Here is a 115,343-nt window from a genome sequence, read left to right as displayed (position 1 = left end):
TAACGAAAAATATGGTTTTGTAGGCTCAAAAACCTACTTCTACACCCAAGATGAAGTACTTCAAGCTGCTGGTGGAGGGGATGTTGATTTTAAACACGGAATTGTCAATGAATTAGCTTCAAACACCCAAGATAATGGAGATTATGATATTTACATTGAAATGGACTATGTTGGAGGGGCATGTTTACTCTGTAAAAGGGAAGTTATCAACACAGTGGGGTGCCTAGATTCAAATTTTTTCATGTACTGGGAAGATGTTAACTGGTGTTTAACCGGATTAAAACATGGATATAAATCAGTTTACTCCTTTAAGTCTAGAATATGGCATAAATATGGCGCATCAAGTGCAAGTGATTTCAAAATTTACTACCTTAACAGAAACAGAATATATGTTATAAAGGAACATGCCAAAAGAAATGAATACTATTACTTCCTAATTTACTTCTTTGGGTACCGTTTATGGTATGAATCATTGGATTACCTTGTAAATCAACGGGATTTTAAAAGATTTAAATGTTTGATTAAAGGCGCTTTAGATGGTTTAAGAGGACCCTAATAAATTTTAAACACCCAAAGAAAATTCAATATCATTACAGATAAAATAAGAATTATTAAATTAAGCTATCTGGATTAAAAAAATTCATTAAATTATAATTTAACAAACCATTCATCAATATAAAATAGAATTCTTTCAATAAAAAAATTTGAGGTATCATATATGCATGAACCATTGAAAATCGCAGTTTTTCATAATTTACCATCTGGTGGGGCAAAAAGAGCCCTTTATGGTTATGTGGAATACTTAACAAAAACAGGTAATCAGGTAGACGTTTTCGTGCCTTCAACAGCTAACGAAGAATTTCTACCCCTCAGAGATCTAGTTGGTCATGTTCATGTATTTCCAGTTCCAAAAACTCTGGGAGGCTCAATTTACTCCACAATCAAATACATACCTCCTGCTGTAAAACATATCTCACTCAGGGATCTAGAGAAAACAGAACAAATTATGGCAGATGTAATAAATAACGGTCCATATGATGTTGTTTTTTCTGAACAGGACCAGTACACAATGGCTCCATTCTTACTCAAATACATAAAAAAACCAATGATATTTTACTGCCAGCAACCACTTAGAAATGATGCTGTATCAGAGATGATATTCCCACGGAAAAAAAATAATATAATAGGTTCTTTAAAGGGTTTAGGAAGTAAAATTGTAGTTAAAAGAGGTCTTAGCATAGATAAAACCAATTCATTCTACTCTAATTATACACTTTCAAACTCATACTTTTCAAGGGAAAGCATCTTGAGAATGTATGGAATCAACTCCCATGTATCATATCTTGGAGTTGATCCTGAAATGTTTAAACCATTAGATGTACCCGTAGAAAAATTTATACTCTCAGTTGGAACATTCACACCTGAAAAAGGTCACGGCTTCCTTGTTGAATCTATTGCACTTATAGATAAAGAGATACGCCCCAAACTTGTTGTTGTTTCCAATTCAAGTTTCCCTCCATGGAAAACTTATCTTGAAAAACATGCAGAAGAATTGGGTGTTGATATGGAAATAAAAAGTTTAATAAACGACGATGAACTTGCTGTTCTCTACAACCAGGCAGAAATGGTTGTGTATTCTCCATACCTCGAACCTTTTGGGCTGGTACCACTTGAATCAATGGCCTGTGGAACACCGGTAGTTGCTGTTAAAGAAGGAGGAGTAAGGGAGACAGTTATCCATAAAAAGACGGGACTATTAATAGACCGAGACGAAGAATTATTTGCAGAAGCAGTTACAAAAATGCTTTCAAAGGAATATAAAAGGTATAATATGGGTAAAAAATCTGTTGAAACCATTCAAAATTTCTGGACATTGGATCATGCAGGAGAAAGATTGTTAGAGCATTTAAACCATGTTATTAACAAGGATATACAATATACAAAAAATATATCCAACAGAAAATGAGAAAACAATAATATAAACTTCAAATATTTTACCAAAATTAAAATAAAACTAAATTTATAAAAAAAATTCTTTAAGATAAAAAAAATCTAATCATTTGGGAATGGAGGTATTGAATGAACTGGAAAGACAAAAATATTTTAATCACAGGTGTGGGTGGATTTGCAGGATCCTACCTTGCAGAAGAATTATTAAATCAAAAAGCTAATGTTTATGGATTGATCAGAAGAAGGGCAGATGGAACCAAAGCCAAAAACCTAATTGATCATGGAATCGAAAACAGTGTCAAAACAATTGAAGGAGATCTAACAGAAATAACATCACTTACAAATGCACTGGAGATATCAGAACCCGAATATATATTCCATTTAGCAGCACAATCCTTTGTTCCGAGATCATTTGAAAATTCACCTGAAACACAGATGATAAACTGTATAGGGACTGCTAACCTATTGGATGCAACCAGAAAAACAGATTCAGATGCAAAAGTAGTCTTCGCAGGTTCAAGCGAAGAATATGGGCTTGTAATTTCAACAGAAGATCAGTATAAACAGGCAAAAAAAGAATATGGGACCATATTTCCCGAACCTGTAAATATTCCAGAAGTACCAATCAAGGAAACCAATCCACTAAGACCAATGTCACCTTATGCTGTTTCCAAGGTCTATGGTGACCATTTAATGCAAAATTACTACCATTCCTATGGTTTGAATACAGTGGTTTCAAGAGCTTTTAACCATGAAGGAGCTGGAAGGGGACTGATGTTTGTAACATCTGTTGTAACCAACCAGGTTATGAAACTGAAATTTGGAGAAATTGACAAGATTACAATTGGAAATTTAAATGCATTCAGGGACTGGTCCCATGTAAAGGACATAGTAAACGGATACATGACCCTTGCAGAAAATGGAAAATCAGGAGAAGTTTACAATCAGGGATCAATGAGAACCAACTCAGTACTCAGCTATATACTATTAGGCTTAAAAGAAGCAGGATGGAATATAGGAAAAATAGAAACCTTTAATGGAGATAAATCCATAGAAAATCCGACTGAAATAGATGATTCGGCAATATATGAGGTTAAATTTGATAAAACAGTTGTAGACACCATGATTCTTGATGGAAAACTCGAATACACACTTGAAGATAGGGGTATTAAGGTACATACAGATAAGGGAATTATTCCAATTGAATTTAATCCAGATAGATTCAGACCAGCAGAAGTACCAATTCTATTTGCAGATACAGAGAAGATCCAAGGGATAGGTGCAACAATTGAACATAGTTTGAATGATATTATAAGGGATCAGTTGAATTACTTCCTAAAAAAGGAAAATAGACTTTAATCTTTTAAAATGTATAACATGAATCCCCAAGTAACAGTAGTACTGCTAAATTGGAATGGATGGAAGGATACTATTGAATGTTTAGAATCCCTTTATCAGATTGATTATCCCAACTACGATATTATCCTGGTTGACAATGATTCTGACGATGATTCCATTGAAAGAATCAAAGCTTACTGCGAAGCCCAAATCAAACCAAAATCCAATTTTTACAGTTATAAATCTGATAACAAACCAATTCAGATATTCGAGTTTAATAAAAACGAAGCTGAAACTGGAAAAGCTCTAGAATCAGACTATAACACTTTGTCATCGAACCAGAGATTGATAATAATAAAAAATGATAAAAACTATGGATTTGCAGAGGGTAATAATATTGGAATAAAGTATGCATTGAAATCACTTAATCCTACTTATATACTCCTTTTAAATAATGACACAGTTGTGGATAGTCATTTCCTAACTGAACTGGTAAAAACTGGAGAAAGTAACGATAAAATTGCTGTTGTCGGACCAAAGACATTCTTCTATGATTTTAATGGAAAAAATAATATTATATGGAGTGTAGGTGGAGTTATAGATCTTTCAAGGTATCCCGGATACCATGATATAGAACTGGGACATAAAAACCCACCAATTGACGGTAATTCCACAATGGAAGTTGGATGGGTTTCGGGAGCTATCATGCTGATAAAAACCAAAATGTTGCCAGGAAAGCTTTTAAATTCCGAATTTTTCTTTGGTTGTGAAGATGCAGATATCTGCATTGAAATGGACAAAAAAGGATATAAAATGGTAACAAATTTAAAGTCGGTTGTTTGGCACAAGGCAGGAGTTTCTAAAAGTAAGGTAAAATTTATGGGTATAACAAGAGAAATTAAAACCAACCTAAAATTCATGAAAAACCATGAAAAAAATTATAAACTACATCTCCCCATCTACACAGTTCAACTATTATATCGGTATTCTTCAATGCTACTTAAGAAGATTGCAAGAAACATTAAAAATTCTTGAAGTAAATCAGTATCACCCTTAAATAATCACAGCTAACTAAATTTAATCAACACTGAATTATTTACTCTATAATCAATTTATAAGAATCTACAGTTTTACTAATTTCAATATTACATGGGGAAATAATAATGAAAAAAATTCTTTTCACACATCAGGGACCACACAAAGTTCATGGTGTATTTGCAGAAACCATAACAGAGAACTGGTACAGATATGGAGATAAACATTCAGAGATAATAAAAAATCTCATTAAATCAGTGTTTGACAGGAGTAGATATGATATTATACTTGTTGAAGGTGGACTTGGACTACCACATTCAGTTCTTAAAAAAATCAAGAATCATGAAACCAAGATAATACTTTTAAACGCTGATACACTTCTCTTTGACCTTCCAAAAATGAATCCACTGAAAAAAATGGTAGTTAAATTTCTTTTATCCTATGTAGATGGATTTATTGCAATATCCCCTTTGAATAAAAAAATAGCATTGAATAACTATCCAGACAAACCCATATCTTTTGTTTACCCTTATGGTTCCAATAACAGTTTCCAAATAAACTGTGATCTAAATTCTAACAACCTATTATTTATTGGAAATCAGGAAAGCTGCAAAAGATTTGACCTATTAGTTGATGCAGTTGAAATATTGAACAAAAGAGGTAATGCATTCAATTTATACTTGGTAGGATCATGTATAGACAGTATAACTACAGATTTTCCATGGTTACATAAAGAGGGATTCCAAAAAAATCTGGATAAATATTTTAAGAAATGTTCACTCTATGTTCATCCTGCAGATTTTGATTCCTGTCCTGTAACAGTTTTTGAAACAATGTCATCTGGAATGATACCTATCATAACTGAGAATGTAGGCGAAGCAGATATATTAACTGATAATAGATTGGAGTACCTTGTTTTAAAAGATAATAATCCCAAAACAATTGCAGATAAAATACTTGAAATACATAACCTTGATGAAAAAGAAAAGGCAAATATTTCCATTAAATGTAAGGAAATAAGCTCCAAATACAATGCAGAAACCCAATCTAAAGAATTTGAAAAAGCATTTCAAGAAGTTGTGAACCAATTATAAAAAATATTTTCATATTGATTATATTATTCCTTAGTTCTGAGTTACATTACCATAATAAACTAAATGTAAATTGATTTTTTTTGTTTAAAATTGTTTAAGGGGAGATTAATCTAAAAAATTTTAATTGTTTAGTTTTATATCTTAAAGCCATATCTGGCCATATTTGGCATCATATATCCTGCTTTTATTGTTGAAGAAGTAACTGTATTTTTGGACCTTTACTTGTGTATCAATGCTATCATAGAGTTTGCCTTCGTTAACATTTGCATTTCCCATATAGATGTATCCATTAATTGTTTTATTGTTGAAGTTTATGCCTACAAATTTAAATTCAGGGTCTGTTATATATAGGCGGGTGAAACCAACTGCATCAGAATATGTTCTTATATCATCGTAATGATAATTTTCAATCCATTCTGCAGTTGCCAATTCACCATTATAGATATATAGTTCGCCTCGTGGTATCCCTGTTTTATCATATTCTGGTGAAAATGGAATTCCAGTGAATTCATATTGAAGATGGGTGTTGCAAATGAACAGTGAGATTATGAGTATCAGTATTAATGCTACTTTAAAATCAGGTTTTTTAATTACTTTATTCATTATCTGTGCAATTTTAATGGCCCCTATAATGAAGAGGGGAACTGTGAAAATTAAAAGCTGGAAGAATAAACGGTCCGAACCGTAGAAAAACGATACAGATGGCAGTAATAGAAACATGGCCAATAATGAAAAGGATAAAAAGCTTCCGAGTACAAGTTTTGAGTCTAATAATCTAATTTCTTGGTATAAATTTTTTGTTTTACCCTTTAAAACTCTTCGATACTTTACTAGCATTGTGATTAAACCAATTCCAATGGTAGCAAAGATAAGATCATTTACAATCACAGCTATCAAGTTTGGAATATTTTTTATTCCAATACCCAATACACTTAGTACAGTTCCCTCTCTGCCATTTACAAAGTCTAAGGTTCCATTACTTGAACCAGTTGCTGCTACTGTTGCTGCTACTGTAGATTGGATCACTTCGGTTCCTGCTAAAAACTGAACCTTGGCATATAGGAAGAACCATAAAATTATAAATACTAAATAAATGATTAAAACATCAAAATTTGATGTTGTAAACTTCCTTTTATTATATAAATTCTTTAAAAATGGTAAAAGTAATATTGGAACTAATATAACAAATGCAACATAGGATGTTGTGTAATGAGATATTATCATGGAAAATACCAAGATCAGGAATAGTATTTTTTTTGTCCATGAGTTTTCGAATTTGGTTGTACCAAAAGTATCGAAAAGCACCATCACTGCTAAAAAGAAGAAGATTATTGCTACTTCCTGTCTTACAGCACCAACAATATTTATGAAAAAGACCTGAAACACAAATAAGAGCGATGCAAAGAAGGCATATTTAATGTCCAGATATTTCTTTGCAACTGTAAACACCATCAAAGGTAAAATACTTCCCAGAAACGCAAATAAAAGTTTGAATATATAGTCTGGATTCATGTTTGTAAGCCCATAATAAATTGTAGGTAATATTGAAATGCTCAAACATGCATTGTAAGGGTTATAAAAGTCATTGATATTCCAATGGAAATTTGAAAGGGTTAGCTGGAAAACATAAAATTCCTGGTGAACATCACGACCTAAAATATTGAACGATGTTAATGAATGCATTAAAATCAGACCGATACCTATCATAAAAAGGGCAACTGGGTAAGTAACAGGATGAATCCTATCTTTAAGATAAGCAACCACAACCAAATATGGAGGTATCAAAAAAAGCATTAACAGTATAATTATGTTGTTCACCGAAGTGTTCATTAGGTAAGTTCCAAGAACTGCCATAAATGGGAACAAAACAGGAAAAAGTATTGGTGATAACAGTTTATCACCCATTTTAAAGTTGAAATTAAATATTGAACAAGTATCAATATCATTCTTATTTCTTTGATAAGCAAAGTAGGTTAGAATTATGGTTGTTATATTCAAAGATAAAAGGACAGGAGTCAATGCCAATGGTTTGAATAGCAATGGATAAAAGCTATTTAATAATAATCCAACACCAAGAAGTACAGATACACTTAAACCAATGGATAGAATGGCTTTTTTCAAAAATTCTATCTCATTAAGTTTTAAAATGGTAATTATCAAAAATCCTGGAATAATGGTAAAGAATAAAAAGGGTATGATATCCCTTAAAAGGGGTAGATTCAATGTTATAATCAGATCCGTAATAATTAACATTAAAAGGGTTATGATAAACCATTCTTTGGCCTGTAAGTTTTTAATACGATTTAACATTAAATAATTCTCCTACAATAATCTATTTCCATTTTATAATAAATTTAAATTTTTATTTTATAACAGTTTTTAGTTAATTAATATTAAGATCGCTCTCTATTGTGATAGCTTTGTAATAATCAAATTATTTTATTGTGTTATATTTCTATTATTCTTTTAAGTTTCTTTATTTAATAAAAAAAAGCAATTGTATTCAAATGCTTTAGATGTTATATTAAATTAATTTATTATAAATCTTTTCAGTGTTCACTGCAATTCCAGACCATGTGTATTTCTCTTTTACAAGTTTTCTACCATTACTTCCCATTATTTCTGGATTTTTGTCGTTTAAAATTTTAATAATTGCTTCGGCTAATTGATCGGAATTTTTTGGAGGAATTATTATCCCAGAATTACTTTTTTTAACATCAGCAGCCACACCAACTATTTCTGTACTGATAACAGGTGTTTCACAGGCCATAGCTTCAAGAACAACTATTCCAAACCCTTCTTGTAATGATGATATGGATGGGAGTACAAATATACTGGACCTGTTGTAGTATTCAACTATTTTATCATCTGGAATAAATCCATGGAATTCAACATTTTTTGTTAATCCTAAATCTACCACCATTTTACTATAATAATCCAATAACGCACCTTTACCACCTATGATTAATTTTATATCGGGTATGGAGTTTTTTACAATTACTATTGCCTTTAATAAATAATCAAGGCCTTTATATTTGTGGAATTCATCTAAAAGGCTTAGGAAGAAAAGTGTGTTTTTAGTTTTGGTTATGTTTAATACTTTGAACTTTTCAACATCCACTCCATTGGGCACAACCTCAATTTTATCCTCATATTTATCCAAGTACAGTGAATATTTGATGTAGTTGGGTTGTGTTATAATGATTTTATCGGCATTATTTAATAATGACTTGAGAGCTGTGGAATTATAGAACTTGGCAATATAATTTGCAATTCCACTTCCAATTATATCGTTATGATATGTAACCACAAGAGGCTTTTTTTTAAATTTTGAGATAATACTGCTCCAGTCAGCACTCCATGGAGTGGGTATGTGTGTGTGCATTATATCATAATCTTCTCCATTAAGTGCAAAGGGAAATCCTGGAGTTATATTTGTATTTGCAATTTTTGCTATGTAGGATAACCTTTTAATATCGATACCATCCACCTTATCTTCTTTTTTAGATGGAGGTTCGTTGGCACAAATAACCTTAACATCATGGCCTAATCTAACCAGTTCCTTGGACATATAATAAACATAATTTTCTACGCCACCTGTAAATGGATAGAACCGTACCGGTGTTTGAATGATCTTCATTTTTCACTTCACATAAATTTATAATAATTGTTTAATTTGAGTTAATGAATCATAAAATTTCCATATAAACCTTTTCAAGTGCATCAACAATTTTATTCCAGTCATATTCTTCTGAATTATCAATACATTTACTTTCCATTTTTTCTTTATTTTCAATGGATTTAATTATTTTATCTGCAATATCTTCGGGTAATGCATCGGCTTTAAAACCATTAATACCATCTTGAACCAGGTCAACAGCTGCGTTCATTTTATGATTAACCACTACAACTGGTAAACCACAGGCATTGGCTTCAATAACAACAATACCAAAACCTTCCCTTATTGATGGAAGAACAAATACACTGGATGATTTCATATAACCGATTAAATCATTGTAATTTTCAGTGAAACCCATAAACTCTATGTTGTCCTGAATTTTAAGGTTAAATGATAATTCTTCAAGTTTGGATCTTTCTGGGCCATCTCCAACAATCATGCATCTAACATTGGGAATCTTTTGTTTAACAATTTGAATGGATTTAATTAAAATATCTACATTCTTTTCTTTAATTAGTCTACCTGCAAATATTATGTCTGAAATTTCCTCAGAAGGCTTGATTGACTGTATATGGTTAAAATCAATTCCATTGGGAATTACAATGGATTTTTCAGATTTTTTTATTTCCCTCAGATCCTTTTGTGTTTTATATGAAACTGTTATCAGGTTATCTGTTAAGCCAAGCATGGTTCTTTCAATGAACTTTCCAAATATTCCCAGTTTTCCAAGGTATTCATACCAGTAATCTCCCCATACCTCGTGTAATGTGATTATGAGTCTGGACTTCCCTGTCATTGAATGAATCTTAGCTGTGAAACACGAAAAAAATGGAAATCCCTGGCAATCAACAACATCAAATTTTTCCTTCATAATTGGGGTGAAGAGTTTTAAAGCGAAAAGCAATGCTTCTTTAATTGATCTTCTATCGTCTGAATAGAGATTTATAGGATTGGAAACACCGTGGAGATGAATTCCATCAATGACCATATCCTTTTTACCATTTTCAGGCCACCACCATCCTATGGAATACCAGTGTACCTCATTTCCACGTTGTGCAAGTCTTTTAGCAAGTTCATAAACCCTTTTTTCTGCACCGCCCTTAACCCATGGATACACTGCATCGTAAATAAAGGCTATTTTCATCCGGTTACAACCTCATGTTTTAATCAGATTTATAATCGTTGGCAAGTAAAAGCAGACTTAGGAACATTCCAGAGAAGATAGTTTGAATTCCTAAGATTGAAAGTATCAGTGCCATCATAGCATACTGGATCTGGTATAGAGATCCAAATCCAACTGCACTCCAGCTGTAAAGTACATAAAGACCACCAATAACTCCTGCAGCAAGTAATATCAGACCAACACTGAGTTCTCTTCCTAGGGAGTGGTAACTCATGATCTTTTTTATTATTCCCGAGCTCTTGGAAAATCCATATACTGTTCCAAATGCACCGAAGTGTATCCAAGCCAAAAGCATCTGATATCCTATTATAAGCAGTAAACTACCTAAAATTAGTGTATGTAATCTTGACTGACCCTGTAATGCAACTGTAAAAGTTAAGATTAAACCAACTAAAAGTGCGATGAGGCCAGGTCCAAGCAGGAATGGTGTTGGTCTGTAGAGCATCATGAATCTTAAATGTCTCCATCCATCTGCAAATGAACTGAGCTTAGATTCTCCCTCGCGAGGATAATATGTAATTGGAATTTCAGCAATTTTTATGTTTTTTCTTGCAGCTTCAATAACCATTTCAGATGCAAATTCCATACCTCCACTTTTAAGGTCTAAAATTTTGAGGGTTTCCTTTTTTATTGCTCTCATTCCACAATGGGCATCTGATATTCCTGCACCAAAAAGTTTGTTAAGTACCCATGTTAAAAATGGGTTTCCAACATATCTATGTAGTGCAGGCATTGCACCTTCCTTAATATCACCCTTGAGTCTAGAACCCATTACAAAATCTGCTTCTCCTTTTAAAATGGGTTGTATAAATTCATAGGTCATAGGAAATGGGTATGTACCATCAGCATCTCCCATAACTATAATATCTCCTGTTGCTTCTTTAAAACCTGCAAGGTAAGCATTTCCATATCCTCTTTTAGATCCTAGTACAACACGTGCACCTGCTTCTTCTGCCTCTTTTGCAGTATTGTCCGTGGATGCATTGTCCACAACAATAATCTCAGTTTCTAATCCATGTTTATTTAGTTTGTCCACTGGAACAGTTCGGACAGTTTTTCCAACAATTCCCTCTTCATTGAGGGCCGGTATAACGATAGAAATTTTCATAGCATCACTTTTCTTTCTAATTATATATTTTAGGATTCTCCGTGAACATTATTATAATATGATTATTATTCTTATTTATTTAAAATCTTAAAAGAGATTTAACAGTTCTTAATATTATCTGGAGGTATATAAGTTTTATTAGGTGAGTTCTTTTTAGATTGATCCTCTGTAAAATAGGAAGTACGATATTATCATGAGAATTACAGCAAATATAACTGCAAATACTATAAGTCCCTTATCATTTCCAAATATTGTTGGAATGGGACCTATCAAAATAACTCCCCCTGTATTAATCTCTGTTTTTGAAGATCCTGAGGACGATTGCAGAGCAGTTCCAATGAATATCAAGAGAAAACCTACTATTATGACTGCCAAACCTATTAAAATAATGGAATTATAGTTAACCATAGATATTCACTTGAGTAATCTTATTAATCCCTTTTTTTGTAAATGAGTATTTCTATGACACTCATTTCTTATAGTACTTTATAATCCACAATACTATTAATTAAAAAATTAATTTTCCTGTTTCATTGCCCATGGAACCCACATTACAACAATAATAATACCCACTACCACGATTGAAGCAAGTAGTATACCAATATTTTGAATTATTCCATAATTGCTTGCATAATAAAATAGCCAAAATGCTAAAAAAAGCAACCATCCAAATGCCACAGCAATACTACCATAAACACGTTTGATTTCAGGCTTAACTTGACTCATTGTTTTTCTCTCCTAAAAATATATTGGGTTTAGTGATATTTTATTATACTGCTTTGATGCGATATTCAATAACATTTGATAAGGTTCTTTTTTCTGCAATTTCCATTCTACACATATCATCAAGTGTTTTTTTCAGATTTTCATGGCAAGAAATATCGTTAAATTCTTTACAAACCCCATTTATACATGGACATTCAATTGCATCCTCCAAATAATTAATATCCACCCAATTTTTTGCCTTACTTAAAAGATTGTAAACTGGTAAAATGGACACCACTGAAATTCTTATTTCATCATCAATATTTATCTCTTCAATATCACCTTTTAAATCGGTAGCGATTTGTTTAAGTTCATCTAAACCTTCTTCAGGTGTTACAATGATTACATGTACTTCCTGTGAGATAAAGTAGGATCCTCTACTAATATTAAATTCATCTCTTTTTAGTACAATTCCTCCTATGTCTTCTACACACTCTAAAACTTCATCAAATCTGTAAACTCCACCACTGTAAATAAGAATCTTGTACATTTCAATCCACCTAAATAGAAAATTTAATTAAATTTTTTTAGTAAACAATTTCCAACAAACTTGATAATCTGATTTTTTTAGGGTACTAAACAATGATTGTATATTCAACAATATTAAATTTGACGAATAAATTTGAAATCTAAATTGTAATTTATACAATTAAAAATAGGTATATTTGAAAATAATGTTGATATTTAATTTTTAGATAACAATAAAAAATTAATTAATTCAAAAAAAGTAAAATAAGTAATTAAATAGTTATTCACATTCTCAATTGACAATTATAATATTAATCTATAATTCAACACAATCAATGTGAATTTTTAGATTAATTTGTTCTCTAATTTTAATAATTCTTATTGTAATAATTCAAATCTTTTCTCAAGATTTATTGAGACTCACTTAATTAAATTAACACTGTAATTATTGTATTAATTTAATTTCTGAAGTCAATTTATAGGATTATTTTCTTTAAAATCTGAAGATTCTAAAATACTCAAACCAGTATTTTCCCCAATAATCTCTATATACACTGCCCATTTAGGATTTTTCTCACTAAATGTTAAATCCATATTTATTAACTCGTTCATAACATGTTTTCTAATTTTTTGACAATTTATATTGTTTTTATTCTCTTCGTAGCATTTGATCAGAAAGGTATCATTTGGTTTGGTTAAATCGACAGATAATTCCTTAATTTTATTAATAATAGATTTTTGGCTTGTTCCAACAACAGTGTTAATTGGTACTACTCGGGATATTATTTTTGTGGGTGTGTTATTAATTTTATTTGCAACTTCAACTGAATCGGTTCCTAATTCGACTAAAACCACATCAATAGACTCAGTTTCTTTAATATATAACTCTGGTGTAACATTTTCTAATGTTTGTTCAAGTTCTTCAATTCCAAGCAATTCCTCTTCTCCATCTTCACAATCTGTATAGTCAAACATCACAACCATATCAAAATTTTCTGTTGACTTGATCATATCACCTCCATGAATACTATTATATTATATCCTCATAAGTTAATAATAGTATCTTATAAGATGTGATAGGGTGTTTTAGATGATGCTTGACAATGAACATGGATGGGCAAGTATTGATTTTATAGCTGCATTTATGATAATATTAGTTACAATTCCTGGAATAATAGCCATAATAGAAGAAAGGGTAGACACTGCCAATCGAGTCCAAGAAATAGCAGAAGCTAAAGTACTTTCAGAAAATATTGCAGAGAGAATAGAAATGGTGTGCTCAGGTGGTAATGGATGCTCAATAACCTACAAAATGCCTCCAACAACAGCTAATAAATCATACATAGTACACGTGAATTCATCGGGGGTTTTTATAAGGTTCAACGGAAAAATGGGAAGTGCATTCATAAGCCCTGTGAAGATATCCAACAACCTCCGTTATGATTATAATGTTTTTATGGAAGCTAATAAAACCTATAATATCTCAAATATTAAAAATGAGTTTAACTACGACTGTATAATAATAAAACAAATCTAAAAAAATTCACATATTTTATTATGATATATAACTGGTTTAATCATTTATTAAAAGAACGAAATGGTCAGTTATCAGTTGAATACATTCTAATAATGGCAGTCAGTATTATAGTTTTATTATCTTTTTTTCCATATGTATACGAAATTAATGAATTAAACACGTGTATGGCAGTTGCTCGAAATGGGGCTCTTGAAGGTGCTTTAATGGACAGCTTTGCAGTTTACCCCGAGGATAAATATGAATTTTATATGAAGGAACATCCACGACTTAAAAGTGGAACAAAAATTGTTATTGTTAAAATAGACTACAAAAAACAAGGATTTGATACAAAATACAAAAGAAATAAAATAAAAATTAATGTATATGCTTCGGCACCATCATTAAGAAACCCTGGTGACAGAGACTGTGCAGGCGATAGAATAAATTATTATGTGCGTAAAGATATATGCGAAGCATTTAAAACAGAAAATTTAACCAATTTATATTACAATCCTGCATTTTCAGATAAATACTTTATTACAACGGCAGAAGTGAATTGGGTTTAAATTCTATGTATAATATTTAAAAATTGATTAACATTCTATTCAGGTTACCCATTATCAATCCAATTATAAAAACTACATACAAAGTATCTCAGTCATTCATAATTACAGACATCACTGTATGTGGAACAGTAAACGAATTAAAATAAATAACCATACGAAAAATGTAAGACACCCCAATATATCAATTAATAATGGGATGGATATAAAATAACAAAATTGATTTTAATAGTTTCTCCTTTCCATATATAATATTTTATATTAGAGTATTTTATTTTTTAAAGATTGGTGTGTTAATTATGTTTTATTAGGTTTTTGAGCAAATAACAACATTTAATTATTTCATTTACAAAAGATAAATATTGAATAAAGTTACAGAATACAATCCATTATTTCACCATATTTACATACATTATCCATAATTCTCATATAACATACAATTCCATCCCTTAAAATGTTAAGAAAATACAGATCTTCAGTAATACGGTAAATCTTGACTCATTCATTAATAATTCTCAATTTAATTAAAAAAGAAGGGCTGTGGGGATCGTTTTATTTAAAAAATTAAAGGAATTTTTTAATAAGTTGATAGGGGATTAAATGAGCAAAACTAAAAAAGAAAAACTGGATGATGTGCTTGCAGGTTTAATAAAGGTGGGACAGATAAAGGCCTGTGGAATTGTTTCTAAGGAAGGTCTTTTAATAAATTCAATAACACCACCAGACGTTGATGCCAGAATATTTTCTGCACTTTGCTCCACAATAATGGGAGCTGCCGAAGCAGCATCAGGACAAATGACAACTGGGGCAGTATCTCAAATATCAGTTAAAACAGAAAAGGGAACTATTGTTCTTCTCCCTGCAGGTATGAAAGCTATACTTACAGTTCTAACAGATCCTGAGGCCCAGATTGGACTGATATTTTTTGAAATGGAAAACAGGGCTGCACAAGTTGATGAAATTCTTAAGGAGATGTGAACTATGAAAAAAACACACATCCCTAAACTGGATTCATTTATTGGAGGGGGAATCCCTGTTGGATCATCTATTATTTTCTGTGCAGTACCCGGGGTTGAATGTGAAGCATTTGGCTACCAGATTTTAAACGGGATAGTTGAAGATGGATATAATGGTTTTATTTGTACAAATGTTACTGAACCATCGAATATAGTATATGAATTCAACAGGTATGGATGGAACCTTGAAAAATTCTTAGATGAAAAAAGAGTTTTCTTTGTTGATGGATGTTCAAAACTCATGGGAGTCCCTCCCATGGGTAAATATTCCATAGATGAATTTTCCCAGATAGAAGAAATGGTACTCAAAGCAATTGATGATATACCCAACGGTGTCGGAGTTATAAATAATTTATCAACGTTAATTGATTATATTGATGAAGACAAAGTCATTAATATAATCGGCAGATGGAACAAACGTGCCAAGGAAAAAAAAGCTATTTTAGTGTATATTTTTACCAAATGGGATTACCCATCCGAATTGATCAATACATTAACCAATTCTGTTGACTGTACAGTTAGTTTAACAAGTATAGAAGAACGTGTAATTATTGGCCAGGGCTTTATGGTTACTAGTGCATCTTGGACTGAACCCCAAAAGAACATGGTACTCTTTTTTGTACTTCAACCCGGTGGTGTGAAAATATATATTCCCAAGATACTTGTCACAGGACCATACAACTCTGGAAAATCAAGTTTTGTAAAATCTATATCAATAGAATCTGTTTCTGTTGATAAAATGGCTTTAGAAAAGTTTTCAACTACAATTGCTATGGATATTGGACACGTTGATCACGATGGATTCATAGCAGATATATTTGGAACTCCAGGACAGGAACGTTTTGACCTTATGCTTGATATTCTGGCCAAAGAAGCTGTTGGAGCATTTATATTAATAGATTCCAGTGCACCTCAAACATTTGCAAGGGCAAAGGAAATGATAAATAAAACCCAAGCAGAGGCAATCCCTAAAATTATTGTAGCAAATAAACAGGATTTACCCGGTGCTCTAACCCCTGAACAAATTAGAGAAAGAATGAAACTTGATAATAGCATTCCTATAATTCCCACCGTTGTAACTGAAAACACAGGTGTTGAAGAAGCGCTTGATACACTATTAAAAATATTATATGGTGAATAAGAATGATCCCCTTTATAGAATCTGGAATTCCTGGATTTGATGAGTTAACCAAATCTGAAAATGGAATAGGAGGAATCCCCGAGAATACCGCTACTTTAATTTATGGACCTGCAAAGACTGGGAAAACAATTTTCACCAATCAATTCACATACAAAGGACTTTTAAATGGAGAACCTTGTCTTTATATTACAACAGATCAAGGTGCTAAACAATTAGAAATCAATATGAATGATTTCCAGTTGCCTGTTGAAAAATATCTTAATGATGAAAGCTTTTACATAATCGATACAATATCGGAGATTTCAAATGAAAATCAAAGAAGATCTAAATCAATTATACCTTCTTACATCAACAATCCAACCGATATCATGGTCAAGGTTGGTTCTGGTATACATTTTGTCTATAAAAATAATCCAAGATTCAGGTCTGTACTAGATTCATCAACAACACTCCTAGCATACAACGATAATAAACTGATAATACGCGTATTAAAAGCATATTTAATGAGGATCTACGAAGCAGGTGGAACTTCCATAATCACATACACCGAAGATTCAGCGGACAGGATAGTTGAAACTATGCTCAAATCCATTGTAGACAATATAATAAGATTAGATTACGATGAGTTAACTGTTGAGGCTATGAAAGGAGTTGGAAAGAGAATTTCACCCTACAAAATAACTGAAAAAGGAATTGTGTTATGACATTATAGTATTATTAAGATTCCCCTCTAAAATTAATGGAAAGTGAGTTTTATGATTCCAACCATTGAATCAGGTATTCCCGGATTTGATAAACTAACAGTATCAAAAAGTAGTATTGGGGGAATTCCTGAGAGATCAACAACTTTAGTATATGGTCCTCCTAAAACTGGTAAATCAATATTTTGCAACCAATTTGCATATCATGGGCTATTAAATGGAGAAGCTTGTATTTATTTGACATTAGATCAGGGGTTAAAACAAATGAAATCAAATATGATGGATTTTGAGTGGTATATCCAGAGTTATATCCAAAACCAGACCATATATATTATTGATGGTATTTCACAGCTATCGGGTGCAAAGTTAGAAAATACCAACAATATAAAATCTTCATCTGTTGGTAACCCTGCAGATATTATGGTTAAAGTTGGTATAGGATCTAGATTTGTTTACAAAAAATCTGAAAACTTCAGATCTATACTTGACTCTCTTAACACAATGCTTGCATTCAACCCTGATCAGATGGTTATAAGGGTTATAAATGCCTACCTTAGACGTATCAGTGAAGCTGGAGGAACAGGACTCATAGCCTATACAGAAAGTGCGGCAGATCCAGAAACTGAAAAAAAACTTTTATCACTTTTTGATAATACAATAAGATTAGATGGAGATTCTATTTCAATTGAAACCCATAATCAAGAAAATTTAATCGATAAATTTGAATCAACCTATACAATCACAGACAAAGGCATAGTAATTAACAGGAAAACCCCATCTTAAAGAATTAAATGAAAAATGGCAGGTTAATATTCGGTAAATAATCTCAATGAATATTTAAAATTGTATGTAAATAAAAAATTTGATACAAATACTTGGAGAAAAAAATATGAAACAAATGCTTCTCTTAACAGGTGTTTTTGATAGGTTTTCTGGCGGAAATTCCAAAGAAGAAAAAACAGAACCTAAATATACTATTGAAGATTACATTGAAATTTTAAATGAATACAAAGATGCTGAAGCTGAAATATTGATAAATATTGCAACCATCTATTTCGAGGATGAAAATATTAAGGAATCAATGAAGCATCTTAAAAAAGCACTTGAAATGTATGATGAATTGGAAGATGTTGGAAAACAAGCCCTTGTTCTAGATATTATGGGAGATATCAATAGATACAATAAAAAAATTCCTAAGGCTTTGGAAAATTACAGGGATGCATATCAACTATACTCTGAAATTAATTCGGATAATAATGAAGAAGTAAAAGATAAGATCAAAGATTTAGAAGTCTTGAAAACGGCTGGGATAAATGAGACAAGATATAATATTCAAGAGCCTAGTATTGAAACACCTTCAACTGTCCCGGGTGATGAGATGCCCTCATCAGACTACAACAAAATCAGTGATAATGTGAAAGAAGTCATTGGAATGTTGAAAGGTGCAGACTCCTATAGTTCATATTTAAAATCTGAAGATCCAATGAAAGAACTTAAAAATGCATATGAAATGTCCAGTGAGATAGGTGATACCAGTGGAAAGGCAACTCTATTACTTATAATGGGCAATGTTTCACTTAAAGAATCTAAAACCAATGCTGCACTTAACTATTTTAAGAAATCACAAGAATATTTCCAAGAAATTGATGATGAAGCTGGAGAGGCAGCAGCAAGGCTTTTAATTGGAACAGCATACTACATGACCGACGATATGGATATGGTGAATTCTAACTTTAGAAAGTCCATTAAATTATTTAGAGATTCCAAAGATCTTCTAGGGGAAAATATTGCCATTAGGTTGATGAATGCCATATACGAAGATTAAAATTGGGATTTTGTAATAAAATTAAAGTTAAAAAAAAATTAACGTTTAATTAATAAATAAACAGTTCTTAATGGTATTTTAAGATTTTCTGATATTTTTTTGGCAGGAATTCCTTTACTATATAATCTTTTTACTTCTTTAGCTTTTTCTGGAGTATATTTAACTTTTCTACCTCTTTTAAGGCTAGAATTTTTAAGATAATAGATTGTTTTAACAGGGAGGTTCAGCTTTTTTGCTATGTCTTTGGGACTTTCACCATTATCCAGCATGTTTTGGATTCTGGTTGCATCGTTGGAATCATATTTCTTGGGTCTGCCCCTTCTATGAACGGGTTCAACTTTAACACCAAGTTCATGCAGTGCTTTCATGTACTTCTTTGATATTCTGTTGTAAATACTAACAGGACATGTTATCTTTACAAGATCAGGGTTACTATCCAAGACTTCCATGATCTTACGTGAAGATAGTTGTTCGTTAATGTGTATTTCTTCGGCCAAAAAAATTCAACCCCTTTTATCCCTTTATCATTTCAAGGAATTGCTTTGCTTTCTTAGTCTGGGGTTTTCCAAAGGTTTCAAATTTATTCCTTTCTACCCTAACAACTTCTGGATCAACACAGAAAACATGCGCAGCTACTTCGATTGGAAGTTTACCTGTTGTGTTTAGAAGAACCGCACCTGCAGCATTAGAATTAGTCTTAACATGTAGTCCTTTCATTTTATTTTCCATTTCAAATTTCTTTGAGAGTAAATTTTTAATGTTCGGCATATATTCTATGTTTTCATGCATGAATTTTTTTAATATATTTACAACATCTTGGTCAAAATCTTCAAATGCCCTGATCTGGTTGCTGTCAAGGTTTGGGCGCAGATTAGGGAATGGTCCAGAATATTTACTCCTTCGATCATAGCTTGTTGAAAGATAACATTTCAATATGTCCCATAAAATCATAACACGTGGTACTTCAACAAAAAGGTTTTTTTCTAGGTTTTTCCGTGATTTTAGGTCATGTTCAAGTTCTTTATCGTAGGTTCCCCTCTTATTCACAAGTCCTTCTTTAATAAGGTTTTCCTGTACCAATTCATTTTTTATATGTTCCAAATCCCCAACGTCTTCAACCATTTTAGTTGCCATTTTTTTAGCATTTACATGTATTTCATCATATGTTTGAAGTTTATCCTTATTTTTAATGTTATTATCAAGAATAAGTTTGAAAACGTCTCTTGCTCTTTTTTCTGCTAGTTTGACATATCCAATTGATAGTGCAGTTTGCACATGTTTATCATTTATTATGGATGGTTTTTTACGATGAAACTGCATAAATTCTATACGGGCATTTGAACCATATTCTCGACGTATTTCACGTTCATAATTCATTTGATCCTTGGCATCGATGTTAACTCTTTTTCTAACCCATCTGCCATCTTCAAAAACCTTGACAACTAATGATAGTGTTTTTACAATTCCCCTCTTTTCATGTTTAAGAATTCTCACTATCTTTCTAAATGCATCCCTTCCCATTGGAGATAATTCAGACATTTTTACCATGTATTCTCCAGATAATGGGAGATATTTAATTATTTCCAGTCTGTGAACTCCCTGGTGATTTATTTCAAGCTGAATTTCACTTGAACCACAGCTGCAGCTTCCATCTAAGAAATTTGCGAGTTCATGCCCTGTGAATTTACTACTGCATGCATTACAACTCAAGTTTGCATATTCTTCCAGATGACCTATAGCTATTTTATGGGAGGCAATTGCAGATTTTACCCTGTCTAAAATATTTTTTTTGGCTGCAGCATTCATTCTAAAGTACTGGGTGTGTTTGTTCACATCATAGATATCTTCGACTTTCATCTCTGACTTGGGTGTGCGCCCGTACTTCATAAGAGATCTGTAAGGTGTTTTATATCCTTTAATCTCCATTGTGTCTCTTAATTCCAAGAGATCTTCAAGATTTTTTTTAAGATATTGGTATATCTTTATGAAACTTTTAAAATCACTGATTTCTTCGGCTTTAACCCAGTTGTGTCTTATTCCGTCAAGGAATCTTTCGGCATTGGCAATTAAAACAGATTCATTCATTTTATTTTTTCACCGATGTCAGCATCTTCAACAGTTAAAAGACTCATGTTGTTGTCGGTTGCAAGTAGCATACCTTCAGATTTTATTCCAAAAAGTTTTGCAGGCGGTAGATTGACCAGTACAATAACAGTTCTGTTTAAAACTTCTTCTGGTGAGTATTTCTTTGCAACACCTGCAACAACTTGTAGCTGCTTTTCACCAATATCTACCATGAGTTTTAAGAGATTATCTGATTTTTTTACATTCTCTGCACCTACAACCTTTCCAACCCTTAGATCCATAGCTGCAAAATCATCAATAGAAATTTCATCCTTCATAGTTTCAACATCCTTTAAATTTTTGTAAAGTTCTTGTTTTTCATTTTTAATAACATCATCTTCGACCTTTAAGAAGATGGGATTAGCTTCACCTAATTCATGACCGGAGGGGATAAAATCTGCGGCATTATCCCAGTTAATATCACTGTTCATATTTAATGTTTTGAATATTTCCAGTGTCTTAACGGGCATGTATGGAATAAGTGTAACTGCCATGGTTTTTGCAAGCTGATTTGAAAGATATAAACAGTTTCCAGCTGTTTTTTTATCTGTTTTGACAGTTTTCCAAGGTTCTTTATCGTTGAAATATTTGTTTCCATATTTGGCAAGTTTAGTAATTTCTATTAAACCTTCCCTGAATTTGAATTTTTCAATGTAATTCCCAACAATTTCTGGAAGGGCCTTTATCTTGGATTCAAATTCTTTATCATATTCATCAAAATCTGATGGTTCTGGTATTTTTCCATCAAAAAAGCGTGTAGTGAATGTGAATGTTCTGTGAAGGAAGTTTCCAAGCACATCTGCCAGTTCATCATTAACCCTTCTCTGGAAGTCTTCCCATGAGAAGTCTGTATCACGTGTTAGCGGTGCATTGGCAATTAAATAATATCTGAGTGTATCTGAATCGAATGTTTCAAGAAAATCGGATGCCCATATTACCCAGTTTTTACTTGTTGACATCTTCATACCTTCAAGGGACAGATATTCCCCTGCAATTATGGTATATGGAAGTTTACATCCGTAGGCCATTAAAAGTGCGGGCCAAAATATGCTGTGATGGTAAATTATATCTTTACCAATGAAATGGACGGCTTTGTCATTCCAGTAATCTTCCCAAGGTTTACCAGTTTTTTCCGACCATTGAGCAGCCGATGATATATATCCAAGGAATGCTTCTCCCCATACATATATAATTTTACCCTCAGCATCTTCAAGAGGTACAGGTATTCCCCATTCCATATCTCTTGTGAGTATCCAGTCCTTTAGCCCTTCTTTCAACCATTGAAGAGCATAATTTTTAACGTTTGGTGGAAGCTGGTCATTAGATTGGATCCATTCATTGAGTTCATCTTGGAATTTACTTAGTTCAAAGAAATATTGTTTGGATTCACGAATCTCTGGTGTTGATTTACAGATAAGACATGTTGGTTCAATTACCTGTGTTGGTTCCAGATGTCTTCCACATGTTTCGCAATGATCTCCCCTTGCTTCACCACCACAATTTGGACATTTACCTTCCACATATCTGTCAGGGAGGAATCTCGCACATTCTTTACAGTAAGGTTGTTTAATAATTTTTTCATAGATATAACCCTTTTCATAGAGTTTTAAAAAGAAGTTCTGTGATATTTCATAATGTTTTGGATCTGTTGTTCTTGAGAAGTTATCCAGTGATATACTACAAGCATCAAGATCCTTTTTTATCATCTCATAGTATCTACCTGCAACTTCTATAGGCTGCTTTCCTTCTTGCTCTGCTCTGACTGCTATGGGTGTTCCATGCTCATCTGTTGCACATACGAAGAGCACGTCCCTTCCTTTCATCCTATTGTACCTTGCATATATATCTGCAGGTATGTATGTTGATCTCAGATGCCCTAAGTGACATGGACCATTTGCATATGGAAGTGCAGATGTGATAAATACCTTACTCAATCTTATTCCTCCTTATTTTAAAGACTTATATGAATTAAAAGTTGGATATATAAGGTTATCTAACTTTAAAGTTAAAATTTAAATTAAAAATCTACTCTATGAATTAGACTCTATAATAGATGTGATATATACAATAAATGGTTTATAATATTCCCTATATAAAATATTTGAGTTTGTGAACATGGATATTTTTCTATTCATAAAAAATATTTATAATTTCTTAAATAATTCTATACAAAGTATGGAATTAATTTAATATAAGAACAATCTAGGCTACTAATAGTTATGAGTAATTCTTTTTCAAATCATTTTTTTTAATAATTATTTCATCAATTATTCATCTATTTTTGTCCATTGTAAATTTCTAATCGCATCTCGTATCTCTTCAATTCCACCGTCAGCTTCCAGTTCAATAATAGGGACTTCTTCGATTACATTTTCATGTTGAACCTTTACATCGTCGCCTTCTAAATTTTCAATTATAATTACTATACTAGTTCCATAATAAATGGCCATTCTATTTTCTCCATCTCTGTTTAGAATATTGACTAATAGTTATTTTTTTTAACTTTAGGTTATTATTTTATTCAAGTTAATTTCCAATAATTATATTGAATTTATTATCCTTTCAACATTACTCCCCTATTCATAATGTTTCTTAAGATCTTCAATTATTGATTTTACAGTCTCACAATATCAACAGGTCCTGGTACTAAACCTAGTTGATTCATTATTTCCTGTATTTCAGATGTTTGACTTAATTCTTGTATTTCCGCTTTCTCTAGGGGTACAGTTTTAGCTTTATCTAGAATAATAAATAGTTCAAATTGATTCATGTATTGATCCCCTTCTTATTGAATATAATAAATTTTATCACTTTTTAATATTGACATCTTAGTCTATGAATTGGGTTATTATATGTCTTAACTTTGATTAAATAATTAATTTGACAAAAAATTATAGAATGTGATGTCCCTATAAAATCAAAACACTAATTTATATTAAATAATCCCATATATTAAATTATAAAATATTTAATGAAAAAAGAGGCAAATTATGGATATATCAGGAATAATAAAAGATTCATTACGATATCCTTTCACAGACTGGAAGAATATTTTAATATTAGGAATAATAGTATGGGTAAGTAGCATAATCGGAAATGCAATTTCACTAGGTTATACAAGCAATTATGTGCTATTTCCATTAATTTGTGTTGGATTCATAACTGGACTTTTTGTAAATGGGTATATGTTTAAAATCATAAAAACTTCTTTAAATGAAGAAAATAAACCGCCTGAATTCAATGCATGGACTAACATGTTAATTGATGGAATGAAAGTATTTTTAGTTTCCATTGTATATTTAGTTGTCCCAATTTTAATTATAATACTTCTTATACTACTATTATTTACCGGATTTGATTTATCTATCCTTGGAATGGCATACACGAGTTTAGAAAGTACTGGAATTAATCCTGCAGTGTATCTGGTTTCAGAAACCTTGCCTGGGATAGAAAATATTATAGTAATAACATTAAATTTATTCCAGGAATATTCCATAATTTTTATATGTATTTTGCTTTTGATTATTCCAATCTTTTTAGTTGCAATTGCACATATGGCATACTATGAAGGTGAATTAAGATCAGCATTCAGAATAAAGGAGATAATTGAAGAAATCTCAGACATTGGATGGATTAATTTAATTAAATGGTATATTGTAACTGGAATTATATTTTTGATCTTCATGTTTGTATCAAATATAATAGCATTCATAGGTAGTTTCCTGAATTTCATATTAATATCAACTATACTATCTCTAACCTTGATTCCATATTTTTATATGTTCTATGCACGGACATTAGCATTATTTTACATGATGGAGTAAAAAGACAGCCTTTTTTGGAATTACAAATATTACAAATATTTTATTGTATTTCCAATGAAAGTGGCAGTTTAAATATGAATTTGAATTTATTATTTATCCACTGCTCTCATAACCTATTTTATATTTAAAGTGCATATGATTATCATGGTTTCTGTAGCATTTATAAATCCGCTCTCTGATGAAGGAAAAATGATAGTTCGCGAGCTTGGAGAGTTTGATGGTGTATTATCTGAAAATGATGATTTAATGAGTATTGTTACCGAAAGCAGATCACAGGAAATATCTGATGATTCATTTATTCCACGAAGTTACTTTGATCTTGCACTAAAACGAATTGAATGGTATGCCAAGAAAAAGAATGATAGAAATTTTGATCACAAACAGTACGATTTTCTATTCAATCCAGATATCAATAAATTTGATGTAATTGCATTTTTCCTATTATGTCAGGCTATAGGAGTAAAATATGGTCCAAATTCTCGGGAAAGTAGAGTTCTGGTTGAATCACAGGGAAAACTCATTGAAAATCGTCTGGGTAAACTTTCAAAAATAGAAAGGAATGTACTTGTAACTAACATACTAAACAGTCTTTTAAGTTCTGCACATATTAAATGGACTTTTTTTGAAGATCTTATCAGTTCAAAGAAACTTAAGTTGCACGAACTCATTCTTGATAGTGGGGAAATAATTCTTGACAAGGATGATTTTCTTGAAAGATTTAGCCATAAAATTCAGGGCAGAAAACCAGAAAAAATGTATGAAGCACTCATAGGAGACAGGATCAAGGAACTGGTAATGATCAAGATGGTGATGCAGAATACAGAGAATTATATTCGGCAGGTGGGTGAAAGATCCAATAGAGAAATAGAACCCAACCCCATACTTCTGGAATTAGCCGATAAAATTTCTGAGGTACTGTTAGCATCTGTACAGACATTCGGACAAGGCAGTGGCGGTTATGGTGGAAGTGTAAAGGCATCTGCTTTGAACCCTAAAGCATTCCCTCCTTGTGTTAAAAAGGTTATGGAAGGTATGAAATCTGGAGGGCGGAACGATGCCATAATTATGTTTTTAACACCATTTATATCATATGCACGTTTATATCCTGCTGTTTTCAGTGAAAACATAACAAAACAGATTTCTGATGTAGATCCAACACTTTCCATTATTCAAAACGAAATACTCCCTTTAATATTTGGAGCTGCAGAAAGATGTAGTCCACCATTGTTTGAAGACCAGCCTCAAGATAAGGTCAATTTAAATGCAAAACTTGGATTTGGTATGCACCAAAACCCTGAACTTAAAAATGAAGGTGAAACAACATGGTACACACCCATGAGTTGTGAGAAGGTTAAAATACATCTACCAAGTTTATGCAAACCCGATGAAACCTGTAAAAAAATTGGAAACCCCCTTTCCTATTATAACAGGAAAATTTGGGTTGTTAAAAAAGAATCAAAAGCTGAATCAGCTGTTGAAGAGGATATTAAGGATTAAAATGACCATTTTATCATGTTGAACAATATTAACGGATTTAATTCTTCAAACTTTAATTTAAAAATATAAAAAAGGAAATAAGAGATGGTAAAAATCGAATATTTAACTCCAGCAAGTCCCGAAGAGAGGAAAAGATATTATAGGGAAGAATGGAATATTAAACAGGTTCCTGAATACATAATCCAATCAATACAGGAAAGAGAGTTCGGTTTTGATCATGTTGGAAGGGGCCCTAACGATAGGTATAAAGTTTTCAGAACTCCTGATTTACTCAAACGTTTTTTAAAGGTCAGAACTCCTTTTGCTGCATATTGTTCTGTTGCATTCTATGATAAACCTAGAAGAAGGGATAGATGGACAAAAGCTGAGCTTGTTTTTGATGTGGATGCAAAGGATATACCTGTAAGAACCTGTGAATGTGAAGGTGTATGTGAAATCTGTTTAAACGAAGCTCGTGAAATAGTTTTAGGTATAATAGATACACTGAAAGGGGATTTAGGTCTTCAAAATATACATGTTGTATACTCTGGAAGGGGATATCATATCAGGGTTTTAGACAATGATGTGATGAGTGTTAACACTGATGTAAGGTCACAGATTGTCAAATACCTTGTTGGTGCTGATGTACCGGAAAATGAGTATAGTTTAGACTTTGAAAAGGTATCCTATGAACATTTTGTGATTCCTTTTGGATATCCTAATGTTTTCACTAAGCGTGTTAAATATGCAATTCTTCATTTAAATGAAAATTCTGAACTAGATGAGGTGAATAAAAAACTGCTTAAAGACGTTCTAAAACACAGGCAACTTATTGAGCTTGATAATTGGGGTATGTTCAAGAATAAAATCGGCCCTCAACGATACAGAAAGGTTATAAAAGGGATTGCATCTATGAATATGAGCTTGGTAGATGCTAAAGTTTCCATTGACCTTAAAAGGATTTTGAGACTTCCTTCCTCTCTGCATTCAATGGTGAGTATGAAGTGTACCGAGGTTAAAAATATAGAAACCTTTGATCCATTCGATGATGCAGTTCCCAAATTTGTTTACGAGAGATAGTAAAAAAATCCTATTTATATGGATAATATGATTGATCAATAATGATCTTTATAAAATTGGTAATGGTGATTTTTATTGGATAATAGAGTAAAATTACTTATAATTGTGATAATGATCTTTGCTGTTATTGGATTCACATTCAATTCTAATAACACCCTTGTAAAATATCCATCATTAATAACCACCAACAAACTATCCACTAATTCTAACATTATAAACCCTAGTGAAGCTATTTCCATAGCCAATTCAAATATACCTGCCTTTGGTGAAGTACGATATGGTGTTACTTTAATACAGAATTGACAGAATCCATATTACCTGATTACATTATATGATAATGATTCGGGACTTAAAAATTATGGTCAGCCCATTGTTGTTTCAAAGGTTGATGCCAGAACTGGCAAGTTTTTAGGAGCAATGTTATAATTTAATTAAATATACTCATAAACAGTGTTTCTTTCTACAGGATGGCGTCCAATAGCTTCTATTATTTTTATCATTCCATCACGTGGTAGATACTCACCATGAGATGCACCTGCTGCAACTGAAATCTTATCTTCCATCATTGTGCCTCCTAGATCGTTGGCTCCACAACAGAGTGCTATCTGGGAAGTTCTGATACCAAGTTTTACCCATGAAACTTGGATGTTGGGCATGTCCCAGCCAAATATTACCCTGGAAATTGCATGTATTTTCAGATCGTCCATACCACTAGCACCAATCGATTTTTGACCAAGGTTATTGTTGAGTCCTAGAAAGGTTAATGGCACCAGTTCTGTGAATCCATTTGTTTCACGTTGAATATCTCGAAGTATCATTAGATGATCAATTCGATCCTCCCATGTTTCAACACTACCGTACATTATTGTGGAAGTTGTAGGGATATCCAGACTATGGGCTTCTTTAATTATTTTCACCCATTCTGCTGTTGATACTTTATTTGGACATATTTGCTTTCTCACTGAATCAACAAGTATCTCTGCGGATGCACCTGTCATGGTGTCCATACCTGCCTTTTTGAGAATTTCTAAAGCTTCAAATGTGGTCATTTCAGAATTTTTTGCTGTTTGGTATATCTCAACAGGTGAAAGTGCATGCAATTTTATATTGTATTTAGTTTTTATGGCTTTTATTATCTCTCCATAATAATCAACTGTCATATGGGGCATTATTCCCCCAAAGAGACATATCTCTGTTGCACCTATTGTTTGTGAATCTTCAACACTTTCCAATATTTCTTCAACAGTCATTTCATATCCAAGATGATCCCTAAATGAACAGAATTCACATTTGATCATGCAGTGGTCTGTGATATCTATAGCCTTGTTGGATACAAATGTGACATTATCTCCAACTATTTCCTGTCTTAACCTGTCTGCAATATTGAATAATTCAAATGGATTTGAATCAATCAGTTTTAAAGCATCTTTTTTTGTTATATTCCCTTCAAGAGAATTTTCGTAAATATCATCCATGATAGATCTCCCTACAATTTAGATGTGTTTATCATTATTCTGTAGTTACTTAAAATTATTTCCATTTAAAATTATTCTTCTTAAAAGAAACTTATTCTGTTAACGATAATTATATAAAAACTATAATATATCCATCTAATTAAGGTTATTGTAAATTTGATGTAAGCTTTGATATTTTAGGACTATTATTATAGTTTAAAAGAAATTAGGGTTGATTAACTTGATTTATCCGCAAAAAAAAGAAAAAATCTAAATTTATAGATTTTATATTAATTCAGTTTTCTAATGTGTTGCTTCGTAGAAAATAGAATTTACAATTGTGCTAATGACATCAGAGTACATATATCTGTAACCATTTTGTTGTAGATACTGGTCAGGATGAGTTAGACCTGTGAATGATGGTGGACTGTAGTTATCATCATGTGCCCTTTCTAAAAAGTCTAAACCTGTAATAACTTTACTTGGTGGCCAGAAAACTGTGAAAACAGATCTTGTTCCTTTTATAGATTTATACCATGCTGTGCCCATTTCATACAGGACACCTGCATCTGCACCACCATATATATCTATAATAAGTGCATTTTTTGGTACTTGGCTTGATTGAAGAACTTCGATATGATAATTTGGACCTAAACCCATATTATATGCTTTTAATCCTAATGCATTTAACCCATTAATTATATTTGTTACTCTTTCGTTGTCAATTTTGACATTTCTAATATTATCACTCGTGATATATATCGGTTTAAAGGCTAATAAACGATTTAAATTTATTATTGATCCATTTATGGCCATTATTAGTTTAAATTTTGATATTGGTATATTGGTAGTTCCATATGTAACATAATTTGGAAGTCTATGATTAGTGTTATAGAATGTCTGAATTCTTGGTATGCCATCATTAATCTGAATCAATGACAAACCTCCAACTAGTTGTCCTTTTGAAGTTATATTCTGTTGGAACTGTGCCATAGTTAACTTGGATGTTCCAAAGGTAATATAATTTGGAAGTCTGTGATAAGAGTTATAGAATGTTTTAACTCTTGATAAACCTTCATTAATTTGAGTTAAAGATAAACTAATGGTTGGTGCTGTTACTGCTACAGATTTGGTATTTGATGAGGATGTGTGAGTAGCTACACTTGTTGAATATATTTTAACAGATATATTTGATGAATTTAGGCTCGCAGCACTAATTGAAGTCATACTTAATACAAGCATCAATAATAACAGCGATAAAATCGTGAAAAACTTTCTTTTATTAATATAACCCACTGTTTTAACCCCCGGAATAAATAAACAACGGTCTTTGACACATAATATTCATCATAATTTATATATAAGTGTTGCTATTTGGAATTACTGTTAAATTAGGTTAAAAAAAGTTTATTAGTGCTCTAATCTGTTTTTTTGGATCATATGTATTGAATTATTATTTATTTTACTAAGAGGATTAAAATTTAGAGGTTCATCAATCAAATGAGTTATTAATAGTAATTTTTTCTGGATAATTATTCGATTGATATGTAATAAACTTAGAAATTATTTTTATTCTGTTTATAATTAAATAGATAGCAAAGTATATACGTTAAAAAAAATGTAGGTATACCTAAGATAAGTTTAGGCTCACCTAAATTTTTAGATTAACTTAAAATATAAATTTCAAATATTTTACATTCGTAAATAAATCTATTTGGAGATAAAAAATGTCATCTAAAATTGGTATAACCGGTAAAAAACATATGGAAAGAAAAAAAATAGATAATTGCTAATCCAATATCCAAAATAAGGATATATATTCTTAGTTAGAAAAAAATATATCATCCAAAAATAACTTCACACCCTAATACAGAATATGGTTTTAAGTCATCTTCAGCTCAAATTTCATTTATTCTTCTAACCATATTCAGTATAGGGGAAATAAATCCAAATATAATCTATAATAATTAATTAATACTCTTTTTATTAGATTTTTATCTAAAAAGGAGTTCTCCGTTATTTAAATAATGATATAAGAATTCTAGAACATTTCCTTCAATATTATCTGATACTAAAAATATCTTTAAATCCATAATTTTATGTTCGTTCATGATCTTCTTTTTAAGATGTTTTCCAAACTTTAAATACCCTGATTTTTTTCCAGTCATAAGATCTGATAGAAGTGTTTCTGCATTTACATAATCCCTTTCAACAACAACAACCCATCTGTCTCCTTCTACCCATGCATTGGAGCCGTGCTTTTCTAGAAATCTTTCCTGATGTTCCCGGATCCATATATGGGGACCAAGATGTTTTTTTATTCTTGGAAGGTCCCATGTCTCAAATTCAAGTAATATCAGTACAACTTCTTTTTCATCTGTCCATGATTCACTTCCAAATACTGAGAATCCTTCAGATTCAGCAACCCTTACAATGCTATTTTCAGTTTTTTTAATCTGTGGATAAATTGCATCTGCAGGTATATTTGGCGGTTTAAAGATTATTAGAAATGTTTTTGTTCCTCGTAAATTGAACTGGTCCGTGATTTTCAATGGATCAGTTATGATATCTTTACTTGTAAAGTATTCCTCAGAAGGGTTTGAAATAAAGTTTTCTGATGCTACTATAAACTCTGACATTTTTTGGAGTGTCAGTGCCGCAGCTACATTTCTATTTTTGTCAACAGGGTCAATTGCAACCAAAGGATCCTTAAATAAGTTGGATGTTCCATATTCTTCAAGATCAAATGAGAAACCACAGTTCCAGTTTCGAGCTGCATTTTTAAGTGTTTCTGTGAAGTTTCCATAATTTAAAATAAGCATTTCACAGAGGTATCCGGCAAAACCACCTACTTTAAATTCTGATCCATAGGTTCCAACAGATTCCATGAATTTTTTAAGGAGAACAACTTCATCTTGCTGTTTAAGTGTTAAATTGGATTTTATATATTCTGTGTGTAGCAAAGTCCTATCAACTGCTGATTTAAGTTCATCTGAATTCTTAATATTGTAACATGGAACAAAATCTACATAATAACCCTCAATATAACCTGTTACATAGGGATGTGATGCGTAACGTTCTTCTGATTTACCTTCCATTTTTTTGATGGATTCATGACCAATTTTAAGTCCATATTCCTTTAGATATTTTTCATCTGTGTCAAGTGGGAATTTTATTAATATATCTATATCTGCATTACCAGCTAACCATGTACCTTTGGCAACGGAACCGACAAGCATTGCATCTGCTTTTACATCCATACTTGCTGCACATTCATTAATCACTTCTACCATACGTTTTGAAAGTTTTTTTACCTTCTCATTTTCTTGTTTTGAAGGTTTTATTTCTCTTAAAATATTTTTATAATTTAATTTCTGCAAACTGTGTCACCTTTGAATTAAAATATAATGGTTATAAATAAAAATTTAGATTTATAATTCATGAGTTATGATTAATATTTCTTAAATATAATTAGTGTAAATATAGGCAGATATCTAGAGGAATATCTCCTTTAAATCAGTGTATATAGGTCCAACTGGTGTGAGATCGCTTTCTTTAAGTACTATTCTATCAACTTTCATACTTCCAATGTCTATATCATCAAGTTCTTTTACAATGTTTGAAAGAAGTTCTTTGTTTTGTACTCCCTTAACACGACCAATGGTAAGGTGAGGAATATAACTTCTCTCTTTATTAAATCCCATTTTAACAAATTCTTGATCAAAATCCTCTTGCATTTTGGAAAATGTATCTGGCTCTTCAACACCCAACCATAGTACCTTTATATATCCCAGGTTTGGAAATGCACCAATACCTTTGATTTTTATATTGAATGGCTCATAATTTTCTGCCTGGCTTTCTACCATGTTTAAAATTGATTCTGCCTTTTGTGGGGTGATATCTCCCAGGAATTTGAAGGTGAAATGCAGGTTTTCAGGTTCAACAAATTTTATTTGTGCATTTGCCTCGGCTAATACCTTTTGGACTTCCATTATTGTATCCACAAGTTTTGTATTTACTTCAACTGCCATGAATGCTCTCATTTTATCACCTTATTGCAAGATCCTTTATTCTTTTAAGACTTTCATTGGGAGTTTCAATTGTGTTTAATAGATATACATCATGTTTACTGAAAACTTCCTTGAAAAAATTTTTCCTGATCTTGAACTTTCTATCATTTCTAATCATCTGGTGTGGATTGCAGAAATCTTTAACAACCATAAAATCCAGGGCTTCATCAATATTAAGCTTTAAAAAGGGAGGATGATTTCTATCTCTTTCAAGAAGTACCACTGTTTTTAAAGTTGAACTCTCCCTTGAACGTCCCTCAAATAATGTGTTTACATCGGCAATACCTCTGCCTCGTATATCAAGTTTAACTTTATTAAGTTCTGTAGAAAAAGATTTCCAGACGTTAACTATATCATCACGTATGTATGAATTCTTTTCTGAGGAATAAATAACATTTCCATTTTTAAATAGTCTTGTAAAAAACCAATCATCTGAAATATAGTTGAAGTCATGGTTTTGTAAGAGTCCATATGTAAGTGTTGTTTTACCAGTTCCAGGAGGTCCTATAATTGCAATTGCATGTCCATTATAGTCAACTGCAGAACCATGAACAGAATATCTTCTATGTTCAGAATGGTATTCCTCGAAAAAATCAGATATTGCTGCAAGTGCAATGCTTTTTATCCAGCCATAGTAGTCACAGTTCTTTATTATACATGTATTTGATATTGGTTCGTACATTACTCTTAGATCATTACCATCTTCAACGGAGAATACCTTTGCATGAGGTCTAATATCTTCGTTCATAAATTTGAAGTTGTCTTGCCATTCCTCTTTAAAGTCGAGATTGTCTGTTAAAAGTTTTACACAAGCACCATGTATATTGGCCTTTCTCTCGTATCTCACATCTGCCACGAGTTTGTTGAACATGTCATCCTTTTCTTGAGGGCTGATTATTTCAACTTGGTATCCTGACATATGGATTAACTCCTGTTATTTTTCTATAATAGTTTCTTCAATTGCCATTCCAAAGTGTCTTGCACTTTTATCAAGGTAAACCATAACTTTATCACCAATTTTCAATTCAGCAACAGATTTTGGTTTTCCATTTTCCTGTACAAGCCTTATTGTTTCTGCATTTTGAAGAAGAGTTCTAATGATAAATCCTTCATATTCGGCTTCTACAAGCATTAATGGACGTTTCTCGATTTTAACACGGCCTACAACCGTTGTTTTAGTATTTCCTTCATTATCAACAGTTAAAATTTCATCTCCTGTTTCAATTTCAGAGAGATATCTAGTTTTATTACCTGGAGTCATTATATATGCATGAACTGGGCCTGCGTTAACCCTGAAAGGCCTTGATGCAACATATTCACTTTCCAATGATTCACTATGAACTAAAAAGAGTCCCTTGGAATAGGATCCTATTAGCATACCCTCTCCAACTTTCATCATTGAACAAGTGTCAACACACACTCTGTCACCGGAACCAACTGGTTCAACACGTGTAATAGTTGCAGGTACCAGTGAGTAGTTTTCAGAATCTATCTTTTCAAGGAATTCTGCAACTTTCTTTATCTGAGATATCTCATTTGGGTTTAACAGTACACCATCTGTACCATATTCCAGTGTTTCAAGTGCAAGTTTAGCTTCATCAAAGTTTTTAACAGATGCTATTATCTTTACATTGTCCCCTTGTAGATCTGCAATAATATTCTCAAGTGGTATCACTGTCCAATCTTTTCCAAGCAGGATCAAATAATCTGCAACTTTTCCAAGTTTTACTGCTAATTCTTCATGTTTTTTGCTCGAGATCTCAACGTATGCAGCTACAGTTTTACTCTTTCTTTTTAAACTGGATATTGTTTCTAAATCCTTTGATTCAGTCAGATCCATTGGAATTGTCAGGGTTCCATCACCTTCTGCATTTCTTCCAACAAGGATTATGTCTGAACTATCTAAATCCGAGACAAGTGTAAGGTTTCCAAGTTTTTTTATCCTTTCTGTGTCTGTGAAATCAACAATATGATTAATTCCCGATTCAAGGGCTGTTGTAATATACTGCTTTTTTGTATCCCAATTTTTTCCTTCTGCCATAATCCATGCAAATTTCATTGGTTGTACCATCCAGATAATCGATATTATGAATTTTAATTATATTTAATAAACTTATTTTAACTTGTTCCGTTGAGGATCTTGAGGGCTTCGTCAACTTCCATGTTGTTGTGTACAATTTCTGATATTGCCCTGGTTGTTTTTCTTGGTGATGGTGCCTGGAATATGTTTCTACCAATTGCTACTCCAGCTCCTCCAACATCAACACTGTTTTTCACCATTTCTAGGAGTTGTCTGTCTGTTTCTACCATTGGACCACCTGCTATTACAACTGGTACTGGACATCCATCTACCACTTCTTTGAAAGTGTCGGGATGGCCTGTGTAATTGGTCTTGATGATATCTGCACCTAACTCTGCTCCTGCCCTTGCAGCCAGTTTAACAACTTCTCCGGAGTGTTCATCTTTGATGTTTTTACCCCGTGGGTACATCATTGCTATGAGTGGCATTCCCCAATCATCACATGTTTCTGATATTGTTCCTAGCTGCTCCAACATTTCTGGTTCCTTTTCAGAGCCAATATTCACATGTACCGATACAGCATCTGCTCCCATTTTCAATGCCTTTTCAACGCTGGTTACAAGCACCTTCTGGTCTGGGTCTGGTCCTAGTGATGTGCTTGCTGAGAGGTGTATTATTAATCCAATATCATTACCGTATCCTCTGTGACCTTTCCCTACCATTCCTTTATGTTCAATAACTGCGTTTGCACCGCCACTTGCAACTTCGTCTATAGCTGCGGCCATATCTGTGATTCCTGGAACTGGTCCAATTGATACACCATGGTCCATTGGAACTATGACACATCGACCTGTTTTTCTATTTAATATCCTTTCGATCCTGATCCTTTTGCCTATCATAAAACACCCTCCCTATCTTATTTTTGAAGACCAAAGTTTGAACTCCTTCAACCTTGGTGGTATTCCATCGTTTCCAGACGATTCAAGCCATCCAAATTCGGATTTTATCAACTCGTCTGTTGAAGCTGAATGTATAAAATCTAAAAGTCCTCTATTTCTTATTATAGTATCACGAGGTTTTAAAGTTGATGACCAAATGAAAAATACCTTGAATGTTGTATCTGGATGGTAACCTCCACCTAGATCAACGGATAATACATCGCATTTACCAATTTTTTCAATTTTTTTTGCCACCTCTTCCAGTGTTTCATGAAGCCTTACATCGGCCTTAATAAATTGAACACTGGGATATTCTTCTGTTACTGATTTCATTTCATTAACAGATTCCGGGCTATTATCAAGGGCTATTATTTGTCCATCTATGGAAAGATCACCAATGATCCTTGTTGAATTACCTACATGGCATCCAAGCTCAACCACTACATCATCTATCTTTATTATATCTCTTAGAACTTGCCTATAAACTTTGATATCGTATAGTACTTTTATCATATTTTTAACCTAAACCTCGACCATATTAAAACTTGGATTATCACACTTAAAACCCTTGACAAAAATATGAGGGTATTGATTCTTGGTTGGAATGAAAAATAAATAAAAAATAAAATTTAAATAAGTAAAAAAACCCATAATATTAATTAACAATTAAATAAGAATTAATACTAATAGAATTATTATCACTAAAATTTTAAGGGGTGTTAAATATGGATGATTCTGATAAAAAGGAACTACAAACTGAGCTTGAAAAACTTCAAAGGGAGAAAGAAGAGCTAATCACAGATATCAGAGATCTTGACTGGGCCAAAATTATCAAACTTGAAAAGGAAAACGAAGAACTTCAAAAAAAAGTTGATTGGCTGGATAAAGATAAAAAAAAGACAGATAGAGAAAATAAAAATCTTTCCAGACAAGTTTCAAATGCCAGACCCAGAATGTGGATAAATTCCCTAAAAATGATAGCTGCAATTGGAATCATCGATCTTATAATACTGCCCTTAATAACAATGGTACTTGGAATATCATTAGAATGGATTTTCATAGGTATTGGAATTGTAACCTTCTTTGGAATACTCCTTATTGTAAACTACATGTCAGGAACATCTCCATATAACTCGGGTGAGATAAGAAAAGCAATTACCGGTGCATTCGTAACAGTTTACCTAATATTTGTACCTATGATAACCTTAGGAAGTATTCACATTCCTACATTACAACCAATGAATTCCATATTATATTTCACAATAGTTGTGGTTGTAGTTGTTGTTTGTTACTTTGTTTCAAGGGCATTGGAAGAATATGTGAAGATCAAACACAGACAATAGATCCCAATTTCATATCATACTTAAAATTCATGGAAATGGACTAAAAAACGTTGCAACATCAATTTGTATAACTAAAAAATTAATAACAAAACTAGTAAGACACCAACTTTTAAATTTCTATATATTACTTTTTTTATATAATTCTAGAATTTTGTAATAAAATTTATGTAAATATAAATTTATATTATTAAGTATGATCACTAAAAAACCCAAGAATATTGGATTAAAATCTGTAATTCTTTTGTTTGTTTTATTTTTTTCTATATGTGCGGTAAGTGCACATCAACCTCGTTTGGAAGTTGGAGTAAACAGTTCAATGACTAACCCCATTGTGGTGAAAAATCCAGAAATTTCACAGGCTTGGTACGGTAAATTGAATGGTCAACCAGATTATTACATGATATCCTCTGATAAACCCTTCGAACTATTTGCGAATATTCTTGTTCCACAAAGCCCAGGAATTAGTAGTGACTTTATGTCTGCCCAGATTACTGATTCATCTGGTAAAACCTTAGCTCTCTTAGGAGGAAACCAGTCTAGTTGGACTCCTATGTTCGAGGAGTTTGGTGGTGATTATTATCTACAAGGCCCAACATTCGATCAAAATGTCAGCGCAGGAACATACTACATAAAAGTATTCAATCACAACAATACAGGAAAATATAGTTTAGCTACAGGGGCAATAGAAGCATTTCCAGCAGATGAATCACTCAAATCAATAATAAGCATACCATTACTTAAAGAACAAATATTCGGTAAACCCGTTACAATACTATTCTTCGAGTTTTTAGGTATTATCTTAGCTCTCGGAACAATAATGGTACTATTTGTAATGACATTTATGGCTAGAAAGTCAGAGGAACTAGCTGAAACAATTGTTAAATTTGGTACAGCAGTTAAATGGTTCAGGCCGATGATGTGGCTTGGAATAACAATCACGACTATTGTATGGATTTATGTCATGTCCAAAGATCCATTAAATATTGTAGGGCTTGTTAACAGCATAGTACTTCTAATTGCTATAATTTTAAGCTGGTATGTGGGTTCTAAAATATCTAAAATGAAATCTGGGAAAATACCAATTATTAGCACTACAATATTGGTTTTAATATGGTGGTTATTTGTTTACTGGGCAATAGCAGTAATATAACTACCAACTTCTATTTTTTTTCTAATCTGTTCATCAAAATTTTATTTGCAAATAGAATGTTCAGTATGAATTATTATGATTCTAAAATTGTTTTATATAGAAATAAAAATTATAAATTTACCATAAATCTTAAAAGTGGATTTAATAGCAATGGTTGGTGATTCTGGATATTCTCATTATTTAATGAGTTATATCCAAATTCCTGACTGTAACTAATCCAATTTCGAAAGTAAACCTGCAAGATGTCCTGTTGAAAATGCTTGTTGAAGGTTATATCCCCCACTTGGTGCACATCCCTGAATAATCTCTCCTGCAAAGTATAATCCACTTACAACTTTTGATTCCATTGTGTTGGGATTGATATAATTACGTGAAATACCACCACAAGTAACAATAGCCTTATCAAGAGGCAAGTGTCCTGTAATAGTAATTGGGAATGATTTGATTAAATTAATAATAGAATTCCTTTCCTTTTTACTAACCTGATTCATTTTCTTCTTGCCATCTACATCAGTAAGCCTCAAAATAATTGGTATCATCCGATTAGTTACTAGCAACTTCATATAATTTTTCAGATCAACCTTTCCATGAGATTCAAATGCACCCACCATCATCTCTTGAAGTTCTTCTGTTGTACTAGATGGTTTTAAATCAAGAATCATATCCACACTACCTTCTTCAAGTAAAGGTACAATTTTAGAACTATTGTCAAGTATTAAAGGACCTGATACACCAAAATGTGTGAAAAGAAGACTATCGCCCTCTAAAACCATCTTGGGATGTTTAATAGTTATTTTAACTTCGTCGAGTCTAATTCCTTGAAGACTTTTTACCCAAGATTCTTTAGTTTTTAATGGAACAATACCTGGATTTAACGGTGTTACACCATGTTGCGATCCTTCTGCAATCCTTAAACCATCACCACTCGATCCTGTATCTGAATAAGATGCTCCTCCTGTAGCAAGGATAACCTTTTTAGCCTTTATAACTGTGTTATAGTCCAGTTTAATAATGAAAATATTCTTCTTTTCAATGTTTTGTATTTGAGTTAGACGGGTATTGTAAACTGTTTTAACACCTAGTTTTTTCATTGAAGTTTCTAATATTTTTAAAACAGATTTTGAATCGTCTGTAACTGGGAAAACTCTACCGCCTTCTTCTATTTTGAATTCCAAACCTCGAGATTCAAAAAATTCCATTAGGTCTTTGTTTGAGAATTTAGAAAATGCAGTTCTTAAAAATGAGCCTCTTCTACCGAATTTTTCTATAAATTCCTTTAAAGATGCAGTGTTGGTTAGGTTGCACCTTCCATTACCTGTTAAAAGTAATTTTTTTCCAGGTGATGAGTTTCTCTCTATAAGAATGGTATTTAATCCATTGGATGTGGCTGTGATAGCTGCCATCATTCCAGCGGGTCCTGCTCCAATCACTGCAAGATCATGTAACTCCATATTTTTGTTCATAAAAATCAGTTTTCCTACTTTCAATAAAATATAAAAAAATAAATTCTATATTTATTCCCATATAATTCTATATTAAAACTCCATATTTAACAATTAAAAAGGGAAATAACTTTAATCCCTTTTCAATCAACTTTATTGAATTATGGTGTCAACCTTCTTCTATCTCTAGGGAAGAGAACAGTTTCTCTTATGTTTTTAAGACCGGTCATTGTCATGGTGAACCTTTCAGCTCCCACTCCCCAACCTGCATGTGGTGGCATTCCATATTCAAATGCTGCAAGATATCTGCTGAAGGAATCTGGATTTAATCCCTTTTCCTTAAGTTTATTCAATAGCATATCATGGTTGTGAACCCTCATTGCTCCTGAGGATATTTCAAGGTCTTTGTACATCAAATCAAATGCACAGCTTTTCACTGGATTTTCAGGATTAGGCATTACATAGAATGGTTTTATTGCTGTTGGCCATTCTGTTATGAAATAATATCCATCCATGATATCTCCCATTGCCTTTTCTGCAGCCCTTGACATGTCTTCACCATGTTTCATTGGTACTCCTGCAGTGTTAACCATTTCAACCATTTCATCGTATTCTATTCTTGGAAATGGTGTTTCAGGTATTTGGAGGTTAAATTCTAATGTTTCAAGCGCATCCTGACAGTTATTTTTAACTTCTGTAATTGCATTTACAACCATTTTCTCTAGAATATCCATTGCATCCAAATGATCTGTGAATGCTGTTTCAACATCAATGGATATTACCTCGTTTAAATGGCGTAGTGTATCGTGTTCTTCTGCCCTGAATATAGGTGCAATTTCATATACCTTGTCAAAACCTGAAGCCATCATCATCTGCTTGTAGAGTTGTGGGCTCTGCCCTAAAAATGCTTCTCTTTCAAAATAGGTAATTGGAAAGAGTTCGGTACCACCTTCTGTTGCAGATGCAACAAGTTTAGGTGTGTTTACCTCGGTATAATCTTCACTTTCAAGGAAGTTCCTTACAGAATGAAGCATTCTACTTTTGATCTTGAATATTGCACTAACATTATGTTTTCTCAGATCTATGAACCTTGAATCTAATCTTGTATCTATCTCAGCGTGTACATTTCCTGTTGTGTCCAATGGTAATGGCAGTTTTGACTCGCTTAAAAGTTTAAGTTCTGCTGGTATGATTTCAACACCGCCTGGTGCTTTGCCTGATTCCTGTACACGTCCTTTGACAGCTATTACAGATTCCTTTTTAAGTTTCTTTAATTCTTCAAATAATTCTGGTGATATCTTTTTTGAAGGGGCTGTTACCTGGGTTACTCCATCTCTGTCTCTTAAAAGTACAAAGATAATTCCTCCAAGGTCTCTCATTTCATGAATCCATCCCATAAGAACTACTTCTTGATCTTTCATTTCTGGTTTAACTTCTTTCGAGTAATGGGTTCTTCTAAAGTTTTCTAATGAATCTGTCAATGTTATTCACCTCTAAAAATTATAAAAAAGCCTAAAATAAGCTTCTAAAATCTTGTAATTTGAATTGCTTATTTACTATAAATTAAAATTCAATATATACTTAATTAATATCATTATTTTTGATACATGGATATATTATACTTTGGAAAGTTTAATTTTTCATATTTGAATTAAAAAATATCATTTAATAAATTTTAACCTATTCTGAAATTGAACGTATATCACTAACTTATACTTCAAATTCCAAGAGATAGTATAATTCCTATTAATATTATATTTAATTAAATTTAAACACTTGAATTTGAACTGTAACTTAAATACTAGTTAATGGAGATGTTTTTACAATTAATAGATCCTTTTATGTTTGGATGTATATTAGAATGGTAATGATAACTTCCAGTTTGATTAAATGTATAATTGAAGCTCTGTCCATTAGATAAATTGCCACTTTCAAATAGCCCAGTATCACTTACAAGATTTTGTGTAACAGGATCTTTGTTAATCCATGTAACTGTAGTATTAACAGGAACAATCAAGGTTGATGGACTAAAAGCTTCAATTTTGTATAATAACTGTATCGTTTGTGGGTTGTTTAAATGTACATCCTGATATTCCAACAATAAACAAAATTGATAAAACAATCCAAACTGAAAGACTTCTCTTCATTTAACAATTCTCCCATGATTATTCAATTTATCCTATTTAATATTATTTTTTTATCACTAAATTGATTTTAATGAAAAATTTGAATTTTATTTAATACTAATTAATACAGTATCATTTCAAGTAAATATATTTTTACTCTATTTTTTATTCTCAACATCCTTTACACGTTTTTTAAATGACTCAGCATGAGCATACAGACCTTCATATTCTGCTAAGGTTGTTACCATATTATATAGGTTTAAAACACCCTTTTCATTTAATCTTTGTACTGTAGGTTTTTTAAGGAATGATTCAGCTGAAAGACCGGAGTACATTCTTGCACATTCTGATGTTGGAAGAACATGATTGGTTCCTGAGCCATAATCACCTGCAGCTACAGGGGTTAATTTTCCTAAAAATATAGAACCTGCATTGTTGATTTTCTTTAAAACTTCTTCAGGTTCAACTGTCATTATGATTAGGTGTTCTGGAGCATATTTATTTGAAAATTCAATTGCATCATCCATTGATTCAGCAATTGCTATTAATCCAAATCTTCCAAGAGACTCGGATATTATCTCTTTACGCTGCATACCATTTATTTGTTCTTTTATTTTCTTGTCAACTTCCATTGCAATAGTTTCAGATGTTGATATAAGCACACACGAAGCATTGGGGTCATGTTCTGCCTGTGCCATCATATCCATTGCAATGTAATCAGGATTTGCTGTTTCATCAGCTAATATTAATACTTCTGATGGTCCGGCAGGAAAATCTATATCAACTGTTCCATAAACCAACTGTTTTGCAGCTGTAACAAAAATGTTTCCTGGCCCAACTATCTTATCCACCTTTGGAATACTCTCTGTACCATAGGCCATAGCAGCTATAGCCTGGGCACCTCCTACTTTATAAATTTCAGTTGCACCTGCAACCTTAGCAGCTGCTAGAACAACATCCATAACACTTCCATCTGGTTGTGGTGGTGTGCAACATATTATGCGTTTTACACCTGCAATTTTTGCAGGGATAACTGTCATTAGTATGGTGGAAGGATAAACTGCCCTGCCACCAGGTATGTAACAGCCAACACTATCAAGGGGACGTATAACCTGGCCAGCAGTTACACCTTCATCAACTTCAATAAACCATTCATCAGGTATCTGGGCCCTATGAAATTTGGATATATTATCAGCAGCTTTTTTAAGAGCATTTATTAACTTTTCATCCAAATTTAAAAGACTCTTTTCAATTGCATCATCTTCAACCCTTATTACATCTAACAATGCCATATCAAATTTTTCAGTGTACTGTTTGAGTGCAATATCTCCATTTATCTTTACTGCAGCTAAAATACTTTTTACAGTATCCATAGCTCCTTCTGCATCAAGCTTAGAGCGCTCGAATAGTTCCTGGTTTTTCTGATCTTCTAATTTTATTATTTTCATCCTATCAAATCTATTTGGTTCCTTTAAAGTTAAATATTTTACCAGTAATTGATTTTATAATCCATAAATATTTAGTATGAATTTCAAATCTGCGGGGTTCATAAGTAACCACTTTTATGATTTGAATGATACTGATATTCAAAACCTTTATCAGTAATGATACACAATTTTTATGTACAATATGTAGGCATGTAACTTACTTGTTAATTACATCATTAAGTCCTTATGTCTTTTTTTAAGGTACTCAGTAAAGTATACATAAAACATGCCCTCAGAACATTGAATATCCTTAAAAAGAAGGTGTCTGTAAAAATGTACAAGGATGAGCTCATACAAATACATCAGTTCCTGGTATACGTTTTAAAGAATTTGGAAGACGAATACACAGTGAAAGACGAGTGTAAAGAATATATCTGTCTCAATATAAGCCCTCACCATATACACAGGACAAAAGCCGAACATAAATATGCTATTTTTGTACTTTCGACCGCTATTTCCGAGGTAATTGCGAACAATAATGGTGGAACATCAACAAATATTTCCAACGGGCTTTTTGAACTGGTAAAACGATCCAAAAAGGAACTAATTAAATTTCAAGATGATGGAGCATTAAGATACCAGAACCAAAAAATAACCATGTAAAACAGTTTTTTAACTAAAAAAACTGTACATAAGTTACAATTTATTATTATATTTGATCATACTTTATTATCAAAACATAGCATAATGTAATTTTAGTATAATTTAAAAATAATTTTACTGCTAATTATGATGTATTTTTAAAAAATATAATAAAATATATATTTATTATAAAAACAAATTTTTTTAGATTTAATATTAATATTCATTCAACGGAGTGTATTGAAAATGAAAACCCTGAGAAGAATGCTATGCCTAGTTGATGGCGAACACTACTTTCCAGTAACAAAATCTGCCCTTGATATGCTTGATAGTCTTGAACACGAAGAAGTGGTAGCTGTAGTATTTATTGGAGGTACAGAAAAGTTAAGAGACTCATCCGAGGAAGGAATTACTAAACAACTTGGAAGACCTGTTTACTTTGGTGAAGATCATCATAAAATACCATATACAAAAATAGCCGACATTATAAAGGAATACAATGTTGATGTTGTGATGGATCTATCGGACGAACCAATTGTGGACTATTCTAAAAGATTTAAAATTGCAACAGTTGTACTTTCACTTGGAATACCCTATGAAGGACCAGACTTTAAATTTTATCCAATCACAGAACATGAAGTATTAAAAAAACCTTCCCTTAAAATTCTTGGAACCGGTAAAAGAATCGGAAAAACCGCGGTATCAGCATATGCTGCAAGATTAATTCATAAAAATAATTACAATCCTTGTGTAGTTGCAATGGGCCGTGGAGGTCCTGAAGAACCTGAAATTGTACATGGGGATAAAATTGAAATAACACCCGAATATCTTATGGAACAGTCCAATAAAGGTGTACATGCTGCCTCAGACCACTGGGAAGATGCATTGATGAGCCGTATTCTTACCATTGGCTGCAGAAGATGTGGTGGAGGTATGGTTGGAGATGTTTTCATAACCAACATGAAGAAAGGAGCAGAACTCGCCAACACTGTAGATTCAGACTTTGTAATAATGGAAGGAAGTGGAGCAGCCATACCACCAATAAAAACAGATAAACATATTGTACTTGTGGGTGTTAACCAGCCAACAATAAACATTGAAAAATTTTTTGGACCATTTAGAATAGGGTTGGCAGATCTAGTTATTTTAACCATGTGTGAAGAACCAATGGCTAGCAATGAAAAGGTTCAACAGATTGAAAACTTTATTAATGAAATAAACCCCGATGCAACTGTAATATCAACAGTTTTCAGACCAAAACCACTAGGTGATATAAAGGATAAGAATGTTCTTTTTGCTACAACAGCACCTGATTCAATTAAAGATGTATTAATTGAACATCTCCAAGATTTCTATGGATGTAATGTTGTTGGAACCACCCCATACCTTTCTAACAGGCCACTCCTACAGAAAGATATTGAAAAACATATTGGACAAGCAGATGTTATGCTTACAGAATTAAAAGCAGCTGCTGTTGATGTGGCTACTAAAGATGCACTTGAAGCAGGTCTTGAAGTTATTTATTGTGACAATATTCCAATTGTAACAGATGGAAACAATGAAAGACTAAAAAATGCAATTATTAACGTTGTTGACAGTGCAATTGAATCATTTAATGGTAAAAATTCATAGCTCTAATTTCAATTAATTCAAATTCAATTTCATAATTTAACATTATGATTAAAACAGAATATTAAAAATGTTTGATAGTATTTTATAGAGTAATACAAGAGAAATTAATAGTTATTTAATGTCTGACAGGTTTAATAACTTGTTTTAAAGAATGATTGATCACAAACTATTTATAGAACCTCTAACCCACTGATAAAATACATAACAAGATAACAAAATGAAATTAAAGGAGATGATATTGTGGCACAGTTAGGTGGCCAAGGCCAACAAATTATAATATTACCAGAAGGAACAGAAAGACTTCTGGGAAGAGACGCTCAAAGAATGAACATAATGGCAGGTAAAGCACTTGCAGAAACCATTAGAACAACATTAGGTCCTAAAGGAATGGACAAAATGCTTGTTGATGGTCTCGGAGATATTGTTGTAACCAATGATGGAGTAACAATTCTTAAAGAAATGGACATTGAACATCCTGCAGCTAAAATGTTAGTTGAAGTTGCAAAAACCCAAGAAGACGAAGTTGGAGATGGAACAACAACAGCAGTTATAATTGCTGGTGAACTCCTGAAAAAAGCTGAAGATCTCCTTGAAATGGAAATCCATCCTACAGTTATATCCATGGGTTACAGGAAAGCAGCAATAAAGGCACAAGAAATACTTGACAGAATTGCAATTGATGCTTCTGACCGTGATACACTTCTGAGCATTGCAATGACAGCAATGACTGGAAAAGGAACAGAAAAAGCAAGAAAACCATTAGCAGAGCTAATTGTGAAAGCTGTTCAAATGGTTGAAGAAGATGGATATGTTGATAAAGACCATATAAACATCAACAGGATCCAGGGTGCAACAGTTGAAGAATCACAGATAGTAAACGGTGTTGTAGTAGACAAAGGCAGGCTTGACCCATCAATGCCTAAAAAGGTAGAAAATGCTAAAATTGCACTTTTAAAATACCCAATAGAAGTTAAAAGTCTAGAAACCGATGCTAAAATAAAACTCACAGACCCATCCCAGATGGCTGCTTTCATCGAACAAGAAGAAAACATGATCAGGGACATGGTTGATAAAGTTATTGCAAGCGGAGCAAACGTATTGTTCTGTCAGAAAGGTATAGATGACCTCGCACAACATTATCTCGCAAGAGAAGGAATACTTGCAGTTAAAAGGGTTAGAAAATCTGACATAGAAAGATTAGAAAAAGCAACAGGTGCAAGGGTTGCAACCAACCTAGAAGACCTACAGCCTGAAGATCTTGGAATAGCAGGACAGGTATACGAAAAGAAGATCTTCGATGAAATATTATTATTCGTTGAAGACTGTGTAGACCCTAAAGCTGTTTCAATCATACTCAGAGGAAGTACCAAACACGTTGCAGAGGAAGTTGAAAGGGCAGTTGACGATGCAATAGGAGTAGTTGCAGCAACAGTAGAAGACGGTAAAGTAGTAGCTGGTGGAGGCGCTCCAGAAATAGCCATAGCCAAAGAATTAAAAGACTACGCAGACACCATAAGTGGAAGGGAACAATTAGCAATAGCGGCATTTGCAGCTGCACTTGAAGTTGTACCTAAAACATTAGCAGAAAATGCAGGACTCGACAGTATCGACGCTTTAGTAGATTTAAGAGCTGCACATGAAAAATCTGCATACATGGGACTAAATGTCTTCACAGGCGATGTAACAGATATGAGAAAAGCCGGCGTTATTGAACCTAAAAGGGTAAAAAAACAGGCCATACAGTCTGCTGCAGAAGCTGCTGAAATGATACTACGTATCGATGATATGATAGCATCAACAAGAACACCAATGCCAGAAGGTGGAATGGAAGGTATGGGTGGAATGCCTGGCGGTATGCCTCCTATGATGTAAATTAACAGGAAACTCCTGTTAAATACATTTCCTTTTTTTGAAATACTTAACTTTTTTTTTAAATTATCTCAAATCGTATTCATAATCTTAATAAACAAATTTTTATACTCCCTGAATTTAGGATTTAGATATATTAATCATATAAAAAAAATAAGATTACTTGGTTATGTGAATATAAATTTCATAATGAATTATAAAATACAAATGAAATTGTATGTGGTGGAATACAAGTTGATCTAAACGATTATTACTACTATTTATTTTTATTAAATTATTGATATAGGGGTTTTATTATGTTTACACTTAGAAGAAACAATAAAAATGATATTGAACCAAAAGAAGCATTTGAATTAATTATAACCAATAACAACACAGACGGTTTTGTTATTCTTGATGTTAGAACTCCTGAAGAATATAATGAGACACATATTGAAAATTCTCTTAATATTAATTACAATTCTAAAAACTTCAAACTAGAAATTGAAAAACTTGACAAAAATAAAAAGTATCTAGTTTATTGTCATTCTGGTCGTAGAAGTTCTAATGCGATTAAAACAATGGAAAAATCTGGTTTCAAAGATCTCAAAAATATTTCTGGTGGAATCAGTAGATGGAAAAAAAATAACCTACCGCTGATTTAAAAATTTGAAAAATATTTATTTAATGTTCTCTGGTTATCATGTGTATCTTTTTCAAGTATTACAGATATAGAACTGTTCCAAGATTCACGAATCTTAGTTTTGTCTATTCCTATAATCAACTGCATACATAGATCAATATATACCGCATTTAAAAGGTGGGCTAGTGTGGATGCATTGATATTAGTTTGGATATTTCCTTTAATTTGATTACTTTTAATAAAATTAGTTAAAGTTATTAATTTTTTCTTGTATATATTCTTGTTTACAATAGAAATTTCATTATTGTGCGATGATAAGGAAGTCATTTCAAAAGTTAGATGGATCACATCTTCAAATTCAACTAAATATTTGTATAGATCTTCTAAAGAATCTAATGAATCCTTATTATCAAAAAAATCAGTGAATGATAAATTTAAATTTTCTTTAGTTACAGTTTGGAGAATTTCTTCCTTGCTCTTGAAGTATGAGTACAGAGATGCTTTACTAACCCCAACTTCATTAGCAATATCATCCATTGTTGTTTTATGATAACCTTTATTGGTGAATACATTGTATGCAGCTTTTGTAATCTTTTCTTTTGCAATTTTCTTATATTCAGGTACTACTTTTGGCATGAAAACTCACCAAATTATAAGTTGACTGAATAGTTATTTAAATCTTAACTAGGAAAACTTTCTAACTATTAATTAAAAAACTGACTATTAGTTAGCTATTTTAGTATAAATTTTAATTTTCAAAAATTATATAGTAACATTTAAATATTTAAATTTTTACATTAAAAAGTAATAATGAAAGTATTACTAAAGGAGTTTTTAAATGATAAGTAGAAAAATTAAAATTTTAGTAATGTTTGTTGTTTTTTTGGTTGTTAGTTTGACTCCAGCAAGCGCAACGATTATGGGACAGGCAACTGGAAATAATAATGTTAAATATCCCACAGAAAACAAAGAATTAACTAAAAAACAGTTAAAAGAATCAATTACAAACTATCAAAATAAGATAGAACAAATAACTGAAGGAATAAAGGATGATTCGAATAAATTAAATGTAAAAATGGAAGAACTTAAGGATATTCCAAAATGGAGAATCTTAAGACTTCTTAAAAAAGCAAATGAAGTAGAAAAAGTAGCTAAAGACCTTGAAGATAAGAATCAAAATTTAAAGACTACAACAAAGAATCTCAATGATGCACAAACTATATTAGATGGTGTTGAAAGTACCGAAAGTACAGATGATGGTGATGCTTTCATTAACGCTAGGGATATGGCTGATAAACTTCAATCTCGACTGAATACATCTTTTGATTTTAATGCTTATAATGGTGCTTTAAATGTGAGTGATGTTGTTCAATATAAGACTGATAATGGATACTATAGATATGTAACTGTCAACAACATAACAGAAAACAATATTATTTTAGAGGGTAAAGATCATCATATGCTTACCTTAACAAAAGACAAAGCAAATAGTAAAATATTATACAAATTAAAACCAAGTTCAGCAATTAATAGTAGTAATATAGTAGCTGCAGCATATGATATACAAAAAGATAACATAAAACAACAATTCGAAGATGCACAGGATAAAAGTAATCAATCCCGCCGATTCCATATAACAGGTTTAACTTTAACTATTACCGGTGGGTTTCTAATTGCAGCTTGGGTCATTTCATCATTTTGTGTTGCACTTGTCTGTAGTTTAGGTGCGTTGTTGGTTATGTTTAAAATAGGAATGGTAACAAGTTTAGTGGCTGCTAGCTGCATAGCAACGGGAGTTACTCTCTCAGAATTATCTAAGAGTTATGAAAAGGATGCTAAAGCAAAAGAAAATACTGCAAATAAGGATTTAGATGATTTAACCAGTTTTATGACCGGGGTAAATATGCATGCTCCTGTAGCTAACAATATGTCCTTAAACACCACAATGAACAAGAATTTAACAGATGTGTTAAATGCAACTGATGCTGATGGTGATAAGTTAAATGCTAGTGCTGTGTCTGAACCAAGTAATGGTAATTTGACCATTAACGGTAATAAATTCGTGTATACACCTGCTCAGGATTTTGTGGGCAACGATACATTCAATTATTTGGTAATAGACAATACCGGCTTAAGATCTAATATTGTTACAGTTAATATCCAAGTTTTTGAAGAAAAAGTAACAGTGAATAACACTACAATTACTGTAAACAAAACAAAAATATCCAATAAGGATACCGGAACTTTCTTAAACCTTTTAAACACTATTGCACCATTATTTAGCAGTGTAACGAAGCAGGTTTAGATATCATGATATACAGGAAACTCAATTTATTGAATTTTTCCCTGTATATTATAATTTTTTTTTGAGAGGGAATGGTTTTTATGAAAAAAATATTGCCAATTATAGTTATAGGATTAATATTGAATATAATAGCAATTTCTGGATGTACGGACAATAACATTAAAACTCATGAAGTACTGCTAAAAACCATAAATATATCATCTTCAAATAATACAGAATTCAGTTTAAATCCAATAATAGTAGATATTCCGGATAATGCTACCAGTGTAAGATATGACTACAAATTGATTGGTGATGCTTATGGATCCATATGTTATGTAGGCACAAATGCTAATAAAATAGACCCAACCAGCGGAGAAACCCCCATCTCAATAAATTATCATTATCTTCAAGCTTCAGCAGGTCAAACAATAAATGGAACATATAACTCCACAGATCATGGTGTGTTCTATTATACTGGGAACTTCAAATCAGGAACAATAAAATTATATGCTAATATACCCGCATAAGAGTGTTAAAATTTTTTTTATTCAACCAATAACATATTTTTACTTAAAAATTCTGATGTAAATTTTATATGAAAAAAACTTTCTACTATTTATATTGATTTGAAATTGTTATTTAACATATCAAAAATTTTAGCCACGTTTCTATTTACCTTTTTTACTTTAATAACATTATTTTAGATTAAATCGATTTATATGATTAAAAAAAATTTTATTTAGGTCGTTTAAAGACCTAAATATTATTTATTATTTATTTTACAAATATATTTAACGTGAAAGTATGTGAACAGCTGCTGTTCCACCAGTTCCGCCAATATTATGGGTCATACCCACTTCAATACCTTCAATCTGTCTCTTTCCTGCATCTCCACGTAACTGCCATACCATCTCTGCTGCTTGAGCAATTCCAGTAGCACCTAATGGATGTCCTCTTGCTTTTAGACCTCCAGATGGATTAACAGGTATTTGTCCATCGAGTTCAGTTAGTCCATCTTCAATTGCCGGACCTCCCTGACCTTTTTCAACAAAACCAAGATCTTCTATTGCTAAAAGTCCATTTATACTGAAACAGTCGTGTACTTCCACACCACCAATATCTTTAGGTGTCATACCTGCCATATCATATGCCTTTCTAGCTGCATGTACAGTTGAATCTATGGTTGTTATATCTTTCCTGTCGTGTAATGCTAATGTACCTGATGCTTGGGCAGATGCTTTAACATAAATTGGTGTATCTGTGTATTTTTTTGCATCTTCTGCAGGACATAAAATTACACCTGCTGCTCCATCTGAAACTGGTGAGCAGTCTAGTAATCTAAGAGGTTCTGCAACTATACTTGAATTTAAAACTTGATCAACAGTTATTTCCATAGGATACTGTGCTAGTGGGTTTTTAGCTCCATGTTTATGATTAAGTACAGATACCATTGCAAGCTGTTCCCTTGTTGTTCCATATTCATGCATATGACGTTTTGCCATCATTGCATAGAGTGATGGAAATGTAACTCCCTGTTGTGCCTCCCATTCCTGGTCTGATGCAGTTGCTATAGCTGGTGTTGGATCAACAACATCCGTCATCTTTTCAACACCTGCTGAGATTACTATATCATGGTATCCTGATGCAACAGCCATGATACCGTTTCTTAAAGCAAGACCTCCTGATGCACAGGCTGCTTCAATCCTTGCACAGGGAATAGGTGTTAAACCTGCATGATCTGCTATTAACGATGCTATATGTTCCTGTTCAACGAAAAGACCTGCTGACATGTTTCCAACATACATAGCATCAAGTTCATCTCCCTCGATGTTTGCATCTTTAATTGCCTTCATTCCGGCTTCTGTTATCATATCCCTAAATGATACTTCCCAGAGCTCTCCAAACTTGGTCTGTGAGACTCCTATAATTGCAACATCTCTCAATTAAATTCCTCCATAATATCTAAACGATTCATAATGTGTTTAGCAAACACTGAACCAATAATTTTAATATTTATCATAAATCTTTAATCCTAATTTTTAAAAAATTAAATTAGGGCATCCAAGCCATTCTAATTTTTCCTTTATACTTGGCATAGACTGCATAGTCAACATAGGTCTTTTTACTTACCATATCTGTTACATGAGGTGCGTTATTTCTAACTTCATCTATACGATCGTTTACTGTTATGCTGAAAGCATCACTTCCTGCGCCTGAACCATATGATACTGCCATGATCCTGTCTCCAGGTTCGGCAATGTCCAGTACTGCAGCAAGTCCAAGTGGTGTTGCTCCGGAGTATGTGTTTCCAATTATAGGTGTTAATAAACCTGTTTTGTACTGTTCCTCGTTGAATCCAAGTTTTTTAGCGGCCCTTATGTAAAATTTACCATTGGGCTGGTGGAAAATAACATGGTCATAATCTGAAGGTTCAGTTCCTATTTTATCAAATAATCCTTTTGCACCTGAAAGAACATGCTTGAAGTATGCTGGTTCTCCTGTGAACCTTCCACCATGTTTAGGGTATGGTTTTCCTTCCCTTCTGTAGAAATCTGGGGTATCAGTTGTAAAACTGTATGTTCCCTCAAAGTCTGCTAGGGTATTCTTTTTACCGATAACATATGCTGCTCCACCTGCGGATGCAGTGTATTCAAGTGCATCTCCTGGTGCTCCCTGTGCTGTATCAGATCCTATTGCAAGACCATATTCTACTTGTCCTGCATCTACCAATCCCATACATATTTGCATACCTGCTGTACCAGCTTTGCATGCAAATTCTAGATCTGCTGCTGTCATTTCTGGTGCTGCTTGTACAGCTTCTGCAACTATGGTTGCAGTTGGTTTGACTGCATATGGGTGTGATTCTGAACCTACATATACTGCTCCTATTTTTTGAGGATCTATCATAGCTCTTTTAAGGGAATTTCGGGCAGCTTCAACAGATATTGTTGCTGTATCCTCATCAGGACCTGGAACAGATTTTTCCTGTACAACCAGTCCTCTTGATATTGCCTTAGGGTCGTCGCCCCAAACTTTTGCTATTTCCTCTACTTTTATCCTGTATGAAGGTATATAAACTCCATATCCTACAATTCCTGCCATTTAATATCACAACCGTGTGTAATCTTAAAGAAAACTATTTTTTTATTACTTGTTTTCTTATTATTCTCATTAACGTATTATAAACTATTATTATACTATATAAATGCCTAACTTAATTATTTAGTTACATTTAAAAAAAATACATTTATAAAAGTAATTGTTTTACAAGTTTATAAAGTTTGTTATATATACTATTGTTTTAAAAATGCTTAATACTTTTAAAACTCTATTAAATTAATAGTATTAATGGATTATACTTATCAAATTATAATTGATTGTGAATTAAACCATTATTCCATCTAATATATTTAATAATTTAGTGGTGCTAATGTTTGTAGATACAAAGGAATCTGTAAGAAAGATGATTTGGAATGAGATGATAAAACAGGGCATCTCAAGATCAGATGCTTATGGAAGAATACCTGACTTTAATGGATCAAAACGTGCTGCAGATATGCTTAGAAACACATGTGAATGGAAAAAATCAGTTATAATATTCGTCAGTCCAGACACAGCACAGATAAAAGTTCGTGAAAACTGTCTTATTGATGGTAAAACTCTGATCATGGCATCACCTAAACTATTAAATGGTTATATTATAATTAAACCAAAATATGTTGAAGAACATGTAAAAGAAGCATCAACCATTAAAGGAGCATTCAAATATGGAACTGAATTAAAATCATTTCCAGTTGTTGATATGGTTGTTGAGGGTTCGGTTGCTGTTGACATATCTGGTGGTAGGTTGGGCAAAGGTGGTGGATATGGAGACATTGAAATATCACATCTACTTGATATAGGTTCTATAAAATTTAATACACCTGTTGTAAGCACTGTACATGATATCCAGATAATTGAGGATGTTCCAAATGAATCCCATGATCAAAAGATCAATATGATTGTAACACCCCAAAATGTGATTAGAATTAATCCATAAATTAATCACAATAATGAATTTAACTAATTAAGGAAGTTCTAAAATAAATGAGAAAAAAAGAAGACCTTTACGCAATTGCATTTACTATCGGATCAAAAACAAAACTATTTAAATAGAAGATTCAATATGATTAAAAAGCCGGTACTATTAAAATGTTGAAATCACGATGTAATGTGGAAACATACAATGTTATTATGGTAATGGTTTTTTCGGGGCCCGTAGCTCAGTCTGGCAGAGCGCTCGGCTCTTAACCGAGTTGCCGCGGGTTCAATTCCCGTCGGGCCCGCTCTATTTTTTTAAAATATTCTATTATTTTAACCAGATATATTAAATAAAAATAAATAATTAATCAAAATTATATACTACTTTTAAATGTATTTTTAATGGATCATTTGAGATAATTTTGTATATTTTAAATGCATTATTTACAATACCTCTTTATCAACAACAGAATACTTATAAAAAGAATATAATAGTAGGGGGGTTGATTATTTTGAGTGACAGTTCAAATGATAAAGTTAAAAATAAGAAGGATACTAACGATTTCGTTAAAAACATTAAAAATGGTTTAATGAAAGAAAAAGCAGTTAATAAATCTGAATATATCTTTGCAATAATTGCAAACTTAATCATACTTTACATTGCTAACAATATCATGAATTGGAATCTTTCATTCATATCAGCCACATTCAGTCAAGTTCTCTGGGTAATTAACCTAGCAATTGGATCTGCAATTATAGGTAATATACTATTTCTATTTTACGATCCATCATGGTTTCGTCATATATTGAAGGTTTTTATAAATATCTTAGGCTTAATAGTAGTCTATACCTTCTATATTATATTCCCTCTTAGTTTCAGTCATAATCTCGTATCTTTAGGTGTGATATTTGCATTGATTGTTATGATAATAGCATTTGCTTTGGCAACAGCATTCGAAGTTTTTAAATTATTTTTTGAAATTTATCAGAGAACTAAAAGTTGAATTACAATAAAAGATCAGAAGGAAAAAATAAAATGAAAATAGGATCTATATTAGAAGATTCTTTAAGGTATCCTTTGTCTAATTTAAAAAATCTATTGATATTTGGAATTATACTGGTAATCGCTAATTTATATACTTTGTTCTCTTTAAATAATATTGTATTGATTGTTGTTTTAGGTATTTTTGGATTTATCTTTGCATTGATTTCATATGGATATGAAATAAAAATAATGAGATCAACTTTAGAGGGTTATAATGAACTCCCTGAATTTAATCAATGGTTTTCGATATTCATAGATGGGCTTAAATTATTCTTAGTAGCATTTGTTTACTTAATACCTGTAATTTTAATTATATTTGCAACAACGTTATCAATGGGTCTTGGATTTGGTATCAAAGGCACTTCTATTTTGAATAACATGAATTTAATTGTATTTTTTGGAGTTATAGTACTCGTCTCTTTATTATATATCATTATAATCTTACCCTTAGTCTCAATGGCCTTGGCAAATATGGCCAATAATAATTCTAAATTAGATGAAGCATTTAAATTTGATACTATACTCAAAATTATCTCAAATTTAGGATGGGGCAATCTTGTTGTATGGTATATTGCTGTTGGAATTATTTATTTGGTTTTAATGTTTGTTGGAGGTATAATATTAGTTATTTTTAATATATTACACCTAAAATTAGTAGAAAGTGTATTATACCCATTTTATGTTTCTTATATGAGTATTTTCTTTTATAGATCGGTTGCATTGTTTTATAAATCTGGAATGCATACTTATTTAGAATATGAAAATTGTGGAGGATACTACAGGTTAGAAGATGGAGAGTCATTAGAAGATTTTGATGCGTGTCAATGTGGTGGAAAATTAAATTATCAACAAAAAAAGACTATATAAAGTTTTTATAAAAAATAAAAAAAGTAGGGAAATTTTTATTCAAATTTTCTTATATTCTAAATAATTTTACCAGTATCCCTCGGTGAATCTGAGTTTCACCCAATCTTTTCCACGGCTTGAAAGATATCCGCCCAGTGCAGTTAGATATAAAATTATTGGATATATGATTAACCTTTCTGATCCGCCCATACCAAAATACAGCCCAAATGGATTATTATCGCCCATACCAAAAATTAAAGGTGAAATAAAGGTTATAAGGGCTATTAATCCCAGTACAATTGATATAACGGTCATCTGTATATTTATTCCAAGTCTGTAACTGAACAGGAGAGCTAAACTTCCAAAGATAAATGCTAATGCTTCTAATGTTACATGGATCGCTGGTGTGTATTCTGTGAATATACCAAGCAAACCAATACTTATGCCAAAAATAAGTAGACAAGATGAGAACAAACGGCATCCTCCACTTTTAAGTATTAAATACACTGCTGCAACTATTAAAATTCCCAATATAATATTACTGATGTTAAAAATTAGTGCAGATGGATCCACAAGTGGTATTGTACCTCCGAGATCGCTCAAACTGTTTAATGCAATGCTGTAGTTACCTGGAAACATGGATTCAGAAATGTTAACTGCAATAAGATATTGAATACATGCTACAATCAATAAAGTTCCAGCAAATTTATAGTGGTTATGTTCAGGTTTGAATAAACTACCTCGCTGAAATTTCAATTTTAATCACTCCATTTTCTTTGAAAGATAATGAACTTTTATATTATATTTGTAATATTATTTATTGAAATAATTTATAGAGAACCAACTAACTTCTTGATATCAAGTTTATCAACATCTTCAACACCGCTCATTCCATACTTCTTGAAGAGTACTTCCATATCATAGGAATCAAGTACTTCATGAAACTCATTTAACTTTTCTTGCTTTGCATCTTCAATTTCCATTATACACGACTTTAATATTTCCTCTGATTCTTCATTATTAACTAGCCCGGTCAATATTCCTGTTTCATCCTTAAATGAAGGTTTGATGTCAACACCTTCGTAATAAAATTTTTTAAGTGTGTTGTTTTGTGATACAAATCTGTAAAGAAGTACAAGCTGTTCTTCCAATTCTTCCAATTCTTCCTGTTTAAATGACATTTTCTCCCCTCTTCTTTTGATGTGATATAGATGTGTTGGTTGATCTAATATTTAATACAGATGACTGCTAGATATATATAAAATAAGGTAAAGGAAATTATATCTCAAATGATTTATCTGAATAATTATGGGGGTTTATTGTTGGAATGTGAGTACTGTAAAAAGCTTGAGAAATATAACTTCGGAGATTATATTTTCAAAACCAAATACTGGATTGTTTTTCTTGCTCCACAACAGAGTAATATTGGCACATGTGTAGTTGCTTTAAACAGACATGAAGAAGATCTTTCAGGACTTAAATGTGATGAATGGCTCGAATTTGGTGAACTTGTATTTAAATTAGAATATGCTGTTAAACAGTGTTTTGACGTAACAATGTCAAACTGGGGTTCTCTTATGAATGCTTCGTACCTTGAAGAACCACCTGACCCTCATGTGCACTGGCATTATATACCAAGATACAACCATGCAGTTCAATTTGAAGGACTTCTATTTGAAGACCCCTACTTTGGAACAATGAAGCCCAGACCATTTAGATCCCTTCCAGATAGGGTACGAAAAAGGATAATCAATAATATCAAGAACAAAATTCCAACTACATCAATACATTCCCATCCATAATAATTTTTTTTATCTAAAAAATAGTTTGAATATGATAATTATTGAATAAAAAAATAGAAAGTTATTTAAAATTATAAAAAAAATGTGGAATACAATTTTTTGGAATAAATTTAAGTATTTAAATTATTCTAGTTCATCCAATCTTATTTTATATTCTTTTCTGTGCCTTTTTTCTTCATCTAATATATGTTTCAGAACACCCACAACTTCTTCATCATCTATAATGTCTATATGGTGATTGTATCTATCTACTGCATTGGTTTCTAGTTGTATTTGATATTTAAGTATACTTTTTAAGTCTTCACCACCAAAATCAAGTTCTTTGTGTTCCATTGTAGGTTTTCCATCCCTTTTAGTTATGAGATCTGCCAACCACCACATATGTCTCATCTCATCAACTGATATTGCTTCAGTAACACGACTGGACTCGCATTCTTCAATAATAAATGAATTGTATACATAGATCATGGATGCTTCAAGTTCCCTGACAAAATCCTCATTCAATAATTTAATTATGTCATCGGTGCCCAATACTATTCCTCCTTGATAATAATATACATAAAAAATATTATCTGAAAAGATTTCTAATTTATATTATGGATCTAAATGAATTAATATTTTTCTAAATTCAACACAGAATATTGAGGTTTATAATTTAATAGATATCCATAAATCCTGTTAAAAATAGAAAGAAAAAATAGTTCAATCCACAACGATTTTATCCCTTTTCCTGTAGGCCATTCCCTGGAATATGGCCACAATATCTCCTTCATCATCACATACATTCACTGTGTAACTTGCTAATTTTGGATTTAATGATATTTCCTTTGCAGTTGCTGTCAATGTTCCAGTGGTAGCTGCTTTCATAAATGAGATACTAACATTGATTGCTACTGTGACTCTTCCATGAGAGTTGGCTGCAACAGCAAATGTGAAATCTGCAAGTGTAAATATTGCCCCACCATGAACAGTGCCTATACCATTTAAATGTTCATCTCTAATATCTAGCCTTGCAATAGCTCCCCCATCTAAAACATCAACAAGTTCTATTCCAAGATATTCTGCAAGTCTATCACCTTTAAAAAATTTTTTAATCTTATCAACTTCCAACAAAATTAACACCCTCTAAAATTTTTTTGAAATTCAAGTTAATATTCGTAAATCTATGATTATTTTTACTAGAGATGATTAACTAAACACTATATTTTATGATAAAATCATAAACATTACTATAATTATTTCTGTAACTCAAATATGATATGAATTACTAAAAAACTCGGGTGAATAATGAAAGCTATGCTCTTAAGGGTTGGAATTGACAAAGGAACAGATGGAGCACTTGCACCGATTTTTTCCAATGGAAGTTTTGAATATATACCATTATCAGAGAAAAATAGTAAAACAATTGAAAAAAGGACATTTGAGACAACACTAGGAAATAATGGGTTACCATTCTCGAAATACCTTCCAGATAAGATTAAAAAGAGAAAATTACACTTTGACCCAGAATTTGAAACATATACATATGGGGATCAGACAAGTAAAAGAAATTATCTTTTGAAACTTGAAAAAACTGATTATTTGGTTTTTTATGCAGGTTTAACACCATTTGAAAATAGTGATTATGAAGAGGCTTTGTATATAATAGGATACTTTGAGGTGGAGGAAGTTATTGACTTCAGTAAACTCAACCCTAATGAACAAATGCAAAGTATAAAACTTTACAAAAACAACTCACATATTAAATCTGAAGGTTTTGAAAAACTTGTAATTATAAAGGGTTATGTTAAAACCAGCAAACTTCTGGATAAAGCTGTTTTATTGAGTAAAAGAAAGCTCAACAAAATTGGTAGAAACTATCATGCAGTATCTCCTGAAATGGTGGATCTGCTTGGAATTTCCGGATCTATCCAGCGTAGTATACCACCAAGGTTTGTAACTGCAAATAATTTTGAAAATTTAAAAAATCTATTAAATATTGAATAATCAGATTTCAATATTTATAGAACATAATTGATCCCATTTTATTTTTAATTTAAAAATAGGGGAATATTAAATATTATATTCCACAGAACTTTCTTCCACGCTTTTCAAGATATTGCTGATGATAATCTTCTGCAGGGTGGAATTTTGGGGTAGGAATAATCTCTGTTACAATTGGTTGGTTGTATTTACCCGATTCTTCAAGTTTTTTCTTGGATTCAATTGCAAGGTTTTTTTGTTCTTCAGTATGGTAAAAAATAATTGAACGATACTGACTTCCAACATCAGGTCCCTGTCTGTTTTTAGTTGTTGGGTCGTGTTTATTCCAGAAAGTTTCAAGTAATTTCTCGTATGATATCTTGGTTGGGTCGTATATGATCTGTACTGTTTCAGCATGTCCAGTTGAACCTGAACAAACATCTCCATATGTTGGATCTTCTGTTGATCCACCCATATACCCAACCGAAGTAGATATTACACCTTTAAGATCTCTAAAAGTAGCTTCAACACCCCAGAAACAGCCTGCAGCAAAACTTGCCTTTTCATACTTTTCTTCAGTCATTAAAAATCACCCCTAAAATCTTAATTCAATATTTAACAATGATCTAAGACAATTATCCGATACAACTCTTTTATTATATATCAATGAAAATACCTTTGAAATAGGGTTCCCTCCCAATTCTAATGGTAATAATCTAATTATTTATCATTACTTTGTAATTAAATTTTGTAAAAATATTCTTTTAAACAAGTGTTTTTATTGATTAAAATAAGATTTTGGACTGTAATCACTCTAAATTTTATTGATAAATAATGAATTAACAAGAATTATTAATTGTTAACTACTATATAATATCATGAAAAACCAGATGGTTGCATCTGTATTGAATCAGGTTGCAGATCTAATGGAAATAGAAGCTGTTGACTTCAGAACCTTGGCCTACAGAAAAGCAGCACACACAGTTGAAAATCTTTCAGAGGATATTGAAGACATAAGAAAAGAAGGAAGATTACAGGAATTGCCAGGAATTGGTGCTAAAATTGCCAAGAAAATTGAAGAGATAGTTGATACAAGTGGTTCACTTGAATATCTTGAAAATCTTAAGAAGGAATTTCCAGTTGACTACGATGCATTAATAGCTGTTGAGGGTTTAGGTCCCAAAAGTATAAAACAGCTATATAATGAACTTGGTATTAAAAACCTTGATGACCTTGAGAAAAATGCAAAAAGGCACAGAATCAGAAGGCTTAAGGGCATGGGCGAGACCACAGAAAGGAAGATACTTTTAAACCTTGAATATGCAAGAAAAAGCACAGGTAGAAAACTTCTGGGAAATATACTCCCCATTGCAGTGAAAATGAAAAAGGAACTTGATAGACTGGATTATGTTGAAAGGGTTGAGATTGCAGGATCTATAAGGCGTAGAAAGGAAACTGTAGGGGATATTGATATTCTTGTTACAACCAACCAGCCACTTGAGGTTATGGCATATTTTACAGGTATGGATATGGTACGTGATGTTGTTGTAAGTGGTCCTTCAAAATCAACTGTGCGTCTTAAAGAAAATGGTATTGATGTTGATTTAAGAGTATTTGATGATGAATCATTTGGTTCTGCACTTATGTACTTTACAGGTTCGAAAGAAACCAATGTGGCTCTTAGAAGAATAGCCATTTCTAAAGGACTAAAACTCAGCGAATATGGAGTTTTCAGGGGCCAAAAACTTGTTGCAGGTACTACAGAAGAGGATGTTTTCAAATCCCTTGGAATGGAATATATTGAACCTGAATTAAGGGAAAATACCGGTGAGGTAGAGGCTGCAAGTTTAGGAAAATTACCAAAAATTTTGGGTTACAATGATATTGTAGGAGACCTCCAGATGCATTCAGAGTGGGGTGATGGATCAAGATCTATCTTTGATATGGCCAAAAAAGCTCAGAAACTGGGTTATGAATATATAGCTATCACAGATCATTCTGGCAGCCTCAGAATTGCCAATGGTATGGATGAAAAAACCATGCTAAAACAGATGAAAGAAATTGATAATTTACAGGATCAATTGGAGGATATTATGATATTCAAAGGTGTTGAAGCCAACATTGATTCCTATGGTTTGTTAGATGTTCCTGATAAAATATTGGGTGGAATGGATATTGTATTAGCAGGTATACACTCTGGTTTCAATCAAAATAGCAAAGAATTAACTCGTAGAATATTATCTGCAATGGAAAATGAATATGTTAATATCATAGCCCATCCAACAGGCAGGAAGATACAAGAGAGAAAAGCATATGAACTAGATCTTGAAAGGATTTTTGATGCATCAAATGATACCGGTACTCTATTAGAAGTTAACAGTCATATGAATCGATTAGATCTCAATGATGTGAATATTAAGATGGCTGTTGAACATGGTTGTAAATTAGCTGTAAATACCGATGCTCATTCACCTGCGCAACTCAATAATATTCATCTTGGTATTGCAACTGCTAGAAGGGGTTGGGCGAAAAAAGAGGATATAATAAATACATTACCCTTAAAAAGACTCTTGAAACATTTTGATATATAATAATTTTTTTTATAAATTTTCAATTTCCAAAATCGAATTATACCTATTGTTTATCTAGTTCTGTGTGTAATCTTGATAATATTCTTGCCAGTGTTACAACATCTTCCCTGTTGTGTTCTACGATAGGAATTAAAGGTCCTATGTTACCTGTTTCATCGTATGTTTTATAAAATGATGGAACCATACTGCTGGGTACATCATCTTCACGTTCAAAATTAAAAAGATGTTTTTCAAGTGTTTGCAATTTGCAATTTGGCAGCTGATCTTTCCATGTTCGTCTCGAGAAGTGTAAAAGGTCCAGATGATGTCTTTGGAGGTTTTGTTTAATTCCATGATATCTCATTCTCTCTTTTATATATGGAAGATCAAATGTCTGTCCATTAAAACTAACAAATACTGTGTCTTCATCTACATGCGATAAAAATGCTTCTAATGCTGCTCCTTCCTCTTCCAAGTCCCTTAAAAGGTATTGATCAACAACTATATTTTTAGATTCAACACTTGCTACCCCTATCAGTATGAGAGGCACACTTTTAAGCCCAAGTGTTTCTATATCAAGGAAAAGATAATTTTCATCAGGTGAAAAACAGGAAGAATAAAGGGCTGATGGATGGGATTTAGGGTATCTATTGGAAACATAATCTGTTATTCTTGAAAAATCACCCTCTTCTACTATTTCAACTATTTCACAGGCATCATTTGAATATCGGGGATGTTCCCTTAGATCTTCAATAGTTTCATAACCCTTTAACCTTAGAATTTCTGCCTTCGAGTCCCCAATACCTTTTATAAGTTTTAGATCGTTTAAAATATTATTTTTGGCTTTTGGTTTACTTATTGTGCTTAATTTCAGTTTTCGACTCTCTTTAATTTTATAACATGAACCTTGTTTTGTTTCAAACTCTTCGCCTTTGAAGTAATCTTCAATAGATTTTTCTTCATAGGTTTCAATAAGTTTTGACCTTAAAATTTCTGTTTCTGTTGATCCATAAGAAGACATTATCAATTACTCCATTTCATAATATTCCAGCATGTTAAAGATAGGGATTTTCAGTTCTACCCTTGGAAAAATATATTTATACTCTAAAGATGATATTATATTATAATGTTATTGGTATATTAAATTGGAGGGGTAGAAATAATGAAAAAATATATTTTTATTGTAATTGCTCTTGTTGGACTGGTTGTACTCGCATCGGGTTGTACTAGCACACCAGGAAACAATACAACATCGACAAAAACCTATAATGCAAATGGAATATCATTTAATTATCCATCAAGTTGGTTTATCCTTGCCGATAACACAACCGAAAATGGAACTGTAATAGCACTTGGAGATGTATCATTCAACCAAACAAATGGTACACAAGGTAATGGTGTAACTATGATAAAGTTAGCACAAAATGCCAATTCAACTACTGATTTAGCTGATCTAAAAACTCAATTATCATCTCTGAATGGAACTAACAGCACAGTAACCATAGCCGGTGTGACAGCTAATGAAACAACTATCAATCTTAGCTCAAACAATACAACTGCCCAGTTAAAATTCATTGACTTCCAAAAAAATAATTTCCAATACTTGATACAGTATGTAACAGTTTCTTCAGACTTCCAAACACAGGCAGGATTATTTGACACAATAACAAAAAGTTTGAAAGTACAATAAAAACTTAATTCTTTTTTTTCTATTTTTTTTAATTAAAAATAATTATCGTAAAATTCCACTTACAAATCACTTAATTTTGGAATAAAGTCTATTTTTCACGATTTTAAATGAATTCCAATTGATTTATTTAAAAAGATCATATTAAAACTATTTTAATTTTACTTGTTAATTCAAAACATTCATTGTATAATACTAAGATATTTTTATAAGAACAAGTTTATAATGTTCTTAAAAATTGTAATCTTAAATGAAAATTTAATTAATTCTTAATATTCCCACAATATTTAAATATGGAGTTAATATGGAATATAAACCTTCATTATCGATTAAAAATTTTATAATACTCAGTTTTGTAATTGTAATCAGTTTTGCATTAATTTCAATACTGCTAAGTAGTCGACCATTAGTGCGGCAATATTTCAGTGATATATTTACTCCTTTAATTGAGTTAATGGTTATTATAATCCTGTTCTATGCAACAACACGATCTCACGGTCGATTCAAAATAGCTTGGATATTAATAATGGCATCTGTTGTATCATATACATTAGGTGACATATACTGGGCAATTTTAGAGCTTGGATATCATACCAATCCATTTCTTTCCATTTCAGATATTTTCTACCTACTATTTTATCCTTTATTTGCATTGGGATTATATTACCTCTCACGGTTTTCTTTAAATCGTAGCGAAAAAATTAAAATATCACTCGATATGGGAATAATAATAGTTACTATTAGCCTTATATTCTGGACTTTTTTAGTTATACCCGCACTATCCGGTGAAGAAACCTTAATATCAACTATTATATCCATAATCTATATAATTGGAGATCTATTACTCTTTTTTGTTTTATTAAGAGTGATTTACAGCAAGTTTAGCGAACTTTATGCACCTGTAATATTTTTGAGCTTTGGAATTTTAGTCCAAATATTCACAGACACTATTTTTGCACTTCAAACATTACAGGGAACATATATTTCAGGAGGATTGTTTGATACGGGATGGATATTAAGTTTTGTTTTGATAGGTATAGCTGCATACATACAGGCCAGCCCAGAAAAAATGGAACTAAAAAGATATACTCAAATAAAAATATGGATTCAAAGATCCAATTTTGTAACCTATCTCCCACTTATATGGGTGGTAATAGCATTCACACTACTTACATGGGCAAATGAAAATTTATCCCATTCCAATATTGAAATCATTGAAATAGTTGTTGGATTTATTATTGGACTCGTAATTATTAGACAAGTTATAACTCTAAATGATAATAGAAACCTGTATACAGCTGTACAGAAAGAAAATCTTGACCATAAAAAAACAGAAGAATTACTTATTAAAAGTGAAAAAAAGTACAGAGAATTGGTTGATAATTCAATGGTTGGAGTATATAAAACCGATCTAAACGGAGATATATTGTTTGCAAACAATGCAATGGTAAAAATGTTTGGTTATGATAATATAGAAGATATTAAAACAATTAAAAGCACACAGCTCTATAAATATCCCAAAGACAGGGAAAAAATGATTGATTTACTAACAAGCAAAGAACAAATCAGTTATCATGATGTTGACATGGTTACGAAAGATGGAAAAACATTGACAGTACTCCTTAGTGCAAGTCTTGAAGATAATACTATTTCTGGAATGTTAATGGATATCAGCGAAAGAAAAAAAGCTGAAGAAGCACTATTAGATAGTGAAGAGAAATACAGAACTCTATTTGAGGCAAATCCCATATATACTATTTTACTGGATGTAAATGGTAAAATTTTGGATATAAACGATATCACAGCAAATTTAAGCGGTTTACCCAAGGAAGAATTGATTGGCAAATCATTTAATGAACTGGACTTTTACCAAACAGAAGACTATTCAGAGCAAAGAATCAAATTTCAAGAAGCATTGAACGAAAAATCACCACCACTATATATTTCAAAAGTAACAATCAATGGAAACAAACATTGGATAGAAAACAGATTTACATTACTTAAAAATGACGATGAAAGATCCATACTTCTTATTGCCAATGATATTACAGAAAGTAAAAAGGCAGAAAAAGAGATAAAATCCTCACTTAAAGAAAAGGAAAATCTCTTAAGGGAAATACATCACCGAGTGAAAAATAATATGCAGATCATATCAAGTTTGCTAAATCTGCAAACAAAATATGTAAACGATGCGGAAGCAATTAATGTTCTACAGGAAAGCCAGAACAGAGTTAAATCCATGGCCATGATACACGAAAAAATTTACCAATCAAATGATCTTGAAGAAATAAACTTTGCTGATTATATTCAAAGTCTTATATCAAACCTTTTTTATACCTACAACATAGACAAAAACCTTGTTAAATCAACTTTCAAAATAGAAAATATCACATTGAATATGGAAACAGCTGTTCCATGCGGCCTAATAATCAGTGAACTCATATCAAACAGCTTAAAATATGCATTCCCCAATAAAATGCATGGAGATATTACAGTATCCCTCAAATCCATTGAAGATACATACGAACTCATGATCAAAGACAATGGAATAGGATTACCCGAAGGACTAGACCTAAATAATCTAGAATCCCTGGGATTATTACTTGTAAAAGTTTTAACAGAACAAATTGAAGGGGAATTAATTATCAATTCCGAAAATGGAACAGAATTTAAAATTCGCTTCAAAGAATTGGAATACATTAAAAGATTTTAAAAAAAAAGAAAAAAAGAGATTTATTCATATATTGATTAAATCAGACTAATCTCTGCTGGCTTCTTCTTCACTTGTCATATAATTATATGCTAAAGCTGCCAGAATAGCACCGACTATTGGTCCAATTATATATATTGGAAGATACATCCATAAATTGAGACCACCCATTAATGAATCTCCAAGATATGGGCCAAATGTCCTTGCAGGGTTTAAGGATGAACCCGATATGTTACCAACTGTTGTTATAACACCGGCTACTGTCAAACCTATAATTATACCTGCAAATCCTGGAGGGGCTCTTTTGTCAACTGCAACACCCATTATGGCCAGCATTAAAAGGAATGTTCCAACTAGTTCTGCTAAAATAGCCTGTACATAGCCAATTCCTGGAAAAGGAGCTGTAGCACCCAGTCCACCAATTGTAACTGCACCCATACCAACAATCACAGCAAATAATATACTGGCAACAGATGCACCAGCCAGCTGTGAAACAATATAGGGAATCACATCACGTCCTGGGAATTTTTTAACAGACCATAAAGCAATTGTAACTGCAGGGTTAATATGACATCCCGAAATATTTCCAAGAGCATATATAGCAGCTGCAATTGCCAATCCAAAGGCCAGACCAATAGCAAGCCAATCTGCTAATCCTCCAAGAGCACCAATTCCTATGTTAAATGCATTTGGAGCAGCAGTTCCCTTGGTGATCATAAGAGTGATTGCAGCGGCACCTGCACCCATAAAAACCAGGAAAAAGGTACCAATAAACTCGGCAAGCATCCTCTTGGTTAAATTAGCCATTATTTACCACCTTTTAAAGCTGCATAACAGGCAGGACACAGTATTCTTGGCATGTTTTTACTGACTTTTTCAGAGGGAAATGGATAACCACCCTCCCATATAGTTACATCTTCTCTTATTGCATGATCCAGGCACACACCCATTCCACATACAATACAAATGGCAACAGCGTCTTTATCTTTACCTTCCATTGCATCCACATAACATTTCATTTTAAACCACCATCCTCGTTAAAAATCATACAGTAATTTTAAAATTTTTTTTGATATGATCTCTATACGGCTTCTTTCCACTGGCATGCACAGTGTCTGAAATCAACAAGACATGCAGATGCACAGTTTTTACATACTCTTGCAGGAGAAGCTGGATTTTCTTTATGGAGGGCTATGATATTGGTCATCATGGTAGCTGTAACTGGTTCGCTTGTTAATAGACATGGATAATCTGCAAGACGCATAAGAGCTGAGAAACGTACAGATATTGCACATGCTGGGTATGCATAGCGTTGAGGATTCATTATAACATTATTTTTATGAACAGGATCCAGATCAACCTTATAACCAGCAACTTCAGGTGCTAATTTTCCCCTTGAACCGTTTTTCATTCTCCTTTCCTTGTCTAAGTACTTCCATCCCCTATAGATCATGTCCATGAAGTCACAGTTATGAAGTTCTGCTGCAGCACCTCTAGTTGGATAAAGCTGAACATAGTTATGGAATCTCTTGGTTAACAGATCAACAATCATTGGTGCATTGAAACCATCAAGTTCCAACATATATTCAACTGCACATGCAGAAGCTCCAGTTGCTAGTGATAGAGGTTCATATTCATTTTTGAAATTTGGAAGTGCCTGGTTAAGTGTTTCTGCCATAACACCGGTTGTTGCCTCTATTACAGCCATTATCACATCATCTTTACACATGTTATATGTTGACTGTGCAATATGGTGAGATATATCCCCCACACAGTAAGCAGGCACAGTAACTATATTTCCGTAGTGAACATCATCTTCAACAGCATTCAAAACAGTTTCAGTCATTTTCTTCTTGTACTCTGCCATATACTTCCTTACATCAAATGATTCATGCCCCATCGAATCCATGAGCTTGGCCTGTGCCTCAATTGGACTCTCATATATGTACTGGATCATTGCAACTTCCATTTCAATTGCATCGTTTAATGTCCTGCCCTCTTCAACCTCTGTTGTAAATACCTCACCAATACCATAGGAGGTGTTCATACCCCAAGATTTTGCCGATAGTATTGCCTGTTTATGGGCATCAGGTATATCCACATGTTTCAATATTCTGTTAACTATGTTACTTGTACTTCCAGGTATGAGTGCAAAGTCAACAACACATGTAGGACCATAAAATCCACCATAACGCCTAACAACTTCACGACCAATTAATGCCTCTGCCTTACCAATACCCTCTATAAACTTATCAACACTGTCTTTGAATGATTCATCATTTTCATAGAGAATTTCAAGTACTGCAGGTGTCTGGTAATGTTCAACAAATGGATCATCTTCAGGTCTAATTGTATCTGTAAGATTTACCAAAGTATTGTAGTGTGTCTTAACCGAATTTACATGTAAATCAATAACCGATTTACTCTGACCATCTGCCACTGTCATTTCATTAACAACATCCAAATATGGTTTTGTATCTGTTATTTTAAATTTCCCACCCCTATTTTTACTAATGGTATCAACATCAGCTCTTTGTGCCGCAAGGGCTTCTCTTACCATTTTTTCATATAGTTCTGCCATTTTATCACCGGTATATATTATGTATATGATAGAAGATATAATTTTTCAACACTGCATTAGGGTCCATATACATTTAATAACAATGCAAAGATGTGCCCAAAATAATAAAAATAATAGTATGAAAATATTATATATAAACTTGGAATTGTTTATATAAATTTATAAGGTTATTTGTAGATATTAGTAAGAAAGGAGTGATTATTGTGGCGGATGAGCATCCTAGAATGAAATTTTTTATTAGAAATTTAAAAAATGACCAGTGGAGGGTTCGTGAAGAATCTGCTGAGGCTTTGGGGGAAATTGGAGATAAACTTGCTGTTGAACCACTGATAGAAATTTTGAACGATGAAAACTGGCATGTTAGAGAAGCAGCAGCACTTTCCCTGGGAATTCTTGACGATTCGACTGCAATGGAACCTCTGATAAACATGCTACAAGATGAAAAGGACAGTGTAAGATATGGTGCAGCACTTGCATTATCATCAGTTGGTGATAATTCTGCAATTAACAATCTTAAACTGGCAGCTAACGATGAAAGTTTGATGGTACGACAAATTGCTGAATTTGCAATCGAAGAAATAAACTCACGAACATTGGAATGAAAAATGTTACTCAAAGTAATAATTGGAAACAATTAAAGTGGAATTATAACCGAAATAAGACTATAATGTAGATAAAATAATAAATCAAGGATTAGTCTGATATTTTAATTATTATAATTAGGAAAAAATCATTAATAATTTTTAACAGTTATGAGTGGGGATATGAAATGATCAAAACACTAGTGATTTACAACAGTAAGTATGGAACAACAAGAGATATGGCTAGAATCATATCACTTATTACAGGACCTGCAATTTACAGCACCGTTGATGAGTTTAAAAAGGAGTATATTGACTTTGACTTTATTGTAATTGGAACACCCATTTACTCTGAAAAAATAGATCCATCAATAAAAAAATTTGCAGAAAAAAACAGAGAATGGCTTAAAAATAAACCATTATCCCTTTTCTGTACCTGTTTAGACAAAAATGGAGGATTAGAAAGACTCACTGAACTTCAAAACTTAATCGGTGTAAGAGCTCTAAGCTTGAAAGCAATTGGAGGAAAGTTAATTGTAGAGGATTTAGACCAAGAAGATCAAGAACAGCTTAAAATATTCTTAGATAGAGTTAATCTACCAATGGAAGACATGGATTTCTACAATCAAGATGAGGTAGTAAAATATTCCCTTAAACTTAAATCAATCAAAGAAAAGCTCATGGCCCCAGTTAAATCAGAAGAACTTAAAACTGCTGTTGAGGAATTTCTAACAACACATAACACATGCACACTAACAACAGGCCATAACAAAACAGTTAGATCGACACCAATCGAATACAACTACAAAGACGGAAATATCTATATAGTGAGTGAGGGTGGAGAGAAATTTGCAAACCTACTATACAATAAAAATGTGTCTGTAGCTGTTTATGAAGACTACACTACAATGAACAATCTTAAAGGGATGCAAATAACAGGTGAAGCCTCTATAATTGGAAATGAAAGTCAGGAATACATCGATATATTAACATGGAAAGGACTCAATGCTGATGCAATTAAATCACTTCCAGTTAATATGAATATGATTAAAATAAAGCTAATTAAGGTTGAATTTTTAAATTCTAAATTTAAATCACAAGGTGCAGATGCAAAACAAATCTACAAATTTGAATAAATATTTGAATTATAATTGGTGAAAATATTGAAAATATAATGGAATACTTATCTTAAAATCAGGAAAATAAAAAAATAAATAAATTAAACTTTAACATAATAATAATGGGGCTTTATTTAAATGAAATGGAGGTAATGATAATGGCAGAGGGAAGAAATGTATTGTTCGGTATTTTAGCTATACTTTTAGGTTTAATTGTTATGGCATTTCCATTGATCAGTGTTTTTTTAGTTAGCGATATTGTTGCTATAGGAATAATATTCATAGGTGTTTGGTTACTTGCTCAGAGTATTGAAGCATGGAGCAGTAGTAAAGGACTTAGTATATTATCTTTGATACTTGGATTTATAGGTGTCATAGTGGGTATTGGACTATTTGGAAAGATAGTTGCATTCAGTATTTTTGCAGGATTAATAATCTACCTAGGAGGATTTTTCCTAATTATATCAGGTATATTAACCCTATTTTCAGGTAAAGGAAATGCAGGCAGATGGGGAGGTCTTCTTGGAATAATATTAGGTATACTCTACCTAATAGTAGGATTATACGCATTAAACCCATTCTATCTGGCCATATTAATAGGTATCTGGCTGGTACTAACAGGAATATTCATGTTATTTGCATCTGCAGACGCAGCTGTAGAAAAATAAATCCATAAATAATTTTAAGCCCCTAATTTTTTTTATTTTTTATACATTTTAAGGAGTTATTGATGTATAAAACAATTTAAAAAAGATTTAAAATATAATAACTATTTTATAAACATATAAAAACTTAATTCTTTAATTTAGTATCATTTTATTTTTTTTTGAATCTTTACTAGCCCTAAAATTAATATTTTAAATATAATTCATGCTGAATCAAAGATTATTTTGCTAATAAAAAACATAAAAAGCATTGATAAACCTCTTAACTTGTATAATCGGTGTGTAAAATGAATGATAATTTCGAAGATCAAATTAAAAAGAACAGAAATTTTCTAAAGGATAGCATTAGAAAGACCGTTGATTTTTCTAAAACCGGACAGAACACTGGAGTAAGTGCTCCTCCTGTTGAAAAACCCGTTAATAAAGGTGCTGATTTAATTGACCTTGTAGTTGATGAAAATTGGGAGAGCAAATATAAAATTCCGCTTGCAAAGGCAATGAAAAATAGAAAAAGCCATAGAAACTATGCTGGTGATCCATTGAGCTTGGAGGAATTATCATTTTTATTATGGGCAACACAGGGAGTGCGTTATGTTGAAGGTGTGAATGCCTATCGAACAGTTCCATCTGCAGGATGCAGACATTCAATGGAAACATATCTTGCAGTTTTCAATGTTAAAGGTCTTAAAAATGGAATTTATCGTTATCTTCCATTATCTCATAGACTTGTTTTTGAATTCCATGAAAAGGATTTAAACCAGAAAATAATTAATGCAACATTTGGCCAGCAGTTTGCAGGTCTATCAGCAGTAACATTCATCTGGACAGCCATACCCGAACGTATGGAATGGAGATATGGTCCTGCATCACATAAGGTTATTGCAATGGATGCAGGACACATGGGGCAAAATCTTTATCTGGCTTGCGAAGCAATAAACGCAGGTACCTGTGCAATTGCAGCTTACGATCAGGAATATGCAGATAAATTGCTACGCATAGATGGGGATAACGAGTTTGTAATATATTTTGCACCAGTTGGAAAGTTACACAAAACAAAAAACTAATATAGATAAAATTATTGAAAATAAAGTAATTTAATATCTTTATACAAAAAAAGATTTGGATGTGAAAAAATCTTTCATATTCCAATTTATATGTTCTTTTATTTGTTCTTTAAATAGGCCGGCTTCTTAACGATCTTTTACCAGTATAATATGGGCTACAACCATTCCACTTAAAAATATAAATGTTACTAGGGCTGTTCCATTTATAGCACGGTTTATTATGAATAAACCTAGAATCATCTGAGATACAAATCCTGCTAGCGAACCTATGAGTAATGCTTCCCTTCCCAGATATGTTTTGTTACCCCTTTCCCTTTTTTCTCTGTATTCTACCAATATTCTTAATCCTAAACATGTTACAAAGACACACCATAACAGTAAAAGCACCAGTACAATATATCCAAAGTCAAAAGCAAAACCGTAGATACCCGGTACAAAGTAGTCTATAATATCCTTCTTGGTAACCAGAGTTCCGAAGAAAATTTGATATGGAAGCCCAAATGTTAAAATTAAAGATATTGGAAGGGCTATATAACCACTGGAACTACCTGCATCGAGTGATCCCCAAAATGAACTTCCCTGAACATGTCCCCATAGCGTTGTGTTATGGATTACCAGTTGAAGGCTTGGAATGGCATTCTGCAATATCCTTTCAATCCTTAAAACAGGACTTATAAGGGACATTGAAAGTAATCTGGATAATCCCTCAAGCGAAACAAATGCAACAACAGTAATTAAAACAACAACAATAATTCTCTTAACTGTAATAAATGATTTTTGTCTGAAGGATTTTGATATAAGGAAAAATCCTAATAAAATTCCTAAAAACCATAAAATAAGGAAATCCCTGTGTACTAATCCACCAAAAATGGTTACAAGGATCATCATCAGAAATATAAGTCTCTTAATCTGAATTACTCCTATTCCCACTTCGTGCATAGTAGACAATGCTGCCCAGGCTGTTATAAAAACCATAACAGCTATAGGTCCATATGTATGTGTGAATTCATGCAAACCCAGAAATGGTATGAATAAGGCTAACATATCAAATCCGAAAAGTGCGGTTATTCCAATTCCCAAAATTAGGGAAAAGAATAATACACGACTCAATGACATTCTCAATAGATTAAATAGTAATAGAATTGCAATTTGCATTATTATTGCGAATTCCAATATAAATTGGAGATTATTTTCTGCTATTAAAACCATTTATCCACCTGTATCCAGAAAAAAATATTTTTTTTATGAATTACTTATTTTAACTGTATTTTTTTATAATAAAAATTTTAATGAATATAATTATAATGACCTTTACTTATATAAAAATATCTAATTTTATTATATATAATCCAATTAATACATTCATACGCCTAGAAAAAATGGATTTTGAATTTTTATAACAATAAATCTGCTAATTTATGTGATTTTTTTCAAAACAAATTTAAATGATCAAATAAATGTTAATAGAATAATATGTTTTTACATCCCATATACTCTATATAAAATATTTTAATATAATTATTTTAACAAAATTTTAATGACATACTTAAGATTGGAAGATTTTACAATGATTGAACAAATTAATATTACACTATTCCACATTATAAATCAATATGCCGGTGTAAATCCATCAATAGATATTATTGCTGTATTTATGGCACAATACATGCCTGTTGTGATTATTTTAGTACTAGCATACTTATGGATCAAGAATGGGAATAAACACCGTAAGATTGTATTATATGGAATTTATGCATCCCTAATTGGCCTTGTAATTAATTTAATAATTGGATTAATCTATTTCCATCCAAGACCATTCATGATCCAAATGGGCACACAATTGTTCCATTATCCCGCTGAAACTTCATTCCCATCTGATCATACCACATTCATGATTTCAATAGCTTTGATGTTGATATACTTTAAAGAAACAAGAATGGTTGGTATTGTACTCTTTATACTAGGATTGACAGGTGGATTAGCAAGAGTATTCAGTGGAGTCCATTTCCCCTTTGATATTTTAGGAGCAATTGTTGTTTCCATATTTTCATCAATACTGATTTATCAATTTAAAGATCGATTGAGTCCATTAAACAATGTTATCACAAGAATTTACATAAAATTATTTATAAAAATAAAAATATTCTTCAACAATTTATTAAATATTTCTGGAGTATTAATGTAAATGAAATATTCAAAGTCCATTTTAATCATAGCCGCAATTGTAATAATACTTGCTTCAACAGTTTATCTATATAATGGTTTCTTAAAAGAGGTTTACCCACCTCAAAACTGGAATCAGAAACAAATAGAACTTTTTAGCCATACAATGAATAACTTTAGTTTTACATTTTCAGGTGATGAACGTGATGATAATGGAAATTTCTCCAAGATGATAACTAATATAAATTCCAATTATCCCAACATATCCTTCAATATCAATGGTGGAGATCTAAAATCCAGTCCAAGCGAACTTCAAAACTTCAAAAATGAATATTTAAACCCCAGTAAAAATGCACATTTCATTAAACCAATACTTTTCGTAATTGGAAATCATGAAATTATTAATGATCCCACGGAATCAAAGTTCCAGAATATATTTGGTTCACCAACTTACTACAATTTCACAGAAAATAACGCTTACTTCATAGTGGTTGATAATGCCAATGGAAAACAACTGAACAGTACCCAGTTATCATGGCTGAAAAATCAACTAAATTTAAGTCAAAACTATAAGTATAGATTTGTATTTATGCACATACCCTTATTCAGCCCCCAGGGAGAAGAATCTGGAATGAAAAACAATGGAACTGGCGGTGCAAACGATCTTAATTCACTTTTTGATGCTGAAAATGTTACCATGCTATTTACATCCCATGTACACAATTATTATACCGGAATATGGGGTAAAACACCTTATATTATAAGTGGCGGAGCAGGTGCACCTCCAGAAAATGGTCATCCACCCAACCATCATTATATTGTTGTAAATGTATCCAACCAAAATGTTACTTACACATATGTACCCTACTGAATCAAATCTCTTATTTTTATTCATATAAATCATCAAATTCTAAAATAATAGATTTAATATCTACTTAAAACTAATCAAAAGAATTATTTCTACCAAGAAGTAACCATTATTTATTGAATTATAATAAACAAATTATGATAAATTTTATAATTTGTAGACAATAAAGAATAACAATAAGAAATTATTATTTGTTTCAGCATAATTTACCATAGGATTATCTTAAATAATGAGTAATTAAATTACATTATATGGATGTAATATAATTTAGAGGATTGAAAAATGGATAATAATGTCAAGTATTTGACTTTGTCAATTATTGGGTTGATTGTTATTGTTGCGGGTTATGTTTTACTAATTCAATCAGCACCGCAGGGACCAGTCGCACAGTCATATGTTAGTAATTTAACCATTATAAATTCCAATGGAAGTAATATCAATGGAGTTTTTGTGATAAACGGTGTAGTGCAGAATAATAATCCCTTTAACATCACCGTGATCAATTTAAATGCAAGTGGTTACAACAGCACAGGTAAATTAGTTGATACAGGGGATGGTTTCACAACAACAACACCAATTGTTGCTGGTGGAACAGGCAACTTTACAATATCACTATATGACCCACAAATGCAGGTTAAGACTTATGTTGCCCAAGTAGAAGATGCATCTAAATGATATAAAATAACTTGAAAAATATTAAGATTATATTTTAAATGAATTGTAAGGTGAGTATATGAGCGAACAAGACGTGGAAATGTTCTACAAACAGGCTATGTCCTATTTAGGACAAGGAGAAATAGATAAAGCCATAGAATTTTTTGATAAAGCATTAAAACTTGATGACTGGTATTTACCTGCTTGGAATGATAAAGGGGTAGCACTACTGGAGAAAAAAGATTATGTTCAAGCATTAAATTGCTTTGAAAAGGTTGTACTTCTAGATCCTGTAAGTAGCATGCCATTATATAATAAAGGATATGTTCAACTGATTTTAGAGAACTATTCCGATTCCATAGAAACTTTTGACTCTTTCCTAGAAATGTATCAAAATAAGGATGATTTCTACAAATACGCACTCTTCCTTAATGGACAAGCACATTATAATCTAAAGGAATACAAACAGGCACATGAATCACTTGAAGAAGCAATACTTCATGATAAAACTTTTAAAGAAGCACGTGAACTCATCATAAAAGTTTTAAATGAAGAAAAAAAGATAAAATAGCAATAAACTATAGTTATACAAAAAATCTTCAAAATATAATAAATGGAATAAAAAGTTTTCTTAATGGAAGAAACATTGTAAATCCTGAATTTATATTAAAAAACATAATAAATAAATAAATTTAATCAATTAAACAAATTAAATGTTATTCACATCTTCTATACAGTTATCCATATTTTCCATAGCAAGAAGGATTAACTGTGTACCAATATCTCCCCTGAAGATTCTCCGTGCATTCAATAACAGTTTCTTATGCCCTTTTATAGGGAAAATATAATCAAATTCATAGTTATTTATTTCATTATTTTCGGGAAGAACATCCTCTAAAAGGCTTTTAAGCGATTTAATATCCCAAGTACCCCCACCAACTGCATATAACTTCTCCCCTTCAGTTTCTGATTGTAATAAATCAAATGTGGAATAAAATGAAAGATTGGCAGAAATTATCCTTAACTTTTCATCCAAAACAACTAAAGGTTCGTGTACAGTGTTGATTATATCCTCAGCATAACCCAATGCAGACTGTATTTTTTCCTGTGTAGTTTTAAGGTTAGTTATATTGATAAAAGTGATAGTAACACCATCAATAACATTCTGTGATGTTTTATATGGCATAATTCGAACTTTGTACCATGCATCATCCTTTGTTTTAACTTCTTTTTCTTTAAATGCTAATTTTTCAATTACCTGTGTAATATCGTCCATTAGATCGGGATATGTAATGGATGTTGCAATATCACTTAGCGGGCGTCCAATATCCGATTCAATTAATTTAATTAATTTAGTAGATTCTTTTGTAAAACTTCGGATTTTTAAATTATTATCAACAAATATAATAGCTATTTCCGAGCTGTTAAACAAGTTGATCATATCGTCGTTTATCCTTGATAGTTCGTCTATTTTAATCTGGAGTTCGCTGTTAACTGTACTTAACTCCTCGTTAGTTGACTGTAATTCTTCCTTTGAAGTTTCCAGTTCTTCATTAGTGCTTTGAGATTCCTCATTTAATGATTGTAGTTCTTCATTTGCAGATTTAAGCTCCTCATTGGAAGTTGTCATTTCTTCAATATTGGCTTTCAAACGTTCTTTAGTCAATTTAAGCTCATTTTCCAGAGATTTAATATGTTCATTATTGTTGGAATCATTATGTAAGTTTATCTTCTCTTGGTCAAGGTTTTGTGCATTTGATTCTTCGAATGAAACAATCAACAACCCCCTAACAGAGTCTTGATTATTTATCGGCTTCACAGTGAGTTTAATATAGTTCTTATTATCTTTAGTATCCACTTGAAGACTATCAAATACAACTTCCTTATTATTTGATATTGCATTTTGAATTGCTGTACTTAAACCTAATTTTATACCTTCCTTTGCCATTTCAAGTATGTTCATATGGGCTCTTCCAGGAGATGGTTCTAAATATTTACCCAAACGACCATGTATAAATAATATATCCCCTAATTTATTGATTAAAGCTGATGGGGGTACATATATATCTATCAAGTTTTTTTCAGCTATTTTAATGATATTGAAATCTGTTCGTCCTTTTTTTAAATCTTTTAAAGCAAATTGATTGTTCCAATATGTATGTGGCTGTTGATAAGAGATTTTGCGGGTTTTAATGTTATCAAACAATACACGACTGGATTTAACACATTTAAATATCTTCCATTTATTGTCTATAACCGAAAATGCATCTAAAAAATCTCCAATATTTTCAGAAGGACCTATAAATAAAATTCCATCCTTTTTCAATGCATAGTTCATGTTTGAAAGCACTCTTTCCTGTGCTTCAGATTCCAAATATATAAGTAGATTCCTGCAACTGATTAGATCGAGTTTGGTGAAGGGTGGATCTGATATAACGTTATGGTTTGCAAATATCACCATATCGCGTATATCATTTTTAATGGTGTATAAATTATCTTTTTTATAAAAGAATTTATGAAGCCTTTCATGTCCTATATCCTCTGAAATATTGGTATATGTACCGGAACGAGCAATTTTTATGGAATTAGGATCAAGATCTGTACCAAAAATTTGAACCTCCAAATTTTTGCCTGTTTCTTCCAAAAGTTCCCGTATGATTATTGCAATTGAATATACTTCTTCACCGCTTGAACATCCTGGAACCCATATCCTTAATATATCTGTATTATTCTTCTCCTCTATCGTGTCCTTTAAAGCATCCTGTTTAAGCGATTCAAAAGCCTCAGGATCTCTAAAGAAATTGGTTACACCGATTAAAAATTCCTGGAACAGCTGATCAATTTCTTCAGGGTTTTCCTGGAGGTATCTCAAGTATTGGGGCATTTCTACAATTTGATGTATGTTCATACGCCGCCCTATACGCCTATTAATCGTGCTTTTTTTATACTTTGAAAAATCTTGACCAGTTCTGTTTCTTATTAATAGAAATATCTTCCTGAGTGCTTGAATAGTTTCATCTTCAGGGTTTAATATTTTATTGAGGATCTTACTCGAAGATCGATTGTATGAAAGGAGTTTATCTGGAATTTCTTCGGGTGCAAGTACCATATCCACAAGTCCTGTGTTAATGGCATTCATGGGCATAGCATCGGATCCAGCTGTTGATGGATCTTGGGCTATACATATCCCCCCATTAGCTTTAATAGCATTCAAACCATCTGACCCATCGCTACCAAAACCTGAAAGAATAATACCCACACTTCTATCCTTTTGATCCTTAGCTAAGTTTGTGAAAAAATAATTAACAGGCAATCTAAGACCATGGGGTTCGAAAGGTTCCATTAACTGGAGTTTTCCATCTAAAATACCCATATCCTTATTTGGAGGAATAATATAAACATGCTCAGGCTGGACTTTTTGGCCGTCTTCAACCTCTAAAACTTCCATAGACGTGTATCTAGATAAAATATTAACCAAACCACTTTTATGGGTTGGATCCATATGTTGCACAATTATAAATGCCATTCCATTATTTTCAGGTATATTGGAAATAAATTTTCTCAGAGCATCCAGTCCACCTGCTGACGCTCCAACACCAACATATAAAAATTTAGACGAATTTGAATCAACATTACCCATATTTTTGATTGTGTTTACCATTTTAAACAACCTCAGCATAAATAATAAAATTATAAATATTATAAGTCTATTTCATATTTTGAATACAAAATATTTCTATTTTATTATATTCAATATTTATATTTGGAATTATGATTAAATATTTCCTCTATTTAAGTGTGATGTAAAGAAGTAAACTTAGATGGAAAGATGTATTTAACTTGAAATAGTTTAAAAATTTAAGAAAAACAGTCTATAAAAAACATAATATGGAGATGTTGACACTTTTAAAAAAGTTCCATATATCTTAAAAAAAAGAGAATTTATTTTATTATAACAATTGATTGGTCTTTATTCATATATTACAGCAGTTCCAGTTGCTGTTACAATTAAAGCACTACCCTGAAATCCACCCATTGAATTGTAGTCCAATGAAACATCTACAACTGTATTTGCACCTAAAGCTTTGGCATTTTCAAACATTCGAGTTATTGCAACTTTTCTGGCATCTCCCAGATTATAATCAGCCAGTTTGGTTGGTTCATTGATCTTTGAAAGCTTTTCAACAAAGCCATCTGTTTCAGTTTCTTGTGCAACTGCCTCTCCAATTACCAATCCAATACTCTTTTTCACCCTTCCACCATCAATTGGTGGTATGGATAATAGTGGAATATCTAGTTTATCAAGGAATATTTCATCTGCAGGGGGTTCAACTGTTCCTTGTGTTTCTTCTTCCATGGTAGTTCCCCGAATTTTAGATGGTAAAAAAACCATGAATGCTACCAATTTTTTGATAATACCCAGCCCAACAACAAATAAAATATAATTCATTAATATAGGGAATGCTGCTTGTATTGTAAGTATTATTGCAATTATGGTAATTAAACTGAGTGTAGCAGGATTATTTGTTATTATTCCTAGAATGATCCAACCATAAATATTGATTATTATAAATGTTAATATTGCACTGATAGCTCCTGTGCTTTTACCATACTTTCTCCGGGCTATTACAGTTTCAACAAAGCCTGCAGCTAGTGGCGACACTATATACATTATGTTAAATCCGAATATAATCAGATGAAAGTAGATACATAGGTAAGCTGAAAAGAATCCAACTAAAATTCCCAGGACTATTGCTGTAATTGCCCAGCGTTTTTCTATAAGTGATTTTGTTACAGATGCCAAATATGTCACCTTCAAAATTAATTCTTACTTTCCAATTATTCTTTGTATGAAACTGCAGTTCCAAAGATGGTGACCATTATGGTATTTCCCATAGTTCCACCTAAATTATGATATGCCACACGAGTTCCTATAACTGCATTAGCACCTTTATTCTCGGCTTTTTCTTGCATGCTCTTGGTTGCCAAGTCTCTTGCATTTGTAAGCTCTTCTTCATATTTAGAAGTCCTGCCCCCTACAACATCTCTAACTCCGGAGAATACATCTTTATACATATTTGCACCTAACAGTGAATCCCCTGTAACTAAACCATAGTATTCAATTATTTCCTTCCCTTCAATAGTTGGTGTGGTTAAAATCAGCATTTCTTACCTCCTCTTGAACATTATTACTATCTAATTTATGATTTATTCTATTTTAGTTTAGTGGTATAATCCAATTTTATGTTGTACAAACTTCTATATCTTCCATTTTTTTTGGCATTTTAAGCAATTGGAAAAAATGAATCAATTCCTGATGTTTATCATCGAATATATAAAACTTCAGTAAGAAATGATTATTCCAGAAAAAATTTATTATCATAAACAACAGAATAATATTAAAATATTATCCACATCATTAACTTTTTTGGGCTCAGAATTGGTGATATGTAACACTGGGGGTTTAATCAGTATGTCTGAGGATTTAAACTTTAGATCAAAGGAGTATTGGAATCATATTATTTGGGGACTCTTTTTAGGATTGCTGAGTGCAATAGGAGCTTACATCTTTATATTTGATAATGGATCTGGGGCAGAGTCTTCTTTTGCCCAATTTAAATAACTGGACACCATTTACGGGGCCATGGTGGATGGTAGTCGTAATGACATTGGTTGGTCTGATGGTTGGTTTAATCCATCGTTACACCTCAGCTAAACAGATAGATGTATTTGATTCTGTAGATAATGGATATATGGATCCAAAACCGGTACCATCATCTCTTTTAGTATCACTAATGTCATTGATAGGTGGTTTCAGTCTGGGACCCGAAGTGCCTACTGGTATGTTGGCCGGGGCACTGGGAAGTTGGGTTTCTAAGATTCGTGGGAAGGATTCTGAAACTACCAGGAGCAATGTTATAAGCGGTGTTTCAGGTGCATATTCTGGACTTTTTTCATCACCCTTTGCTGTGTGGATTATGTTACTAGAAACAACTCACTTCCAATCGATTGCATACTATGGAACACTGCTTATTGCCGGACTTGCAGCTGCAATAGGATTTTCCCTATTTTATGCACTAAATGGCATGGCATTGTCAAATCTTCTGGGTATTTTATTCCCACCAGCCTATGATTTACAGATCTGGCAATTGGGTGCAGGAATTGTGCTGGGAATATTAGCAGTACCCATAGCTATATTCTTTGTAATTGTTAACAAAATAATCAGCAGACTGGTTGAACCATTAAATAGTAAACCTATTGTACGAGGTACTTTAGGAGGGTTATTATTGGGTTTGCTGGCTGTTGCATTACCTACAACAGTTGGACTCGGTACAACTCAAATGTCAGTTGTTACTCAACAGGCAGCAGAAATTGGAATTATACTTCTTGTAATTATTGCTTTGGCTAAAATTGTAGCTTTAAGCGGAGCATTGAATTTTGGTTTTATTGGTGGTCCAATATTTCCACTACTTTTTGTTGGTTCGTGTTTTGGGGCTGTGATTCATTTGATTTTCCCACAGGTGCCATTGGCACTGGCATTGGGATGTATGATAGTTGCAGTACCGGCTGCAATTGTACCCATTCCCATTGCACTTGCTGGAATAGGTATTATAGTTGTGGGTGTACCATTTGCAGATGCAATACCAATCTTTTTAGCGGCATTAACTGCATTTTCCATAACACATGGACTGGGAATGATGGAAGATAACGGAAAGAAAACAAAAAGAACAGATCAAACAGAAAATTAAACTAGATTACAAATAGAAAAATCGAAATTCTTTATAAAGGTAAAATATTGAAATTTGATAATAAAGTTAAAACCCTAAAATAAATTTTTAAAAGAAAATCTTTGAATATTATATCTCAATAACTTTCATGGGTTAGTCAATTAAATTTTAATTTTTATATATAATGTTATACTTTTCTAATTAAAAGAAATTGCATTAAATGTGTTAATAAAGCATAATCCACCCATTTACTATCATCCTCATAATCTGATGAATTATAGATCCTATCAACAAAAACTTTCATTTTATCCCCCCACGATCTTATTGGTTTTAATCAAATATTTTTTTTTCAATAATTTATGATTCCTAATACGTCTTATTGTACCCTAATACAATTTATTGTTGAACAACACTATTAAATATTTTGATCAAAAAGATTAAAATTTACATCTTACTGCGTTATTGGCCATTAGAAGAATCTTTTGAATATATAATTACAAAATATGAGGAAGACAGGATTTTAGTAAACGAAAACTTTATATATATTCATATACCATTTATGGATATATCAAATTTTGATATATCTAAATTAAGTATAGTTGGTGTGAAATTATGAAAGAGAATAAAAAGCTTTCATCAGATGAATCAGAGCAAGATGAATTCAATGACAAAGATCATGAATTTGACTGTGACTCTGATATATTTAAATACCTTAAAGAGTACGATTTAAAACTCTTAAGAAGTATGAAAGGCTTTGGTAAAACCATGATTCTCTGGCGAATAAGTAAAGGAAGAACCCATGGTTACGAACTTATGAGTCAAATAAATAAAATCAGTCCTTCATCTGAAGAAACTGTAAGGGGACCAAGTAAAATATATCCTGTACTTCACAATCTGGAAGATGCAGGTTTGATTATTGGAACCTGGGAAGCACATGGTAAAAGAAAAGTAAAATATTATGAAATAACTGAAGAAGGTATTCAAACTCTCAAAAGGATTAGAAAAGTCTTCAGTTGCCATAAAACATCAATTCTAGAGGAATTCTGGAGAGACATGTTTTCCAAAAATGAATAGGGAGGGGTTATTACGAAATATGCAATTGAAACATTTGATCTAACAAAAAGATATGACGATTTTACAGCAGTCGATGCTCTAAACATGAAAATAGACAACAAGAGCATATTTGGTTTTCTAGGCCCAAATGGTGCTGGAAAAACAACAACCATAAAAATGCTCACATGTTTAATACAATCAACAACCGGAACTGCAAATGTAGCAGGTTACGATATATCAAAAAATCCCAATGAAGTGCGTGAAAAGATTGGAATGGTTCCACAACTGGTGAGTCTATATGGAGACTTAACTGTGCGTGAAAATATTGATCTATGCGCAGACTTCTATGGACTGCCAGATGACTTGAAAGTAAGCAGAGCAGAAGAACTAATGGAACTTGTTGATATTAAATATGCTCAAAATAAATTAGTAAAACAGCTTTCTGGAGGTATGAAACAGAAAGCATCAGTTGTTGCAAGTTTAATCCATCAACCTGATATATTATTCCTTGATGAACCAACTATTGGTTTAGATCCCACAACCAAGAGGGTTTTATGGGATTTAGTGCAAGAGCTGAATTCAGAAGGCCGTACCATCATCCTTTGTTCTCACGATATGTACGAAGTGGAACTACTATGTGATGAAATTGGAATTATTAACGGTGGAGTTCTTGCAGCCTTTGATACACCAAGAGGTCTTAAAGACACCATGATACATGAACAAAAAGAAGTTAAATCTTCTGAAAATTCTAATGTCATTAAGATTATGGATGAGCTCAGGAAAGAAGGTTCTGTTGAAGATAGCGAAGCATACGATCAATTAAAAGAAAAAATAGATAGACAAAACAGGGATTTGAAAGAATTAAGTGTTATGATAAGTAATTTAGATGAAAACCTGTTAAATAATCTGAAAAACATGCCGGAAGTTGAATTATTAGATAAACACGATTCTGGAAGAATAGTTATGGACATAGAATCATCAGATGAATCTGTGAATAAAATAATCTCAGAAATAATCGCTAAAGGAGGGAATATTACATCAATATCCACCAAAGATCCTTCCTTGGAAGATGTTTTCATGAGCGTAACTACAAAAAATAAAGAAGAAGGTGCAGAAGATGGTTGAAACTAAAAAGATTATGTGGATGATCAAAAAAGACCTGATGGTTCTATGGAGACATAAACCCCGTCTATTGTCATTATTTTTGTTCCCCATAATTATGATAACCCTCTTTGGTTATGGTATGGGTGGAACAATAAACAATATACCTGTAGTTGTGGTAGATCAAAGTCAAGGTCCTATATCGGATGCAACCCTAACTGCTATTAAAGGCAATACACTGTACGATGTAAAGCAGATAACAACCGATCCAAATAAAGGTTTACAGATGGTTCAAAACGGACAGGCTAAAGCCGCAATAATCCTACCAACAAATTATGATAATTTGAACGATACATCGCAGAAAAGTATTGTTATCGATGTAGATTCATCGGACCAGCTAGCATCAGGTGCTATTATTCCAGCTACTCAAGGTTTATTTAATCAGATAAATCAGCAGATAGCAGTTCAAAAACTTCAATCCTCATCAATATCAGTTGCAAGTAACCAGGTAAATGGAACTCAAGTAACACCATTCCAGAGCATATTAAACACAATAAATCTTCAGGTAAATAAATTATATGGAAATATTAGCTACTTAAATTTCCTAGCACCTGCGATTATTGGGATGACAATCCTTTTCGGATGTGTGTTTGGTATGGGTGAAATTATAGCTGGTGAAAGGGAAAGAGGAGAGCTAGCAAGATTGTTCATGACACCAACTAGTGTCGCAACAGTAGTAGGTGGAAAAATTATATCCAAATTAGTACAGGAAACTGGAAGAGGAATTCTGCTGATAGTGGCGGCGATAGTCCTATTTGGAATTATAATTAATGGAAGTATTATACTGACGATTCTTCTGTTAATACTAGGGGCTCTATGTTTCATAGGATTTGGAATCATGGTATCAGCCAGAGTTTCATCACAAGAAGATTTCATGCAGACTGTAATGCCTATTACCATGCCAATGATGTTTCTGTCTGGTGTATTCTATCCTATCGAAACAATGCCATGGATATTCCAAAAAATTGCATATATTTTACCATTAACTTATGTGAACGATGCTTTAAGGGCTGTAATGTTAAAAGGATCAGGCATAGGAGATATATGGTTAGATGTTGCAGTACTCTTAGGATTCACAGCAATATTCTTCTATTTAGGAGTAACCAAATTTAACAGAGATATATAAATAGAAATTACGAATTAAATTCTTATAATTAGGTGATAAAATGATTGGAAAAAAGAATATATTGATTGGATTTATGATGATTTGTCTTTTTGTAAGTCCAATAGCAATTGCTCCAGCTTCTGCAACAGACTGGCCAATGTTTCAGCTAAACACCAACCACACAGGTTACATGGATGAAGCATCGGATTTCAATCCAGACTCTTGGATATTCCAAACAGCAGGAATATTAACCTCCCCTGCTATTTCAGATAAAATAATATACTTTGGTTCAACCAAAGGTTTATTCTCAGCACTTAACCTAGATGACGGCACCAAAGTTTGGGATTATAAAGCCGAAGGAAATATCACAGCTGCCCCTGTTGTAGTTGGTGATAATGTGTATTTCGGTTCAGGTGATAGTTATCTCTATGCTTTAAATAAAAAGACAGGAGATGACGTATGGAAATATAAAACAGGAAATTCAATTGAAACAACTCCTGCAATAGATAATGGAATCATATACTTTGGATCAGATGATCAGAGGTTATATGCATTGAATACCAACGACAGCACAATGAAATGGGAATTCCAAACAGCAAACGCTGTTAGATCTTCACCAACAGTATTCAACGACACCGTGTACTTCGGATCTGACGATGGTAAAATATACGCAGTTGGTATCAACAACGGTACAAAAGCCTGGGAATTTGATACTGGTAGTGCTGTGAGATCATCTCCTGCAATTAATAATACCACATTATACATGGGAACCGATAATGGAAACTTCTATGCTATGAACACAGGAGATGGATCAGTTTTATGGACATATAACTTAAACGATTCTGTAAAATCATCAGCACTCCTCAATTCAAATGATAACTCTCTATTTGTAGGTTCAGATAATGGAAATGTAACTGCTCTTGACATGCGTGACGGAAAATTAAAATGGTCTGTTAACACAGGAAATGTCGAATCAACCCCTGCACTTATGGGAGACAACATAGTTGTTACATCAACAAGTGGAACAGTCTATGTATTGAATAAATTCAGTGGAAAAGAAGAATGGAGCTTCATGCCAGGTTATTACCTCTTCAATTCACCGCTGAGTTCACCTGCAATATACGGTGACGATATAATATCTGGTGATGCCAACGGAAACATGTACGCATTGGACTTTACACGAAAATCTGGACCAGTAACTCCATATGTCTATTACATAGCAGCCATAGTCGTTGTGATAATTGGTGCACTAGTAGCTTTCAGAGTATTAAGGAAAAGAAGAAAAGGAGAGGAATAATAATTAATCCTCCCTAAATTTTTTATTTTTTTTTAAATTAAATTTTTTGAAATTAAAGCGTAACTTTATTTATTTTTGAACCCAAATTTATATCAAGAAAGAAGGCGGTTTAAATGGATACAATATTAATAAATCCATACGATGAAAACGCGGTAAAAAATGGTTTAGGTTTTATTACCCCTCCACTTAATCTCATGTACCTAGGGGGAGCTCTTGAAAATGCATCAATGTCTGTTAAAATAATAGACGATGATCTGGAGAAGTTAGGGCAGGAACAAGTATCTAAAATTGCATCAAAACTTGATCCAAAGCTTATTGGAATCACAGCAACAACATCTACCATAAAAAATGCACTGGAATATTCAAATGCTGTTAGAAATGTATTGCCAGATTCACTGATTGTTATTGGTGGTCCTCACAGTACTTTTAGGCCAACTGAAACATTAAAATATTCCAAATCCCTGGATGCAGTTGTTATGGGAGAAGGTGAAGCAACCATTGTAGAACTTGCAGAAAACTATTATGGTAGAAACAATGGGAATCTGGAGGATATTAAAGGAATAGCATACAGGGATCTAAAAAAGGGGAATATAAAAATAAACACACCCCGGCCACTCATAAAAGATCTGGATACAATCCCCTATCCTGCAAGGCATTTGGTTCCATTTGAATTATATGGAACAACCCAGAAACATTCAAGCGACATGATCACAAGCAGAGGATGTGTGTATTCGTGTGGTTACTGTTCATCATCATTGATTATGGGTAAGAAATTCAGAAGCAGAAGCCCTGAAAATGTTGTTAATGAAATTGAAGAGCTGGTTGAAAATTATAAAATTAAAGACATAGCCTTTATGGACGACACATTCATGCTCAACAAAAGAAGAGCAAGTTTAATAGCAGATGAAATAAAAAATAGAGAACTTGATATAGGCTTTGTAGCTTCTTCAAGGGTTGATATGGTTGATAAAAAACTTATGGAGAAACTTAAAAGCGCAGGTTTAAGCACCATATACTATGGAGTTGAATCTGGTTCACAACGTGTTTTGGATCTCATGAAAAAGGGAATAACATTAAAACAGGCTGAAGATGCTGTTAAGGCTGCTAAAGATGTTGGTGTTGAAATTTTAACCTCATTCATCCTCGGATTCCCCGGTGAAACAAGTAAAGAAATAGATAAAACAATTGATTTTTCAATAAAACTCAATGCAGACTACAGCCAATTCTCTATATTAACACCTTTCCCAGGTACACCAATATACAATGACCTAAAGGAAAAGAAATTGATTGAAACAGAAAATTGGGACCAGTACACCGTACTTAAATCTGTTATTAAATACGATAAACTTGGACTAAGTAAGAAAATGGTTGAAAGAAAGCTAGCTAAAGCATATCTCAAATTTTACACAAGACCCAAATATCTATTCGACCATAAATATATGTTCAAAGTAATAATGGGAATTGTTCTAAGGAGTTTTATCATCCCTAAAATTAAAGGCACAACAGGTAAAGGATGGTATCAAACCCTGGATAATACACAACAGAATAAACAATAAATTAAATTATTATTTAAATATTTTTAAATTTTCTTTTTTTTTATTAGTAAACTATTTCAAATATATTCTTTTGAATTGTTTAAGTATACTTTTAATTAGTTTTTGGCTGTAATCGTATGGTAGATACATACATGTTAATTAAAGTTCATTCATATTGAAGAAAACATACGTAATATTGGAGAGGAGTATAATATACAGAGAGCTAAATTGATACAATATATTATTTCAATCGTTATTTCATTCTAATAAACAAAAATAGTAAAGTAAATAAATCAATAATTTCATTGATTTATTCACCAAAAATATTTCACATATTATATTATTAAAAAATCAACCAAATATCAAGTTATATTCTGATTCGGTAATTACACCCTTATCTTTCAAGAGCTTAGCCAATTTCTCTAAGTCATCTGAATTATCGGGTATAACCTCATTTTCAGGTTGTTCTTGCGATTGTTGCCCTTCATTAACCGCTGACATTCTTCTTCTAGTTCTTCTTCTAGCTCCACCCCTTCCCAATGGCCCTAAATCCGGCATATATTTAACACCCCATTTTTTTTTCGTAGTTAATATATTGAACTTTCTAAAATCTAAACTTTTTCATGAATAAAATTTAATTCTTGAAAATAAAATTTTGAACCATTTTAAATCATGAGAATAAAGGTTTGTATAGATAAATCAGAATATAATGTTTTTATCAATATTAACATTATTTGGAATAGATACTAAGAAATATTAATCATAAGAATTAGTTCGAAAAGCTAAAAAAAATAAGAAGTATAATAATTAAATTAATTATTAGTTACTTAATGGTGAAATAAATGGAAGATAACCAAGAAAATATAATGATACTCTTAATGGGGCTTGTATTGATAATATTAATAATTGTAATCCCTATTGGTATAATCTTTTTTGGATTACCATGGTATTTATTGTTTATTAACTATTATGGAATAATTCTGGGATTTATTTTTGTAATAATTGGAATAATATTAAATTCAATTGCAATCATGAACCTTGGATATAAATATTCGGAGAATAATACTGGAAATATTGATAAACTGGTTACAACTGGAATTTACTCCTATACACGGAATCCAATGTATTTTGGACAAGGAACAATTGTTGTTGGTCTATTTATCATCTTTCCATTGACAATATTTTTAATTCCTCTCTTTTTATTCTTATTTGCCCTATATTCACGTGCTACAACAGAGGAAAAAGAGTTATACGAAAAGTTTGGAGAGGATTATATCCATTACAGGACAGAAGTATCTTTTATTATTCCCAACCCCTTGAGGTTCATGAGACGTAAGAGAAAATAAATATTCTTATCGGGATATGGGCTGATATTAGTCCAGATATAGCTAAACTTAATATATTTTTTAAAATTTAAGAATAAATTTTATTTAACAAATGTACCATTTTGAAGGTCTTTTAGGGCTTGTTCAATTTCTTCTACAGTGTTCATTACAAATGGACCGTACCTTGCTATTGGTTCGTTAAGTGATTTTCCAGATATTAATAAGAATCTAACAGAACTTTTGTCTGTTTTAACCTTAATATGGTCTCCATCCCCATATATCAACAGCTTGGTTGCAGGTACAAATGTACCTTTATCAACGGATTCTTCTTCAAAGTCTCCAAAAATACCTTCGCCTTCAAAAACATATGCGAAAGCTGTGTGTTCAGGTTTAATTGGGTGTTTAAATGTAGATCCTGGTGGTATTGTCACATCGAGATATGTTGGATCTGCATATATCTCGGTTACAGCTCCTTTAACCCCATCTTTTTCACCTGCAATTATCTTTACCACCACACCATTCTCTTCACGAATTTCTGGTATTTGTGATGATTTAACTTCCTGGTATCTTGGAGTCGTCATCTTAAGGTTGGCAGGTAAATTTACCCAAAGTTGAAATCCTTCCATATTGCCATTTTTAGGCTTTGGCATTTCTTCATGAATAATTCCACTTCCCGAAGTCATCCACTGGACATCATCTTTTCCTATTATGCCAGAGTTACCCATACTATCTTTATGTTCAACCGAACCATCTAATATGTAAGTAACAGTTTCAATACCCCTATGTGGATGCATTGGAAACCCTGCTAGGTAATCCTCTGGATTATTGGATCCAAAATGGTCAAAGAGGAGAAATGGATCTAGATAATCTAATTTTTGAGTTGTAATACTACGTCTCAGACGTACACCAGCTCCTTCCATAACATAAATCGGGTCTATAACTTCAACAACTTTCATGTTAATTACCATTTTTTAGATTCTCCTAATTATTTTACCAATGGAAGTCTGCTTATTTTCCAACCCTGATATCCTCCTAAAATATTATAAGATGTTTTAAATCCTGAATCTCTCATTTTTTCCAGGAAATAACCCCCTCTGACACCACTTCTGCAATATATAACGTAATCTTTATTTTTATCAAGTTGTTCAACCTTTTTTTGGAATTCATGACCATCATAATCCAAATTCATTGCACCGGCAATATGATCTTCCTCAAATTCATCATAAGGCCGGATATCAAGAATCACAAAATTAGAATTATTCTTATTAGATTTAATCAAATCAAATGCATCTTGTGGTGTTATTGTACCCATAATCTGTTTAAATTGACTCATTTAATAATCCTCCCATAAATCTTTTTGAAGTTTATCTTGTTTCAGAATTCCAGATATTATAAGTAGAATAATTATAAAAAATTGAAAATTGGCATCATAAATAAATTTATAATTATATTTTGGATTTATAGAAAGTTAAATTTTTTTGTACCCAACAAATGAGATTAATTTTATAGTACAAATAACTTTTTTAGAGATTTGTGTATGATTTGTGCATAGGTATTATATACTGTATTTAAAAAGTAGAGCTGTCTAAATCAATTAAAAACCTTAAAAACTAAAACATACAGAAAGAAAAATATTATTCAAAAAACATAGAAGTTATAGACATTTATTTTCGTTAAAAATTTGATAATAATTCAGATATAACATAGGAAGATATCATATGGACCTTTTCACACACTTCATAGTCCCATTCGCTATTTTGACATTTCTAAAAGTTAAAAATAGGTTAGCTGGGGCTTTTGGAGGGATATCAATTGATTTTGATGTTTTACTCATTGGAATTGGTTTTTTATCATCTGAACTTTTTATATTCACCCATAGAGGAATCACACACAGCTTTGTATTTGGATTTATAACCGCAGTAATATTTCTGTATATAATATCCCGGCCATCTCTAAATGGATTAATCAGCCATATAATAAAACGAGATATATCTGTTGATTTTAATGTACGTAATGTACTTTTAGCATATTTTGGTGTATTAACACATCTGTTCCTTGATTTTCTGACCACAGGCGGCATTCCACTCTTATATCCATTTTCTTTAACACGATTTTCAGCTAAAATATACTACTACACTGATTTCATAACAACAATTATTGCCCTTGTAGTTCTCATCATATTATACATACGTATAAACCAAAAATACAAAAAAATAGCCATGGTTGCATTTCTTATTATACTCATATCATTTGGAGGAATAAGAGTGTACGAAAAAATGGACACCATTCAAAGTCAGACATTAGAAGATGGATTTACACATATAACAGCATATCCCACTGCAGATATGTTCACATGGACGGTTATGGAAACAAATAATGGTTCCAGTTACAGGGTATACAACTACAATAATCTGCAAAAGACAATATCCGGTGTTAATGATTATCAAAACCTTACAATTACCAATGGAACATATGCATCTGCCCAGGAGGCCATAAAATATGCGAATAACCTCCCTGATGTAATTAAGTTCAAATGGAACCATATATACACTGTTATTAATGCTGAGAAAGTATCTGATGGATGGAACATAACCTATATCGACATTATGGGTATGAATAGTTATGGTGCAGGTGAATTAACTGTTAAAACTCCATAAAACGTACAAACCAGAGTTTAAATTGGAAAACTTATACATTTGTATAAAAAAAATTCCATTTTTTTATTTTAATTTTTAGAAAATCTATATGGATTGTGATGAGTTAAATCTTTTCTAGTATTCATATAATACACTGTTCATGCCTTGTGGTGATAAATTATAAATATATTCAATAATATTCTTATTTTGTCCTTATTTTTAACATTGTAATGAAGAAAGGAATGGAAATAAGTTGTATTAATACTGAAAATACAACCAAATAGGTTATGGAAAAAGTGTATAATATACCCATAATTAAACTTCCAATAAACCATGAAACACCAAAAACAGTATTAAAAATACCGTAGGCAGAACCACGTTTTTTAACCTCAGACATTACAGCAACTGAAGAACGCATAATAGATTCCTGTGCACCCATACTTATACCCCAAATTATCATTCCTAGAAAAGCCAGATAAAAACCTCCTAAAAATACCATAGGAGCAAAAAGCGCAGATAATAAAGCCACCACTATCATGATGGATAAACCAACCTTATCAAATAGTCTTCCAAACACCAAAGCAGCAATTCCATCAACACCCATGGCCACAGCATAAAAAATAGGTATAAATCCAGCTGAAATTAGAGCGGTCTTCTGGAAATGATAAGCTATTAGTGCAAAATCAGCAAAACCTGCTGCAATTAAAGCAGAAGCAAATACGTAAAGCCAATAAATCCGTTTCAATCCTTTTGTATCTAAAGGTGGAGTCGCAACTTCTAAATCATGAGGATGAGGATATAGAAATCTGGAAATAACCAAAACCACAATGGCTAACAAGGCAGGTAGCAAAAGAAATGCAAATCCTATCTGGTAACTTCCATGATAAAAAAGTACTGCCGCAACAATCAAAGGCCCTAATATGGCCCCAATTTGATCTAAAGCCTCATGCAATCCAAATCCCCATCCATGACCTACTTGGCTACTGGCATGTGATAACATCACATCCCTTGATGGTACCCTCAAACCTTTCCCCATTCTTTCAATTATAATCAATACTGCAGCTACTTCCCAGCTTCCAGCTAAAGCTAAAAGTGGTACTGCCATCAGATTTATCAGATACCCACCTATAGTAATTGACCAGTAACTACGGGTACGATCTGCTAGTTTTCCCGAAAAAAACCTCAGAACATAGCCAGATAATTCACCAAACCCTGCAACAAATCCAACAGTAACTGCACTGGCTCCCAAAATAGCTAGGTATGGACCAGTTATACTTCGCGATCCTTCATAGGTCATGTCTGCAAAAAGGCTCACAATACCCAAAAGGATGATGAATTTCATTGCATCACCCTTAAAAAATGATTTATATCTTTCAAAGTTGTTATACATATTATCGAAACCAACAGTTTATAATTGAATATTAAATTCTATTTAAATATTAAATTATGGTCTAAATAGAGTATTTTTTTCATTTTTGAAATTGTTAACAGTACAACCATGCATAGCAAAATAAACAACAGGAAAATAAAGTAACAAATATCCTTAAAACCATCAATGAAAACGAACTCACCTCAAATAACCCTAACACTCAAAGTAAAAAATCAATGGATAAATAAAAAAATAAAAAAAATACCAAATAATATTGAAACATCACATAGCATGAATAATATTAATCAAATTAATATAACTACAAAAAATCTTGAGATATTAGGTATAAACAATATAATTGAAAACTGCCCATTAAATATATATCAATATTCTTATACAAAACAAAAACACGCTAAACAGGATAATACAACAATTCATATATTTTAAAACATAAATTTGATGTATTAATATTACATCGATTAATTTTTTTTTAAATAGTGTTAATCCTATTTTTAATAAACGAAATTTAATATAGCGATTAAAATACTAAAAAAAATAAGAAAAAAATATAATCAATTAGAAGATTCTGGAGGATTAATTCGTCTGATTAACAAAGCCAGGATATAGCCAATACCTAATGTAACTAATATCCCTAATGCCAGCGCAAATACTTCACCAAATTTTCCCAAAGGCTCAAATGTATAATCTGGTAGAGGAGCCTCATACATTCCACCATCTTGAGCAGTTGCTATTTGTTCTGCAGATTTTTCAAGCCCATCTGGATTTGAAGAAGCTATAAATGGTGACATTAATGCTATTATAAGACAGATTATAACCCCTACAATAACAAAGTTTCTATCTTTATGTCTCATTTTGCTATCACCTCACTTTCTTCAGTTTTAAGTTTACCCAAATTTTTGTCACGGTTCCATCCCAGTAGATCTGGCCTTGTCTTTTCAATGGCTAATATGACCACTACAGTAAGTATACCTTCTATAACACCAATTATTGAATGGTAAATACCCATAAAAATCAATCCCAACCCTAAAGGAAATGTTCCAGCTAACCACATCTCAACAGCCACCATCTCTGCAGCCAAAAAAATTGAAAGCCATGAAGCAATAAATATGGCGGGTACTTTACCAACTAATTTTCTTAAAGCTTTAAAACTGTAAAGTCCCACAACACCACCAATAATTCCCATATTTATTACATTTGCTGCAAGAGCTGTAACTCCTCCATCCCCAAAGAATAACCCCTGTACTAAGAGCACTAATGTAAATATGATGATTGCTGCTTCAGGGGCACAGAAAAGAATAGCCACCAAAGCTCCTCCCACCATATGTCCGCTAGTTCCCCAAGGAATTGGTATGTTCATTGACATGATAGCAAATATAGCTGCAGCTAAAACTGCCATTAAAGGAACCATTTTTTCATCAAGATTCTTTTTAGCCCATCTAAGGGAAATAAGTAAAGCAACAACCAATATGGCATAGTAAATAGGAACTTGCCATAATGGTATAAATCCATCCGGTATATGCATTTAACTCCTCCTTTCATTTTTATCTCAAGACTAAAGCTAAAGCTAGAACAGTTGTATCCAGTAATACATTCTTCAGATTTAGGAGATAGAATTTAATACTCCTGTAATAATGCTTTAACGCCTTTTAATCACATTAATAATTTAGACTATTATAATATAAATGTATAGGTTAGTATTACAAAATTAATCTTTTACTAATTATAATTATTACGATGATAATACTAAACAAGAATTTTCCATACAATAAATAATATATCAATATTAAATTAGAGTAAAATCCGTGTTTAAAATTAATATAAAGTTAAAATAAATAATTAAATTTAAATATATTGCGTTGGATTACAATTGAAATTTTCTTATTTACAATAATACTTTTAATGGAAATCCTAAAAAAGTTTGGATTAATTAACTAATTACTAATTAAAAAAATTAAATTACAGAGAATAAGAACAGATAGGAGATCATGATACATTTGAGCGAAAAATGTTTTTTTTTGGGATCTCCTATATAATAATTTATATTAACTTGTAGGGATCTGCTAATTTTAGCTTTTGATCCCTACTTCTCTTGCGAAGGAGTATATGGCTGAGTCAAATTAATAATTATATTCTGAATTCAGTAAAATAGTAATACTAAATTCAGATTTGTTCTTATCACTAATTACATTCTCCTTTTAAATATATAATACTTTCCATTTGATTTGTATTATTACTTTTTACCTCAAAATGAGATTATTCGTAATAACCGTAGAGCAATAAGCCATTATTAAACCTTATAAGATATTTTTATAATAAAAATTTAATTCTATTATTTAAAAGCGATTGTAAAGACATATAATTATATGATTTTTTGTATGAAAAATAGTATGAACTTTATGGATAGAGTTCAATTAAATATTTTTAACATCATTTTAATTAATATATAAGGGAAAAAATGATACAGATAATAACAACGAGCATCCGAAAAGTACAAGAAAATAAAACAGTTTTATTACTATTATTTGAAGATGATGGTGTTAGCAGGGAACAATATACATATCTAGAAGATAAGGTAGCAGATTTTAAATCCTGTATATCCCCTAAATATTTATTGAATTTTAAAATACATTATGATAGATGTTCGGGTAATATATTATTAGAAATCAAACTTACAATACCAAATCCCCTTATGCCTGAAAATTTTAAGAAAGATAGCACTTTCACAAGGGATTTAATAAACAAATTCAAAAAATTCTATGAAACACAAAATGAAAACATACCTTATTTTTAAATCTTTTTTTTTTGAATATATAACTGAAAATACGATATTGAAATTTTATATGTTAGAATGGGGAATTATACAACAAAAACCCCAACCAGGGAATTAAAGATTAAATCAAAGGAAATTAAATGATTGATACAAACATAATCTTTTTACCGTTATTTGGATTCCTGATAGGTCTATTAGTTTCTACTTTGGGTGGTGGTGGGGGTGGATTATTTGTACCAATTTTAACACTTGTATTTGGTATTCCAACACAAGTGGCCATTGCAACATCTTTAGCATCTGTATTACCTACTACTCTAATGGGAGCATTCAGTCACTACCGCCAGGGTAATGTAGAAATCCGCACAGGTCTGATACTTGGAATAGGAGGGATAATTGGCACATTATTAGGAGCATATTTTGCAAACATGATTCCATCTATCCTTTTAAGGAAGATTCTCGGTATTTTTACATTAATAATGTTGATTCCTATGCTATTAAGTGTAAGGAAAAGACGTAAAGATACAGATGAAATTATAGAAGGTAATGAGGATAATAATAAAGATGAGAATAAAATAAATTCCAACAGACTCACAGGAACTAAAAGAATTATAGCCTCCTTTTTCGGTGTTGCATCTGGAATAATGGCAGGAGTTTTTGGAATAAGTGGCACCCCCCCTGTTATTGCAGGACTTTATAGTTTAGGCCTTCCTGCGATGTTGGTTGTTGGTACATCGGTATTTGTACTTATATTTAACTCAGTTGCAGGTATAGGAGGTTATTATCTGCTTGGCAGATTAGATATGACCTTAATTATTCTTCTTGGGGGAGGGTCAGCTATAGGTGCATTTTTAGGACCAGTACTCCTTAAAAAAATAGACTCTGCAACCATTGAAAAGATCTATGCCCCATTACTCGTTGGTATGATGCTTATCTTAGGACTAGCAATGATATTTGCATAAAAATCTAATTGTAAATATTACTGATAAAAATCTGATATTATTTATTGGTAAATAAACCAAAAATTTTCAAAAAAATAAATAATAGGACCAACAAATTTATAATCAAAGTATTAAGATGTTGCGGAATGCAATAGCTATTTACATATTATTGTCTAGTATGTATTGATTCGTTCAAAGGAGGACAAAAAATGAAATTCGATGAAATAATGAACAAAGAAGTTATTGACCAAAAAGGCAATAGCCTAGGCAAAGTGAAGAATATTGAATGGGATAATGATACTAACGAAATCATTAATATTGAAATCGGTGAAGGTGGAATTAGAGAAACTTTAGGCATGGCAGATAGAAAAATATTATCCTACGATAATATTGAAAGCATAGGCGATAAAGTTTTATTAAAAAAACCAACCATTGAAATACCAGAACAATCAGAACAAAATGATGAATTAGATTATTATAACCTTTAATCCATTAAAAATCAATTATAATAAATAATTAGATTCAATCTTTAAATTAATGTCTAACTGAAATTTATCTTTCTAAACATGAAAATAATTCATAGGAAGAAAATTAAATAAATTGAAATGTTAATTAAAAATGTTGAAATATCCCAAATTCATGGATATTATCAATTATTTTTTTACATAACTAAATTTTCTTAATAATATTTTTTCTACCTATTAAAATTAACAATAAATATATTATAGTGAGGAATAGTTTTATAATCCTGCCTAAATTCTTGAGAGAGTAAATTAACATTACAGGAGCTATCATAGAGTACTTTAATTATAATTATATATGTAAACAATAAAAAATTGTAAAATAATCCTACACGTTTTAAAACAATTATGATAATTAAATTAACTATGATTATAATTATTAAATTATAGTTTTTAATATGTTTGATAAGATATTGATACAAAAATGAAAAAATGAGGGTTTAAATGGCAACGTATAAAAATTTAGTTGTAATAGTCTCTATAATTACAATTCTTGTTTCAGTCTGTGGCTGTACAAGTTCAAATAATAATATAACAAATAACACAATTAATAGCACCACAAATTCTTCCACCAATAATACAACAACTTATATTAGTGCGGAAAAAGCCAAAGAACTGGCCGAACCATATACAGGTAAAGGTGTTGGCAAAGGAACTCTTGGAAAACCTGTATTCACAACATTTAATGGTGTTAAAGTTTGGAAATTTCCCGTTAACAATGGTTACTATACCATTTACATAAATGCAGTAACAGGTGCAAGGATTCAGTAATTTAAAATCTTATCTTTTTTAGATATAATTACTATTGTAGATCCATGACAATGTCAATCAGAGAATTCTATATGGTAAAAGAATAAATTATGGAACTAAAATTATTCAATTATTCTAATTCTTAGAACTTTTTTCCTAATTAAATGATGTATTTTTGAAAAGTACTTTGAAGATGTTCTTAAATGGTTTCCAATTTAAGTGGATATGTATTAAAGTAGTTATTGTCATGAGTACAGCAAATTCTACATGCCAGAATGTTATGGTAGGATTTAAAGCTGTTCTTATACCTAAATTCACCAAAAATATCAATATAACTCCTGTTGAACCCATTCCAAAATATCCCGTTGTTAATAGAATATTCCAAATTCTTCGATGTTTTTTTCTATCCAAAACGCCCTTGGTAAAAAGATAGTGTGTGAATAAATAACCAGCAATTAGTAATATGCTAATAGGAAGTACATGGTATCCTGACCCATCATAAAAACTTCCATTATCAATACCATTGCTTGAATCTGGAATGGTACTGGCATTACTATCAACCTGTTGATCAGAAACTGCTCCATGCCCATTTACCTGATCACTGGTATTTGTTACTTGCGTGTTATCCGTGCTTGTATCTGTTGAAGTTGTGGAATTATCTGTGGTGACAGTTGTAGAAACCTGAGAAAAATCACATAATCCATCACCGCTTAGATCAGTATATCGGGGGCATTGACCAGGGAATGGATCATTTACAAGACCATAAGGACAACTAACAGCACATGATTCTGACATAGCCATAGCAGCAATGAAGGGTATAAATGATAAGGAAGTTATTAATCTTGCTTTCATGCTTCTTTCCTCCTTTTGGCACTGATAAACATTGTTCTAGCAGATTTCCAGTATATGTGAAAGTGGAATATGGTAACCAAGGCCATTGTTAAACCAATTTCAACGTGTGCATATAGTAATTGAGGGCTGATTGGCAGTTTTATACCAAGATCCAAGAAAATGAGAAGCAAAAAACCAGCTCCTGCAGATATAATGAAGGTCAGTCCTATAATTAAATTCCATATACTAACGTGTATTGATTTTTTAATTAAATTTAGTCTGTAAAGACTGTATGTTAAGAAGTAACCTCCTATAACTGGTATTATGGGCCATATTATGTCATAAACCATAGTAAATCTCCGTGTAATCTTTATATGAAATTTTTTGTTATTCTTTTAATAACTCCAAGTTATCCATTTAAACCGCTTATTTTAGATTTTTACTGAATTTTCTCTATTTTTCATAAATTTGAAGAAGAGGGTTAAATTGGGACACTTTTTATTTAAGGGTTAATAATCAATTCAGATAGATAGTGTAAACTGTGTTCTATAAGTATTTTTTTTGTTGGTTCATATTTAATCCTGGAATTTACGTTCCAGTAATGAAATATTTTTGTTTTATTAAATGCAAGCATATGATATAGCTTATCACCATAGCAACATTTGATGACTGGTTTTTTTTGATCACATGTTCAATACTGGTGTATATTATAGATAGTTCGGTAGTATATAAATGAATATTCCTAGTTTTCACCCAAATTTATACCTAGTTATCCCCAAGTTACAGAGATCAGTATTAAACGAGTAAATAATGCTATTATATCTAAAAAGAAAATTGGAGTATGTTTATGCTAGTTACAAGTAAAAATATTTTAGAATTTTATTATTAAGAATAAAATGTATATCAGTGAATATAATTCAAATTACTATTAATTTATCATGGAATAAAAAATAAGAATTAAATGGGTTATTTTAGATTATATATTTTCATCAAATTTTTCTTCGGCAAATATTATTTTAAATGAAGTTCCTGATGTGTTGTTGAATTCTATTATACCATCAATTTGCTCTGTTAAGCTTGTTACTAATCTTAATCCTAATGAATCAGAATTTTTATAGTCTATACCTTTGGGAAATCCAATTCCATTATCTTTAACTTCTAATAGGTATGTATCACCTTGTAAATGGAAGTTTATATCAATTTTTCCACTTCTACCCTTTGGAAATGCATGTTTTAAACTGTTGGTTACCAATTCATTTACAATCAATCCTAGTGGGATTGAAGTATTGATATCTAACATTAGATCATCCACGTTAACATTTAGCTCTATGAGATTAGTATCAATTACATATGTATGATAAAGGTCATCTGCCAATGTATTAATATAATCTCCAAAATCTATCCGTTTTAAATCCTTTGATCTGTATAATCGTTCATGTATAAGGGCCATGGACTTTGCACGGTTCTGGCTTTCTTTGAAAATATTTTTCGATTCTTCATCTTTAATGTATCTTGACTGTAAGTTTAATAGGCTTGAGATGATCATTAGATTATTTTTTACCCTGTGGTGAATCTCTTTTAAAAGTGTTTCTTTTTCATAAAGGGATTTTTTAAGCTGTTTTTCTGTTATTTTACGCTCAGTGACATCACGAATTATAGAAGTGGTGAATATATCTCCTTTGGAACCCCATGTTGAGATAGATATTTCAAAGGGAAATTCAACACCATCTTTTCTAAGTCCAATGGATTCAAACGTTCTTCTATCTAATTCATGACTACCAGTAGTTTTAAATCTCTCTAATTTCTCAATAAATTTCAGTTTAAATCTTTCAGGCATTAACATTGCAACGTGTTTGCCTTTTATTTCATCAATGCTGTAACCAAAAATATTTTTTAAGCTGTTATTGAAAAAAACTATCTTACCATCGGTATCTGTTGTTATAATTCCATCCACAGCTGATACAGCCACAGATCTAAACTTTTCAGTACTTTCAATTAATTTAATATCTTTTTGATAAATTTCTTCGCTTAAAATCGCAACTACAATCCCTATAGCCATAAAAATGAATACTCTAAAAAGATCTTCGTATAACGGATAATTCAAATTAGGTGCTAAAAAGTAGCTTGCAATTAACAATATCGATAAAAATATAGGAACAATTAGACCTTTACTTCTCCACCAGATTGCTGCTAAAATTATGGGAAAATAAAAAATATGTGTAAAAATAGTACCAGTACCTAGAACAAAATGGAAATAATATGTTAAAAAGACACAAAAAGCTAATAGGACTAATATTGTAATTATCTTATATGATTGATTTTCAATAATTAGTTTGTTCGCCATATTATCATCCAAATTATAGAATATATTTATAAATTAAATAAATATTATAAAAAGTCAAGAATACTAATTATATGAAATTTAACTTGTCAAATATTTAAATAGATAGGGTGTTTGTTTAAAAAAATATTATCCTATCTAAATAAAAACATTTTGAATTACATGAAATATTCATTTAATAGTAAAAACAATTTCAAGCGGTTATAACCGGTTTTTTTATTAGAAATAAATTAACCTATGTTCTTTTTTATTGGAATTATTTGAATTGCACGGTCTGTGCATGTGAAACATGGGTCGCATTGTACTATGGATAGTTGAGCATCAGTGATGTGATGGCCAACACACGCATACTGCATAGCACCAATATTGGCTATTGATGGAGTTCTTACAATTGAATGTCTGACCCTTCCATCTTCAATTGCATAGGAATGATAAAGAGTTCCTCTGGGCGCTTCAACATAACTTTTGGTAATAGGTGTATCGTACATTTCCCAGTTTCTGTTGGTTATTTTACCTTCAGGAAGTTGTGTAATAGCTTGTCTTATAATTTTTACTGCCTCTAAAATTTCAAATACACGTACTAAAAGGTTTGATTTAACATCACCATCATCCTGTGTAATTATATCAAATTCATATGACTCATATTCTTTCATATCCTGTCTAAGATCCTTTGCAATTCCTGTGGCACGCAATGTTGGACCGCTAGTTCCAAGTTTTATGGCATTTTTTTGAGGCAGTACTCCCACATTAGTTATCCTAGACATTATCATGGGATCTGATACAAATCTATCAGCAAATTCTGTTATTTGAGTTTCAACTGAATCCATGCCTTCTTTGATATTCTGTACCCTCATTTCATCTAAATTACATCTGGGTCTTATACCTCCAATGATACTAACACCATATTGCACACGGTTTCCACCTATCATTCTCAGGAGTTCCATTACTGTTTCCCGTATATAGAACATTCTCATTGCAAAAGTTTCATGTCCCAAAACTTCACATCCATGGGCCAAATACAGCATGTGACTGTGCAATCTTTCCAGCTCTGCCATTATAATCCTGATGTTACTTGCTCTTTCAGGTACATCTATTTCCAATGCTTTTTCTGCAACCAATACAGAGTTCCAGATATGGACGTTAGAGCAGATACCACATATCTTCTCGGTCAAACTATTGGCTTTCTCAACAGGTAATCCTTCCATTATTCTTTCTATACCTCTGTGGTTTATTCCAATAGTTATTTCTGCATCTTTAACTATTTCATCCTCAACAAACAACCTTACTCTATATGGTTCAATAGCTGCAGAATGTACAGGTCCCATTGTTATTTCAGTTTCAATAACAGTTTTTTTGGGTTTTTTTTCTTCCATTTAATTCACCTTCATAATTATTTTTTTTAGATCCTTTTTGCAGGATCTAATAATACAGCTGCAATAACAATAACAACAGCTATAATACCAATATAAATTTTAAACATCTCTTAATCACCTATTTTAAAAAAAATTTTAGAAATTAAATGAAAGTATAACTGAAACAATCTGTTTGGGTTTAAATTCATTTTTTTAGCATTTTTTTCTTTTCTTTAATGGTTAACTCTTCTACTATTGCTTGTGGAAGTCCAGTTTTAAGGATTTTACCTCCACGCATAATTGAAGCTCTGTCACAGACATCAAGTACAAAATCCATATCATGACTGATTATCAAGAATGTCTGATTCATTTCATCTCTAGCTGTCCTTATGGAATCTGTAACCTGTATCCTAGTTATGGGATCCATGGTCCCTGTGGGTTCATCTAAAATCACTACATTGGGTTCTTTTATTAATACCTGGGCCAATGCTACTCTGTGACGTTCTCCACCACTTAGTTCCTCAGGATATTTTGTTAATATTGTTGCTGCGTAATCTTCATCAAATCCAACTGCATGTAACACATAGAGTGCCTTTATTTTCGCAAATTCAGCTGGCAGTTCAAGGCTAATTGCATCGGTAAGGTTACCTAAAACACTTTGATGAGGATATAAACTGTACTCTTGATGTAAAATTCCAAGATATGGTTTCACACGACCCCTGCCTGTAATACCCTTCTCTGTCATGCTAATCCATTCTTCTCCCAGCTTAACCATGATCTGGCCGCTGCTTGGATCGGTAAGTCCAAATAAAATCCTGGACAATGTTGTTTTACCTGCTCCGGAGAGACCTACAACTCCATATATTTCTCCTTCATTAACTGTGAGGTCTATGCCATCAACAGCTTTCACAACTCCCCTTTCAATGGAGTAGTAATGTTTTTTGACCTCTTCCATTTTTATAATGGGTCCGCCTGTTTTAAATTCAACTTTCTTTTCTGGTAGTGGTACATGGCTCATAAAGCTCTGCACTACTGTTTCAGGGTCTCCTTCCTCTATGATCTCTCCCTTATCAAGCCAGATAGCATAATCTGAAAGATGGCGCATAACTTCTGGCCAGTGGGAAGTAACCACCATGGTTCTTCCTTTATTTTTAACTCCATCTATAATGGCCTGATGTATTAGTTCAGCAGTTTTAGGATCTAAAGTTCCTGTTGGTTCGTCTGCTAGGAATATCATAGGTTCTTTGGCCATTTGCCTTGCAAGTACCACCCTTTGTTTTTCTCCCCCACTAAGATCACGTGCTATATGAGTAATCCTATGGGACATTTGAGCCATTTCCAACATTTCTATAGCAAGGTAAATGGTTTCTTCATCGTCATGACCTGTAATAGATTTTATAACGTTGTCTATTACTGTGTCATCTTCATAGAGTGCAAATGTTCTCTGTAACATTATGGAAATTCTACGTTTTATGGCTGCAAAGACTTTTCTATCGGTGTTCCAGAAGTCAACACTCTTAACTTCAAACTTTCCGCTACATTTACATATTTTATCTTCCATTGAAGGTGGTTCAACTCTTAAACATGTTGGGCATATTGCAATGTTGTAGATGATCTGGCCCTTATCTGGTTTGTACTCCTTCATACCCCTAAGCATATTTATAAGGACTGATTTTCCTGATCCACTCCTTCCAAGTATTCCTAAAACAGTCCCTTCATTCACTGTGATGTTCAAATTTTTCAGTACGTTAACTCCATCAAAAGTTTTTGATACGTTTTTTATTTCTATGAAAGACATTTGTGTCACCTATTTCTTATTGATTTTGAGAATTTTGATTTTCAATTAATCTTTTGAAGTTATTCTGATCCACAAAGTGGAGTTTCACATTTAGGGCATTTTGTATTCTTACATGGAACAGCCCTAGTTTTTGGTGATTCATAACCACACTGTGGGCATTTACAGACTCTTGGCGGGCCTGCTCCCATTCCCTGTCCACCATAAGCTTTTCTCTCTAGGATTGAAGGTTCGGTTTTTATGATAATATTTTCATCTTCCAATTTTACAATATCTTTAGAATGGCAGTCTAAGCATTGATCATATTCTTTTTCTTTACTAAGCCATTCAAATCCACAAACATTGCATTTGTACCTCTTTTTGTCGGTTATAAAATCATCTCCCACAATTATTATTGTATTCCCCTCAATTAGAGCCTTAGATATTTTTTTTCGGGCCGAAGTTAATATTCGATGAAATGTAGGTTGTGAAATTCCCATTATGTCTGCAGATCGAATTTGCTTAATGTCATGATAATCTCTAAGCCTTATTGCTTCAAATTCATCCAGAGTTATTTTTATAGGTTCTAAAGAATCATTATTCTCATTTTCTGGTTTAAAACAACGCGTATGTGGTTCGTCTGATATATTTCTAAATCTTCGTGGCCTAACCATGATGAATATATATTCAAAATTATTATATAAAGTTTCTTATTTACATAAAAGACCTATAATTTATCATCAAAAAAAACTCATTTAAATTCTCTAAAAAAATATGCTAAGATTATTATTTTATTTGTATAAAGAGCAAGAAATGTACTTAAATCTTGTAAGTAAAATCTAATTATTTGAATTTTTACAAAAATAAATTAAATTTTAAAAAATTATCATATAACAGTTAATTAATGTAAATATTTAGAATGATTTTATTGAAGTTTGGAATCTTTAAATTTAGGATTTATACTTCAATTTCACCATTTCTAACTTACTGTTGTTTCCATATTTGTATCAATCAACACATCGTATGATATCTTCTTGGTCCATCCAGTCCTTTCGAAGATGTTCATGAAACAAACACCAATTATTTTGGGTTTATGATCCACTGAAATTTCCTTGATCATCTTTAAAACATCTTCAGGTGAGCATCCAAATTTAGGCATTGCAAGACCACCCATTACAACAACCACGTCAGGCCCTTTAGGATCAGCCGGGACATCTACAACACTGAAACCAATGTTTTCCTGCATATTTATCATTTTGGACTTTTTCAAATCAGCAACTGGTACATAAACCATATCAAAATTTTTATCTCTAATAGCATAGGACAATAATTCAATAAAAGGTGTGCAAACAGCTATTGAACCCGTAAATACTATTTTAGATCCGTCGGCTATTTCTTTTACACTATCTCTAAAGGCACCTGTAAAACCTATTATTCCACTTTTCTTTTCCATATCTTACCACCTACTATTATAATTTATTTGATTTTATGATAAATATAATATTATAATATATCATCATTTATGGCAGCATTTAATAACATATCCTTCAAATTTTCCCCATTAGGTTTGACAACAGAAATTAATTCGTCAGACAGTGCATATGAAGGTCCCTCATTAATTTTCCCATTAAATAATACAATATTAACCTCTTCATTTTTCAGAAATTTAACAGTTTTAAGTCCCCTTTTTTGTTCAATAGTGGCAGCTGGATTCTCCTTTATTTGAAGATTTTTTATATTATCTTTATTAACATCTGTTATTAAGAAATATGGAGCTTTTCCAAAGTGTTTTGAAATAATAGAATTTAAACCTTCATCTTTATCAACAGGAATAGCTATTCTAACTACTAATTTATTTTCAGGTTCAATTTTTATCATTATATTATCTAAATCATTAACCACATTTTTTATTCTTTTTTCTAAACCTTCAGAAATTTCATTGGCTTTTTGTATAGTTAGTCTTTTTTCTGTTTCTAAATGAAGTTCAGCAAATACATAAGGACCCGATCTCCTAACTTTAATATCATGTGCCCCTTCCACACCTTCGAAGTTGATTGCTATTTCTTTGATCTTCTCCACAATCTTTGGATCTAGGTTTGCGTCCAACAGAACAAGTACAGCTTCTTTTCCAAATTTTATACCAATATATATTATAAGCATAGCCACTGCAAAACCAGCAAATCCCTGAAAAATAGGATAGCCAATATAAGCAGATAAAATTCCGAAAAAGACTATAAATGAAGAGAATATATCCACAAAACTGTGTTTACCATCATTTATAAGTGCGGGGGAATTAATTTCCTTTCCCACCCTATCTTTTAAACGAGCTAAGAAAAAAGAAACAAAAACCGATATTAAAGCCACCGCAATAGCTGTTAATGGCATGCTAATTGGTTTTGGAGTTATAATACCATTTATAGATTCGATTGCTATTTCAATACCGCTTATAATAATTATAACTGATATTATAAGTGAAGATAATGTTTCAAATTTATAATATCCATAAGGAAACTTCTCATCTGGTTTTCTTTGAGACAGTTTCAATCCAATAAAAACTGCCAGTGAAGCAAATATATCCGAGAATGAATGAACAGCATCTGCTAGTAAAGCAATACTGCCAGATAAAACACCTACAACTGCTTTAATAATGGCTAGAGAAAAATTAGCAATTGTAGAGTATTTGGCAGCTCTTTCTCCTTTTTTAAGACCTATAGAATCATTTTCCCCCATCAAATCACGATTTTATGTAAAATTTTTCTATGATAATCTACTTCTATTTTTTTAAATGAATTATATTTAATTACCATCCTTACAAACCATTGTTTCATCTGCACGCTTTAAATTATCATTTTTCCATTCTTCAAAGGTGTTTTTAACATTTCCTGAGGCTCCGACATATATTTTTATATCTTCTTTATTGAACATCTGTAATGCCTTTGATCCTAAATTTGCACATAACAAAACATCTGGTTTTGATTGAATAATGATCTCTGCAAGTGTTTTCTTCCCGCCTGCATGCCTTCCTTCACTTTCTATAACTTCAATTTCCTCTATCTTATTATCTTTCACATCTAGAATGGTGAAATATGGGCTTTTTCCAAAGTGAACAGATATTTCTGAGAAGAGTCCGTTATTATCCATACTGGGTATACAAATTTTCATATTTTATGCCTCCATAATTATAAACATAATTTTAATCGCTTCCACACAGTGGAGTTCCGCATTCTGGACATTTATCATTTCTACATGGCATTCCCTGGGTTTTTTGAGTTTCATATCCACATTGGTGGCATTTACATACCCTTGGTGGTCCTGCTCCCCTCCCTCCACGACCTCTCCCAACTCCCTGTTGTGTTATGGTATTTTGCAATTCAGTTTCTAAGCCAATTCTATTTATATCCTCAGATTCACAATCAGGACATTTATCATATTCTTTTTTAGGGTTGTGCCATTCAAATCCGCATTTATTACATTTATATCTTTTTTCAACTGTCATGAGATCTCCTTTTTAAACTTCAAAAATTAATATCAGCCACTTTTTGACTTTGTATTACTAAATTCAGATTTAAAACCGTTTAAATACCTTATATTTCCATTATTTTTCTTTTTATTTTTTGATATTTGATCTTAAGCTTCTAATCTGTTTGTACCCACTTTTTATTTATTAAACATTCTTTTATCATCCCCACTAACATTCTAGTTTAAGAAAGTTAATTCTGTCTTAAAAAAATATTATTTCAAATATTACATACATGTTATGAATATATATTCAAAACTATTATATAACACTTGGGTAATATCAATAATATACAGAATCTGGATCAAAAGAAAATAATTTCATGCAATATTTACATAAAATTTCCTACACGGTGATTTAATGGATGTAACTATACTTTCAGAAAATACCAAACAAACACGGTCAAAACTTAATACAGAACATGGTTTATCATTATTGGTAGAAAAAAATGGTAATAAAATACTTTTTGATACCGGTGGTCCTAAAGGTACAGTTATTTCTAATGCTAAATCATTGAATCTAGATCTATCTCAAGTAGATGCTGTGGTTATATCACATGGTCATGATGATCATACTGGAGGTTTATTGGATTTTTTTAAATTAAATGATCATGCACCAGTATATCTTAAAAAAGAGGCATTAAATTGCCATTACACGGGAAAAAGTTTAAATAAAAAATTTATTGGAATGGATTTAAAGATTATCGATGATTACAACGATAGACTCAAATTTGTAGATGGAACATTAGAAATATTGGATGGAATTTTTATTATACCCAACATTAGCAAAACATTCCCAATACCTTCAACTAATCGCATACTATTTACAAAGGATGGAAATCATTTCTTAAATGATAAATTTGATCATGAACTTTTCATGGGAGTTAAAAATAATAATGAACTAACATTATTTTCTGGATGTGGTCACAGTGACATCAGAAACATAATTATTAAAGCAAAAGAAGTATTTCCAGACGCAGAAATAAAAAACATAATAGGAGGATTCCATTTCCAAGCTGGTGAAATATCATCTTTTACTGCAAAAAAAGAAGAAATTAAAGATACATCCCTATGGATAAAGTCTGCAGGAGTGGAAAAAGTTTACACAGGTCACTGCACCGGTAAATATGGATTTGAAATTATGCAATCAATATTAAATGAAAGTATTGAGCAGTTCTATACTGGTAAACACATAACTATTTGATATTCTAAAAAAATTTAAAAATAAAAAATATTAAAAATTTTTAATATTGATAGTGTATTTATATTTAATCTAGAACAAAAGATGCAAAGGTTAATCCTGATCCAAGACGTACCTGGCTGGCAACTGCCGCAGCTTCTTTAATCTCATCCATAGTAGCACCGGCGGTCAAGGCATTTTCTTTATGGGCTTTTACACAGTATTCACATTTAATTGCCACGGCACATGCTAATGCAATTAATGATTTTTCCTTTGAGGACAATGCACTGTCTTTCATTATCTCTGATGCTAAATTTTTGAATGCAACATTTAGTTCTTCACTTACGGCCTCTGTGAAAAGATATGGTCTTTGTTTTTCTTTTTTCATTTATACACTCCAGTATGATATTTTTGATAATTATTTAATCCAAGTTAATATTTTTTGTGGTAAATTATTTCTTTTGTCAATAATTTTAACATTAAATTTCATTCAATGATTTATGAATGGAATAGGTTTTAATGATATTTTATCATTTAAATTCTGTTTCTGCTTTTTTTTCTTTTTCGAAGAGTTCTAGTCTTTTAAGAAGTGGTTCTATTGGAACTGTGTGTGTCTGTATACCTATAGTATTGTAAGGATCTGCTCCAAATGCCAGTGCAATGAACTGTGCAATATTCAAATGACATATATTAAACTTTGTATCTAATTTTTCCTCAATGTAAGGCTGATAACGGTCAAATTGCATCTGACAGTTTGGGCACATGTGTAGAAGTATTTCACCCTCATGTTCCTTTAACGACTGAAGTTTTTCGGCGGTAACTGCTAAAGAAACTTCTTTGTTGGTGAATCTCTGGCGGAATCCTGAACCACATGTTACTTTTTTATGATCATACCATCCTACAGTTTCAACTCCCACAGCTGCTGCTAGTCCGTCTAGGAGATTAGGATTCCTTACACCTTCCATTGCATCGTTGTAATATACCTTGCAGTAGTGGCAGGCATGGTGTGTTGCAACCTTTAAATTAGAAAGATCAAATTTAACAAGTTTGGAAATTTCTTCCCTTTTGTTAAAAAAAATCTCAGCTACATGGAATATGTTTTTACTTGGATCCATATCTCCCGTTTTGTATTCCATTCTTTCAAGATCAGAATTTTCTAATATTTTGTTTACTTTATTCCTGACTTCTTCATTATGATTCAATATTTTGGCAGATTTTTTGAGTATAGCATAGCATGTGGCACACATTGTAACTATATTACCATGACCTGTTTTTAATGCTATTTGAAAGTTTCTGGCTGCTATTGCGGTTGTTGATAGCTGGTCAAATAGATCAAAATAGTGTCCAAGCCCTGTACAGCAGGATTGTCTTTCATCTACCATGTGTTCAACATCGATCATATCTAATATGTAGCGTGTGGACGATTCAATACCTGGATATTCAACATTCACTAGACAGGTTTTAAAGAGTAGTATATCTTTATCTGGTGTTATTTTCATTTTTTACATCTCTTTACTTTTTTAAGTCTATTTTTAAATCCTGAATTATCAAGTATTGATTCAATTTCATTAACTGATTCTTTAGGTAATATATAATCTACAAGTCCAAGATCTGTACGCATACTTTCTATATTTAATTTCATAATCATGTAATCATGGCCAACATCGTTTATCATAGTTTCAAAATATTCATTTGGAATTGATCCGACTCCAGTTTTTATGATACTGTCTCCATATGGACTGAATGTGGCAATTTTTTTAAGCCCATTACCATTATCAATACGCATTTGTCTTAAAATCTGGTTTACTTCACTTGCATTGTTTCCAGATGGACACACACTGTTACAGGTATAACATGAAAAGCAGTTCCATATAGTTTCATCATCTATAACTGTTTCATCGTTTTCAAGAACCCTTCTTATCATATCCCTAGGGTCGTATTCTGTTTGACTTGCTCCTGGACAGACGGATGTGCACATACCACATTGTACACACTTGTAGATTCCAAGATCTGGTGATGCTTTTAAATCATTTAAAACATCTTTTACAAGTTTCAATGGATCTTTTTTCAGTTTGATAGTTTTCATATGTTAATATACCTCTTTGACATAATTTTGAACTAAAATTTAGAATACAATATTCTCCTTTGAATTAAGCATCATATATAGTTTTGAATATATATTCTTCCAGTTATTCTACATAATTAAATCCTATTTATCTTATCATATTATTTAGTATTACAAAAATCAAAGAAGATATACACATACGTTTAGTAAACTAAGCTAAAATTATAGGTAAAAATAATATCTGAAAGAATTAAAGCGGATGTAACTAGAAAAATAGTACTTACTTAAAAAGAATCAAGAGGAAATTAAAAATTTAAAGAGTTTGATCCTTTTTATTACCAAAAAACTTTTGAACAACAAATTGATCAATTAACCCTATTTTACTTTGAATATAATAAATATTACCTTAAATTAATTATTTTGCGTTATAGGATTCAACTCTTATCCTCTTGATAACTTCTACCATTTCCCCTCTTCCATGAGGCGTATATTCCCACTAAACAGATAGTGGTGAAAATAATAAAACATAAGTGGATGCTTGATAACAGTTGAGGATAAAGTTCGGTATTTATTTGTAATCGGCCGATTAAGATGGCAAATAAATGGAGAACTAAAATTAGAATAAAAATTTATAAAAAAAGATAAAAGAATTTAGTTATAATGTTTTTGCTATTTCGCTGAAGGGCTTTACTTCCTTGAGTTCTAATAATTTCATGGGTCCAAAGAAGTTTATTACTGTTTCTGGGTCTGGTGCTTCCACAATGAAATATCCTTTATGATAAGCCTTCTCATCAACAGGACAGCTCATATAGGCTCCAACAATTTCAATACCTGCACTTTTTATATGTTCTTCTGAAAAAAGCTCTTTTATCATATTTTTACCGTCATCCGTTAACATAGGGCATTCTGCTGCTGGATGCGTGTGTTCTGCTACATATAACATATATTATCACCAATATATTAATTTGTATTGAATAGAATAAACAATTATCTATTAATATGTAAAATATGTTTGAAATATTCTAAACATGTACTTCAAATAAACCATTTTATTATCTATAATTCTGAATAATATGTATATTATAAATTTTTAGCTTTAATTTATCCAATAAAAATTTAAAAAGAAAGTAAAAATCAAACTTTAGTTTACTTTCTAATTATTTCTTCTGTGCCTCATTAATCTCATATCTTACTGATTCTTTTATGAGATCTACTACCATTAATGCTTCTTCTTTAGGAATTGCTGAATTTAATATTATTTCAACTTCTTTCCATCTATCCTTTGGCGTCATATTCGTTCTACCTCCAATTCAAAATGTGAAGGTATATCTGCAACATTTCTGCTGCGGCCCCAATGGTTGCCAAATAGAAATTGAATACGGAGAAATGATTGACGCAGAATAAATAAGAAAATTAAAGGATGAAAGTGTAGTCATTCTTTTATTATTCTTTTTTGAAATATTGGAGTGTTAAAAATGAATATTTTTAGTGGAGTAATTTAATCATAGAGTAATTGTATTTAATTAGTTAAATTAACGAATATAGTATCTTTAAAATAAAAATAAATAAATTATACTAATTTTTATATTTTTATAAAAAATTAAACAATTTAAAAGATAGTGTTTTCACCAATCCATTAAAATAGATAATTATCCTTTGTTGATTTTAGATCTTCTTACAGCAGGAATAATTATGGCTAAATGAAGTAAAAGTACCACAACTATGGATAATAATGTAACCATCAATGGTATGTTTATTAGAGTGTAAAATAGCCATAATGTGTAGATAGCAACAGGAATTCCCAATACAACACTCACAAAAAGTCCAGGAT

Annotated in this window: 117 protein-coding genes and 1 tRNA gene (2 of these 118 cut by a window edge); 55 read left to right on the top strand and 63 right to left on the bottom strand. The window is 31.9% G+C overall.

Annotation, left to right across the window (positions count from 1 at the left end):
• From K8N75_RS11090 to K8N75_RS11070, 5 genes are all read left to right on the top strand, one after another.
• Positions 1-556, top strand: the 3' portion of a protein-coding gene (locus tag K8N75_RS11090; protein ID WP_223792120.1) for a glycosyltransferase family 2 protein. 482 nt of this gene lie to the left of the window's left edge; 556 of the gene's 1,038 nt are visible here — the last part of the coding sequence; the start codon falls outside the window, past its left edge; the stop codon is at positions 554-556.
• 162 nt (positions 557-718) lie between these two features.
• Positions 719-1,966: a glycosyltransferase family 4 protein gene (locus K8N75_RS11085; RefSeq protein WP_223792119.1), complete on the top strand. Its 1,248-nt coding sequence runs from the start codon at positions 719-721 to the stop codon at positions 1,964-1,966.
• Positions 1,967-2,079: 113 nt separating this feature from the next.
• Complete coding sequence (locus K8N75_RS11080) at positions 2,080-3,309, top strand: GDP-mannose 4,6-dehydratase (RefSeq protein WP_223792118.1); 1,230 nt, start codon at positions 2,080-2,082, stop codon at positions 3,307-3,309.
• An 18-nt stretch (positions 3,310-3,327) separates the two neighbouring features.
• On the top strand, positions 3,328-4,323 hold the full coding sequence (locus tag K8N75_RS11075; protein ID WP_223792117.1) for a glycosyltransferase family 2 protein: 996 nt from the start codon (positions 3,328-3,330) through the stop codon (positions 4,321-4,323).
• 128 nt (positions 4,324-4,451) lie between these two features.
• Positions 4,452-5,417, top strand: a complete 966-nt coding sequence (locus tag K8N75_RS11070; protein WP_223792116.1) for a glycosyltransferase — start codon at positions 4,452-4,454, stop codon at positions 5,415-5,417.
• A gap of 141 nt (positions 5,418-5,558) precedes the next feature.
• Here the strand turns inward: K8N75_RS11070 and K8N75_RS11065 are convergent, their stop codons facing one another.
• From K8N75_RS11065 to K8N75_RS11030, 8 genes are all read right to left on the bottom strand, one after another.
• On the bottom strand, positions 5,559-7,727 hold the full coding sequence (locus K8N75_RS11065) for a DUF2206 domain-containing protein (protein ID WP_223792115.1): 2,169 nt from the start codon (positions 7,725-7,727) through the stop codon (positions 5,559-5,561).
• 214 nt (positions 7,728-7,941) lie between these two features.
• Positions 7,942-9,057, bottom strand: coding sequence for a glycosyltransferase family 4 protein (locus K8N75_RS11060; protein WP_223792114.1), 1,116 nt, complete (start codon positions 9,055-9,057; stop codon positions 7,942-7,944).
• A gap of 49 nt (positions 9,058-9,106) precedes the next feature.
• Entirely contained in the window at positions 9,107-10,240 is a 1,134-nt protein-coding gene (locus K8N75_RS11055; protein WP_223792113.1) for a glycosyltransferase family 4 protein, read from the bottom strand.
• Positions 10,241-10,259: 19 nt separating this feature from the next.
• Entirely contained in the window at positions 10,260-11,387 is a 1,128-nt protein-coding gene (locus K8N75_RS11050) for a glycosyltransferase family 2 protein (protein WP_223792112.1), read from the bottom strand.
• Between the two features lie 153 nt (positions 11,388-11,540).
• On the bottom strand, positions 11,541-11,795 hold the full coding sequence (locus K8N75_RS11045; protein ID WP_223792111.1) for a TIGR00304 family membrane protein: 255 nt from the start codon (positions 11,793-11,795) through the stop codon (positions 11,541-11,543).
• A gap of 108 nt (positions 11,796-11,903) precedes the next feature.
• Complete coding sequence (locus tag K8N75_RS11040; RefSeq protein WP_223792110.1) at positions 11,904-12,113, bottom strand: hypothetical protein; 210 nt, start codon at positions 12,111-12,113, stop codon at positions 11,904-11,906.
• Between the two features lie 43 nt (positions 12,114-12,156).
• On the bottom strand, positions 12,157-12,642 hold the full coding sequence (locus tag K8N75_RS11035) for a methyl-coenzyme M reductase family protein (protein ID WP_223792109.1): 486 nt from the start codon (positions 12,640-12,642) through the stop codon (positions 12,157-12,159).
• A 449-nt stretch (positions 12,643-13,091) separates the two neighbouring features.
• Positions 13,092-13,631 (bottom strand): THUMP domain-containing protein, encoded by a 540-nt coding sequence (locus tag K8N75_RS11030; protein WP_223792108.1) that lies wholly within the window; start codon positions 13,629-13,631, stop codon positions 13,092-13,094.
• A 79-nt stretch (positions 13,632-13,710) separates the two neighbouring features.
• Between K8N75_RS11030 and K8N75_RS11025 the strand changes: the two genes are divergently transcribed.
• From K8N75_RS11025 to K8N75_RS10995, 7 genes are all read left to right on the top strand, one after another.
• Entirely contained in the window at positions 13,711-14,157 is a 447-nt protein-coding gene (locus K8N75_RS11025) for a hypothetical protein (protein WP_223792107.1), read from the top strand.
• A gap of 92 nt (positions 14,158-14,249) precedes the next feature.
• Positions 14,250-14,702, top strand: coding sequence for a hypothetical protein (locus tag K8N75_RS11020; protein ID WP_223792106.1), 453 nt, complete (start codon positions 14,250-14,252; stop codon positions 14,700-14,702).
• A gap of 597 nt (positions 14,703-15,299) precedes the next feature.
• A complete protein-coding gene (locus K8N75_RS11015) occupies positions 15,300-15,677 on the top strand; it encodes a roadblock/LC7 domain-containing protein (protein ID WP_223792105.1) in 378 nt (125 codons plus the stop codon).
• Between the two features lie 3 nt (positions 15,678-15,680).
• The gene (locus K8N75_RS11010) at positions 15,681-16,856 is read left to right on the top strand and encodes an ATPase domain-containing protein (RefSeq protein WP_223792104.1); all 1,176 of its coding nucleotides are present in this window, start codon (positions 15,681-15,683) and stop codon (positions 16,854-16,856) included.
• 2 nt (positions 16,857-16,858) lie between these two features.
• Positions 16,859-17,560 (top strand): RAD55 family ATPase, encoded by a 702-nt coding sequence (locus K8N75_RS11005; RefSeq protein WP_223792103.1) that lies wholly within the window; start codon positions 16,859-16,861, stop codon positions 17,558-17,560.
• Between the two features lie 51 nt (positions 17,561-17,611).
• Positions 17,612-18,340, top strand: coding sequence for an RAD55 family ATPase (locus K8N75_RS11000; RefSeq protein WP_223792102.1), 729 nt, complete (start codon positions 17,612-17,614; stop codon positions 18,338-18,340).
• A 106-nt stretch (positions 18,341-18,446) separates the two neighbouring features.
• The gene (locus K8N75_RS10995; RefSeq protein ID WP_223792101.1) at positions 18,447-19,382 is read left to right on the top strand and encodes a tetratricopeptide repeat protein; all 936 of its coding nucleotides are present in this window, start codon (positions 18,447-18,449) and stop codon (positions 19,380-19,382) included.
• Between the two features lie 38 nt (positions 19,383-19,420).
• Here the strand turns inward: K8N75_RS10995 and K8N75_RS10990 are convergent, their stop codons facing one another.
• The 5 genes from K8N75_RS10990 to K8N75_RS10970 all read right to left on the bottom strand — a co-directional run bounded on the left by K8N75_RS10990 (position 19,421) and on the right by K8N75_RS10970 (position 24,276).
• The gene (locus K8N75_RS10990; protein ID WP_223792100.1) at positions 19,421-19,879 is read right to left on the bottom strand and encodes a helix-turn-helix domain-containing protein; all 459 of its coding nucleotides are present in this window, start codon (positions 19,877-19,879) and stop codon (positions 19,421-19,423) included.
• A 16-nt stretch (positions 19,880-19,895) separates the two neighbouring features.
• Complete coding sequence (locus tag K8N75_RS10985) at positions 19,896-21,467, bottom strand: DUF530 domain-containing protein (protein ID WP_223792099.1); 1,572 nt, start codon at positions 21,465-21,467, stop codon at positions 19,896-19,898.
• Positions 21,464-23,440 carry a methionine--tRNA ligase gene (metG, locus tag K8N75_RS10980; protein WP_223792098.1) on the bottom strand — a complete coding sequence of 659 codons (1,977 nt, stop codon included), beginning with the start codon at positions 23,438-23,440 and terminating at the stop codon, positions 21,464-21,466. The genes K8N75_RS10985 and metG overlap by 4 nt, the downstream gene beginning before the upstream one ends.
• A gap of 333 nt (positions 23,441-23,773) precedes the next feature.
• On the bottom strand, positions 23,774-23,956 hold the full coding sequence (locus K8N75_RS10975) for a hypothetical protein (RefSeq protein WP_223792097.1): 183 nt from the start codon (positions 23,954-23,956) through the stop codon (positions 23,774-23,776).
• Positions 23,957-24,120: 164 nt separating this feature from the next.
• The gene (locus tag K8N75_RS10970; RefSeq protein ID WP_223792096.1) at positions 24,121-24,276 is read right to left on the bottom strand and encodes a hypothetical protein; all 156 of its coding nucleotides are present in this window, start codon (positions 24,274-24,276) and stop codon (positions 24,121-24,123) included.
• A gap of 220 nt (positions 24,277-24,496) precedes the next feature.
• Here K8N75_RS10970 and K8N75_RS10965 point away from each other — a divergent pair, with 220 nt between their 5' ends.
• The 4 genes from K8N75_RS10965 (at position 24,497) to K8N75_RS10950 (ending at position 28,189) form a co-directional block, all read left to right on the top strand.
• Positions 24,497-25,330, top strand: coding sequence for a DUF4013 domain-containing protein (locus K8N75_RS10965; RefSeq protein ID WP_223792095.1), 834 nt, complete (start codon positions 24,497-24,499; stop codon positions 25,328-25,330).
• Positions 25,331-25,519: 189 nt separating this feature from the next.
• On the top strand, positions 25,520-26,827 hold the full coding sequence (locus tag K8N75_RS10960; RefSeq protein WP_223792094.1) for a DNA primase: 1,308 nt from the start codon (positions 25,520-25,522) through the stop codon (positions 26,825-26,827).
• An 84-nt stretch (positions 26,828-26,911) separates the two neighbouring features.
• Positions 26,912-27,886, top strand: coding sequence for a DNA primase catalytic subunit PriS (priS, locus tag K8N75_RS10955; RefSeq protein WP_223792093.1), 975 nt, complete (start codon positions 26,912-26,914; stop codon positions 27,884-27,886).
• A gap of 75 nt (positions 27,887-27,961) precedes the next feature.
• Positions 27,962-28,189, top strand: coding sequence for a hypothetical protein (locus K8N75_RS10950; protein WP_223792092.1), 228 nt, complete (start codon positions 27,962-27,964; stop codon positions 28,187-28,189).
• A 128-nt stretch (positions 28,190-28,317) separates the two neighbouring features.
• Here K8N75_RS10950 and cofH read toward each other — a convergent pair whose 3' ends face one another.
• The 8 genes from cofH to K8N75_RS10910 all read right to left on the bottom strand — a co-directional run bounded on the left by cofH (position 28,318) and on the right by K8N75_RS10910 (position 36,881).
• Positions 28,318-29,361: a 5-amino-6-(D-ribitylamino)uracil--L-tyrosine 4-hydroxyphenyl transferase CofH gene (gene cofH / locus K8N75_RS10945; protein ID WP_223792091.1), complete on the bottom strand. Its 1,044-nt coding sequence runs from the start codon at positions 29,359-29,361 to the stop codon at positions 28,318-28,320.
• A 282-nt stretch (positions 29,362-29,643) separates the two neighbouring features.
• Positions 29,644-30,636 (bottom strand): pseudomurein-binding repeat-containing protein, encoded by a 993-nt coding sequence (locus K8N75_RS10940; RefSeq protein ID WP_223792090.1) that lies wholly within the window; start codon positions 30,634-30,636, stop codon positions 29,644-29,646.
• A 698-nt stretch (positions 30,637-31,334) separates the two neighbouring features.
• On the bottom strand, positions 31,335-32,720 hold the full coding sequence (cca, locus tag K8N75_RS10935; RefSeq protein ID WP_223792089.1) for a CCA tRNA nucleotidyltransferase: 1,386 nt from the start codon (positions 32,718-32,720) through the stop codon (positions 31,335-31,337).
• A 114-nt stretch (positions 32,721-32,834) separates the two neighbouring features.
• Positions 32,835-33,383: an RNA 2',3'-cyclic phosphodiesterase gene (gene thpR, locus K8N75_RS10930; protein WP_223792088.1), complete on the bottom strand. Its 549-nt coding sequence runs from the start codon at positions 33,381-33,383 to the stop codon at positions 32,835-32,837.
• A 4-nt stretch (positions 33,384-33,387) separates the two neighbouring features.
• Positions 33,388-34,329: an HPr kinase/phosphorylase gene (locus K8N75_RS10925; protein ID WP_223792087.1), complete on the bottom strand. Its 942-nt coding sequence runs from the start codon at positions 34,327-34,329 to the stop codon at positions 33,388-33,390.
• 15 nt (positions 34,330-34,344) lie between these two features.
• On the bottom strand, positions 34,345-35,469 hold the full coding sequence (locus K8N75_RS10920) for a 3-dehydroquinate synthase II (protein ID WP_223792086.1): 1,125 nt from the start codon (positions 35,467-35,469) through the stop codon (positions 34,345-34,347).
• Between the two features lie 59 nt (positions 35,470-35,528).
• Positions 35,529-36,329 carry a 2-amino-3,7-dideoxy-D-threo-hept-6-ulosonate synthase gene (locus K8N75_RS10915; protein WP_223792085.1) on the bottom strand — a complete coding sequence of 267 codons (801 nt, stop codon included), beginning with the start codon at positions 36,327-36,329 and terminating at the stop codon, positions 35,529-35,531.
• 12 nt (positions 36,330-36,341) lie between these two features.
• Positions 36,342-36,881, bottom strand: a complete 540-nt coding sequence (locus K8N75_RS10910; RefSeq protein WP_223792084.1) for a class I SAM-dependent methyltransferase — start codon at positions 36,879-36,881, stop codon at positions 36,342-36,344.
• 212 nt (positions 36,882-37,093) lie between these two features.
• Here K8N75_RS10910 and K8N75_RS10905 point away from each other — a divergent pair, with 212 nt between their 5' ends.
• The gene (locus K8N75_RS10905) at positions 37,094-37,711 is read left to right on the top strand and encodes a hypothetical protein (RefSeq protein WP_223792083.1); all 618 of its coding nucleotides are present in this window, start codon (positions 37,094-37,096) and stop codon (positions 37,709-37,711) included.
• 316 nt (positions 37,712-38,027) lie between these two features.
• Entirely contained in the window at positions 38,028-38,861 is an 834-nt protein-coding gene (locus tag K8N75_RS10900) for a hypothetical protein (protein ID WP_223792082.1), read from the top strand.
• Positions 38,862-39,073: 212 nt separating this feature from the next.
• On the opposite strand, the gene K8N75_RS10895 is transcribed toward K8N75_RS10900, so the two are convergent.
• The 4 genes from K8N75_RS10895 to hisD form a co-directional block, all read right to left on the bottom strand.
• On the bottom strand, positions 39,074-40,324 hold the full coding sequence (locus K8N75_RS10895) for a BaiN/RdsA family NAD(P)/FAD-dependent oxidoreductase (protein ID WP_223792081.1): 1,251 nt from the start codon (positions 40,322-40,324) through the stop codon (positions 39,074-39,076).
• Between the two features lie 140 nt (positions 40,325-40,464).
• Positions 40,465-41,784, bottom strand: a complete 1,320-nt coding sequence (gene aspS, locus K8N75_RS10890) for an aspartate--tRNA(Asn) ligase (RefSeq protein WP_048190593.1) — start codon at positions 41,782-41,784, stop codon at positions 40,465-40,467.
• A 320-nt stretch (positions 41,785-42,104) separates the two neighbouring features.
• Entirely contained in the window at positions 42,105-42,401 is a 297-nt protein-coding gene (locus K8N75_RS10885) for a cupredoxin domain-containing protein (RefSeq protein ID WP_223792080.1), read from the bottom strand.
• A gap of 186 nt (positions 42,402-42,587) precedes the next feature.
• Complete coding sequence (gene hisD, locus K8N75_RS10880; RefSeq protein WP_223792079.1) at positions 42,588-43,877, bottom strand: histidinol dehydrogenase; 1,290 nt, start codon at positions 43,875-43,877, stop codon at positions 42,588-42,590.
• A 312-nt stretch (positions 43,878-44,189) separates the two neighbouring features.
• Between hisD and K8N75_RS10875 the strand changes: the two genes are divergently transcribed.
• From K8N75_RS10875 to K8N75_RS10860, 4 genes are all read left to right on the top strand, one after another.
• Positions 44,190-44,519, top strand: a complete 330-nt coding sequence (locus K8N75_RS10875; protein ID WP_223792160.1) for a UPF0058 family protein — start codon at positions 44,190-44,192, stop codon at positions 44,517-44,519.
• Positions 44,520-44,744: 225 nt separating this feature from the next.
• The gene (locus K8N75_RS10870) at positions 44,745-46,130 is read left to right on the top strand and encodes a cyclic 2,3-diphosphoglycerate synthase (protein WP_223792078.1); all 1,386 of its coding nucleotides are present in this window, start codon (positions 44,745-44,747) and stop codon (positions 46,128-46,130) included.
• 240 nt (positions 46,131-46,370) lie between these two features.
• Entirely contained in the window at positions 46,371-48,002 is a 1,632-nt protein-coding gene (thsA, locus tag K8N75_RS10865) for a thermosome subunit alpha (RefSeq protein WP_223792077.1), read from the top strand.
• 293 nt (positions 48,003-48,295) lie between these two features.
• Positions 48,296-48,643 carry a rhodanese-like domain-containing protein gene (locus K8N75_RS10860; protein WP_223792076.1) on the top strand — a complete coding sequence of 116 codons (348 nt, stop codon included), beginning with the start codon at positions 48,296-48,298 and terminating at the stop codon, positions 48,641-48,643.
• On the opposite strand, the gene K8N75_RS10855 is transcribed toward K8N75_RS10860, so the two are convergent.
• Positions 48,640-49,257 carry a TetR/AcrR family transcriptional regulator gene (locus K8N75_RS10855; RefSeq protein ID WP_223792075.1) on the bottom strand — a complete coding sequence of 206 codons (618 nt, stop codon included), beginning with the start codon at positions 49,255-49,257 and terminating at the stop codon, positions 48,640-48,642. The genes K8N75_RS10860 and K8N75_RS10855 overlap by 4 nt on opposite strands.
• A gap of 202 nt (positions 49,258-49,459) precedes the next feature.
• On the opposite strand from K8N75_RS10855, the gene K8N75_RS10850 reads away from it, so the two are divergent.
• Positions 49,460-50,926 (top strand): Ig-like domain-containing protein, encoded by a 1,467-nt coding sequence (locus K8N75_RS10850; protein ID WP_223792074.1) that lies wholly within the window; start codon positions 49,460-49,462, stop codon positions 50,924-50,926.
• A gap of 80 nt (positions 50,927-51,006) precedes the next feature.
• Complete coding sequence (locus tag K8N75_RS10845) at positions 51,007-51,435, top strand: hypothetical protein (protein WP_223792073.1); 429 nt, start codon at positions 51,007-51,009, stop codon at positions 51,433-51,435.
• A gap of 264 nt (positions 51,436-51,699) precedes the next feature.
• Here the strand turns inward: K8N75_RS10845 and K8N75_RS10840 are convergent, their stop codons facing one another.
• Both K8N75_RS10840 and K8N75_RS10835 read right to left on the bottom strand, forming a co-directional pair.
• Positions 51,700-52,851 carry an acetyl-CoA acetyltransferase gene (locus K8N75_RS10840; protein WP_223792072.1) on the bottom strand — a complete coding sequence of 384 codons (1,152 nt, stop codon included), beginning with the start codon at positions 52,849-52,851 and terminating at the stop codon, positions 51,700-51,702.
• Positions 52,852-52,960: 109 nt separating this feature from the next.
• Positions 52,961-54,010 carry a hydroxymethylglutaryl-CoA synthase gene (locus K8N75_RS10835; protein WP_223792071.1) on the bottom strand — a complete coding sequence of 350 codons (1,050 nt, stop codon included), beginning with the start codon at positions 54,008-54,010 and terminating at the stop codon, positions 52,961-52,963.
• A 328-nt stretch (positions 54,011-54,338) separates the two neighbouring features.
• On the opposite strand from K8N75_RS10835, the gene K8N75_RS10830 reads away from it, so the two are divergent.
• From K8N75_RS10830 to K8N75_RS10815, 4 genes are all read left to right on the top strand, one after another.
• Positions 54,339-54,947, top strand: coding sequence for a 5-formyltetrahydrofolate cyclo-ligase (locus K8N75_RS10830; protein WP_223792070.1), 609 nt, complete (start codon positions 54,339-54,341; stop codon positions 54,945-54,947).
• A 212-nt stretch (positions 54,948-55,159) separates the two neighbouring features.
• A tRNA-Lys gene (locus tag K8N75_RS10825) sits at positions 55,160-55,233 on the top strand.
• Positions 55,234-55,440: 207 nt separating this feature from the next.
• Positions 55,441-55,932, top strand: coding sequence for a hypothetical protein (locus K8N75_RS10820; RefSeq protein WP_223792069.1), 492 nt, complete (start codon positions 55,441-55,443; stop codon positions 55,930-55,932).
• 32 nt (positions 55,933-55,964) lie between these two features.
• Positions 55,965-56,840, top strand: coding sequence for a DUF4013 domain-containing protein (locus K8N75_RS10815; protein ID WP_223792068.1), 876 nt, complete (start codon positions 55,965-55,967; stop codon positions 56,838-56,840).
• Positions 56,841-56,906: 66 nt separating this feature from the next.
• Here the strand turns inward: K8N75_RS10815 and K8N75_RS10810 are convergent, their stop codons facing one another.
• A complete protein-coding gene (locus K8N75_RS10810; RefSeq protein ID WP_223792067.1) occupies positions 56,907-57,575 on the bottom strand; it encodes a DUF998 domain-containing protein in 669 nt (222 codons plus the stop codon).
• A gap of 74 nt (positions 57,576-57,649) precedes the next feature.
• Entirely contained in the window at positions 57,650-58,000 is a 351-nt protein-coding gene (locus tag K8N75_RS10805; protein ID WP_223792066.1) for a hypothetical protein, read from the bottom strand.
• A gap of 141 nt (positions 58,001-58,141) precedes the next feature.
• Here K8N75_RS10805 and K8N75_RS10800 point away from each other — a divergent pair, with 141 nt between their 5' ends.
• Positions 58,142-58,621 (top strand): HIT family protein, encoded by a 480-nt coding sequence (locus K8N75_RS10800; protein ID WP_223792065.1) that lies wholly within the window; start codon positions 58,142-58,144, stop codon positions 58,619-58,621.
• 123 nt (positions 58,622-58,744) lie between these two features.
• Here K8N75_RS10800 and K8N75_RS10795 read toward each other — a convergent pair whose 3' ends face one another.
• Both K8N75_RS10795 and K8N75_RS10790 read right to left on the bottom strand, forming a co-directional pair.
• Complete coding sequence (locus tag K8N75_RS10795; RefSeq protein WP_223792064.1) at positions 58,745-59,152, bottom strand: ferritin-like domain-containing protein; 408 nt, start codon at positions 59,150-59,152, stop codon at positions 58,745-58,747.
• A gap of 171 nt (positions 59,153-59,323) precedes the next feature.
• The gene (locus tag K8N75_RS10790) at positions 59,324-59,731 is read right to left on the bottom strand and encodes a PaaI family thioesterase (protein ID WP_223792063.1); all 408 of its coding nucleotides are present in this window, start codon (positions 59,729-59,731) and stop codon (positions 59,324-59,326) included.
• 177 nt (positions 59,732-59,908) lie between these two features.
• On the opposite strand from K8N75_RS10790, the gene K8N75_RS10785 reads away from it, so the two are divergent.
• A complete protein-coding gene (locus tag K8N75_RS10785; RefSeq protein WP_223792062.1) occupies positions 59,909-60,607 on the top strand; it encodes an Nmad3 family putative nucleotide modification protein in 699 nt (232 codons plus the stop codon).
• Positions 60,608-60,680: 73 nt separating this feature from the next.
• Here the strand turns inward: K8N75_RS10785 and msrA are convergent, their stop codons facing one another.
• Positions 60,681-61,166 carry a peptide-methionine (S)-S-oxide reductase MsrA gene (gene msrA / locus K8N75_RS10780; protein WP_223792061.1) on the bottom strand — a complete coding sequence of 162 codons (486 nt, stop codon included), beginning with the start codon at positions 61,164-61,166 and terminating at the stop codon, positions 60,681-60,683.
• A 307-nt stretch (positions 61,167-61,473) separates the two neighbouring features.
• Here msrA and polX point away from each other — a divergent pair, with 307 nt between their 5' ends.
• The gene (gene polX, locus K8N75_RS10775; RefSeq protein WP_255590941.1) at positions 61,474-63,174 is read left to right on the top strand and encodes a DNA polymerase/3'-5' exonuclease PolX; all 1,701 of its coding nucleotides are present in this window, start codon (positions 61,474-61,476) and stop codon (positions 63,172-63,174) included.
• 43 nt (positions 63,175-63,217) lie between these two features.
• Here polX and K8N75_RS10770 read toward each other — a convergent pair whose 3' ends face one another.
• Positions 63,218-64,174, bottom strand: a complete 957-nt coding sequence (locus K8N75_RS10770; protein WP_223792059.1) for a ribonuclease H-like domain-containing protein — start codon at positions 64,172-64,174, stop codon at positions 63,218-63,220.
• Positions 64,175-64,315: 141 nt separating this feature from the next.
• Between K8N75_RS10770 and K8N75_RS10765 the strand changes: the two genes are divergently transcribed.
• Together K8N75_RS10765 and K8N75_RS10760 are read left to right on the top strand one after the other, a co-directional pair.
• A complete protein-coding gene (locus K8N75_RS10765) occupies positions 64,316-64,843 on the top strand; it encodes a PsbP-related protein (protein ID WP_223792058.1) in 528 nt (175 codons plus the stop codon).
• A 301-nt stretch (positions 64,844-65,144) separates the two neighbouring features.
• Positions 65,145-67,553, top strand: a complete 2,409-nt coding sequence (locus tag K8N75_RS10760; protein WP_223792057.1) for a PAS domain-containing sensor histidine kinase — start codon at positions 65,145-65,147, stop codon at positions 67,551-67,553.
• A gap of 45 nt (positions 67,554-67,598) precedes the next feature.
• Here K8N75_RS10760 and K8N75_RS10755 read toward each other — a convergent pair whose 3' ends face one another.
• From K8N75_RS10755 to K8N75_RS10745, 3 genes are all read right to left on the bottom strand, one after another.
• On the bottom strand, positions 67,599-68,357 hold the full coding sequence (locus tag K8N75_RS10755; RefSeq protein ID WP_223792056.1) for an MIP/aquaporin family protein: 759 nt from the start codon (positions 68,355-68,357) through the stop codon (positions 67,599-67,601).
• Entirely contained in the window at positions 68,357-68,569 is a 213-nt protein-coding gene (locus tag K8N75_RS10750; protein WP_223792055.1) for a DUF2180 family protein, read from the bottom strand. The genes K8N75_RS10755 and K8N75_RS10750 overlap by 1 nt, the downstream gene beginning before the upstream one ends.
• A 62-nt stretch (positions 68,570-68,631) precedes the next feature.
• The gene (locus K8N75_RS10745) at positions 68,632-70,131 is read right to left on the bottom strand and encodes a DUF2193 domain-containing protein (RefSeq protein WP_223792054.1); all 1,500 of its coding nucleotides are present in this window, start codon (positions 70,129-70,131) and stop codon (positions 68,632-68,634) included.
• A gap of 203 nt (positions 70,132-70,334) precedes the next feature.
• Between K8N75_RS10745 and K8N75_RS10740 the strand changes: the two genes are divergently transcribed.
• The 4 genes from K8N75_RS10740 to K8N75_RS10725 all read left to right on the top strand — a co-directional run bounded on the left by K8N75_RS10740 (position 70,335) and on the right by K8N75_RS10725 (position 73,559).
• On the top strand, positions 70,335-70,733 hold the full coding sequence (locus K8N75_RS10740; RefSeq protein ID WP_223792053.1) for a HEAT repeat domain-containing protein: 399 nt from the start codon (positions 70,335-70,337) through the stop codon (positions 70,731-70,733).
• Between the two features lie 167 nt (positions 70,734-70,900).
• Positions 70,901-71,848: a flavodoxin domain-containing protein gene (locus K8N75_RS10735; protein ID WP_223792052.1), complete on the top strand. Its 948-nt coding sequence runs from the start codon at positions 70,901-70,903 to the stop codon at positions 71,846-71,848.
• Positions 71,849-71,988: 140 nt separating this feature from the next.
• Entirely contained in the window at positions 71,989-72,498 is a 510-nt protein-coding gene (locus K8N75_RS10730) for a DUF308 domain-containing protein (RefSeq protein ID WP_048190568.1), read from the top strand.
• A 284-nt stretch (positions 72,499-72,782) separates the two neighbouring features.
• On the top strand, positions 72,783-73,559 hold the full coding sequence (locus K8N75_RS10725; RefSeq protein WP_223792051.1) for a SagB/ThcOx family dehydrogenase: 777 nt from the start codon (positions 72,783-72,785) through the stop codon (positions 73,557-73,559).
• Positions 73,560-73,685: 126 nt separating this feature from the next.
• Here the strand turns inward: K8N75_RS10725 and K8N75_RS10720 are convergent, their stop codons facing one another.
• Positions 73,686-74,768, bottom strand: coding sequence for a hypothetical protein (locus K8N75_RS10720; protein ID WP_223792050.1), 1,083 nt, complete (start codon positions 74,766-74,768; stop codon positions 73,686-73,688).
• Positions 74,769-75,126: 358 nt separating this feature from the next.
• On the opposite strand from K8N75_RS10720, the gene K8N75_RS10715 reads away from it, so the two are divergent.
• The 4 genes from K8N75_RS10715 (at position 75,127) to K8N75_RS10700 (ending at position 77,815) form a co-directional block, all read left to right on the top strand.
• Positions 75,127-75,744 (top strand): undecaprenyl-diphosphatase, encoded by a 618-nt coding sequence (locus tag K8N75_RS10715; protein WP_223792049.1) that lies wholly within the window; start codon positions 75,127-75,129, stop codon positions 75,742-75,744.
• Complete coding sequence (locus K8N75_RS10710; RefSeq protein WP_223792048.1) at positions 75,745-76,593, top strand: metallophosphoesterase family protein; 849 nt, start codon at positions 75,745-75,747, stop codon at positions 76,591-76,593.
• Positions 76,594-76,872: 279 nt separating this feature from the next.
• A complete protein-coding gene (locus tag K8N75_RS10705) occupies positions 76,873-77,265 on the top strand; it encodes a hypothetical protein (protein ID WP_223792047.1) in 393 nt (130 codons plus the stop codon).
• 58 nt (positions 77,266-77,323) lie between these two features.
• A complete protein-coding gene (locus K8N75_RS10700; protein WP_223792046.1) occupies positions 77,324-77,815 on the top strand; it encodes a tetratricopeptide repeat protein in 492 nt (163 codons plus the stop codon).
• 138 nt (positions 77,816-77,953) lie between these two features.
• On the opposite strand, the gene K8N75_RS10695 is transcribed toward K8N75_RS10700, so the two are convergent.
• The 3 genes from K8N75_RS10695 to K8N75_RS10685 form a co-directional block, all read right to left on the bottom strand.
• Positions 77,954-80,905: a chemotaxis protein CheB gene (locus K8N75_RS10695; RefSeq protein ID WP_223792045.1), complete on the bottom strand. Its 2,952-nt coding sequence runs from the start codon at positions 80,903-80,905 to the stop codon at positions 77,954-77,956.
• Between the two features lie 309 nt (positions 80,906-81,214).
• Positions 81,215-82,057 carry a YbjQ family protein gene (locus tag K8N75_RS10690; RefSeq protein WP_223792159.1) on the bottom strand — a complete coding sequence of 281 codons (843 nt, stop codon included), beginning with the start codon at positions 82,055-82,057 and terminating at the stop codon, positions 81,215-81,217.
• Positions 82,058-82,083: 26 nt separating this feature from the next.
• The gene (locus K8N75_RS10685; protein ID WP_223792044.1) at positions 82,084-82,410 is read right to left on the bottom strand and encodes a YbjQ family protein; all 327 of its coding nucleotides are present in this window, start codon (positions 82,408-82,410) and stop codon (positions 82,084-82,086) included.
• Positions 82,411-82,717: 307 nt separating this feature from the next.
• Between K8N75_RS10685 and K8N75_RS10680 the strand changes: the two genes are divergently transcribed.
• From K8N75_RS10680 to K8N75_RS10650, 7 genes are all read left to right on the top strand, one after another.
• A complete protein-coding gene (locus K8N75_RS10680) occupies positions 82,718-82,867 on the top strand; it encodes a hypothetical protein (protein WP_223792043.1) in 150 nt (49 codons plus the stop codon).
• Positions 82,851-83,993, top strand: a complete 1,143-nt coding sequence (locus K8N75_RS10675; RefSeq protein WP_223792042.1) for a chloride channel protein — start codon at positions 82,851-82,853, stop codon at positions 83,991-83,993. The genes K8N75_RS10680 and K8N75_RS10675 overlap by 17 nt, the downstream gene beginning before the upstream one ends.
• A 591-nt stretch (positions 83,994-84,584) precedes the next feature.
• Positions 84,585-85,046 carry a PadR family transcriptional regulator gene (locus K8N75_RS10670; RefSeq protein ID WP_223792041.1) on the top strand — a complete coding sequence of 154 codons (462 nt, stop codon included), beginning with the start codon at positions 84,585-84,587 and terminating at the stop codon, positions 85,044-85,046.
• 84 nt (positions 85,047-85,130) lie between these two features.
• On the top strand, positions 85,131-86,150 hold the full coding sequence (locus K8N75_RS10665; RefSeq protein ID WP_420830724.1) for an ATP-binding cassette domain-containing protein: 1,020 nt from the start codon (positions 85,131-85,133) through the stop codon (positions 86,148-86,150).
• Complete coding sequence (locus K8N75_RS10660) at positions 86,143-87,312, top strand: ABC transporter permease (RefSeq protein ID WP_223792040.1); 1,170 nt, start codon at positions 86,143-86,145, stop codon at positions 87,310-87,312. The genes K8N75_RS10665 and K8N75_RS10660 overlap by 8 nt, the downstream gene beginning before the upstream one ends.
• Before the next feature lie 40 nt (positions 87,313-87,352).
• A complete protein-coding gene (locus K8N75_RS10655) occupies positions 87,353-88,588 on the top strand; it encodes an outer membrane protein assembly factor BamB family protein (RefSeq protein WP_223792039.1) in 1,236 nt (411 codons plus the stop codon).
• 113 nt (positions 88,589-88,701) lie between these two features.
• Complete coding sequence (locus K8N75_RS10650) at positions 88,702-90,144, top strand: B12-binding domain-containing radical SAM protein (protein ID WP_223792038.1); 1,443 nt, start codon at positions 88,702-88,704, stop codon at positions 90,142-90,144.
• A 330-nt stretch (positions 90,145-90,474) separates the two neighbouring features.
• Here the strand turns inward: K8N75_RS10650 and K8N75_RS10645 are convergent, their stop codons facing one another.
• Positions 90,475-90,681, bottom strand: a complete 207-nt coding sequence (locus tag K8N75_RS10645; RefSeq protein ID WP_223792037.1) for a hypothetical protein — start codon at positions 90,679-90,681, stop codon at positions 90,475-90,477.
• A 284-nt stretch (positions 90,682-90,965) separates the two neighbouring features.
• Between K8N75_RS10645 and K8N75_RS10640 the strand changes: the two genes are divergently transcribed.
• Entirely contained in the window at positions 90,966-91,469 is a 504-nt protein-coding gene (locus K8N75_RS10640; RefSeq protein ID WP_223792036.1) for a methyltransferase family protein, read from the top strand.
• 80 nt (positions 91,470-91,549) lie between these two features.
• Here K8N75_RS10640 and K8N75_RS10635 read toward each other — a convergent pair whose 3' ends face one another.
• Both K8N75_RS10635 and K8N75_RS10630 read right to left on the bottom strand, forming a co-directional pair.
• Positions 91,550-92,416 (bottom strand): pirin family protein, encoded by an 867-nt coding sequence (locus K8N75_RS10635; RefSeq protein WP_223792035.1) that lies wholly within the window; start codon positions 92,414-92,416, stop codon positions 91,550-91,552.
• A gap of 17 nt (positions 92,417-92,433) precedes the next feature.
• On the bottom strand, positions 92,434-92,781 hold the full coding sequence (locus K8N75_RS10630; protein WP_223792034.1) for a rhodanese-like domain-containing protein: 348 nt from the start codon (positions 92,779-92,781) through the stop codon (positions 92,434-92,436).
• Positions 92,782-93,166: 385 nt separating this feature from the next.
• Here K8N75_RS10630 and K8N75_RS10625 point away from each other — a divergent pair, with 385 nt between their 5' ends.
• Positions 93,167-94,105 carry a metal-dependent hydrolase gene (locus K8N75_RS10625; protein WP_223792033.1) on the top strand — a complete coding sequence of 313 codons (939 nt, stop codon included), beginning with the start codon at positions 93,167-93,169 and terminating at the stop codon, positions 94,103-94,105.
• A gap of 181 nt (positions 94,106-94,286) precedes the next feature.
• Here K8N75_RS10625 and K8N75_RS10620 read toward each other — a convergent pair whose 3' ends face one another.
• The 3 genes from K8N75_RS10620 to cbiM form a co-directional block, all read right to left on the bottom strand.
• Positions 94,287-95,426 (bottom strand): MFS transporter, encoded by a 1,140-nt coding sequence (locus K8N75_RS10620; RefSeq protein ID WP_223792032.1) that lies wholly within the window; start codon positions 95,424-95,426, stop codon positions 94,287-94,289.
• 599 nt (positions 95,427-96,025) lie between these two features.
• On the bottom strand, positions 96,026-96,325 hold the full coding sequence (locus K8N75_RS10615; RefSeq protein WP_223792031.1) for a PDGLE domain-containing protein: 300 nt from the start codon (positions 96,323-96,325) through the stop codon (positions 96,026-96,028).
• Positions 96,322-96,996, bottom strand: coding sequence for a cobalt transporter CbiM (gene cbiM / locus K8N75_RS10610; RefSeq protein ID WP_223792030.1), 675 nt, complete (start codon positions 96,994-96,996; stop codon positions 96,322-96,324). The genes K8N75_RS10615 and cbiM overlap by 4 nt, the downstream gene beginning before the upstream one ends.
• A gap of 933 nt (positions 96,997-97,929) precedes the next feature.
• On the opposite strand from cbiM, the gene K8N75_RS10605 reads away from it, so the two are divergent.
• From K8N75_RS10605 to K8N75_RS10590, 4 genes are all read left to right on the top strand, one after another.
• The gene (locus K8N75_RS10605; RefSeq protein WP_223792029.1) at positions 97,930-98,265 is read left to right on the top strand and encodes a hypothetical protein; all 336 of its coding nucleotides are present in this window, start codon (positions 97,930-97,932) and stop codon (positions 98,263-98,265) included.
• A gap of 119 nt (positions 98,266-98,384) precedes the next feature.
• A complete protein-coding gene (locus K8N75_RS10600; protein ID WP_223792028.1) occupies positions 98,385-99,203 on the top strand; it encodes a sulfite exporter TauE/SafE family protein in 819 nt (272 codons plus the stop codon).
• A gap of 188 nt (positions 99,204-99,391) precedes the next feature.
• Complete coding sequence (locus tag K8N75_RS10595) at positions 99,392-99,670, top strand: PRC-barrel domain-containing protein (RefSeq protein WP_223792027.1); 279 nt, start codon at positions 99,392-99,394, stop codon at positions 99,668-99,670.
• A 477-nt stretch (positions 99,671-100,147) separates the two neighbouring features.
• Positions 100,148-100,474 (top strand): hypothetical protein, encoded by a 327-nt coding sequence (locus K8N75_RS10590; protein WP_223792026.1) that lies wholly within the window; start codon positions 100,148-100,150, stop codon positions 100,472-100,474.
• Between the two features lie 135 nt (positions 100,475-100,609).
• On the opposite strand, the gene K8N75_RS10585 is transcribed toward K8N75_RS10590, so the two are convergent.
• The 10 genes from K8N75_RS10585 to K8N75_RS10540 form a co-directional block, all read right to left on the bottom strand.
• Entirely contained in the window at positions 100,610-101,305 is a 696-nt protein-coding gene (locus K8N75_RS10585) for a hypothetical protein (protein ID WP_223792025.1), read from the bottom strand.
• Complete coding sequence (locus K8N75_RS10580) at positions 101,302-101,634, bottom strand: hypothetical protein (protein ID WP_223792024.1); 333 nt, start codon at positions 101,632-101,634, stop codon at positions 101,302-101,304. The genes K8N75_RS10585 and K8N75_RS10580 overlap by 4 nt, the downstream gene beginning before the upstream one ends.
• A gap of 626 nt (positions 101,635-102,260) precedes the next feature.
• Positions 102,261-103,628 carry a sensor histidine kinase gene (locus K8N75_RS10575; protein WP_223792023.1) on the bottom strand — a complete coding sequence of 456 codons (1,368 nt, stop codon included), beginning with the start codon at positions 103,626-103,628 and terminating at the stop codon, positions 102,261-102,263.
• A gap of 227 nt (positions 103,629-103,855) precedes the next feature.
• Positions 103,856-104,998, bottom strand: a complete 1,143-nt coding sequence (locus K8N75_RS10570; RefSeq protein WP_223792022.1) for a hydrogenase large subunit — start codon at positions 104,996-104,998, stop codon at positions 103,856-103,858.
• Positions 104,999-105,182: 184 nt separating this feature from the next.
• Entirely contained in the window at positions 105,183-106,775 is a 1,593-nt protein-coding gene (gene atwA / locus K8N75_RS10565; RefSeq protein WP_223792021.1) for a methyl coenzyme M reductase system, component A2, read from the bottom strand.
• A 59-nt stretch (positions 106,776-106,834) separates the two neighbouring features.
• A complete protein-coding gene (locus tag K8N75_RS10560) occupies positions 106,835-107,425 on the bottom strand; it encodes a DUF134 domain-containing protein (RefSeq protein WP_223792020.1) in 591 nt (196 codons plus the stop codon).
• A 305-nt stretch (positions 107,426-107,730) separates the two neighbouring features.
• The gene (locus tag K8N75_RS10555) at positions 107,731-108,204 is read right to left on the bottom strand and encodes a DUF2124 family protein (RefSeq protein ID WP_223792019.1); all 474 of its coding nucleotides are present in this window, start codon (positions 108,202-108,204) and stop codon (positions 107,731-107,733) included.
• A gap of 50 nt (positions 108,205-108,254) precedes the next feature.
• Positions 108,255-109,481 carry a cation diffusion facilitator family transporter gene (locus tag K8N75_RS10550; RefSeq protein ID WP_223792018.1) on the bottom strand — a complete coding sequence of 409 codons (1,227 nt, stop codon included), beginning with the start codon at positions 109,479-109,481 and terminating at the stop codon, positions 108,255-108,257.
• A gap of 66 nt (positions 109,482-109,547) precedes the next feature.
• On the bottom strand, positions 109,548-109,913 hold the full coding sequence (locus K8N75_RS10545; protein WP_223792017.1) for a NifB/NifX family molybdenum-iron cluster-binding protein: 366 nt from the start codon (positions 109,911-109,913) through the stop codon (positions 109,548-109,550).
• A gap of 31 nt (positions 109,914-109,944) precedes the next feature.
• Positions 109,945-110,247, bottom strand: a complete 303-nt coding sequence (locus tag K8N75_RS10540; RefSeq protein WP_223792016.1) for a hypothetical protein — start codon at positions 110,245-110,247, stop codon at positions 109,945-109,947.
• A gap of 381 nt (positions 110,248-110,628) precedes the next feature.
• On the opposite strand from K8N75_RS10540, the gene K8N75_RS10535 reads away from it, so the two are divergent.
• Positions 110,629-111,471, top strand: a complete 843-nt coding sequence (locus K8N75_RS10535; protein WP_223792015.1) for an MBL fold metallo-hydrolase — start codon at positions 110,629-110,631, stop codon at positions 111,469-111,471.
• 64 nt (positions 111,472-111,535) lie between these two features.
• Here K8N75_RS10535 and K8N75_RS10530 read toward each other — a convergent pair whose 3' ends face one another.
• From K8N75_RS10530 to K8N75_RS10510, 6 genes are all read right to left on the bottom strand, one after another.
• Complete coding sequence (locus tag K8N75_RS10530) at positions 111,536-111,835, bottom strand: carboxymuconolactone decarboxylase family protein (protein ID WP_223792014.1); 300 nt, start codon at positions 111,833-111,835, stop codon at positions 111,536-111,538.
• Between the two features lie 142 nt (positions 111,836-111,977).
• Complete coding sequence (gene hdrB / locus K8N75_RS10525; protein ID WP_223792013.1) at positions 111,978-112,946, bottom strand: ferredoxin:CoB-CoM heterodisulfide reductase subunit HdrB; 969 nt, start codon at positions 112,944-112,946, stop codon at positions 111,978-111,980.
• Positions 112,943-113,533, bottom strand: a complete 591-nt coding sequence (gene hdrC / locus K8N75_RS10520) for a ferredoxin:CoB-CoM heterodisulfide reductase subunit HdrC (RefSeq protein WP_223792012.1) — start codon at positions 113,531-113,533, stop codon at positions 112,943-112,945. Before hdrC ends, hdrB begins: the two co-directional genes overlap by 4 nt.
• A 634-nt stretch (positions 113,534-114,167) precedes the next feature.
• Positions 114,168-114,455, bottom strand: a complete 288-nt coding sequence (locus K8N75_RS10515; protein ID WP_223792011.1) for a hypothetical protein — start codon at positions 114,453-114,455, stop codon at positions 114,168-114,170.
• A 214-nt stretch (positions 114,456-114,669) separates the two neighbouring features.
• Positions 114,670-114,804 (bottom strand): hypothetical protein, encoded by a 135-nt coding sequence (locus tag K8N75_RS14140; RefSeq protein ID WP_255590938.1) that lies wholly within the window; start codon positions 114,802-114,804, stop codon positions 114,670-114,672.
• A gap of 357 nt (positions 114,805-115,161) precedes the next feature.
• On the bottom strand, positions 115,162-115,343 hold the 3' portion of the coding sequence (locus K8N75_RS10510; protein ID WP_223792010.1) for an HXXEE domain-containing protein. Its footprint extends 397 nt past the window's final position; only the last 182 of its 579 coding nucleotides appear in the window; the start codon falls outside the window, past its right edge; its stop codon occupies positions 115,162-115,164.

It is taken from the genome of Methanobacterium spitsbergense, assembly GCF_019931065.1.
Lineage (GTDB): Archaea > Methanobacteriota > Methanobacteria > Methanobacteriales > Methanobacteriaceae > Methanobacterium_B > Methanobacterium_B spitsbergense.
The sequence above is the reverse complement of the archived record's forward strand: the minus strand, read 5'-3'. Positions and strand labels throughout refer to the sequence as shown.

Coding starts and splice junctions, on each gene's coding strand:
- K8N75_RS11085 (WP_223792119.1), top strand. CDS start 719: ATGCATGAACCATTGAAAATCGCAGTTTTTCATAATTTACCATCTGGT.
- K8N75_RS11080 (WP_223792118.1), top strand. CDS start 2,080: ATGAACTGGAAAGACAAAAATATTTTAATCACAGGTGTGGGTGGATTT.
- K8N75_RS11075 (WP_223792117.1), top strand. CDS start 3,328: ATGAATCCCCAAGTAACAGTAGTACTGCTAAATTGGAATGGATGGAAG.
- K8N75_RS11070 (WP_223792116.1), top strand. CDS start 4,452: ATGAAAAAAATTCTTTTCACACATCAGGGACCACACAAAGTTCATGGT.
- K8N75_RS11065 (WP_223792115.1), bottom strand. CDS start 7,727: ATGTTAAATCGTATTAAAAACTTACAGGCCAAAGAATGGTTTATCATA.
- K8N75_RS11060 (WP_223792114.1), bottom strand. CDS start 9,057: ATGAAGATCATTCAAACACCGGTACGGTTCTATCCATTTACAGGTGGC.
- K8N75_RS11055 (WP_223792113.1), bottom strand. CDS start 10,240: ATGAAAATAGCCTTTATTTACGATGCAGTGTATCCATGGGTTAAGGGC.
- K8N75_RS11050 (WP_223792112.1), bottom strand. CDS start 11,387: ATGAAAATTTCTATCGTTATACCGGCCCTCAATGAAGAGGGAATTGTT.
- K8N75_RS11045 (WP_223792111.1), bottom strand. CDS start 11,795: ATGGTTAACTATAATTCCATTATTTTAATAGGTTTGGCAGTCATAATA.
- K8N75_RS11040 (WP_223792110.1), bottom strand. CDS start 12,113: ATGAGTCAAGTTAAGCCTGAAATCAAACGTGTTTATGGTAGTATTGCT.
- K8N75_RS11035 (WP_223792109.1), bottom strand. CDS start 12,642: ATGTACAAGATTCTTATTTACAGTGGTGGAGTTTACAGATTTGATGAA.
- K8N75_RS11030 (WP_223792108.1), bottom strand. CDS start 13,631: ATGATCAAGTCAACAGAAAATTTTGATATGGTTGTGATGTTTGACTAT.
- K8N75_RS11025 (WP_223792107.1), top strand. CDS start 13,711: ATGATGCTTGACAATGAACATGGATGGGCAAGTATTGATTTTATAGCT.
- K8N75_RS11020 (WP_223792106.1), top strand. CDS start 14,250: ATGGCAGTCAGTATTATAGTTTTATTATCTTTTTTTCCATATGTATAC.
- K8N75_RS11015 (WP_223792105.1), top strand. CDS start 15,300: ATGAGCAAAACTAAAAAAGAAAAACTGGATGATGTGCTTGCAGGTTTA.
- K8N75_RS11010 (WP_223792104.1), top strand. CDS start 15,681: ATGAAAAAAACACACATCCCTAAACTGGATTCATTTATTGGAGGGGGA.
- K8N75_RS11005 (WP_223792103.1), top strand. CDS start 16,859: ATGATCCCCTTTATAGAATCTGGAATTCCTGGATTTGATGAGTTAACC.
- K8N75_RS11000 (WP_223792102.1), top strand. CDS start 17,612: ATGATTCCAACCATTGAATCAGGTATTCCCGGATTTGATAAACTAACA.
- K8N75_RS10995 (WP_223792101.1), top strand. CDS start 18,447: ATGAAACAAATGCTTCTCTTAACAGGTGTTTTTGATAGGTTTTCTGGC.
- K8N75_RS10985 (WP_223792099.1), bottom strand. CDS start 21,467: ATGAATGAATCTGTTTTAATTGCCAATGCCGAAAGATTCCTTGACGGA.
- K8N75_RS10975 (WP_223792097.1), bottom strand. CDS start 23,956: ATGGCCATTTATTATGGAACTAGTATAGTAATTATAATTGAAAATTTA.
- K8N75_RS10970 (WP_223792096.1), bottom strand. CDS start 24,276: ATGAATCAATTTGAACTATTTATTATTCTAGATAAAGCTAAAACTGTA.
- K8N75_RS10965 (WP_223792095.1), top strand. CDS start 24,497: ATGGATATATCAGGAATAATAAAAGATTCATTACGATATCCTTTCACA.
- K8N75_RS10960 (WP_223792094.1), top strand. CDS start 25,520: ATGATAGTTCGCGAGCTTGGAGAGTTTGATGGTGTATTATCTGAAAAT.
- priS (WP_223792093.1), top strand. CDS start 26,912: ATGGTAAAAATCGAATATTTAACTCCAGCAAGTCCCGAAGAGAGGAAA.
- cofH (WP_223792091.1), bottom strand. CDS start 29,361: ATGGATGATATTTACGAAAATTCTCTTGAAGGGAATATAACAAAAAAA.
- thpR (WP_223792088.1), bottom strand. CDS start 33,383: ATGAGAGCATTCATGGCAGTTGAAGTAAATACAAAACTTGTGGATACA.
- K8N75_RS10925 (WP_223792087.1), bottom strand. CDS start 34,329: ATGTCAGGATACCAAGTTGAAATAATCAGCCCTCAAGAAAAGGATGAC.
- K8N75_RS10920 (WP_223792086.1), bottom strand. CDS start 35,469: ATGAAATTTGCATGGATTATGGCAGAAGGAAAAAATTGGGATACAAAA.
- K8N75_RS10915 (WP_223792085.1), bottom strand. CDS start 36,329: ATGATAGGCAAAAGGATCAGGATCGAAAGGATATTAAATAGAAAAACA.
- K8N75_RS10910 (WP_223792084.1), bottom strand. CDS start 36,881: ATGATAAAAGTACTATACGATATCAAAGTTTATAGGCAAGTTCTAAGA.
- K8N75_RS10905 (WP_223792083.1), top strand. CDS start 37,094: ATGGATGATTCTGATAAAAAGGAACTACAAACTGAGCTTGAAAAACTT.
- K8N75_RS10900 (WP_223792082.1), top strand. CDS start 38,028: ATGACTAACCCCATTGTGGTGAAAAATCCAGAAATTTCACAGGCTTGG.
- K8N75_RS10895 (WP_223792081.1), bottom strand. CDS start 40,324: ATGAACAAAAATATGGAGTTACATGATCTTGCAGTGATTGGAGCAGGA.
- hisD (WP_223792079.1), bottom strand. CDS start 43,877: ATGAAAATAATAAAATTAGAAGATCAGAAAAACCAGGAACTATTCGAG.
- K8N75_RS10875 (WP_223792160.1), top strand. CDS start 44,190: ATGTACAAGGATGAGCTCATACAAATACATCAGTTCCTGGTATACGTT.
- K8N75_RS10870 (WP_223792078.1), top strand. CDS start 44,745: ATGAAAACCCTGAGAAGAATGCTATGCCTAGTTGATGGCGAACACTAC.
- K8N75_RS10860 (WP_223792076.1), top strand. CDS start 48,296: ATGTTTACACTTAGAAGAAACAATAAAAATGATATTGAACCAAAAGAA.
- K8N75_RS10855 (WP_223792075.1), bottom strand. CDS start 49,257: ATGCCAAAAGTAGTACCTGAATATAAGAAAATTGCAAAAGAAAAGATT.
- K8N75_RS10850 (WP_223792074.1), top strand. CDS start 49,460: ATGATAAGTAGAAAAATTAAAATTTTAGTAATGTTTGTTGTTTTTTTG.
- K8N75_RS10845 (WP_223792073.1), top strand. CDS start 51,007: ATGAAAAAAATATTGCCAATTATAGTTATAGGATTAATATTGAATATA.
- K8N75_RS10835 (WP_223792071.1), bottom strand. CDS start 54,010: ATGGCAGGAATTGTAGGATATGGAGTTTATATACCTTCATACAGGATA.
- K8N75_RS10830 (WP_223792070.1), top strand. CDS start 54,339: ATGTTTGTAGATACAAAGGAATCTGTAAGAAAGATGATTTGGAATGAG.
- K8N75_RS10815 (WP_223792068.1), top strand. CDS start 55,965: ATGAAAATAGGATCTATATTAGAAGATTCTTTAAGGTATCCTTTGTCT.
- K8N75_RS10805 (WP_223792066.1), bottom strand. CDS start 58,000: ATGTCATTTAAACAGGAAGAATTGGAAGAATTGGAAGAACAGCTTGTA.
- K8N75_RS10785 (WP_223792062.1), top strand. CDS start 59,909: ATGAAAGCTATGCTCTTAAGGGTTGGAATTGACAAAGGAACAGATGGA.
- msrA (WP_223792061.1), bottom strand. CDS start 61,166: ATGACTGAAGAAAAGTATGAAAAGGCAAGTTTTGCTGCAGGCTGTTTC.
- polX (WP_255590941.1), top strand. CDS start 61,474: ATGGTTGCATCTGTATTGAATCAGGTTGCAGATCTAATGGAAATAGAA.
- K8N75_RS10770 (WP_223792059.1), bottom strand. CDS start 64,174: ATGTCTTCTTATGGATCAACAGAAACAGAAATTTTAAGGTCAAAACTT.
- K8N75_RS10765 (WP_223792058.1), top strand. CDS start 64,316: ATGAAAAAATATATTTTTATTGTAATTGCTCTTGTTGGACTGGTTGTA.
- K8N75_RS10760 (WP_223792057.1), top strand. CDS start 65,145: ATGGAATATAAACCTTCATTATCGATTAAAAATTTTATAATACTCAGT.
- K8N75_RS10755 (WP_223792056.1), bottom strand. CDS start 68,357: ATGGCTAATTTAACCAAGAGGATGCTTGCCGAGTTTATTGGTACCTTT.
- K8N75_RS10750 (WP_223792055.1), bottom strand. CDS start 68,569: ATGAAATGTTATGTGGATGCAATGGAAGGTAAAGATAAAGACGCTGTT.
- K8N75_RS10745 (WP_223792054.1), bottom strand. CDS start 70,131: ATGGCAGAACTATATGAAAAAATGGTAAGAGAAGCCCTTGCGGCACAA.
- K8N75_RS10735 (WP_223792052.1), top strand. CDS start 70,901: ATGATCAAAACACTAGTGATTTACAACAGTAAGTATGGAACAACAAGA.
- K8N75_RS10730 (WP_048190568.1), top strand. CDS start 71,989: ATGGCAGAGGGAAGAAATGTATTGTTCGGTATTTTAGCTATACTTTTA.
- K8N75_RS10725 (WP_223792051.1), top strand. CDS start 72,783: ATGAATGATAATTTCGAAGATCAAATTAAAAAGAACAGAAATTTTCTA.
- K8N75_RS10720 (WP_223792050.1), bottom strand. CDS start 74,768: ATGGTTTTAATAGCAGAAAATAATCTCCAATTTATATTGGAATTCGCA.
- K8N75_RS10715 (WP_223792049.1), top strand. CDS start 75,127: ATGATTGAACAAATTAATATTACACTATTCCACATTATAAATCAATAT.
- K8N75_RS10710 (WP_223792048.1), top strand. CDS start 75,745: ATGAAATATTCAAAGTCCATTTTAATCATAGCCGCAATTGTAATAATA.
- K8N75_RS10705 (WP_223792047.1), top strand. CDS start 76,873: ATGGATAATAATGTCAAGTATTTGACTTTGTCAATTATTGGGTTGATT.
- K8N75_RS10700 (WP_223792046.1), top strand. CDS start 77,324: ATGAGCGAACAAGACGTGGAAATGTTCTACAAACAGGCTATGTCCTAT.
- K8N75_RS10695 (WP_223792045.1), bottom strand. CDS start 80,905: ATGGTAAACACAATCAAAAATATGGGTAATGTTGATTCAAATTCGTCT.
- K8N75_RS10685 (WP_223792044.1), bottom strand. CDS start 82,410: ATGCTGATTTTAACCACACCAACTATTGAAGGGAAGGAAATAATTGAA.
- K8N75_RS10680 (WP_223792043.1), top strand. CDS start 82,718: ATGTCTGAGGATTTAAACTTTAGATCAAAGGAGTATTGGAATCATATT.
- K8N75_RS10670 (WP_223792041.1), top strand. CDS start 84,585: ATGAAAGAGAATAAAAAGCTTTCATCAGATGAATCAGAGCAAGATGAA.
- K8N75_RS10665 (WP_420830724.1), top strand. CDS start 85,131: ATGAAAATAGACAACAAGAGCATATTTGGTTTTCTAGGCCCAAATGGT.
- K8N75_RS10660 (WP_223792040.1), top strand. CDS start 86,143: ATGGTTGAAACTAAAAAGATTATGTGGATGATCAAAAAAGACCTGATG.
- K8N75_RS10655 (WP_223792039.1), top strand. CDS start 87,353: ATGATTGGAAAAAAGAATATATTGATTGGATTTATGATGATTTGTCTT.
- K8N75_RS10650 (WP_223792038.1), top strand. CDS start 88,702: ATGGATACAATATTAATAAATCCATACGATGAAAACGCGGTAAAAAAT.
- K8N75_RS10645 (WP_223792037.1), bottom strand. CDS start 90,681: ATGCCGGATTTAGGGCCATTGGGAAGGGGTGGAGCTAGAAGAAGAACT.
- K8N75_RS10640 (WP_223792036.1), top strand. CDS start 90,966: ATGGAAGATAACCAAGAAAATATAATGATACTCTTAATGGGGCTTGTA.
- K8N75_RS10635 (WP_223792035.1), bottom strand. CDS start 92,416: ATGGTAATTAACATGAAAGTTGTTGAAGTTATAGACCCGATTTATGTT.
- K8N75_RS10630 (WP_223792034.1), bottom strand. CDS start 92,781: ATGAGTCAATTTAAACAGATTATGGGTACAATAACACCACAAGATGCA.
- K8N75_RS10625 (WP_223792033.1), top strand. CDS start 93,167: ATGGACCTTTTCACACACTTCATAGTCCCATTCGCTATTTTGACATTT.
- K8N75_RS10620 (WP_223792032.1), bottom strand. CDS start 95,426: ATGAAATTCATCATCCTTTTGGGTATTGTGAGCCTTTTTGCAGACATG.
- K8N75_RS10615 (WP_223792031.1), bottom strand. CDS start 96,325: ATGAGACATAAAGATAGAAACTTTGTTATTGTAGGGGTTATAATCTGT.
- cbiM (WP_223792030.1), bottom strand. CDS start 96,996: ATGCATATACCGGATGGATTTATACCATTATGGCAAGTTCCTATTTAC.
- K8N75_RS10605 (WP_223792029.1), top strand. CDS start 97,930: ATGATACAGATAATAACAACGAGCATCCGAAAAGTACAAGAAAATAAA.
- K8N75_RS10600 (WP_223792028.1), top strand. CDS start 98,385: ATGATTGATACAAACATAATCTTTTTACCGTTATTTGGATTCCTGATA.
- K8N75_RS10595 (WP_223792027.1), top strand. CDS start 99,392: ATGAAATTCGATGAAATAATGAACAAAGAAGTTATTGACCAAAAAGGC.
- K8N75_RS10590 (WP_223792026.1), top strand. CDS start 100,148: ATGGCAACGTATAAAAATTTAGTTGTAATAGTCTCTATAATTACAATT.
- K8N75_RS10585 (WP_223792025.1), bottom strand. CDS start 101,305: ATGAAAGCAAGATTAATAACTTCCTTATCATTTATACCCTTCATTGCT.
- K8N75_RS10580 (WP_223792024.1), bottom strand. CDS start 101,634: ATGGTTTATGACATAATATGGCCCATAATACCAGTTATAGGAGGTTAC.
- K8N75_RS10575 (WP_223792023.1), bottom strand. CDS start 103,628: ATGGCGAACAAACTAATTATTGAAAATCAATCATATAAGATAATTACA.
- K8N75_RS10570 (WP_223792022.1), bottom strand. CDS start 104,998: ATGGAAGAAAAAAAACCCAAAAAAACTGTTATTGAAACTGAAATAACA.
- atwA (WP_223792021.1), bottom strand. CDS start 106,775: ATGTCTTTCATAGAAATAAAAAACGTATCAAAAACTTTTGATGGAGTT.
- K8N75_RS10560 (WP_223792020.1), bottom strand. CDS start 107,425: ATGGTTAGGCCACGAAGATTTAGAAATATATCAGACGAACCACATACG.
- K8N75_RS10555 (WP_223792019.1), bottom strand. CDS start 108,204: ATGGAAAAGAAAAGTGGAATAATAGGTTTTACAGGTGCCTTTAGAGAT.
- K8N75_RS10550 (WP_223792018.1), bottom strand. CDS start 109,481: ATGGGGGAAAATGATTCTATAGGTCTTAAAAAAGGAGAAAGAGCTGCC.
- K8N75_RS10545 (WP_223792017.1), bottom strand. CDS start 109,913: ATGAAAATTTGTATACCCAGTATGGATAATAACGGACTCTTCTCAGAA.
- K8N75_RS10540 (WP_223792016.1), bottom strand. CDS start 110,247: ATGACAGTTGAAAAAAGATATAAATGTAATAAATGCGGATTTGAATGG.
- K8N75_RS10535 (WP_223792015.1), top strand. CDS start 110,629: ATGGATGTAACTATACTTTCAGAAAATACCAAACAAACACGGTCAAAA.
- K8N75_RS10530 (WP_223792014.1), bottom strand. CDS start 111,835: ATGAAAAAAGAAAAACAAAGACCATATCTTTTCACAGAGGCCGTAAGT.
- hdrB (WP_223792013.1), bottom strand. CDS start 112,946: ATGAAAATAACACCAGATAAAGATATACTACTCTTTAAAACCTGTCTA.
- hdrC (WP_223792012.1), bottom strand. CDS start 113,533: ATGAAAACTATCAAACTGAAAAAAGATCCATTGAAACTTGTAAAAGAT.
- K8N75_RS10515 (WP_223792011.1), bottom strand. CDS start 114,455: ATGTTATATGTAGCAGAACACACGCATCCAGCAGCAGAATGCCCTATG.
- K8N75_RS14140 (WP_255590938.1), bottom strand. CDS start 114,804: ATGACGCCAAAGGATAGATGGAAAGAAGTTGAAATAATATTAAATTCA.